The sequence below is a fragment of the Virgibacillus carmonensis genome (assembly GCF_057836705.1).
The window spans coordinates 57672-164340 of record NZ_JBYQFJ010000008.1 but is presented as its reverse complement, the minus strand read 5'-3'; the positions used below and the strand labels follow the sequence as shown (position 1 = coordinate 164340).

The following is a 106669-nucleotide window of genomic DNA, read 5'->3' as shown; positions in this document are numbered from 1 at the left end:
AACTGCTTATGTCTCGAGTGTCTAGGCGCTGGAGCTAGACAGATAATCGCCAAAACTTATACTTTCTTTGCCAAGAGCAAACTGCCATAACCCCCTTCTAGGGGGTTATGGCAGTTTTTTTTAGAAAACTTGGCTTATCGCCAAGTCTTAATGGCGAAAGCCTTAGTTGCACTTATACTGATTTTCATTAAAAAATTTATACTCTTATCCGTGTAAAATAATATTGACATCCTTATCATCTATTGATAAAGTTTAATTGATAATGATAATCCTTATCAATTAAAAAATAAGAGAGGATGCTTTTATGAAAAAGGTTATATATATCGTACTTATCTTACTTATTTCTTTCTTGACAGCATGCAATGAAAAGGCTGGGCAAGAGACTACTGCATCTGAGAAAAAATCTGCTTCAGATGATAGAACCATAACGATTGAAGATGGCATCAACGAGGTAAACCTTAATGGAACCCCTAAAAGAGTTGTCGTATTAGAATGGACATATGTTGAACATCTTTTACCTCTAGGTATTGAACCAATAGGCGTATCAGATGTTGAAGGATACAACAAATGGATAAATGTTGGCGAACCACTAAATGAGTCTGTTAAAGATGTTGGTACCCGTGCTGAACCCAACCTAGAAGCTATTGCGCGTCTAAATCCAGACTTAATTATTGGGGTCAAATACCGTCATAAAGGCATCTTAAAACAGCTACAGGATATAGCTCCTACAGTTATCTTTGCTCCGTATTCCGAAAAAGGTGCCAAAAACCAATATCAGCACATGTTGAATGAATTTCATACCATTGCGAAGATATTCGACAAACAAGAGAAAGCTGATGAAGTTGAACAGCAGCTTGAACAAACTTTTCGCGAACAGGGCAAGCGAATTAAAGATGCAGGCTATGAAAAATTAGATGCAGTCGTTACGCAAGCTTTCACGTCACAAAACGCACCAGTATTACGCTTATTCACGGATAATTCCGTTGTTGCCGGTGTGTTAGGAAAAATGGGAGTCAATAACGCCGTCGCATCTGACAAACCAGAGATATATGGTTTCCTATCCGTTTCGGTCGAAGCATTGCAAAATTACCAAAACAATCATTTCTTTTATTTAGTCCAAGAGGACGATACTATTTTCAGTAAACAATTAGCAGGTAATCCCGCTTGGACCAATCTAAACTTTGTAAAAGAAAACCATACATATAAGCTACCAGGCGATATGGGAACGTTTGCAGGGCCGTTGTCAGCTAAAAGACTATCGTTAGAATTTGCAGATGTATTAGTTAATAAGAAATAAAAACCAGTCCATACGTAGTATAAGCAATCTAGTTTTTCTGGATGAGGAGAATTCATATGAATCGTAATGATGTTTATGACGTTACAATCATTGGCGGAGGACCTGCAGGGTTATTTTCCACCTTTTACAGTGGTATGCGTGAGATGAAAACAAAACTCATCGATTTCCAACCACAATTAGGGGGAAAGGTTAATGTGTACCCCGAGAAAATAATTTGGGATATCGGAGCTCTAACACCCGTAACTGGTGAAAAACTTATAGAACAAATGATTGAGCAGGCATTAACCTTTGAGCCAGAAGTCGTCTTAAACGAAAAGATTATAAAAGTTTAAAAATCACCGGAAGAACTATTCATAGTAACAGCTGCTAACGGAAATCAACATGTAAGTAAAACCGTTATTTTAGCAGTAGGTGGCGGAATACTAAAACCAATCAAACTTACTATGCAAGGTGCTGAACGCTTTGAGGTTACAAATCTACATTATGTGATACAAAGCCTAGATAAATTCAAAAATAAGGATGTTATGATACTAGGCGGTGGAAACGCTGCCATCGATTGGGCTGTCGAATTAGAACATGTAGCAAAAAGTGTTAAACTTATCCATAGAAGAGATCAATTTGATTGCCATGAATCACAGTTAACACATATTAGGGAGTCACATATACAAATTCACACGGAGTCAACAGTTAAGCAATTAGTTTCAGCGCAAGACAATACAAAAATTGATTCAGTACTTGTGAAAAACAATAGAACAGGTAAATCCTCTCAAATTAAAGTGGATGATGTGATAATTAGTTATGGTTTTGAAAGAGAGTTATCGTTTATTAAAGACAGTCCACTCGACATTGACCTAATAAATGATTACTTTATCAACGGAACTGCAAAGTCACAGACTTCTATTGATGGTCTCTTTGCAGCTGGGGATATACTAGCTTTTGATGGGAAAGTCCACCTAATAGCAGGTGCTTTCACAGATGCAACAAATGCAGTAAATCAAGCAAAACAGTATCTTGAGCCATCCTCAACTGCAACTGGTAGGGTGTCCTCTCACAACAGCCGCTTTGAGGAAAAAAACAAAGTAATCCGCAGCCATTTATATGTAAACAATTCATAAACCAAGAGAAATCATCTATTACCATTTTAGTAGATGATTTCTTTTTTTGCTGTATCAACCGCCATTTATAGAATTTAAGAATATCCCAGCAATAATGTTGAAGTCTAGTTCACGTAGGATTCTAGAAATTAATGTTATAATAAAGAACAATCACAAAACTTAGTAGGAGGAAAAATATGCAGGGGGAACAAATGCCGAAAGACTTTGTCCATGTAAAAGACGCTAACCGCCAAAAGAAACGAACTAGGTCTAAACTAATAAAGCGAATGATTTTTGTTCCACTTGGTGCAATTTTAGTAGCAGTGGGGCTGGAAATATTTTTAGTACCCAACAATATAATTGATGGAGGTATCATCGGAATCTCCATTATTACTTCTTATTTAACAGACATTAATCTCGGTATCTTGCTTGTCCTCTTTAACCTTCCATTCTTTCTAATTGGTTATAAACACATCGGTAAAACATTTGCCCTAACAACCTTAATAGGCGATATAATCCTTGGAATCGGTGTAGCTTTATTTCATCCAGTTCCAGTTCTAACAGACGATCTTTTACTCGCCTCTGTCTTTGGAGGACTTTGCCTTGGAGTTGGTGTAGGTCTGGTGATTCGTCATGGCGGTTCATTAGACGGCACGGAAATTATGGCTATTTTATTTAACAAAGCAACCCCATTCTCTGTGGGTGAAATTGTTATGTTTATGAATTTTTTCATTTTAGCAAGTGCCGGATTCGTTTTTGGTTGGGAACGCGCTATGTATTCTTTAATTGCTTATTTTATTGCCTTTAAAACGATTGATATTACAATTGAAGGATTGGACCAGTCGAAATCAGTCTGGATCATCAGTGATCAACATAAAGAAATTGGTGAAGCAATAAACGCTCGACTTGGTAGAGGTGTGACCTATCTCAATGGGGAAGGGGCTTATACCGGTGATGATAAGCACGTTATTTTCACTGTAATTACTAGACTTGAAGAAGCAAAAGTAAAAAGTATAGTGGAAGAAAAAGATGATTCTGCATTTCTTGCTGTCGGTAACATTCATGATGTTAAGGGTGGGCGCTTTAAGAAAAGAGCGATTCATTAAGAAAACAATCTATTAAATTTCCATACAAAAAAACAAAAAACCTCGCAATTAATTGTGGGGTTTTTTTATTATCCCGAATAATAGGTAAAATATGGATATAAGTAGATATATTTACTTACTAACCATTAGTAAATTAGAACCATTTTCAAAATTCCCCCTCTATAATATTTACAATATTTTGCCTAGACTTTATTATTAGACTGTTACCAAACTTCTTTCATAGGAGGTTAAGTTTGGTTGATAAATTAAAACATCAACAGGGGGGTCTACATAATTTAAAGATTTAGGGCAGGTAAGTCTAACTATATTAATAGGAGGAAACGGATTATATGAAAAAGGGAATCATTCTTTCTACAACTCTTGCACTTACACTAGGGTTTGGAACTGTAAATATTAGCGCAACAACAGCAAATTTACCTGAATCTAACAATCTAACTGCAAAAGTTTCATCATCAGTTGGATCACCAGTAGATTTAGGCATTGCAAACGATGAGAAATTAATAGAGATGTTAAAAGAAAATGGTACAATCGCGAACGATGCTACCCCTAAAGAAGCTAACAAGGCTTTGAAAAAATATTTAAAAGGTAAAGCCAATACTGCGAAAAAGACTAAGGATAAGCTTCCAAAAGGCTTAGACGCTGACATGAAAGATAAAACGAAAAAGCACGATAACGGTCTTACAAATGGTAAAGGTAATAAGCTTGGACAAGCTAAAAAGCAGGACATAGATTCAGTGGAAGAAGAAGTTTATAACGGTGAAACGCGTTCTGATAAAGTTCTAGTACTTGCTATCGATTTCCCGGATTACGAGAAAAGCTCAATCACAAAAGAAGAAACAGACATGTGGTATGAAAATTACACACATGACCATTTCCAGGATATGATTTTTGGCGAAGATGGATATGAAGGGCCTAACGGCGAAAACCTTGTATCTATGAAACAATATTACGAACAACAATCTGGTGGAAGCTATACAGTAGATGGTACGGTTGCTGGCTGGTATACAGCTGAAAATCCAGCTGCTTACTATGGTGGGAATGTTCCTGCACCGGACGGCAGTGATGCACGTGCACGTACATTAGTATATGAAGCATTAACAAAAGCTGGAGAAGATCCAAATGTTGATTTGAGCGAATATGACGTTTATGATCGCGACGATTACGATGGTGACGGCGTATATGCTGAGCCGGACGGAATTATTGACCACTTAATGGTTATCCATGCTGGTGTTGGTGAAGAAGCTGGTGGAGGATCCCTTGGAGGAGATGCGATTTGGTCTCATCGTTGGAACCTTGGTGGTTTGATGGCTGTTCCTGGTGGATCATCTGAAAGTGACCGCTTCGGTGGCCAATTGGCTGCATTCGATTACACTATCGAACCTGAAGATGGCGCTGCTGGTGTTTTTGCTCACGAATATGGTCATGACTTAGGTCTTCCAGATGAATATGACACTATTTATAGTGGTGCTGGTGAAGCAGTATCTTACTGGTCCCTTATGGCAGGCGGAAGCTGGGCTGGAGATATCCCTGGAACAGAGCCTCCTGGAATGAGCCCATTTGCTAAAGAAATGCTACAAGAGTTACATGGTGGTAACTGGTTAAGTGGAACAACACTTAGCGCAGATGACATTACAAGCGAAGGTACTTCTGTACTTCTTGACCAAGGAGTAACAAAAGGTACAAATAATGACGCTGTTCGCGTAGACTTACCTGATAAATCTACTGTTGTAAATACACCATATAGTGGTGAATATGAATATTTCAGTGGAAGTGGGAATAATCTTGATAACTCAATGGTTACATCTCTTGATTTAACAAATGCAACAAATGCATCCTTTAACTTCAAGGCATGGTATAACATTGAAGTGGACTGGGATTATGCTTCTGTACAAGTAAAAGAAGAGGGTGCCGATGAGTGGGTTTCTGTTGAAGGTAATATTACAACAACAACAAATCCACACGATCAAAACCCTGGATTTGGTATTACTGGTTCATCTGATGGTTGGACTGACGCATCATTCGATTTATCTGCATATGCAGGACAAAATATCGAAGTAAAATTAAACTATTGGACAGATGTTGCTGCAACACTCCCTGGCCTATATGCTGATGATATTACCGTTACAGTTGATGGTAATAATGTCATTTCTGACAATGCTGAAAGCGAATCAGCATTTAATTTAGAAGGATTCACTAAAAATGATGGTAAGTTCCGTTCAGAACACTACTATCTACTAGAGTGGAGAACACACAACGGCGTCGATGAAGGTCTTGCTCATATCCGCCGTGGCGCGAGTTTAATGAGCTTTGATCCAGGTTTAGTTGTATGGTATGTTGATGATTCATATGATAACAACTGGACTGGTAATCACCCTGGTGAAGGATTCCTAGGTGTAGTTGACGCTGATCAACACGCTGTAAAGTGGAGTGATAAATCAGTTGCTGCAACTCGCTATCAGCTTCATGACGCAGCATTCAGTTTAGATAAAACAGAAAAAATGTTTATCGATTACACGAATCTATTAGGACTTACAATGAAAGACAACTTTACAAAACGTACACCATTGTTTGATGACAGTGCCGACTGGAGCAACCCAGGTCTAGTTGACGCTGGTCGTAACGTTCCAGAAGTAGGATTAAAATTCCGCGTTATTGGACAAAGTGATGATAACACGGTTGGAAACGTATTGATTTATAAGTAAGCAGGAGCATTAAGTTAAAAGAATCCCATCTTCCAAAGTGGAAGATAGGATTCTTTATTTTTATCATTCTAATTTATCGTTATTTTTGACGATTAACTTTCGGGGTTGGTCGATCAACTATTTAATGGCTACGATCAACTTTCCCAGATTACCGATCGACTATCGTGGTATCTCGCTCAACTTTATCACTTCCACCGAACACACATTACCCCCTACTTTCCAAAGGATGGTGGGGGGTTTTATAGTTATCACTTTAATCTCTCAACAATACCTCGTCCTGCTTCTCGCCCAGTAAATAAGCATCCACCTAAAAATGTACCTTCTAATGCTCGATAGCCGTGCACCCCACCACCACCGAAACCTGAAACTTCTCCTGCTGCATATAGCCCAGGAACCGCCTCACCTGACTCATTCAGGACTTGTCCGGATAAATTGGTTTGCAATCCGCCTAATGTTTTACGGCTAACGATATTCAACCGTACAGCAATCAGTGGGCCATTTTTGGAATCTAGTATTTTGTGTGGCGGGGCCACTCGAATCAACTTATCTCCTAAATAGTTGCGCGCTCCCCGAATCGCGGTGATTTGTAAATCCTTTGTATATGTATTATCTATCTCTCGATCACGTGCTTGGATTTGTCGTTCAATACCATCGCGATCCAGTAATCTTTCACCTGTCAGCTTATTCATACCAATAACTAGATTATCAATATTTTCCGCAACAACAAAGTCTTCACCCTTGTCCATAAATGCCTTTACAGGAGATGTCGGTCCAGGTAAGACCCTACTTAATACCTTTTTAATACTTTTTCCTGTTAAATCCGGGTTTTGCTCCGAGCCAGAAAGAGTGAATTCCTGCTCAATAATTTTTTGAGTCAAAATAAACCAGGAATAGTCGTAACCAGTCTTTTGAATTGCTTCTAGCGTACCCAATGTGTCAAAACCCGGAAAGTTTGGTGCAGGAAATCGGTTACCTTTCGCATCCAACCAAATCGACGATGGTCCTGGTAGAATCCGTATACCATGCTTTTCCCAAACCGGATTCCAGTTTTTGATTCCTTCCGTATAATGCCACATTCGATCTCGATTTACAATTCGGCCGCCAGCGTTTTCGGTTATTGCAAGCATCCGTCCATCCACATGAGCCGGAACTCCTGAAATCATATTTTCAGGAGGTTTACCCAGTCGATTTGGCCAGTTTTCACGAATCAGATCATGGTTTGCTCCAATTCCACCACTCGATACTAACACCGCTTCCGCCTGGCACAAAAAGTCGCCGACGACCTCTCTTGAACTTTTTTCACCACGAGAAGCAGGACTCTTTTCTAAAACGGACCCACTAACACCCACAACCGCTCTATCACTCGTAATTAACTTGTCCACGCGATGACGTGGTTTATAAACGACAGTTCCATTTTTCATATGCTCACGAACACGTCGTTCAAATGGTGCAACAATTCCTGGCCCAGTTCCCCATACAATATGGAACCTTGGCACCGAGTTACCGTGTCCGTCAGCAAGATAGCCACCACGTTCTGCCCATCCAACTAAAGGAAAAAAACGCAAACCCATATCACGTAACCATGTACGCTTTTCTCCTGCCGCAAAGTCCATATATGCTTCTGCCCATTTCTTTCCCCAATAATCTTCATCTTCCTCTTTATCGAAACCTGCAGTCCCAATCCAGTCCTGCCAAGCTAAATCCTTAGAATCTTTTATTCCCATCCGCCGCTGTTCAGGCGAATCTACTAAAAATAGCCCACCGAAGGACCACCATGCCTGCCCACCTAATGAAGCTTCTGGTTCTTGATCCAGCAGCAACACTTTTTTGCCGGCATCAGCTATTTCTGCAGTTGCTACCAAACCAGCAAGCCCAGCTCCTACAACAATTACGTCGGCTTCCATAAAACTGCCCCCTTACTGTTTAGTATCTATAAGCATCGATTGATTTAGCTCACTAACTGACTTTTCGCCCGTTAAAGCCATCGTTATATCCATATCAGCAATCATGTTCTGCAATACTTCTTTTACCCCGCGCTCACCTGCAACAGCTAGACCATACATACATGGCCTTCCAACAAGTACAGCTTTTGCCCCAAGCGCGAGTGCTTTTATAACATCAGACCCCCTTCTAATTCCACTATCCATAAGTACAGGGATTTGACCCTGAACGGCCTCACAAACAAGTGGTAGCGCCTCTAGCGCACCTAATGCGCCATCAACCTGACGACCTCCATGATTGGAGACAATAATCCCATCCACCCCGTGTTCTACCGCTAATTTTGCATCATCTGGATGTAAGATTCCTTTTACTATGATTGGTAGATTTGTATGTTCTTTTAGAAAGGTAATATCATCCCATGTAAGTCCTGCATTCCCAAAAACCTGCGTCCAATGCATAATGGCAGCGTTTGGATCCTCTTTAGGCGACTTTTCTAGCTTTGCACAAAAAGCAGCATCTGTTAAATAGTTTCCTACTCCCTCTCCCATTAAGAAAGGCAAATATACATTTTTCAGATCATATTCACGCCACGCCATCATCGGTGTATCCAATGTGACAACTATGCCTGAGTACCCTGAAACTTCTGCTCTTTTTAAGAAACTTGCTGTTATGTCTGGATCCTTACTCCAATACAATTGAAACCATTTCGGTGCATCCCCCATGGCTTCAGCGATCTTTTCCATAGGGACCGATGACGCAGAGCTTGCTATATACGGCACCCCCATTGCCGCACTTGCCTTTGCTGAAGCCACATCACCTTCTGGATGAATGATTGATTGTACGCCGATAGGAGCATGTAGAACTGGAAAAGGATTTGTATTCCCAAATAACTCAACAGTAGTATCACGATTTTCTACATTCCGAAGCATTCGCGGAACAATCTGCCACCGATTAAACGCCTGAAGATTGGCTTCCATTGTCTTTCCCCCACTAGCACCTCCTGCAACATAATAATAGGGTCCATCATCTAACACTTCCCGTGCACGTTTTTCCCATTCTTCATATACAACTGGTAGTCTGCCTGGATCGGGACTTGACATCGTTTGATAGACACCAAATTGAACTTGGTTACCGAAGTTGGACATAATTATTTCCCCCCTTACCTTGCTGTTTCTTTATTTACTAGATTCACAGGCACTTGGTTATTCAGTCCTTGTATCAGGTTTGTCATAGCTAGTTCGAACATTTTCATTCTAGTTTCAAACGTAGCCGAACCGATATGTGGAACCGTAATTACATTTTCCAATTGGAGAAGCGCATGATCCGCTTGGATCGGTTCCGTTTCAAACACATCTAAAGCCGCAGCGTAAATGTCTCCTTCTTTTAACGCCTTCACTAAATCTATTTCATCAACATTTTCACCACGAGAACCATTAATAAAAATGGCCGATTGTTTCATAAGAGAAAATTGCTTTTCTCCCATGATAGGTGGCGTATTTTTATTAGCCGGAGCCATGAGTAGAACATAATCCGACTCCGTTAAAAGATCGTCAAGCTCACAATACGTGCCCTCAAATTCATCCGCAACTTTATCATTTCTCGTTCGATTGTGGTAAAGGATTTCCATATCGAACCCGTAATGAGCACGTTTTGCTACAGCAGAGCCAATCCGCCCCATTCCAATAATTCCCAGCTTTTTATGATGAACATCCACACCATAATGATCCAATCCAATCATATCTGTCCATTTGTTTTCCTTCACATACCGGTCAAGTTCTGGAATTCTTCTCGCAACAGCAAGCATTAAGGCCATCATCGCATCCGCGGTGGTATCTGTTAAAACATCGGGCGTATTCGTTCCCATCACGCCATGTTTAATCATTTCCTCTAAATCAAAATTATCGTATCCTACTGATATATTACTAACAATCTGAAGCTTGGGTGCGTGTTCTAAAAGCTCCGCTGTAATTGGCAGCCCCATCCCAATTAATCCCTCACAATCCTGTAATTCCTTCAAAAAAACGTCATACTCCTGTCCAACATCTTTAAAGTGAACTAGATTGACGTGTTCCTTTAGTTTTTGAACCGCAGGATCCGGTAGGTCATGGTAGGCAATCACTTTTGGTTTATCCATATGATTAATCGTCTCCTCCCTTATTACACTCTCGGCTTACTTTCAAATCCTATCTTCTTATGTGATCCATCACAAAATGGTTTGGTTGAGGAGTGCCCACAACGACATAGAGAAAAGATTCTTTTCGTGGTATACGCATTCCCGTCTCCGTCTACAAGCTCAATATCCCCGGACACAAGTAATGATCCGTTGTCGTTCACTTTTATTTGTAACTTATCATTCATGAGAATCCTCCTTGTTTTTCATGAAATCTAATACCTCTTTATCGATTTTCCCTTGTTCCAATTCTCTTCCTTCAAAATTTTCCACATGGAGAAAAGCTGTTAAGCCTTCATGTAGGTCATTATCCTCAACCTGATGGCTTGGAATAAAACCTAATCGACTCAAATGAAGTACGATATCCTCACGAACCAAGCCGGTAATGTTTAGTATATTTTCGTTTTTGGTCGTTCCAAAATAAAGCTGCTGAAGCTGATAGATTCGAATCAACTCTTTTATTGGATCTGGGTGATCATCTACACGTAAATCGATAGACCGATCATTCGCTTCTAAGTAGCCACCTTTTTCTTTTACAATATAAATAGCAGCAGATTGTTTACCACGGCTATCCCCGCCCGCAGATTGTCCAGCATCTAATGCTTTTAATAATCGCTCAGCTAATGTTCCAGTTTCTTGCTCAAACGTCTCGGCAAGTACATCTACGGTATCCTGGCCAACTAATATATTTCCTTGTGCCGCATAATGTTTTCCGGCTTTTCCTCCAGCCCAGTCATAGCACTTCTCACCAGTAAAAGTAGCAGAATTTCCATTTGCATCTACTATGCCAACCTGACGATCCGGTTTTCCATTATCTTGGTTTGTCAAAATGTCCACCGTTTCCTGTGCCGTCTTACCTTCATCCATTAGCTTTAATCCGTCTGGTCCATATGCTGGATTAGCAAAAGCCTGTGTTGCAACTGCTCCAACACCAGCCTTAGCCCATGGAACAACAGAACCAACCCCCAAAAACTTTGATTGTACAGCAACACCTAGCTCTTTTGTTTCCGGGTCAAAACCCACAATTGAAAATGTCATCGTTGAACTCCCCTTATTTTTGTATTATTCTATACTCTTAAACTTCGACAAATGGCCATGAAACTCCTTTATTTTTGATTGCACAAAAATAGTACAAGAGCATATCACGCCCTTGTACTGGTATGTTTATCTATGAACAAGATTCAACGGCCCTTATTAATTCAACGTTTCCACATCTGTTACCTGGAAGTTATTTTTATATAAGTCTTTCTTTATACGCTCGACGTCTTTTAACTCCACGTCTTTTGGTAGTACAATACAAACTCTTCTTGCATATTTTGAGTTGTTGTTCAACGAAATAACACTCTGTACATTGCAATGCTTATTGACTATCTTTAACATTTTCTGCAATGCTCCTGCATACTCAACAGTACCTATTGTCAGTGAGTAGCTTCCGTTGTTTACACCCCAAGAATCTTCTAATACCTTGATGACATTTCCATGTGTTAATATCCCTAGAAAGTTCCCGTCTGAGTTTACAATAGCTAAGTATGGTAATCGTTTAATGCTGGAAAATACTTTAAAGAAAGGATCATCTTCCTTTACTGATCCTTCCTGGTCTCTAACAAGTTCTTTAACTGGGTCACTTAATGACTTTTTGTATTCTAGGATATGAACTTTATAGATATTACCAACAAACTTGTTTTCCGATTCATCAAGAACGGGTATACATCGAAAACCAGAATCCTTCAATTTAGCCGATGTTTGTTCTAGACTGTCGTTTTCATTAACAAATGTAACATCATGCTTCTCTACATAATCATTACTTACTATCATCTTTACACTACCTCCCAAGATTCTAACTTATTCATCATACGTGTTGTTTATGCTTATTGTTTTGATGTTTTTAATGTGCACCTTTTTATCTCTACTATATACTACATTCGACACTTTGTTTATATTTCCCTTTTATGAACGCATTAAAACGCTGGAATTACTGGTTTGGTGCAACGTTAAATAAATGGTAGTATTAAGAAATAACAATTCGGAAAAAGAGTGGTGACGGAATGGGACATTTACATATCAAACACCACTGGCTCGGAAGGCTACTCGCTTCAGATCCAGGACGAACACGGTTCCAGAAGGCTGGGAAAGCAACCATTAGTTTAATGTCTGCTGTTTTTACGACCTTATTTATATTGCGGGCAGCTGGAAATGACCTGCTAACCCCAGCAATAGTAGCTGGTATGGTCGGAATGTTTGGGATTATGATTGTCATGGATGATACAAAGAAAGAAAAGCAAGTGACGACATTATTACTTGGCATTTCAGCTGCACTTGGCATTACGGGTGGGTCCTTCCTAGCGGGGAACACGTTATATATTGACATGCTGATGATCCTGATTATCTTTAACGCCTTTTATCTATCCAGGTTTGGTGTAAGATATTTTTCCATTTGCATGATCGGTTTTATAACCGTTTATATTTCTTCGGTTCTTAGCCTTTCATCAGACCAATTACCATGGTTTTATATGGGCATTTCACTTGGGGTAATCTACGCATTTATGTATAACTTCATTTTGTTTAAGGACTCAAGTCAAATTTTAAAACGTAGCATTCGCTCCTTTCATATTCAAAGCAATTTGACCTTTAACATATTAATAAAAGGAATTCAGGATCCAGAACCTAGCCCCAAACGAATTAAATACCTCACGAATAATGTTCGTAAGCTTCGTGATTATGGTAGAACTGTTTCTGGAGATCTTAATGCTCAGGATATAAAAGAAATATGGCCAGGGCTTGAAACCGCGCAATTACGACTGTATGTGTTCGATACTGGCATGCTAATTGAAACGTTAACGGACTCCATTCAAAAATTGAAAAAGGCAGATGCATTCGAGATAGAGGAACTACGCCGATTGCTTGTATGGGTAATCGAATGTCTTCGTGATGCAAGAGTACTTGCACAGCATTATGATAAACATGACTTAGAAGAAGCAGAAATAGCTGTACAAGGGCTTCGTCTTGCTTTAAAGGACCTGGTGAATCGGGATGAACCCCCAGCAGGATGGGTGTTTCTCATTCGTCGGATAGAATCAATTGCTAACCATGTAATCGAAGGAGCAGTTAGCATACAGGAGTCGCTACACGAAGGGAAATCCGTTCTTCCTGATGAAACAGACAATCACGAAGAGGAAGAAGACAGTTCTTCCGATGACGAAAGTGAATTAAAACCTTCAACGAAAAAAGCTTACCAGGCACTAGTTGCAGGAACAATATCCATTTTTGTTGGTCAAATTATTTCGCCCACCCAGCCATATTGGGTGCTTCTTACAGCATTTATCGTTCTGCTTGGAACTGAATCAGTTGGACGGACCTATACAAAAGGGTTTCAACGTTCACTCGGAACGGTTATTGGAGCCGTCATTGGATTTGGTCTTGCAAAAATCCTGGCTGGCCATTCCACCATCGAATTAATTCTATTGTTCTCCGTTATTTTCTTAGCTTTTTATCTACTGACCGTATCCTATACGCTTATGAGCATGTTTATCACGATGCTCATTGCCTTTATGTATGATATTTTACTAGGAGGGATCACCTTTCAATTAATAGGTGCACGTGTTACCGATACAATCGCTGGTGCACTTATTGCTGTTGCTGTATCAGCAGTTATTTTTCCTAAGAAAACAAAGGACAAGGTAGCAGATAGTATTGAAGAATTTTTAACCGAGCTAAAACCCTATGTAACAGGCTATGTACAAAGTTTTCGCGAAGACGTGTATGTGAAGGATTTAGCGGATCGTGCATTCACATTGGATCAAAAGCTTCAAACCATTGAAGATGAAGCAAATCCGCTTCTTAGTCGACCAGAAACGGTTAGTCGATCAGGCATCGCTCGTTGGATTACCGTATTTACAGCCATTAACTATTATGCAAGACATCTGATTGCCTCGTCTTTTAGAGGTGATTCCGAATACCCAGAAGAACTAAAAGAGGTTTTTAAAGAGGTAGAACAAAAACTAGAAGATAACATAGACACATTAAGTAAACTAATCAAGGGAATCGAACGTACCGGTACACTATACAATCTAAAAGAAGAACGCGAACAAATAGAACGCCTTGCTCCAAGTAGAGATAGTGATCATTCCCATCGTGACTTAATTCACCACCTCTATTATGTGTGGCGGATTAATCAGTCCATCGTTGCATTGGGGAACGATTTAGGTGCTGAGGAAAAATAACCAAACCATCCTATGTTCTAAAAGTTGAACATAGGATGGTTTGGTTTTTGGAAAAAAACGCCCACAACTAGTCAACCGACGGAATAATCGGAAGAATGATATGTGAAGGGTATTTTTCACTGTGGTATATTGTTTGATTAGCATTCTTGAAATCGGCACTGTTCAACATGGTTTTGCCTGTATTCAGGTTGGCATCGAATCGTGGAAAATTACTGGATGATACTTCAATCCTTATCCGATGACCTGAAAGAAATACATTGCTCGTTGCCCACAAATCCATTTCATACTGAACGATTTCCTCGTTCAAATCTGCTTCAGGTTTGTAACCATTCCGATACCTTGCGCGAACAACGCCATCCGTTAAATTATAAGCTGTACCATCCGGCATAACATCGATCAGTTTTGCGGTAAAATCGGTGTCTTTTGCACTTGTGGCTGCCCAGAGCTTAATTTTTACAGGTCCCGTTACTTCAACTGGCTGCTTCAACGGCTCAGACGTGTAGACTAACACATCTTCTCTTTCCTCAATTTTTCTTTGATCACGCGGCCCAGTTGTATTTACACCGTCGTGCAATGTACTTCCACCAAATGAGGGCACAGGATTTTCAGGATCATAAACAAAGTGGTCTGGCGGTTCCTTGTCCGATTTTACCATAGACAGCTTTCCGTCACCACCGCCTGTATTTGCCCCGCCTCGACTGTGCAAATAATAAGGTACATAGTTTGTACGCGCAAGTGGCCATTCTTGTTCATCACGCCACTGATTTATCCCCATTACAAAAATTTTAACCGGTGCTTCATTAATAATATGCGTATTTTTCCCCTTCAACCAATAGTCAAACCAACGTAAGTGAAGGTGTGTGAGGTCTTCTTTATGGTCAATCCAATCTTCTGAGGCGTGCGAGCCAAATTTACGTTCTCCAATCATCGAACCGAAATTGCCATGGGCCCAGGGACCAATAATAAGCTTCTGATGTTCTCTAGCCTCAGGGCCATCTGCCTTCGCTTTCATTCCCATATAATTGTCAATCGTTGATCCAAGCAAACTATCGTACCATCCTCCAAGATGAAATGCTGGTACATTCATCTGATCATACTTGTTTGCGATACTTGTTCTCTGCCAATCTTCATCTTCCAATCCACGTTCCAATTGCTCAAAGAAATAATTTGCTAAACCAAGCTCCTTAATAGGCGGCCAATCTTTAATCGGTGCATGACGGTACCATTCTTCTATATGGTCAATACTTACTGCCAATTTTTTCATAGCCTGTTCATACGATTCTTGATCCTTGTACTTTCTTTTAATAAGATCTGGTGCAATTGATTCAAGTACCCAGGTTTCAGATCCTCCCAATCCAAAGGCACCATGATAGTAAAAATTACCGTCTCGTTGATCACTTAATGTCTGGGCCGGAAAAATGGCCTGTAAACTAGGTGGATGCTCGGTTGCTGCCAACAACTGGGTAAAGCCATAGTAAGAAAGGCCGAACATCCCAACCTTCCCTGAAGAGTAAGACAATCCAGCCGCCCATTCAACCGTATCAAAACCATCTTCGGCCTCGTTTAGGAACGGCTCAAATTCTCCTTCAGAGTGAAAGCGTCCCCTTACGTCTTGAATAATGACAATATACCCACTTTCGACTAGTCGATTCGTATCAAGATAACGATGAGAATAAAAGGGCAAATCTTTATTGTATGGAAGGCGAGTCACTAATACCGGAAACTCCCCAACCTCGTGGGGACGGTATATGTCGGCATAAAGCACAGTGCCATCTCGCATTGTGCAAGCGATATTTTTTTCTAATAAAATTTGCATATAGAAGCCCTCCTTATGCGGGGCAGCCTCCGCATTAAGCGGTTGCTTCTGTTTTATCCGCACTTTTCACTTTTACCGGCGAAAGCAAACGCTCAAGCCACCCCATTACAAGATCGGCAATTACTGCCATTAATGCTGTTGGAATCGCCCCAGCCAGAATTATAGCCGTACCATTTGTAGCATTTGTACCGCGGATGATAATATCACCTAAACCACCTGCCCCGATAAACGTTCCAATCGTGGCAATGCCGATTGCAATAACTAGAGCGGTCCTTAGACCTGCCATAATAACGGACAAGGCTAACGGCAACTCCACCATCCGTAACAATTGAAATTTTGTCATTCCCATACCACGTCCTGATTCAAGTAGCGCGTTATCGACACCTTGAATGCCTGTATACGTATTTTTAAGAATAGGTAGAAGCGAGTATAAAAACAGCGCAAAGACAACTGTATTAGCCCCGAGGCCCATAGCTAACATAAGAACTGCCAACATGGCCAAGGCAGGAATAGTTTGAATAATATTCGTAAGTGAAATCACCCAAGTGCTTAACCTGGCATGACGTGCAATAATGATACCAACAGGAATGGCAACCATTGCTGCAAATAGTACACCATATGCTGACATTAGAAAGTGACGTAAAAATTGATCCCATACGTATCCCACATTTTGCGAATAGTACAATCCTAAATCCATAAGTGTTTCCAAAAATAACACCTCCCATTGATTTTATTCGAAGTAGTTGTTTTTCTCTAAAAATTCTTTAGCAACAACCCTTGGCTCTTTCATCTTAACGTCAGCCTGATAGTTCATCTCACGCATTTGTTCTGTACTTATGGTTCCAGCTAACTTCTTCATAATGTCGCTAAGCTCGGGATGCTTCTTAAGCACCTCATTGCGAGCAACCGGTGAACTATCATACGGTGGAAACAATTGCTTATCGTCTTCCAATGTTACAAGGTCAAACGCCTCCACACGTCCGTCGGTGGTATAGGCAAGTACAACGTCCATCTCTCCGCTTTCAACGGCTTTATAAACCAATCCAATGCTCATCGGAAAAATGCGGCCGAACTCAAACCCGTAAGTTTCAATAAACGAATCATAACCAACGGCAGGACGTCGAATCCATGCACTGTCTACACCTAACCTCAATTCAGAAGCGAGTGCCTCAAGGTCTGAAACAGTTTTTAAATTTTCTTTTTCAGCCAGTTCGCTTTTTACAGTAAAGGCATAGGAATTAGCAAAACCGTATGAGTCAAACCACGTCTGATTGAATTGCTGTTGAAACTCTCTTTTCACAATTTTAAGAGCTTTATCAGGATCTTTGACCGGCTTCATTCCCAGTGCACCTACTAAATCCGTCCCGGTGTATCTTGTGGCAGTGATATCAACTTCACCTGCCGTCATTGCTTTGTGTTGCACGGTGGAAGATCCCATGTTCGAGATCATCTCCGTTTGAAGATCTGTATAATGATCAATCATTTGGCTTACCATGTTGCCCATAATTGCTGATTCTGCTGTCCCTAACGTACCAACTGTAACGGTTTTTTCTGCAGGCCCACTCAACCCTGGCAATGAACAACCGCCAAGTAACGATAAGCTTAGTACCAAAGCGACAATCGATTTTTTCGTTATGTTATACACCTTTTTGTCATCCCCCTTTCTAAATGGCTTCCTCTGAGTCTCTAAGGCCTTTTGGTGTTGCTCGTTTCTCAAGGCGTCCGAGAAGCAAGTCTGTGATTAACGCCAACATGGTAACAGGAACAGCACCTATTAGAATTAGATCTGGACGATAAAGGTTCATCCCATTAAAAATATAGTCACCTAATCCGCCAGCTCCGATAAACGAAGCAAGAGTAGCCCAACCAATTAAATAAACCGTTGACACTCGAACACCCGCCATAATAACGGGCACTGCCAGTGGTAATTCCACATCACGGATACGTTGCATACCGCTCATACCCATGCCTTTACCAGCTTCTAATAAACTTTTATTCACATTCTCAACACCTATAAACGTGTTCCTTAACATTGGTAACATGGAATAGAAAAACAATGCAGCAATCGCAGGAATCTTACCAACTCCGAGAATAGGGATGAAAAAGGCGAGGATCGCAAGACTTGGAAAAGTTTGAATAACTCCAACCGTCCCGATTACAAAGCCCGCAACCTTAGGGATTCGTGTGAGCGCCACTCCAAGTGGAATCGCAACAATAACGCCAAGGAGGACAGCAATCAACGAGATATAAAAATGTTCCCACGTTTTCACTAACAATTGACCGCTGTTTTCGGCCAAAAACTGTAATAATTGATCCATATCCTTTCCTCCTTCCTATACATTTACTGTACTAAGATTATCTTCTTCGCCCCAAATAGAGTCGTACACGACATCTGCAAGGCTGGCCCTGGTCACAAGACCTCGAAGGCGATTTTCTTCATCAACAACTGGCACATACTTCATGCCCCGTCTTAATATTTTATGAATCGTGTCACGAAGCAGGGTTCCTTCTTTGACTGTGTACACTTCCGTAGCCATTACATCTCCGACCCGGGTTGCCTTTTTACGATTCTGATCAATAATTTCAATATCAATATAACCCTTTAACACATTCTGCTCGTCAATAACAAGCAGTGAATCTACTCTACGCTGCTTCATGATTTGAATTGCATCAGATAGGGACTTATCCTCTGAAACTGTTGCGGGATCAGCACTCATGATCTGTTCAACGGTTTGAATGCTAGGTCTCGCCTGCACTAACCGCTCCTTGCCGATAAACTCTTCCACAAAGTCATCAGCTGGATTTCGCAAGATTTCGTCAGGAGTGCCAACCTGCACTAACTTCCCGTCTCGCATAATCACAATTCGATCAGCCAGCTTTAGGGCTTCATCCATATCGTGTGTGACGAAAACAATTGTCTTCCCCAATGATTGTTGCAACTTTTTAAACTCTTCCTGTAATGCATCTCTTGTTATCGGATCAAGCGCACCAAATGGCTCGTCCATTAAAATGAGGGGTGGATCTGCTGCAAGCGCACGCAATACACCAATACGTTGCTGTTGTCCCCCACTTAACTCATGTGGATAACGGTCCAAATACTCCTTCTCCATGCCCACGAGTTCCAATAATTCTTCCGCGCGGGTACGACGTTTACCTTCAGGCCATTTCAACAATTTCGGAACAAGTGAAATGTTTTCCTGAATCGTCATATGTGGAAACAGGCCGATTTGTTGAATAACATAGCCGATTTCCCGTCTAAGCTGCACCAAATCTTTTTCCAGGATATTTTCTCCTTCAATATGAATGCTTCCTTCCGAAGGTTCAATTAAGCGATTAACCATTTTCATTGTTGTTGTTTTCCCGCAACCGCTTGGTCCAATAAAAACAACAAACTCCCCCTTGTCAACCTCTAGGGTCATACCATCAACCGCTTTTTTTCCTCCATCGTACACTTTTGACACGTGATTGAATTTCAGCAAGTGAAAGACACCTCCAAATAATTTTTATATCGTATATCTTTTCCAGTACCACTGAATTTACCAATATCAAGTATAAAGGAAAAAGTGTAAAGTAAAAAGTTTATTTACTGTACATATAATCCATAAAGTTTGTAAAATATTTATTGTATAAAGTTTATATATGGTTTTACTTAGAATTCCCCTAGATCACTTTAAAATACTCTACTATACTCGTTTTTCATTTTTTAATTAGATGTGTTACATTGGCTTATATAAAGTAGGCTAGTCGAAAGGATGAAGCATATGGAAGAAGAACAAATGCTCAACAAAATGAGAAAAGTTGAAGAACAATTTGTAGATAAAATCGCCGACAATATGCATACATTTGGAATATCAATAACCGTAGGGCGTGTTCTTGGAACCATTTATATGAATAGAGAACCAATGACGCTTGATGAATTGTCAGAGAGTATCGGGATGAGTAAAACCCGAATGAGTCAGGTTGTACGTGAAATGCTGGACCTCAATATCGCGGAAAAGGTATTTGAAAAAGGAGTACGTAAAGACCTGTACAACGTTGAACGGGATTACTATCAAACGTTTATATCGCTATTTACATCTAACTGGCGCAAAGCTATTAATAAAAGCAAAATGTTCGAGCAAAAGCTTCAGCGAGAACTTGCGGATATAGAGAAAAGTGAACCATTAAATGAACAAACCGAAAAAAAGGTCAATGAACTGCTGAAGGAAACGCGAATTTGGCTGGATTACTATGACTGGATTGACAGGCTAACCGAGTTTTTTGAAAGCGGAGAGATATTTGAACACGTACCCATACATGTACATGAAAGTAAAAGAGACAAATAATTACCCATCCATAAGCACATCCTATCTAAATGAGAAAATACGCAAGGAGGAATTATCATGCAAAAAAAAGTCATTATATCTTGTGCCGTTACAGGAGCTGGGGCGACTACGGAAAAAAGCCCACACGTTCCCGTTACCCCAAAAGAGATTGCAGATTCAGCAATTGAAGCAGCAAAAGCTGGAGCAACGATCGCCCATGTTCATGTCCGTGACCCAAAGACTGGTGCTCTAAGCCACGATCCTGCACTGTTCCGCGAAGTTGTGGAAAGAGTTCGTGAATCAGATACAGATGTTGTTCTTAATATTACAGCTGGAGGAGGGGGCGACTGGGTCCCAAGTGATGAAGATCCGACTACTGGTGGACCAGGTACGGATATCCAGACCCCTGAGCAACGCCACGAACCAGTTGGTAAATTTTTGCCGGAAATTTGTACACTAGATTGCGGCAGTGTGAACTTTGGCGAACAAGTTTACATCAGTCCAACCGATTGGTTACGCGAACAAGCTCGACTTATTCAGCAAAGTGGTGTGAAGCCGGAACTGGAATGTTTCGACACTGGACAAATTCGCTTTGCTAAACAACTAATTAATGAGGGTCTCATCGACGGCGACCCGATGTTTCAATTTTGTCTCGGGATCCCATGGGGTGCTGATGCAGACGCTGAAACAATGCTTTATATGCGTGATAAAATTCCAGAAAACTCCCATTGGGCTGCATTTGGAATTGGACGCATGCAAATGCCAATGGTAGCACAATCCATTCTTCTTGGTGGTCACGTCCGTGTCGGTTTGGAAGACAACCTGTATTTGAAAAAGGGTGTTCTTGCAACGAACGGTCAGCTTGTTGAAAAAGCGGTATCCATCATTGAACATCTTGGATCCGTACCAATGACACCGCAAGAAGCCCGTGAGCAACTCGGGTTAAGAAATCCCCATGGGAAGGCTGAATAGTTATGGAGGACATTAAAAATACCATTCATAAAGTAACTGTTGTAGGTACAGGTGTTATTGGAAATGGCTGGATCGCCCGCTTCTTAGCACATGGCTACGAAGTAACAGCTACTGATCCTGCTCCTGATGCTGAAGCCAAAATGTGGGCTGCTATAGACAATGCCTGGCCGGCACTGGAGAAGCTCGGTCTAGCTGAAGATGCAACTCGTGACCGTCTTCATTTTAACCTGGATCTTGAAAGTGCTGTAGCAGATGCCGATTTAATTCAGGAAAATGCACCAGAACGAGAAGAATTGAAACGGAAACTGTTAGCTGATATCGACCGTATTGCGAAACCGGAAGCTATCATTGCTTCCAGTACTTCTGGCATCATGCCAAGTACGTTACAAGCTGATTGCGGGCATCCAGAACGGGTTATTGTAGCTCATCCGTTTAATCCAGTGTACCTTGTACCACTTGTTGAACTTGTTGGAGGCAAACTTACTGAACCAGAGAGTGTTAAGAAGGCAGAGGCTTTTTATACATCAGTTAACATGAAACCACTCGTCATTTCCAAAGAAATTGAGGGCCACGTGGCGGACAGGCTAATGGAAGCTATCTGGCGCGAATCTTTACACCTTGTAAATGACGGTATTGCTACAACTGAAGAAATTGATGCTTCCATTGTCTACGGACCTGGCCTACGATGGGCGTTAATGGGACCTTTCTTAACGCTACACCTGGCAGGCGGCGAGCAGGGTATGAGGCATATGCTGGAACAATTCGGTCCTGCATTGAAACTACCATGGACAAAACTCGTTGCACCGGAACTTACTGACGAGTTGACAGAACGTGTCGTTGAAGGTTGCGAACAGCAAACAGAAGGCCATTCGATTAGTGAACTTGAACAACGTCGCGACAACTTTCTGATAGAACTTCAACAGCTACTTGAAAAATATTGGCCTGCAGCAAACCTGAACGGAAAACTTTAACGAAGTCTACTACTGGCTTTAAATAACTGCATCGAAGAATAAGAAGAGCTCGGGGTGCCTTGAAAGACACGACAAGGATAAGCAGAGCGGTGCAGTGTGGGTGCTTTACTCGCTCGGAAACGAACTGCTTATGTCTCGAGTGTCTAGGTGCTGGAGCTAGAAAGTTAAACGCCAAAACTCATACTTTCCTTGCTCTCAAGAAAGGAGTAGCCACCATGTTCCCTGAAAACAATACATTGATGAACGTAAAAGTTCGTCCGGAATGGGTCGACTATAACGGACACATGAACGATGCCGAATATGCCCGCGTATTCAGCATTGCCGTGGATCAGCTGATGAACAAGATCGGCATTACCGAAAGCTTCCGCGATGAACAACACTATTCTATCTTTACCTTGGAAACGCACTTATGCTACCTAGCAGAAGCTCACCAGGACGAACCGCTTCAAGTGACAGTACAACTACTTGATCAGGACGTTAAACGACTACACGTCTTTTTCGTTATGGAAAACAGCGAGAGCAAGCGGCTGGCAACAAGCGAACAAATGCTCATGGGAATGGATATGAAAACAGGACGTCCCGCTCCCTTTCCATCCCCAATTGAAACAAAAGTGTCAGCACTTGCAGAAGCTCAAAAAGACAAACCAGTCCCTGACGAAGCAGGAAGAAAAATCGGCATACGCAAAAAAAGCAACTAACCGTAATGGAAACAAAAAGCCCTGGCAATATGCCAGGGCTTTTTGTTACTTTTTATTATTGTGGTGATACCCAAGATACATCTTATTTTTCTTGTCTTCAAACGGGAATAGCTTCCGTTTTTTTGCTTTCTCATAATGATTTGTAATTATCTCTTCAAATAATTGGTTTTCACTTTTGTTCTCCGTATCAATTCCTAATTCCTCCGCAGATTGAAAGATTTTCTTTTCATGAATTTCGTTCACTAAAGCATGTGTATTTTTGCCTTTCGTTTTAATACCTAATTCTTCAGCCTGGTTCTTGATTAGTCTGATAAATACCTCTTTCCTCAATTCCTTAAACTCTTTCCCTTTTGCCTTAATTCCTAATTCATCGGCCTGTTGTTGTAACATCGCTTCATAAACTTCTTTTGCTAAGGTTTTAGGATCTTTATCTCCTGTCTTAATGCCAAGTTCTTTAGCCTTTTCCATTATCCTTGCATGATGTACTTCTTTTGCAAGTTCCTGAGTCGTTTTTCCTTCTGTCTCAATGCTTAATTCGTCTGCAGCTTGTTTTATTCTTGCTTCCGTCACTTCTTTTGCTAATACGTGAAGATCTTTACCCTCTGTTTCGATTCCCAGTTCTATAGCTTGTATCTTGATCATTGCTTCATCTTTGTAAAAATCAGGCTTTTTTCTATCCTTATCATTAATAATGCTACGACCTTGCTCAGATTTCTCTACATTGCCTTCATCAATAGATGCAAATACCTGAGAAGTGCTAATCCCTAGTGTTAACACAAGTGTAAGTACCAAAAATAAACCTTTTTTCATGTTGTATACTTCCTTCCTGAAGTGAAATTGTAAATTCCTATTAATTAGCATTTCCCATTACAGGAATTAAATGAAAGAAAAATTTATGAAGAAATATATCTTTTGTTCAAGAACAAGTCTTAAGTTTTTAAGAATCTCTATGATAAAATGAAGCTATTATGTATATGAGGGGAATTGGCATGGATTATAAACTAGATCATATCGGCATTGCCGTTCGACAATTAGAAGAAAGCATTACCTTCTATGAAAATGTATTAGGTGGTAAGCTAATACATCGCTACAGAAGCGATGCTAAAGGTGTAGAAAGTGAAATCGCAACAATGGAAGTCAATGGCACTCGCACTGAATTACTATCACCAACCAACAACACAACGTCACCAATTGCTCGTTACTTAAAACAAAAAGGAAAAGGTGTCCACCATATCGCGTATAACGTCAATAACCTCGATGAAGCGCTAAAGGATCTGAAAAATAAAGGTATTCGCACATTGGACGAAACTTTACGAACCAACCAACATGGAAGACGATTGATTTATTTGAATCCAGTTGATACAGAAGGAACCATTATCGAATACTGTGATTATCCGAATCTGGAACAATAAACAAATTTAAAACAAGGCTTGCCAAACCCTTGTTTTTTAATCTCTATTTTTACAACCATTTAAGCTTCAAAACATAGAGTGAAAAACGATTAGTTGGAAACGATAAGTATTGAAATTAAAAATGGAGGTGTAAAGAATGGCTGAAGAGAACTACCGCCAATATAGAACTGGCCAAGGTGTACCAGAGACCGGGGAATATATGTGCCAGTCGGGGAAAAAGGCAAAATTAAATGAAAAAGAGGATTTTCCAGCCTGTCCCGTTAGTAATGAAGAAACAACCTGGACACACGAGGATCAGTAAAACAAGGGTAAAGTACCCTTGTTTGTGTGCTGATAACCTATTTTCCCCTACCGTAATTTGCCTTATTTTCTTGCTGTTCGCGTACTTGGAAACAGACTATTGAATGTTTTTTTATTACGACTTATATAACGTTCCATACTCCGATCTCATCATCGAATAAACAACCGTATCATGAAACTTTTCACCATCAAAATCCGTCTGCCGCAGCACACCTTCTTTCATAAACCCATACTTATTCAAAATCTTTTCCGATCCCTTATTGCCTGCAAAAGCATCACCTACTATGCGGTTCAACCCAAGGGTCTCAAAACCAAAAGCGAGAACCTGCCGTAAAATTTCAGTCATTACTCCATTATTTTGATATTCCTTGCGAATAATAACACCCATTTCGGCCTTCTTATGCCACAAATTTAATTTGTGCAAATGAAATTGGCCAACAATATTACCATTTTTATTATTCACGATTACCCATGGAATTTCCCTTCGTTTATCGTAGCGTTCCAGTTGCATATGGACTACCTCTCGCATCTCAGCTTCTGTCTGAACCGGATGTGGCGTAACAAACTTCATCGTTTCTTTGTCACTAACAAATGTAACTAATTCTGCAGCATCATCCATCGTTAAACCTCTTAACATGTAATGTTCCGTCACTAACCTAGGTATTGTGGTAAAAATAGCTTCCATTGACATGCGCGTTCCTCCAGTTGGTTTTTTCTTAGGCTGTTTTCTAAAAGATTGTTGTTTTTGACACAAAAGAAATAAACTGCGACGTAACTAAAAATCATGTTCAGTGACCTGCGCCGCTGTGGAAAAATCACTACGCTTTCCCGCAGGAGTCTCCGTGTTTTTCCTTCGCTAAGGTTCAGCTCATAACTTCAGTGATTGGAGCTGTGGGTAGTCGACTCCTGCGGGAGGAAAGGCATAGGTGAGACCCCGGAGTGCGTAGCACGAGGAGGCTCACCAGCCACCCGCGGAAAGCGACTATCCACAGCGGAAATCACGGCGCTGTTATGTCGCAGTTTATATCAACTTCGGTGGTATGAGCAACAAACTATACGAAAACAGCCTCTTCTTAAGTATTTCCTTTGGTTCTGCCCACCCTCTACAGTTAACCCAGATCCACTTAATCTAAAAATATCATAGCGAACTAAATTACCATAATAGTCTTACTATTATTATTGTAACATTTTAATATCGCAACCTTACGTTTATTCCCTTTCAAAACAGGGAAAAAATCAGCCTATGAAAGAAAGGTGATTATTGAATGGAGCTATGGCTTGAATATGGGTGGGCATTACTTGTCATCATTGGCCTAGAAGGACTGTTATCTGCAGACAATGCCCTTGTCATGGGTGTAATAGTTAAAAACTTACCAGAAAAAAAACGTAAAAAGGCATTGTTTTATGGAATAGTAGGAGCATTCGTTTTTCGTTTCGCTGCTTTATTCGCCATATCCTTTGTCGTAAATATATGGCAAATCCAAGCAATTGGTGCCGCTTACTTGATATATTTAGGTGTGAAAAGCATCGTTAAAAGCAAGAAGGAAGACAAGAAGGATTCAGGATCCGAAATTGATGAAAGTCAAAGCTTATGGAAAGCTATCCTAAAAGTAGAACTAACAGATATCGCATTTGCGATTGACTCAATACTAGCTGCTGTCGCAATTGCTGTGGCCCTCCCATCTACGCTATTACCAATGTTTGGCGGAATGGATGGAGGTAAATTCATTGTAGTATTCATAGGTATGATAATTGGTCTTGCATTAATTCGTGTTGCAGCAACCTACGTCGTCAAATTCATGAAACAGTACCCTGTATTAGAAAAGGCAGCATTCATCATTGTTGCATGGGTCGGTATCAAATTAGCCGTGCATACACTAGCCCATCCTGATGTGAAATTAGGATTAATCACAGAATCATTTACCCATAGTATATGGTGGAAGGCTGTCTTCTGGGGTGTAATGGCGTTGATTATACTAGTGTCTATTGTGCTGGCTAAGAGACGTGGTCCTGTGGAGGTTGATAGTGAGGAGAATATGTCATTGTAACTGGATATTCGGTTAACACTAAAGGAGAGGATTCGTTCTCTCCTTTTTAATTAATCTTATTCAATCTTTCTTCAACTATATGATAAACCCCGTCACCTTCAATAGCTTCAAGGTGGCTGTTAACTAAATAAACACCTGTATCTTCATCAATACCATAATTTACGTACTCACTATATTTGTTAACCGCTTCTCTTAAGTGATTTTCATCGTTCCATTGTGTAAAATGTACTGCGATCACTACATTGGAGATTAATCCCAAACCATTTCTTTGTTGAAACTTACTTTGTTCATTATCTTTAGCAGAAATAATACACACTTCAGGACTTATTAACGCACCAGCTGAAAAACCTGCTACAGGAATGCCTGATTCGTAACGTCTCTTTATTGCATTCGATATGGGTGTATCTACAATATAGTCAGCATATAGGTTTGTATCTCCACCATTGATAATAATGCCCGAACTATTAGCTATACAGTTGACAGCCTCTTCTATGGGAGTAGAAGGAAGTGGCAGAATGTGAAAGTCTCCCAATCCTAGCGTTCTTAACTCATCCATGTAATTAGACATATATTCTTCCCAACCGTCTCTTTCCACAAATAAAATGGAGACTGGTCCACTAGGCTCAGATGTCTTTGCGACAAACCTTCTTGCCATATTGGATGTGAATGGAGGACCTCCTCCAAATAGAAACAAATGCTTGTCCACATACTCACCTTCCTTTTTATAACTACTATCTATTCCACATCAATCAAAAATACCTTCTCTTTAAACCCACCACGTTGATCTGCCTTTTTCTCGCGGGTCTTTTCTACTTCTTCAATCGAGCTACCATGCACAGTAGCTAGGGAATGAATCAACTCTAGCATATCTGCTAATTCCTCTATAGCATCCTTATCATTATCCGCTTTTAAATACTCTTGTAATTCTTCTTTCGTTTTCTTATTTAGTTCCTTTACATAATCATCGTCAGACAAAGTAGTAGTATTAGCTTTCTTCCCCGTCATGTTGATAATTCCTGGAATTTTATCACGGATTAGTTTGTTGTATGTTGGCATTTGAATCTCTCATTTCATTTTTTATTTACTCAACTTTCGCAGACTGAAATAAGTAGATGATCCCTGAAGTAGTTGAATAAGCTCGCAATCCATTGTTGTAGTTGACACAAAATATATAAACTGCGACATAACTAAAAATCATGTTTTGTGTCCTGCGCGACCGCTGCGGAAAAATCACTTCGCTTTCCCGCAGGAGTCTACGTGTTTTTCCTTCGCTAGGTTGAGCTAAACCCTTAATTCCATCTTTTCACTTTTCAGTGATTGGAGCTGTGGGTAGTCGACTCCTGCGGGAGGAAAGGCATAGGTGAGACCCCGGAGTGCGTAGCACGAGGAGGCTCACCAGCCACCCGCGGAAAGCGACTATCCACAGCGGAAATCACGGCGCTGTTACGTCGCAGTTTATATCAGTTACGACAAAGTAAATAGCAACAAGTTTTATGAAAAGACATATTTGTAATTCGTGTCAAGTACCATATTTCAAGTGCTACAAGTACTACGGTTTATTGAATTCATCATAATTATCTATGTGCGAAAGTTGAGTTATTTAGTTACTATCTTATCCTGTTAACAGTACCATGTATGCCCTATCCCCTGAAAGCATTTCCTATCCTACCTACTCGATAAGCGAAACTACATTATAAATGACAGAAAATAATAACTAGTCTTGCATATCAAAATACCTTAATGTATACTCTTTATACAAAAACAAATAGTTATTCAATTATGAATTAAAAGTAAAGGATGTGAAATAATCCCGTGCAAAGTTTATACCTCCTTCCAAATACGGAAGAGGAAATTATCGATTCGTATGATGAAGATATAATTGTAACGAATCGAGATGGAAAAATTATAAAGGTTACACAAATTAGTGGTTTAAATTACGACTTATCCGCAAATGATTTATTAGGACAATCTGTCTATGAGTTGGAGGAGAAAGGGATTTTCACTCCTGCTATCACGCCTTTAGTTTTAAAACAAAAAAAGAAGGTTGCACTCGTTCAAACCACTTTGAATGGAAGAAAGGTGCTTATTACAGGTATTCCATTATTTAATGAACTGCATGAGGTAGAGTTTATCATTAGTTATTCCTATGAGGTTTCGGAGTTACACGATCTTCAGAAATACCTAAATGAACTTGAGGGGGAAATGTCAGCGGTTAAAGGGGAACTAGCATTACTTCGGGAAGAAAGCCTAAATGTTGAAGGGATTATTTCTGAAAGTAAATCAATGAAAAAAATTCTAAAAATAGTTAACAAAATTGCCCCACTTAATGTTGCAGTGCTTATACAAGGAGAAAGTGGTGTGGGGAAATCCACGATAGCTAAACTGATTCACAAACAAAGTATGAGACGGGATGGACCTTTTATCGAGGTGAATTGTGCTACTATCCCAGACGCCATCTTTGAACGTGAAATAGTTGGCGGGTCAGAGACATTGTCTTCTAAAAAAAGTGGATTTCTTCAAATGGCCCAATCCGGAACATTATACCTACAAGGGGTGGATGAACTTTCATTAGCCTCGCAAACGACTCTTTTAAAAGCGCTACAACAAACAAAAGGTAACTTTAGAATTGTTAGTTCAACCGAGCTGCATTTGGAAAATTTAATGGCAAATAAACAATTTAGAGAAGATTTATTTTACTTTTTACACGTTGTTCCTATTCAAATAAAGCCATTACGGGAGCGATTAGAGGATTTAAGTGAAATTATCCAGAAATACGTTGACAGGTATAACACTGTATATCAGATTGATAAGAAATTATCCGATAGTTTATTTCACGAACTACTCCATATGGAATGGAGCGGGAATCATTTGGAAGTAAAGAATTTAATGGAAAGGTTAATCGTTCAAAACGAATCCAATATCATAACTAAGGATGATTTACCTGTGGAGTATCGCAGGAATGACTCTGGTTTAGATACGCTCGAAATTGAAGGACGTACATTACCCGCAATTCTAGAAAGAGTGGAAGAAGAAGTTTTAATAAATGCACAAAAGCGATATAAAACAACCACTGAAATGGCCAAGATTTTGGGAATTAGTCAACCATCCGTGGTTCGTAAACTAAAAAAGTATTCAAATTAAGTATAATGGGGGATTTAAATGGTACAAACAGAACGCAATTGGCAGGAATTAGTAGGCTCAATCGGTAATTTTCTTGCTCCAAGTATGGCAAAAGACCATCCAAACTTACCTGTTGTAAAGGCGGAGGGATGTTATTACCACGGTGCAGATGGTAAAAAATATCTTGATTTCACATCAGGTATTGCTGTGGAAAATGTTGGTCACAGGCATCCTAAAGTTGTACAAGCAATTAAGGATAGTGCGGATCATTTAGTACATGGTCCATCAGGCGTCATTATATATGAATCGATTTTAAAGCTAGCGGAAGAACTTCAATCCATACTTCCACCTAAGCTAGATAACTTTTTCTTTGCAAACAGTGGGACAGAAGCCATTGAGGGCGCATTAAAATTAGCAAAATATGTGAAAAAGCGTCCTTATGCGATTTCATTCACAGGTTGTTTTCACGGTCGTTCTATAGGTGCATTAAGTGTATCGACGTCAAAAAGTAAATACCGTAAATATCAACAACCCTCATGGCTGACATACCAACTACCATTCGCACATCCAGAAGATTGCCCAGAAGGAATGGATCCAGAAGTGTTTTTCCCTGAAAGGCTAGAAAGAGATGCTGAAAGTTTATTTAAGCATCAAGTTGATTCAGACGAGATAGCTTGTATGATTTTAGAACCTATCTTAGGTGAAGGTGGTTACATTATCCCACCTAAAGCATGGCTGAAGAAGGTCCGGGAAATATGTGATCGCCATGATATATTACTTATCTTTGATGAAGTCCAAACAGGTTTCGGACGTACAGGAAACTGGTTTGCCGCTCAAACATTTGATGTAAAACCCGACATTATGGCAGTTGCAAAGGGTATTGCAGCAGGACTCCCTCTTAGTGCAACAATAGCTTCCAAAGAACTTATGGATCAATGGCCATTAGGTGCACATGGTACAACCTTTGGTGGCAATCCAATAGCTTGCGCAGCAGCCAGAGCATCACTTGAAGTTATTAAAGAAGAGAAACTACTGGATAACACGAACGCAATGGGGGCATACGCACTTGAACGATTAGCTGAATTGAAGAAAAAACATCCAATAATTGATGATGTTCGTGGTGTAGGTTTAATGATAGGAGTTTCACTTAAAAACCTTGAGACCGGTAAACCTGATGGCGACGCCGTAATGAAAGTATTAAATGGTTGTTTAGAAAAGGGAGTTTTATTTTATCTTTGTGGAAACTCAGGTGAAGTAATTCGAATGATCCCTCCTTTAACAGTTACAAAAGATCAAATCGATCATGGATTAAACGTACTTGACGAAGTTTTTGCATCGTTATAACAACAAAATAGATTGTGGCAGGTTTGATATAATATGAGGGGGTTTATTTATGGGTAGTAATTTGGAACAAAGAAATGAGGGAGAAATAAGTAAAGGAATTGACATAAGGGGATTAATGAAATTTTTGATCCCTTCTTTATTCGGTGTCTTTATCTTCCTATTTCCCGTTTATGATGAAGGTTCATTTAACATACCACTTGGGATAATAACGGAATTTGTAATAGCTTTATTAACTAGTGTACTTCCTGTAATCGTTACTTACGTTATATTAATTTCAGCCGTATTCACCATAATTACAACACTGTTTAAACCGAAAATAATTCTAAATTCAAATCTGCTAAATTCGCTGTTCCATGTATCCATGTTTTGGACAGTCACAAGAATACTAGGTACAGTCTTTGCAATCATGACTTATTATAATATAGGGTGGAACTTGATAAACTCAGAGGTTACTGGACAAGTGATGTTTAGCTTACTTACTACATTAATTGTATGGTTTTTAGTTGCATCCTATTTAATGCCCTACCTGATTAATTTTGGAGCAATGGAATTTGTTGGAACATTGCTCAGAAGCGTAATTAAACCGCTTTTCACTTTGCCCGGACGGTCAGCTATTGACTTATTAGCTTCATGGGTTGGAAACGTAAATGTTGGTGTAGTAATAACGCGAGAGCAGCATCGAGATGGGTTTTATACGGGTCGAGAAGCTGCAGCAATTGCAACTTGCTTTTCATCCGTATCGCTTCCCTTTTGCCTCGTAATAGCGGGAATGTTAGATATTGACCATATGTTCCCACTTTTGTATTTAACAATTTGTATAGCAGGGATAGTAAGTGCCATTATTGTTCCAAGAATACCACCGCTTTCCAGAATCCCAGATACGTATACGAAGGAAAATGATTATCATGAATATATTCCTAAAGGTGCCTCTAAATTTAAATGGGGACTTGAACAAGCCATTAAAAGAGCCAAAAATGCAGGTTCGTTTAAAGATCAAGTTAAACAAGGAACAGACGTATTCCTAGGTATTATTTTTGTTTTAATGCCACAAGTTATGGCTATCGGTACTATCGCACTTATCATCGCCGAATTTACATCTTTCTTTGATATTATCTCCAAGCCAATGGTTCCAATTTTACAAATGTTGCAGATCCCAGAAGCGGCCGAGGCTGCTCCAGCTACGATAGTTGGATTTATTGACATGTTTATACCTGCTGTTCTGGCAACTGGAATCGATGCCGAGATTACTAGATTTGTGATTGCCGCATTATCACTTGTTCAAATCATTTATTTGACCGAGATGGGAACCCTACTAATTATTTCAAAAATCCCTGTTGGTGTTGGACGATTGTTCCTTGTGTTTATGGAGCGTACATTAATCTCATTGCCAATTATTGCTTTAATGGCTCATCTTATTTATTAGCGAGGATGTGCTATAAAACCTGAACGGGAGAGGTGATTATTTCTCTCCTTTTTAGTTTACGCCAAACTTCAAAATTAAAGGGGATAAATCTAATGTTTATACAACACCTTATTGATAGAATCGGCAGCAATAAAGTTAGTCAAAATGAAACGGAATTGTTCCGTCATAGCCAGGATGAGTCACCCCATAAAGCCACCCGGCCAGATGTTGTTTGCTTCCCTGATTGCAAAGATGATATTAAAAATATATTAGAAGTCGCACATGTACATCGTGTTCCTGTTACAGCGTTCGGTGCGGGTTCTGGGTTGGAAGGGCAAGCAATTCCCGTTCATAAGGGCATTACAATTAACTTTGAAAATATGAACACTGTAGTAGACTTTTCACCGGAGGATATGACAATTACCATACAGCCAGGTCTTACACGCTTACAGTTGAATAAGTTGGTAAATCGACATGGATTAATGTTTCCGATTGATCCTGGTGCGGATGCTACGATTGGAGGGATGGTTGCAACGAACGCAAGTGGAACGACGGCAGTACGTTATGGCTCTATGCGGGATCAACTTCTTGATTTAGAGGTAGTATTAGCCGATGGAACAGTGATTCATACCGGTTCACATGCTAAAAAGTCCTCATCTGGTTACAATTTAACAGGTTTATTCGCTGGCTCTGAAGGTACATTAGGAATTATTACAGAAGTAACATTACGCCTTCACGGAATTCCAGAGTATACAATGGTAGCGCGATGTACCTTTGATAAACCAGAAACCTGCGTGAAAGCAGCTCAAACTATTTTGCTTAGCGGTATTCCAGTGATGCGCATGGAACTAGTTGATGCACAAAGTATTTCACAGGTGAATATGTACGGGGGATACGATTATCCGGTTAAGCACTCCTTGTTTTTTGAATTTGCAGGTTTAAGGGCTGCAGTTGAAGAGGAAGTAAAACTTGCAAAAGAGTTAATGAACGACCTTGGCTGTCAAGATTGGAAAATTGCTAATGACCCCACGGAGCAGAAGAAGCTTTGGAAAGCACGACATGAGTTGTCGTATGCTTATGGACATATAAAAGGAATGGCCGATACAGGCGCTGATGTTTGCGTGCCAATTTCACGTCTTCCAGAACTTGTTGTCTATGCACGTGAACTTATTGAGCAAAGTGGATTGGAAGGCGGCATCTTAGGACATGTAGGTGATGGTAATTTCCATACAATCGTAATCTTTGACCCGAATAACCCAGGTGAAAAAGAAAAGGCCGAATACACCAATGAAGCCCTCGCAATGCGTGCAATTGAAGTTGGTGGCACTTGTACGGGAGAACACGGTGTTGGGCTTGGTAAGATAAAATTCCAAAAAGCTGAACACGGGGAGGCGATTGGGATTATGAAAAACATGAAAAAAATGCTTGATCCAGAAGGGCTGTTGAATCCGGGGAAGATGTTTTATCTTCCCTAAGGAGTCCATATCACATCAAACCCATTCTTTATCGAGTAGTCATATAAAAGAATGATTTTTCTTTCCTTGTAATTCTCCATAACATTAGAGGTCTCATACAAAACCAACTCATGCAACTTTTCATTTCGATTACTATTCTGTTTTACTAGATTATGTTGAACAACTAGATTCCAATACACTTTTGCAAAGGAGTAGGCAATTTGATCATAGCTTAGAAGTATTTTATGAAATTAACTCACTAGATAATCTTTCAATAGCTGGGATATCAGCTGGAGCCCAATCTAACGATGTAAGTTCATTTGGAGACAACCATTTTATTGATACATGCTCCGTTAAAATAGGCTTTCGATCAATAAGCTCACAGTAATAGGTAGTCAAATGTACAATACCAAAGTCGTATTCATAAACTGTGTGTTCTACCTGATTGCCAATTTTTATTTTGCAATGCATTTCCTCTTTAATTTCTCTTTTCAATGCTTCCTGAGGTGACTCACCTTTTTCTATTTTTCCACCTGGAAACTCCCATTTGTATGGTAATGATTTGGTAGACCCTCTTTGTGCACACATAACTTTCTCATCTTCAATTATTACTGCTCCTACTACATGGATATCTTTTTTCATTGTATCCCCCCTAGTGTAAGACCTGTGAAATAAAATATTTATATTAGCCTAAATGTATTTAAACCATTCTACCATAACTAACCATCACTATTAATAATACCTTATTTCTTATTCACTATATTACAGTACCTAATTAAGGGTTTTAATCAATAACTTCTCTAATCATGGTGTTGATTAAATAAACTTTTCCTCCCACAAGATTTCGACAGACTATTCACACCAGAATGACTCATACTATGGACAGGATCATAAGAAAGGGAGTGTTTTTTTGAATAAAATTTTTAAACTACTGGCAATGCTTTTAGTTATAGGATTGTTATTTTCCAATACTGCCTTCGCAAAAAATGATAATGGAAAGCAATCACTTGTAGCTATAGGTGATTCCATTCCATTTGGCTACAACTTAGGGAAACATAATCATAATCCTGCAATAGACGCTTATCCTTATCTGATTGGGGTTGATGGTAATTTACGGGTGCGCAACCTTGGCGTTCCAGGCTGGCAAACGCCTCAAATGTTAACCGCTTTGAAAACGGACCAAAAATACCGTCAAGCGGTTAGACATGCTGATTATATTGTTTTAAACATTGGAAATAACGATCTTTTGCAAGCATTAAGAGCTGCTCAAGCAGGGAGTAATGAAAACTCGGTTCTTTTTATGCAATTGTTACAAGAAGAAATACAGAACAGCAACCTGTTCGCAAACATTGGTGGAATTATCGAGGAAGCTCGTACTCTTACCGATGCGCCGATCGTAGTATACAATGTTTATAATCCTTTTCAACTAAATGACCCTTTACATCCTATTGGTTCAACGATTCTACCTACTATTAATAATCATTTTAAGGATTTAACAACTTTGTATAACAGTCTATATGACGATATTCATTTGGCGGATGCCTATTCTGCGTTTGGCCAGAATCAAGCGACTTATGTAATTCCGGGTGACATTCATCCTACAGTTGAAGGGCAAATCAAACTTGCTGAAATTGGCTTAGATGTGTTAAATCTAAAATGATTTAAATAAACAAGCCGCCCAGTGGAAAACTTGGCGGCTTGTTTATTACGACATCCACTTCGGCGGAATATTTTTATCCCAATAAATTTCTCCAATAGTATGGTGTTCTTCAAAATCATCAGCACTTACATGATAGTGAAAATTAAACCAGTAGCCCTCTTGTGGTCGTTTATCACGTCTTACATCAAATCTAGCTAGATCCTTTTTTGTTTGGTAATCATATATGTTAAATATCTTTTCTCCATATCCTTTTGTTGGTTCTTCTGAAATTGCAAGATAAGGAGATTTTTCTTCTGCCTTTTCTAATATCCTACTAAGTACTTCTTCCATTTTAGGTAAAATTGCGCCCGTGAAATCATCATCTACTTGTTCAATAATTTTTGGCCCTAATTTGGTAATGGTCTGTTTTTTAGCTTGTTTAGTTAGTACACTTATAAAATCATTAGGATCATCTTCAAATGGTTCTTCTTCTTCAATTTCTGCAACTGGGATGATAACATCCGCTTCCGAAGAAACAGTTTCACTCATTTCCTCAGCGTTGGTATTCAGATAGGTAGGCGGAATATATACCCCAAGCGTCATAAATGTAATCAATACAACGGATATTTTTCTAATCCATAGCTTCATATGACTATCTCCCCGTTTATATACTTACGTACAATTTTACCATGATAAAGTAAATTGTCTATACAACTTTCAATTTTTAATAAAATTGTCAAATTTGTAATAAATTAAAAATCCTGAGATTCCTTACTATTTTTATTCACTACCATTTGTTTTATATTTCCATATATATTTTGTGAAAGTAAGTAAAAGATAAAAGAAAATAGACAAAAGGGGTTATCAGATGAAATTAAACCGACTTTTCATCAGTATTATTAGCTTACTAGTGATAGTACTTGCTGCGTGTACAAATAATGAAAATGCACTAGACCACTCAGGTGACATTGCTGAAAATGAAGGTGACACTTCCTCAAGTATCTATATAGGGACACCAAGTGGTGGGGAATTTTCTGACACTCAAGAGAACTATGACTATGACTTCACTGGTTTTGAGGAAGAATCCGATCAACCAATCCAGAAACAAACCAATACTGACGACGACAGCCAGCCTCTTTCACCTAAAAAGATGAGTGAATTTGAGTCATCCGTTATTGAATTGACGAATGCTGAAAGAATTGATGAAGGATTGCCCGAGTTACAACCAGACATACCGTTAAGTCGGGTAGCGGAACTAAAATCAAAAGATATGAGGACAAACCATTATTTTTCACATAAGAGCCCAACTTACGGATCCCCTTTCAACATGATGAGTCGTTTTGGCGTGTATTTTCAATCAGCGGGGGAAAATATTGCTCGCGGCCAACGGACACCACAACAAGTTGTAAATGCATGGATGAATAGTGATGGGCACCGGAAAAACATATTAAATAATGAATTTACTCATATTGGTGTTGGTTATGTGGAAAACAGTAATTACTGGACACAAATGTTTATTGAAAAGTAAAGAAGCTATTCATTGAAAACGGTCAACCGAACTGGTGACCGTTTTTTTGTTACTTTGCTGGGACTCTTTTTTGTAAACAAATTAATCATGTAGTAAACTTAGTAACAAATTTATATATTTCGAATACGAGGTGATTCAAATGGACAGTGCAACTCAATTTTACTTTAGAAACCTTGAAGCTAAGGACAAAGAAGTTCAACTCGAAGCATTTCATACTACCAAATACCGAAAGAAGTATATGTCTGCCTGGAGATAACATGAACTTATTTTAAAAAATGTGGGCGTTATCCTTGCAAGGGGGGTGTTTGTGAAGTTCTTCATGAAGTTACATGCTGTTAGCGCATTATATGGCTTTATATTTTTTATCGCAGTCGAACTTATGTTAAACGTATATCGTATTAGTGGAATAACTGGATGGGAACTGAATTTTGTTATCAAGGTGGGGCTCGCTATTTATATTGTTGGATTGATACTTTCTACTACCCTATTCATCATCGTGACCAAAAAATGGATAGAAAACCGAAAAGCTATCTATTGGTCCATCCTTCTTTGGTATCCATATTTCATTTTTTTTATTTATATATTTGCCTCTCTATTGCCTATCATTAATCCAGGATATGAACCTAATCCTGGAGTCGGTCTAATCATTATGCGTGCAGTAATCTGTTATCCATTTTACTTACTAAGTATCAATGTAGTTGGTACAGGAATAAGTGGTGGCAAATCAAACGAGGGAGATAAAATCCCCTAATGTTATTTATTGCGCTCAGGGTAAATTAAAACAGTATGAAAGATATTTAGAATAGTAGTATAGTTATTAAACAACTTTTGAAAGAATAATAAATCGGTTTAAAATGAATTACATGGCAGGAGTTTTATTTTATGGAAAAACAGCAGAGATGGGCAGGCTTTATATTAGTTTTACTTGGGGCAAGTTTTTGGGGAGTCGGAGGAACAGTGGCACAGCGTCTGTTTCAGGAAGATGGGATATCAGTAGAGTGGCTTGTATCTGTTCGCTTATTACTAGCAGGAATTGTCATGCTTATTTTATCTTTTCTCTTTAAAGACCGTCGGCAAATCTTTAAAATATGGTCAGACCGAAAAACAGCATCACAACTAGTCATTTTTGGTTTATTTGGTATGCTTGCAGTTCAGTATACGTATATGGCCTCCATTAGCTTGGGTAATGCGGCGGTAGCAACACTACTACAATATTTAGCCCCTGTTTTCATTATTTTATACCTTGTTATAGCAAGCATGAGCAAATTGAAAGCACGAGATGTATTAGCAGTTGCTCTAGCTTTAACTGGTACATTTTTATTGTTAACGAATGGATCGTTTGGAACCTTGTCAGTCCCAATATCTTCTGTAATATGGGGTGTTCTATCAGGCGTTTCTCTTGCGTTTTATACGCTCTATGCAGGTGGATTGTTGCAAAAATGGGGTTCACTTAATGTTATTGGGTGGGCGATGATTATTGGTGGAACTGGTATGAGTTTAATTCATCCCCCTTGGAATTTTGACTCTAGCAACTGGACGTTGGATACTTATCTTTATCTTGGATTTGTTATTTTGTTTGGAACCATGTTTGCTTTTTGGTTTTATCTGGAAAGTCTTAAGTACCTAAAACCACAAGAAACAAGTTTATTAGGTAGCCTAGAACCGCTAGCAGCAATTATTTCTTCTGTTTTATGGCTTCAAATCCCATTTGGAGGATATCAACTTATAGGAACGTGTTTTATTCTATTCATGGTTATGTATTTATCGATGTTTAAGGAGAAAACAGAGGTATAAATTTATTTGTTGAAAGTTCAGCAATCTTTAATTATATTTCTCATTCCTTGGATTGTGAATTAGAAAATTTTCTTACAATCGCAATAAAGCCCCTCTCTATCCATAAAAATAATGTTAAAGAAAACAATGTATAATGCCATTTCCACTTTTTCCATATGATCAATTTAGTATGCTTTTGCAAAAGATATTCAATAACTGTCATTGGTACGCTAAACAAAAGTGCTTTTGATAACGCCCCCAATGTCTTCGAACGATAAGATACCTGGTTGTATAAAACACCTATTGTTGGAAGTAATAAGTAATCAAATAGCAAGCTTATATTCACTTTTTTGCCGAAAAGCTGAGTAGGATAACTAATTAGCTTTCGAGCAGTAGCGAATAGGTCCATCATACCTGATAAAAAACCTGCTAATAAAAAAACAATTGTCCAATCCTTAAGAGGCGGCTTTTTTATCCAAACAGGAATGAGACCTATTCCAAGCAATGTTAAAAACAACAAAAATATTCTTTCTACTTTTTTTGCCATAACTTCCTCCCGTAATGCAAAATTATCATTTAGAAATGTAACATTCTAATTCAGCTTTTTTATATTTCCTTCTAATAGGGTTAACTATTCAGAAGTTGTATTTAATCCCATTAGCGGTATAACATAAAGGAAAAATATGTAATGAAGCTATTTTTTGTGGACAGTTTTATTTCTAGTTGTAAAGTATTTTTCGATAAAATGACCTATAGGCCCAACTATGACACCACCTGTCAATCCCGCAATCACAGGTGAATTAAACCAAAGACTAATATTAGAACTATTTTCCACGCGAATAGTTAACCCTATGATCATACCAGCTACTAAGCCAAAAAATAATCCAGTTAAATCCGGCTTGACTGGGGAATTATTTTTATTTATTTTCCTAGCTTTATTATAGGCTTGCCACATAGAAAAAGCCCAAAGTGAGGGATAAAACAATCCATACTCGAAATTAACCACATCATGAGCCCTTTTGAATTCACCTTGAAAAGTATATTGTAGTGATAAATTCAAGTTTGAATTAAAATTTATAAATAACTCTAAAGCCAGCAGTGTAAAAGCTAAGACGTAATCTCGGTTATAAAATTGTCCAAAGCTGGCACAGGCAAAAGACCATAACAAAGATGCCACAGGTGACTTATAGTTTTTCCTGCTTTCCATAACATACCTCCGTTGGTTAAATTTTGCCCAAACCATTGCCAAGCAGTCAATCCATAATTTGAAAGTTAGTATCAGGATTTTTCGGTTATCCCAAAATAAAAGGAGCGGGAAGATATCATTCTTAATCTCCCCGCTCTAAGTATTAAAATACTATATCCTCTACAAATAATGCCGCTAATCTAATTTAGAATAGCTTTAAGTATGTACTGGTAAATTATTTCTTATTTAATTGACTCAACCTTCGCACATAGATAATCAAGATGCATTCAATAAACTGTAGTACTTGTAGCACTTGAACTATGGTACTTGACACGAATTACAAATATGTCTTTTTGTAAATTTGTTACTATTTACTTTGTCCTAACTGATACAAAGTGCGACACTGGGGCAAGTTTAATTTACGCTCCGGGATCTTCAGCTGTTGCTTTTCTAAGCAGGAGTCGACTGCCCTCCACTCCAATTAAATGCCACGTTAGCGGAAGAAATACACGAAGACTCCTGCGGGAAATCGTAGTGATGAGACCCCCGCAGTGAGCGTTCTTTGCTCGCGAGGAGGCTCAGCGCAAGCCCGCGGAAAGCGTAGTGCATTTCTGGAGCGGAATGTTATGTAGTATTTTATATATTTTGTGTCAACTACAACAATGGATTGAGGGCTTATTCAACTGCATCAGGGAGCGTCTACTTATTTCAGTCTGCGAAAGTTGAGTAATTGATAAATATTATAAAATTAGTTGGGGACACTTCTACTAACTAGAAAATATATAAAAGGAAGGTATCCCTATGGAGAAACCCCAAATTACTTCATCAGAAATGGCAATGCTTTGGACGCAATATATTCAAAATAGTATGTCTGTCCAAATCCTAAAATATTTTAAAGAAACAGTAGAAGACAACGATATTCGCCCTGTGGTTGAGTGGGCATTAGATATTGCTGAAAGAGCAGTTAAAGAAATTGGACAGATAATTCACCTTGAGAAAATTCCTTTTCCAGATGGTTTTTCCGAGAAGGATGTAGACTTAAAATCTCCAAGGTTATTTACAGATGGCTTTATGTTATCTTTTATTGAAAGTTTGGGTACAGCAGGAATGTTAGCTTGGAGTATTTCACAAGGAACCTCCACTCGTAATGATATTCGATCACTCTTTACAACGTTCCTTGCCGAGAATTCTAAACTGTTTAATTTATCAGTTGACACCGCCTTATCGAAAGGGACATATATTAGACCCCCTTTTATAACAATACCAGATGAAGTTGAATATATTGAAGGAAAAAAATATCTATCAAGTGGACTTAACCCTTTTAACAAAAGGTCATTAAATCACATTGAAGTCCTACATCTTTTCCAAAATATAAAAACGAATTCCGTTGGTGAAATGATTAGTACCGGATTTGCCCAGACAACCAATTCTAAAGAAGTTATGGCTTTTATGCGACGAGGCAAGGAAATTTCTCAAAAACATAAAAAAATATTCTCAGAAGTCCTATCCCAATCGGATATTAGTACACCAATGTCATGGGATAACTGTTTAACTGATTCCACGACCCGGGTTTTTTCGGATAAGCTCATGATGTATTTAATAAGTGTATTAAGTGCAAGTGGTCAAGGAAACTATTCTACTGCCTCAACTGCTAGTATGAGATATGATTTAGTATTCAATTATCAAAGGTTATCAGTGGAAATTGCATTATTTGCTAAGGATGGACTTGAAATTATGATAAGTAATAATTGGGTAGAAGAACCACCTCAAACACCCGATCGAGCTGAATTATTTAAACATTGATGTAAAACCCTCTCTCTGTAGTAAATGAACGAAAAAACGCTTGGATGATAAAACATAATCACCCAAGCGTTTTCCCTTCTACAAATAATGCCGCTGTACCCGATTCCCATCATACGAATATTTGACTTTTCTATCCTCCACGTACGTTTCCATGTGTACGGTTCGCCCCCATAATTGATAGAGATATGGAAGCACATTTTCCAGATATGGTAAATTCAATTCCGTACCTTCATATCCATGCACTAAATAAAGCTCACCATTCCGCAAATAATCGCCGTCTTCCACACTTATAAATGGGAAGCCTCCATTCACTCGCATGTGTATTAGTTGGTCTCTCACCTGCTCGTAATCCTTATCTGTTATCTTGTAATCACGCCCTTGTTTTTCGAACAAATACATATCTTCCTGTCGAACAAGATCTTTCGTTAAGTAGTTTCGGATGAATGAAATGTCCGATTCAACCTCACGCACCTCAAATATTTTTTCCCTACCTGAATTTGGTTTAACACCTAACTCCCGCATTTCTTTAGTAGGATTATTGTATCGCTCTTCAATATCCTCAAACATTTTCGATCCAAGGTAATAGGGATTGATTTGCTGTTTCGATGGCTGTACAACGCTTGCATTCAATGAAGCAAACTCAACCGCTTCGTCTGAAGTTAAATCCATTTCCCTTAAGATGCGTTGGTGCCAGATGCTAGCCCAGCCTTCGTTCATGATTTTTGTCTCAAGCTGTGGCCAGAAATACTGCATTTCTTCACGCATCATCGTTAGAATATCACGTTGCCAATTTTCTAATTCGCGACTATTCTCCTCAATAAAAAGCAAAATATCTTTTTCCGGCTTCTGTGGAAATTTTTTCTTTTGTCTATCCGTTGCTGGCTTCTTCTCAGATGATGCATCTTTATCCAGACTCCATAAATCATCATAAGGGGTTACTGGTCGCGCTTGTTCTTTCTTATCATCCGCTTCAACGTCATTCACATTTAACCTTGGTCTTACAATTGATGGATCAATATGCTCCTGAATCGATAGAATAGCGTCTAAGAACTTTTCTACCTCATCCTTACCGTGTACCATCTCATAGTCTGCAATTCGTTCTGCTGTTGCTGTCATACTCTCCACCATGTCTCGTCTAGTATTGGAGAAGCGAACATTATTTTTGAAAAAATCGCAATGAGCAAGTACATGCGCAACAATGAGTTTATTTTGAATCAAGCTGTTCGTATTTAGTAAAAATGCATAGCAAGGATTGGAATTAATGACTAGCTCATATATTTGACTTAATCCAAGGTCATACTGCAGCTTCATTTTATGAAACTGTTTACCAAAGCTCCAATGGGTAAACCTCGTTGGCATGCCATATGCCCCGAATGTATAAATAATATCTGCAGGACAAATTTCATAACGCATCGGAAAAAAATCAAGTCCAAATCCAGACGCAATATCTGTAATTTCATCAATCGCGTTTTGGAGTGCCTTCATTTCTGTCAATGTGATCCCTCCAAGTGTACTTTTTATAGCTTATGAAACAGGAAGGAAATAATGAACGATGATTTCTCATAAAGGTTTGTCCATGGCGTTTTTTTATATATTCTTTTTTGTAGTTTTGAATAGATTCCCTGTATCATTTTATAAATCAAGGAAAGTCTAAACCATAGAGGTGATTATCATGGAACAAAATTCTATATCGATTGAGGAATTCAACGACTTATTGAATAAGTGGACCGGAAAGAATATTAAAATTTTAAAACAAGAGATTGATGATAATGATGAGACGTTAATGACATTAGAGAGAGTCTCGTATTTGGAACACACAGGAACGATAGACGATTATGTAGCAAAGTACGCACTTCATTTAAACGGCACTGGAAAAATAGAAAACGATGCTCATAATCTTGAACCGCTCCCATTACCGTCTTATGAAATACCACTCGAAGATACAACAAACTATCAATTCGACGGATCTCACTTCACTTTGAAAAATGAACGAGCAGCATACATGATTGAGCTTGCTGAATAAGATTCCTTTGCATCAGCAGCTTTTTGAGATCTATCGACGTCTTCCTCGTTTTCATCAGCTACCTCAAAAGGGCATCCCACCCGGGAATGCCCTTCATGATCAAACGGTAGCCTCTTCTTTTCTGAAAAAACTCTTCATTGCATGATACACATCTTGTTTTTCCTTTAGGATGTAGTGACGAAATTTTGGATTGTCAACTGCTTTGAAAGCGTTCATCAATGTTGTATTACGGCTTCTTTCATTAATTTCCCCATAACCAAACATATTAGAAACCTCCATCATCTCTTTAACAAGCTTCATACATCTTGCGTTATCAGACGCAATATTATCACCATCTGATAGATGAAACGGATAAATATTAAAGCGTGATGGATTGTACTTTTCGTCAATTAGCTCAAGTGCCTTCGTGTAAGCTGAGGAACAAATCGTTCCACCGCTTTCTCCTTTTGAAAAAAAGGCCTCTTCTGTTACAACTTTTGCTTCCGTATGATGGGCAATAAATTCAATATCTACTGTTTCATATTTTGATCGTAAGAACCGTGTCATCCAGAAAAAGAAGCTTCTGGACATATACTTTTCAAATGTTCCCATTGATCCACTCGTATCCATCATCGCAAGTACAACCGCTTTTGATTCGGGCTTTGTTACATCATTCCACGTTTTAAAACGTAGGTCATCATTGTAAATAGGTGTTATTCCTGGCTTTCCTTCTCGAGAATTTCGTTTCAAAGCTGTTAAAATGGTTCTTTTTTTATCTACATTACCCATAAGTCCTTTTTTACGAACATCGTTAAATTCCACTTTTTCATTTATGATTTCAGCTTGTTCTTTCTGTTTTAAATTTGGGAGCTCCAATTCGCTGAAAAGGGCCTCCTCTAACTCTGCTAGAGATACTTCTGCTTCATAGTAATCGGTGCCAGCTTTGTCCCCAGCCTGTTTTCCTTTTCCAGCACCATCTTTTCCGTCATCACTCGGTTCACGTGCAACGACGTCACCAACTTTACTATCCCCATTACCTTGACCAACATGCTTTGATTTATCATAGTTATAACGTATTTTATATTCATCCAGGGATCGAATTGGAATTCTAATAACATCTTTACCATTTGACATAATAATTCGTTCTTCGCTAACAAGATCCGGCAAATTATTTTTAATAGCATCTTTCACTTTATCCATATGACGTTGCTGATCTTGTAGACCTTTACGATGGAGGGACCAATTTTCCTGGGAGACGACAAAACTACCTTTACTCTCTTCTTGCACCATATCCTCTCCTATCTATGCTTTTTTTAGCTTATGCATTTGCAAACAAGTTGTTGTCGGTTTTTGGGTAAAAAAATAACAAGACATCAAAATGATCCGTCTTGTTATTTTTCATGGGTTATCTAGTTATCTATTAAGCAAGCTTCCGACATAACGCAATAACTCATTAGCAGATATTGAGTTGTAGCCATGTTCATCAATTAACCGTGCAATTACTTCGTTAACCTTCTTAAGCTGTGATTCATCCGGCGTTTGGGATGAGGTCGTAATTTTAACAACATCCTTTAAATCAGCAAACAGTTTCTTTTGAATGGCTTCACGTAAGCGCTCATGAGACGTATAGTCAAAGCGCTTCCCTTTCCTTGCATAGGCAGAAATACGAATGAGAATTTCTTCACGGAAACCCTTCTTGGCATTTTCTGAAATACCAATTTGTTCCTCAATCGAACGCATAAGCTTTTCGTCCGGATTCATTTCTTCCCCAGTCAGCGGATCTCGCAGTCTATTTTTATTACAATAGGCTTCCACATTATCAAGGTAGTTATTCATTAACGTTTTCGCAGACTCTTCATACGAATACACGAATGCTTTTTGAACTTCTTTCTTGGCAATTTCATCGTATTCCTTTCTTGCGACAGCAATATAATTCATAAAGTCTTCTCGATCCTCCTGTGAGATCGATGCATGCTGGTCAAGTCCGTCTTTCAATGAACGCAACACATCCAAGGCATTAATTGCAGGCACTTCCTTACGAATGATTGTCGATGAAATTCGGTTGATCACATATCGTGGATCAATTCCATTCATGCCTTCTTCCGTATATTCTCTCTTTAATTCCTCCACATCCACTTGGTTGAATCCTTCCACATTTTCTCCATCATAAAGGCGCATTTTCTTTACAAGATCTACCCCTTGCTTTTTCGAACCCTTCAACCTTGTCAAAATGGAAAAAATAGCTGCAACCCTAAGTGCATGTGGCGCGATATGAACATGTGCCATATCACTTTCGTTAATCATCTTTTCATAAATCCGCTCTTCCTGACTTACTCGTAAATTATACGGAATAGGCATGACAATGATTCGCGAATGAAGTGCTTCATTCTTTTTATTCGAAATAAAAGAACGGTACTCTGCTTCGTTCGTATGGGCGATAATAAGTTCATCGGCCGAAATTAACGCGAACCTACCCGCTTTAAAATTGCCTTCCTGTGTCAAAGATAATAGATGCCATAGAAACTTCTCATCACATTTCAAAATTTCCTGAAATTCCATCATTCCTCGGTTAGCTTTATTTAATTCACCATCAAAGCGATATGCTCTGGGGTCCGATTCTGATCCATATTCCGCAATCGTAGAAAAATCAATACTTCCCGTTAAATCGGCGATATCCTGTGATTTCGGATCTGAAGGACTAAATGTGCCGATTCCAACACGTTTATCTTCAGAGAAGAAGATTCGTTCTACCAGTACATCTTCCATCCGGCCATCGTAATCCTGGTCAAGCCGCAGCTGGTTCAGAGGCGACAAACTGCCTTCAATGCGAATCCCATATTCTTCAAAAAAGTCGGCACGCAAATGGCTTGGAATAAAATGAAGTGGATCTTCATGCATCGGACAGCCTTTAATTGCATAAACCGCACCCTCATCTGTCCTAGAATATTGTTCAAGACCGCGCTTTATCATGGTCACAAGTGTAGACTTACCACCACTAACAGGCCCCATTAATAACAAAATTCGTTTCCGAACATCGAGCCTCTTTGCAGCAGGATGAAAATATTCCTCGACCAATCGCTCAATTGCATCTTCCAGTCCAAAAATTCCTTCTCCAAAAAACTGGTACATTTTCCGACCGTCTCGTTCCTTTAAACCAGAACTTTTAATCATATTGTAAACGCGCGAATGTGCTGTCTGGGCAACTTCAGGCCTTTGCTTCACAATCTCCAAATACTCTTCAAATGTTCCTTCCCACATGAGCCTTCTTTCTTCTTCCCTATAGCCCTTTACCTTGTTTAAAATATCCATGAATATTCCCTCCATCTATGTCAGGGTTTATATATCGTATGCATGGGCAACCGTCATGATACCCACTAGTTTATTAATAAGGAGTAAATATGGAACATAAATAACACTACTCCCTAAGTTTCATAGTCCTGCAAGAAAATCGAAATTACAGCTTACCTCTGATACACTTGAATTATTACAGTATGGAGGGATCTACATGCGACTTAAAGATAAAAAGGTGATTGCACTTGTGGAACATGACTTTGAAGATTTAGAGCTTTGGTATCCAGTTTTGCGCCTGCAAGAAGAAGGCGCAACCATCCATTTAGTTGGTAAAGAAGCAAACAAGAATTACATTGGCAAATATGGTGTACCTGCTGAGTCAGAATATGCTTTTACTGCTATTAATTCAGCTGACTATGATGCGATCCTTGTTCCTGGTGGATGGGCTCCAGATAAATTACGCCGTTACCCTGAAGTTCTGAAGATTATTAAAGAAATGGATGAAGCAAAAAAACCAATCGGACAAATATGTCATGCTGGCTGGGTGCTCATTTCAGCAGATATCTTACAAGGGAAAAATGTAACCAGCACACCTGGTATCAAGGATGACATGACGAACGCCGGAGCTACTTGGAGTGACGAGTCAGTAGTGGTTGACGGTCACATCGTATCAAGCCGTCGCCCACCAGATTTACCCCCTTACGTAAAGGCTTTCGCGGATAAATTAGCTGAAAGTTAACACCTGGTCTACACATTTATTTAAATTGCGCAACTCTCAGCGTAAATAGCGCGCTATCTACTTAGCATCGTGCAATAAATTGGATTATCGCGCATCGACCATATGAAAACGCGCGGTAAGGCTACCAGTGCACGATTTCGATAATGTGGTGCGCGATTCTAAGATTTATTGCGCGACTTCAATGGATTATCGCGCGACTCTATTTCTACGTAAAAGATCCCTACGCACTAGCTAGTTGCGAGGGATCTTTTATATAGTAAAACCATATTACTTTTTCCTGTGTTCCTTAAATGCTTTAATAAACTCTTGCGGAGATGACTTCACTGTGTACGTGTATAGGCCTCCAATAGTGTGTAGATAAAGAAGGCCCCCCGTGCCACCAAATATTCGGTAAGATACGTCAAGTACATCTTGAATAGGAAACTCGCGATGCTGGGTAACGATCTTGCCGCTATACAAGTATAGGGCACGTTCATACTCGATGTTTAGCTGTTCTAAGCTGTTAACCTCTCGTTGAACCTTAACATAGGGTTGTACTGCTATTAATTCCATGTAGCCCTCCTATAGATCCTTACATTACAAGTTTTCGAAAAACAAACGAATGACGTCAGCTCCGCCTATGAATGTTCCAAGTGAACTACCTAAGTTCGCTAGTACAACAACGAGCAGTATACGTGTTACTTTATTGTTCCAAAAACCTTTTACACTATAAACATCTTCCGAAAGGTTTTCAAAATCGCCTACATTCGGTCGTACGAAATAGGCTTGGACAAATCCCGCAAACCACCCAGCGGCAGTAATTGGATCGAGCGACGTAATCGGTGCTGCAACAAAGGCAGTAAGAATTGCAAGTGGGTGTCCGAACGCAATTGCAACTCCAATTGCTGATAGGAAACCATTCCATAGCACCCAGCTGATTGTTTGCTGAAGCGCAGCATCTGGATTAGTGTAAAAAGTATAAGCGATAATCGAAAGAAGAAAAATTGGAATGAGCCAAGCAATAATTTTAGGTGCCTTCGACTTAGGAGGAACCTGAGATAGACGTTCTAGATCATGTTCCTTATTTATTTCAACTTTAATACCAGGAACGTGAGCAGCTCCTAAGACGGCAACGATTTTTTTCCCCGGTGCTTCTTTAATTTTTTGGGACAAATACTGATCCCGTTCATCAATTAAAGGCTTCTTTAATTTTGGGAAATTAGCCGTCATATCATCAAGCATCGAATCCAGCATATCCTGAGACTTCATTTTTTCCAGGTCCTCTTCCGAAATCGTTTCTTTTGTAAAGATACTACCGATAACCTGCATGAGAAGAATTCCTTTACCCTTCAACCCAACTCCGCGCCATACACGGGAAAAGGTCGTTTGGATGTTTCGATCAGCTAAGACCAGATCAGCATTAATAGCTTTAGCAGATTCAATCCCCTGAATCATTTCTTGTCCCGCATTAATACCAAATTGTTTTGCCATGCGTCGCTGAAAAGAGGATATAGCAAGATTCATTAATAGCAATGTCGCTTTCTTTTCTTTAATAACCTTAAATATATCCATATCACGCCATTTATTCCCGTCCATAATGGATTGATATCGCTCGGCGTCAAGCTCTATGCAAACAGAATCTGGATTTTCAGCTTCAATAACTTCCTTTACTTGTTCGGCACTGTGCTTCGATATGTGCGCAGTTCCAATGAGTATAATTTCCTTACCATCTAATTGTATTCTCGTAATATTTTCATTTTCCTCAGACATAAACTACCAACTTTCCTCAATTTAACAAAGACCTACTTAAAATAATAAACTAGATTGCGTTAAATTAGAATTAATTTCCTCGTAAAAATCAATAAAGAAAGGATAAAATGCGATGACTGACAATAAAGTATTTTGTGATTTCGAAGCGGGCATTTTTTCTTAGGGGATTATTTATAAATAAAAATGTATATAACGAAAGCACCGCAATTTCGGTGCTTTATACAATATAAAGGCTCGATTAGTAGGAATCCTTCAAAGCTTCGTCACGAACCAGATTCACAAACTCATTAACTACTTTTTCGTTATTCTTCTTCCCCCCTAATTTTAACAAAGATCTACCTAGAAAATTCATTCCCTCGTTTTGGCCCGAATAGATAAACTTTGTTTGTTGATCGTTTTCTTTCATTAACGTAAAAGTCGTTTGAACTTTAAAAGCTTTAGCTAAAACAAATTCTATTTTCTCATGTTTTCTCTGATCTGTATTTTCGTACTCGAGAATTGTTACGATATAGGTTTCTTTTCTTTTACCTTCTTGATAGGTCTGTTGATACCTTGAACCTATAACACCTTCTTTCCTTTCTATCACTTTATGCTCAACTACATTTGGCATTATCCTTTGAATCATTTCATCGTCAAAGAGGGCCCACACTGTATCTATATCAGTAGGGATCATTATTTCTTTATCCCACTTAATCATTTATCTCAACTCCATTCCCATAATCAATAAATTCATCTATCTCTTTAATCAATGACTCTATTTCTGTTACTTGTTGTCCCAGCTTGCTTTTCTTCTCTTGTAATATCTCTTCAAGTTCATCCAATGAACGCTTTTTAACGACATCTATCATTTCTTGAATAGAGAAGTCAAATTTTCGCAGGTAATATAACAACCGGGCAGTTAAATAAGAATTGTTGTCATAGTAAGCATAATGGTTAGCAGGATCAATATACACAGGCTCCAGAAGTTTAATTTTTGCGTAATACCTCAGGGTCTCTTTTGTCAGTTCTGTCATTAATGCAAACTCACCAACACGATACATTTTATTCCCCCCTTTCAAAATCTACTATAAACCATGTGGTGCACCACGCTGTCAATCACACTTGCTTACGGAGAAGTAAGGGCACCTAAAAACTGCTAAAAAGCGAGAGCACCTTCTTTTCTAGAAGGTACCCCGCTTTTTTATGGTTTACGGCAATTATGATAATTCATTCCCGATTAGCCCAAAGTTGCATATACTGACCTATAATTTAGAGGAGGTATTAGATGTTTAGATACACAGATCAACCAGCTCCAGTAACTTATTATTATGGTGAACCTTATATGTATGCTCGTCAACATCCAAGTGTACAGGAAATTATGCAGACGCTTCGTTCCCAGCACAATAATTTGTATTCCCAGTTAGAGCAAGCCGGAATGAACCGGTATATAATTGATTACGTATTTTCCCTCGTTGTTGGTTATACAATTAACCAAGCAGACACAAATCAATCAGCTAATCAAATATATAATCAATTTCAGAGCCGAATCCCTTGGCTCAACCTATTGTTCAGGCAATTTAATGTTTCACAGAACCTTGCAGATCGAATACTAGTGAGAGTGATTCAATTAACTTTAAATGAAATTGGAGGCGACGGAAGTCAACCTGGTCAGGGCTGGACGGGTTGGGAGAGTTTAGGTGGCACATTAACTTCCGCCCCTACAGTAGCTTCTTGGCAACCGAATCGGCTTGATGTCTTTGCAAGGGGAACAGACCAAAGTCTCTACCATAAATGGTGGAATGGAAACAGGTGGAGCGACTGGGAGGGCCTTGGAGGCACATTAACCTCAGCACCTGCAGCGGTGTCTTGGGGACCCAATCGGATTGATGTCTTTGTTAGAGGAACAGATAACAGTTTATATCATAAATGGTGGGATGGAAGCAGTTGGAGTCAGTGGGAAAGTCTTGGAGGTACGTTAACAAGTGCCCCCGCAGTCTCTTCACGCCGTCCAAACCAGCTTGATGTTTTTGTAAGAGGAACGAATCAAAGGCTTTATAAGAAAACATGGAATGGCTCTGCTTGGGAAAATTGGGAAGATCTTGGTGGTACATTAACATCAGCACCGGCCGCAGTATCCTGGGGTCCTAACCGGATTGATGTCTTCGCAAGAGGTCAAAATCAAGATTTAATTCACAAATGGTGGAATGGAAGCAGTTGGAGTGATTGGGAAAGCCTTGGCGGAAGACTCACATCAGGACCTGCTGTTTCTTCTAAACGTCCTAACCGACTACAAGTATTTGCCAGAGGAACGAATCAAAATCTATATTTACTAACATGGAATGGTTCTCGTTGGTCTAGTTGGGAAAACCTTGGTGGTTCCTTAAATTCTGAGCCAGCAGCTGTATCTTGGGGGCCAAATCGTACTGATGTTTTTGCAAGAGGCCAAAATCAAGACCTTATCCATTTATATCAAGGACAATAAATGAATTTTTGGGGCAGTTCCATAAGGAGAGGCTAAAAACCTCTTCTATTTTTTTACATTAACAAAACCAAGTAAATAACCTGGGTTATCTAAGACCTAGGTCAAGCTATAGATTAAAAACCGCTCATAAGGATCATTGTTATATAAATCTGGTATGGAGATTTCTTTATTTAATTCAAAAGAGGTGTCGTTTTCTAGATAATAAATATAATCCTCTGAACTATAATATAGAATCAAATCTACCTTTCGTTCTGATTGTTCGACTGAAAACAATATATTGTTTATGATTTTCATAAAAATTTCTTTTGAAAAAGGATTAAAAAAATAAAAACGATTGTCTAATGGATTGACCAGATAGTCTTCTGCTAAGCAACAATTGAAGTCAATCCTATCGTTATCCTTTTTAGTTTTCCCTACATAACTCGCTCGATTTTGAACTGCTATTTGATGGAAAGTCTCGTTCATTTCTACCCCTACCACAGATGCATTGTAAAAATAGTTGATATAGAAATTTAACCTTCCCTTTCCAGATCCAAAGTCTACTACACGATCACCACTTTTCAATTCATATTTCTCAAACAATATTTCTAACGCACTATATTGTGTTGGCTCATACGTATAATAATGGGAAGATATATTGTCCGCCTTTTGGTATCCACCTGTATTTACATTGAGTAATTTCTCATAATAGTACTCTTTCATTTCTTCACTCCATTCTTGAAGACTGAGCAACTCTAATACTTTTCGTTTACTTCTTTTAAATTAGGGTAATTATACAAAATCATCATAAGCGGCATACTAATTAGTACAAATGAAAAGGAGCCACAAGTTATGTTTCTTAATTTATTACCAACACCTATCAGAAAATACTTTCTGATGTCCAAACGCCAACGCCAGCATGAGCTTCAGTTAACATTGTGGCGTACTCCATTATTATATATTATTGCTACATTCTTCCTGGTAGCCTTTACGTTATTTCTTGATGTGGGGCTTGGTTCAGCTAATTATACCATCGACTTTTTCCATGCTGATTTTGAAACCACTAGACTGCTGATTAGTGCACTTATTGGAGGTATTCTAACCTTAAGCGCATTTACATTAAACTCTCTCTTAGTAGTTTTAACAACATTTAGTGGACAATTTTCTCCCAGAATGCTGCAGAATTTTGTGAAAGATAAGCAAACGCAACATATATTAGGGATCTTTAACGGTAGTTTTGTATTTGTCCTGGTTATGTTTCTTTTTATTAGTAGCCATCCGGTAGAGTACTTCGTCGCTGTACCCTTTGCAACAGCGGGAATTGCATTTTTAGACGTCCTTACGTTTATTTATTTTATCAATCATTCTACTGCCTGGATGCAAGTGCATAACATTACAGATGGTATGAAAAGGGTTTCTGAAGATATTATTCTTGGCACATTAAAAAAAGATTTAGAGAATTATCGAGTAGAAGAGCCTGGAGATCTAATGAAAACCTATCAAGTCTCCCAAAAAGCAGTTAAAGCAACTGACTCTGGCTATGTACAATTAATTAATTTTTACGAAATGGTTGAAGAGGCTAAAAAAGATAATATCATTATTAAGATGGAAACTCGAGTGGGCAGTTTTACTTTAAAAGATAACTTGTTATTTTCTTATTGGGGTCCAAATGCGGAAAACATTGATGAAAAAAAGTATCTCCACATGATTAATATGGGACACAAGGAAACTGAAATTCAGGATCTTAAGATGACAATGAACAAGCTTTCGGAAATTGCAATTAAAGCGATGGGAAATAATGACCCAAAAACAGCTACAAATACCATACACCAGTTGTCTGATTTGTTGTTGACATTGGATCGAAACATCACGTTCACACCATATGTCGCTGATGAAAACAAACAAGTACGTCTAATTATTGGGATAGAGGGCTTTGATTATTACCTCTATCAGGGGTTTGGAACCATTCGTCATTACGCTCAAAAAGATTATCCAATTATAACAGAAATTATAGCTTCCCTGGGAAAGCTGGCAAAATCAATTGACTCTTCCAGACATGACATCCTTTGGAGATTTTCCAAAAATACATTGGATCATATAAGTACAGAGTTCATTTTTGACTTGGACAGAGACCTGTTATTAAATAAAGTATATGAACTTGCAGAAACTACCAGCAATGTGGAAGAATACTATGAGATTAAGGAACACTTAACAAGCCAATAGGGTTGTTTTCCATTCCTTTATACAGGCAGGCTAGTTTCAAGAAATAGTATGATAGAAATTATAGCAAACACTGTTTAGTGTACGTAATAAAAACTTGTCTTTACTATGTGATACAATCGTATTAATTAGATCTTGCGCAAACAGAGTCTTGGATTACTGTAACGAACTATCCTCAGGGGGGCGAGGCAATTGAATATAGAATTAGATCAGAAAATCATTGAAAAAATGTGCGGTACAGTCTCCTTCAAAAGAGGAGACTCTTTTTATCGCGCCAACAAAGTTACATTTGATAATTACAGTCCAGATCATTGTCAAGCAACTGTTAGAGGGGCTGAGGATTTCCATGTCACCATCGAAAGAAAGTCTAGCGGGGCTTTTCATACAAATTGCAGTTGCCCAACGCTGCCTTCCTTTAAAAGTGATTGTCAGCATATTGCGGGAGTTCTACTGGCAATTTATGAACGGCAGCGCCAGGCAAATTCTGCCGGTGGAAGCAACTCCTCAACAAATCAGGAGCTCACAAGCGGATTAATGACTCTCTTTGATGGACAACCCATACGATCAAGCCGCCATCAGCTTCACTTTGAAAACAGACAAGTGCTTGATACAACTTTTACGTGTAAACCCGTCATCATGAACAAATCGCGACACATGTTTGGAATAGAAATAAAGATCGGTCAAACCAATGTTCAAAACATCCGGCAAGTTCTCGAACATGTGAAAAAAGGCAACCCAAGCGTCCTATCCAGTTCATTCACCTATAACCCTAGCCTTCATTGCTTTCAAAAAGAAACAGATGCCGTTATTCAAGCGCTTATTCAGGTAATTGATGATGAAAAGGTTTACGGAGAAAAATCCGACTTTACAATCAATAATCACATGTTACTCATCCCACCATCCTCTTGGGAACAGCTTACCCCCCTACTTACAGAAGCGCCTTTGGTGAAAATTGAGTATAACGGGAATACGCATGATGGCCTACAGTTATCGGACGAAAAGCTTCCTTTACAGTTTAACTTTACAGAAACAATTGGAAAAGGCCACCAGCTGCAGATTAAAGGGCTGAATCCGATGGTTGTGTTGAATTCATATAGTTCTGTTCTATCTGGTGGAAAAATAGCCAAGCTGAAAAACGAGGATTGTCAACGTCTTTCTGAATTAAAACATATGTTAGATGCTTCAGAAACAAATCAAATTTCGATTTCACATAAGCAGTTGAACTTTTTTCTGGAAAAAGTAGTTCCAAGCTTGAGGAAAATAGGAGATGTCAAACTGACTGATGCTATTTCCAACCATGTTAGGAAATCACCCCTAATTGCCAAGCTATACTTAGATCGCGTGAAAAACCGACTGCTCGCCGGGCTTGAATTCCACTATGAAAACACAGTGATTAATCCGTTAGAAAATCGCGAACTACGGGTAGGATCCGTACTTATAAGAGATGTAGAGAAGGAAGACGAAGTTCTGAAACTGATGGAAGATAGCAGTTTTGGCAAAACGGATGGCGGGTATTTTTTGCATAATGAAGAGCTGGAGTATCAGTTTTTGTACCACGTTGTTCCGAAACTGCAAAAGCTTGTACAAATATATGCAACTACAGCAGTAAGAAATCGTGTTACTAAAGGAAAATACATGCCGCAAATTAGGGTCAAGGTCAAAAAGGAACGGACAAATTGGCTGGAATTCAAGTTTGAAATGGAGGGCATTCACGAAAAACACATTCGTGAAATTCTTGCGGCACTAGAAGAAAAACGAAACTACTATCGGTTAGGGAACGGATCTCTCCTCTCATTGGAAACAAAGGAATTTGAAGAAATTAATCGTTTTCTAAATGCCGTTCCAGTTCAGGATGAAGATTTGGAAAGTGGCTTGAATTTACCAGTCATCCGGGGTCTTCACGCTCTTGATTCTGTTGATGATAATAATGTATTCACGATAGAGGAATCATTCCGTCAGTTCCTGGAAGACATTCGCAATCCTGACAGTTTGGAGTTCACGGTGCCAAATAGAGTAGCGTCAATCTTGAGAGACTACCAAAAAGACGGCTACAAATGGATGAAAAAACTTGCAAGCTATGGATTTGGTGGGATTCTTGCAGATGACATGGGACTGGGTAAAACACTGCAAAGCATTACGTTCATTCTGTCAGAGCTGCCTAACATCCGGCAAAAGAAGCTGCCTGTCCTTATTGCTTGTCCATCTTCTTTGACGTATAACTGGCTTAATGAAATCATAAAATTTGCTCCGGATATAAAAGCCAAGGTTGTAGATGGTACGAAAACAGAACGGTCCAATATACAAAAGGATGTCATGGATATGGACGTTGTCATTACCTCCTATCCGCTGTTACGGACAGATATAAAATGGTACGAAAAACAAGCTTTCCAAACCGTATTCTTTGATGAGGCACAGGCATTTAAAAACCCTTTGACCCAAACAGCTCGAGCGGTTAAAAAGATTCAAGCTGATTATCGCTTTGCACTTACAGGTACGCCTGTCGAAAATTCGCAAGAGGATCTATGGTCCATTTTTCATGTGGTCTTTCCTGAGTTATTTCAGGGATTAAAGGAATACAGTAATCTGTCAAGGAAGAAAATTGCCCGAAGGATCCGTCCGTTTTTACTTCGAAGGCTGAAAGAGGATGTACTTTCAGAGCTCCCTAAAAAGGTTGAGGCAACGGATTCCGTGGAGTTATATCCCGATCAAAAGAAGCTGTATGCCGCCTATTTGGCGAAGCTCCGACATGACACACTAAAGCATCTGGACAAGGATACACTACGGAAAAATCGTATAAGGATTCTAGCTGGTCTTACCCGATTACGGCAGATTTGTTGTCACCCAGCTTTATTTGTGGACGACTATAAAGGGAGCTCAGCAAAATTTGAGCAACTGATGCAGATTGTAGAAGAATCAAGGCAGGCCGGCAGAAGGGTATTAATTTTCTCCCAATTCACGAAAATGCTTGGGCTAATAGGTAGAAATTTATCAACTCAGGGTTTACCCTTTTTCTACCTTGATGGACAAACCCCGTCAAAAGACCGAGTGGAAATCAGCAATCGATTTAATGCAGGTGAACGTAATATATTCCTTATTTCCTTGAAGGCAGGCGGAACAGGTCTCAACCTTACAGGTGCCGATACCGTTATCCTATATGACATTTGGTGGAATCCCGCAGTCGAGGAGCAGGCAGCTGACCGTGCCCATCGGATTGGACAGTCAAATGTTGTGCAGGTCATTAAGCTCGTTGCCCGTGGAACAATTGAGGAAAAAATGAATGAACTGCAGGAGAAAAAGCGGCATCTCGTTGAAGAAATCATTCATTCTGATGATAAGTCACCCTCTACTCTAACCGAGGAAGACATTCGGGAGATACTTGACGTAGAAATTAAGACATAAGTGTTATTTTTGACCTATGTCTTAATTTGGCAGTTAAGAAAACCTTTCTTACTACATAAGTGCAACTAAGGCTTTCGCCATTAAGTTTTCTACTATTCTCCGATTAAGCTATCCACTGGGAGCTTTAACTAATCACATCAGTGAAATGAGCAAGAATTTTTGCAGTTAAGCCCCAGATGACCTTATCCTCATAGATGAAGAAATATTCGTCAATTTTTCCTGTACGCCAATTATAGTCATGACCCCCAGCAATCAGATCAAATGGGAAGTCATCCTCTGGCTCCACTTTAACGTCTACGGAGTATATTTTCGGGCTTGTTTTCAGAAAGAAGGATAATGGTACCGTAAACACCGCCTCAACTTCTGCTGGATTAGGTTTGATAGATTCTGAGCCATCAATGAATCCTACGTACGGATAAACTATCATTCCAAATGGAGATACCAGATAATCCAATGGAAAAACATCGGAAATTTGCTCTTTACTAATCCCTAATTCTTCCTCTGTTTCCCTGATGGCTGCAGACTTAACAGTTTTGTCCTGCTTATCTACTCTTCCTCCCGGGAAACAGATTTCTCCAGGTTGCCTTCTTAATTTGTGGGAACGAACCTCAAAAAGAATATGTATTCCGTTGTCCTGTTGAATGAGCGGCAACAGAACAGCAAACTTGGCAAATTTTTCACTGCCAAGGATAGAGGAAGAATGTTCTTTTACCTTTTCGCGGAGTGTTTTCGAATCCATGCATTCACCTCATTCCTGTTCGTTTAGCTTTATATCCCGTTTATACCTTTTTAACAAATTTAGTTTTTAATTGCATAGCGCCGAAACCATCAATTTTGCAATCAATATCATGGTCTCCATCAATCAAACGTATATGTTTTACTTTTGTACCTAATTTCAAAACCGATGAACTTCCTTTTACTTTAAGGTCTTTAATTACTGTTACAGAATCGCCATCATTTAAGATATTTCCATTCGCATCTTTGAAAATCTTTTTATCCTCACTATTATCGTTTTCTGAATCTAAATTCCATTCATGGCCACATTCCGGGCAAACAACAAGGCTTCCATCTTCATAAGTATATTCTGAGTTACATTTTGGGCAATTTGGCAAGTCTAACATAACTTCACTTTTCCTCCATTCGGTAGTATATAGGGATATTTATATACTACCATGCCTTCTTACAAACCTCATTTATTTATGATATGTTTCAACATAATGCACTGGATAGTCTTTTAGCTAAACAAACATCAATATCACGTCATTCATTCCTAGGAATATAGTGTAGGAAATTATTCAAGGAGGTAAATGCAATGGATTATCCTCAGCAACCTTATCCAGTATACTGCTATCCAGATCGGCGAATGTATGAGCAACCTACTTATTGGTATCCCGAGCCAAATGCTTATTACACAAACGATCGGCCACAATCCCTTGATGTTGATCCGACACTCTTTTATCAATCTGCAAAGGAATTCAAGCAACTTATGAAAAATGCCACAGTTGTCTTAAACAAACTATCTGAATCGGAGGATTTTGCCTACAAAGTAATGGATGCTGCACAAAAAAATAAATCAGAAAAAGTAAAAGAGCTAATTAAATCAACAGGAGTTCCTGGAGATGTGGAAATAAGCTTTAACCCTGATGGAATTAATATAACCATAATTTCTAAGGTGGAAGACATCGATTGTTGTAAACTAGTGATGGCACTCCGATGGCGCTAATATGTGAAAAAACGGCTTCCTTTTTAAAATAGAATAGCCATTTTAATTGGTAGGTTGAAATGAATGTTATTTACAATTAAGTGATCTGCAAAAGTCTCGGGAAGAGAATTTTAGTTAGAAGTTGTATTTTTCTGCTCTTCCATGAAGACGATTCGTCCTATTTGAAGTACTACGGAAAGGCTGTCGATAAAATACCTTTATTATTATTAAATATTTTCTCATTAAAACAATTAAGAAAAGCTCAGGGCGTCTTGAAAGACACGACAAGCAGAGCGGTGCAGTGTGGATGGGTTTCCTCGCGCGGAAGCGAACTGCTTATGTCTCGAGTGTCTAGGCGCTGGAGCTAGACACGAAAAGCGCAAGCGCCTTGAAAGACACGACAAGCATAAGCAGAGCGGTGCAGTGTGGGTGCTTTGCCCGCACGGAAGCGAACTGCTTATGTCTCGAGTGTCTAGGCGCTGGAGCTAGACACGAAAAGCGCAAGCGCCTTGAAAGACACGACAAGCATAAGCAGAGCGGTGCAGTGTGGGTGCTTTGCCCGCACGGAAGCGAACTGCTTATGTCTCGAGTGTCTAGGCGCTGGAGCTAGACAGACTTTCGGTTATACTTTCTTTACAATTAAAAAAACCCCTTGAACGTTTTAAACAGTTCAAGGGGTTTTTTTGATTTGTCATAGAAGCAATTATCCATTGACAAAAAATGTTCATTCCATTTATTTCCACATCCAAAGAATCAACTGGATACTGCCTCTTTCCCGCTAAGACCCAGCGTCTTCGCTGTTGAGGCATGAATATTTTCAAATAGCTCTGGATTCTCTACTAGTGACTCGCCGTAAGAAGGGATCATTTCTTTAATTTTCGGTTCCCACTCTTTCAGATGCTGAGGGAAGCATTTTTCAAAAATGTCAAGCATAACGTGAACAGCAGTAGAAGCACCCGGAGAAGCACCGAGCAACGCAGCTATAGAGCCGTCAGCAGAACTAACAAGTTCCGTACCAAATTGAAGTGTTCCTTTACCGCCAGCCTCAGTATCTTTGATAACTTGCACACGCTGCCCCGCTAACACGATATCCCAATCCTCGCTTTTGGCGTTCGGAATAAACTCACGTATTTCTTCCATGCGCTTTTCATTAGATAACATAACTTGCTGGATCAAGTACTTTGTCAACGACATCTCTTTTGCGCCTGCCGATAACATCGTTAAAAGATTATCCGATTTTACCGAAGTTAATAAATCAAACATTGAACCTGTTTTTAAAAACTTTGGTGAGAAGCCCGCAAACGGTCCAAACAGTAACGATTTTTTGTTATCGATATATCTTGTATCAAGATGCGGAACAGACATTGGCGGAGCGCCAACCTTAGCTTTACCATATACTTTTCCATCATGCTGCGCTACAACTTCCGGATTGTTACATACCATAAATAGTCCGCTCACCGGAAACCCGCCAAAATGTTTTGATTCAGGAATACCGGTTTTTTGTAATAAAGGCAGACTTCCGCCTCCACCACCGATAAAGACGAACTTTGCAGTATGGCATTCGATTTTACCGCCATCGATATCATGCACTTTGACTTCCCACTTGCCATCGCTAGTACGTTTAATATCCTCAACACTATGCTTGTAGTTTACCTCGATGTTTTCACTTTCCATGTGTTCAAACAACTTGCGTGTTAAAGCACCAAAATTGACATCTGTTCCAGAGTCGATTTTTGTTGCCGCAATCGCTTCATTTGATTTACGCCCTTCCATGATAAGCGGAATCCATTCCTTTAGTTTTTCAGGGTCATCGGAAAACTTCATCCCTTGAAACAGAGGATTGTTTGACAGCGTCTCAAAGCGTTTTTTCAGATACGTTACATTGTCATCCCCTTGTACCAAACTCATATGCGGCAGTGGCATGATAAAGTCCTGCGGGTTACGAATCAGATTGTTGTTTACAAGATAAGACCAAAACTGTCTAGAGAGTTGAAATTGTTCATTAACTTTTATAGCTTTGCTAATATCTATCGATCCGTCAGGTTTTTCGGATGTATAGTTAAGCTCGCACAGTGCAGAATGGCCCGTACCCGCATTGTTCCATTCGTTAGAGCTTTCTTCTCCTGCTTTATCGAGTTTCTCAAACACTGTAATTTCCCAGTCCGGTGCTAATTCTTTCAGTAATGATCCCAAAGTCGCACTCATGACTCCGGCACCAATTAAGATAACGTCTGTTTCTTTAGGCATGTTGCTCATATTAACCATCCTTAAAACTTTGATTTACCAAAAAGGTGTAGGCGTAAGCTAGTCTTACACCATATCCATTATACTCCTCTTTATTGTGTATCACAATTTTTTTAAGTATGGCTTAATAAAGTTGGTGAATATTTGGTAGTAATAATGAACTGTTTAAAGCTCTTATGAGTGGAAGTTACTCCACAGAATACAGATAACTACTTAAAGAAAGACCAAACTTGAGAAACATTATAATCGTATATATTTACCCAAATGCTTCAAAAGGAGCATTATTATTTGAAAATGCTCCTTTTCTTAGTAATTTAGAGTTAACAAACCGGATCATTTTGTACGAATATTTCATTCATTTTTTCCCATACTAATTCAAAAAAGGAGGGAAATTAATGGCCAAACGAACAAAGAAAAATGATCCACAACAAAAGAATAAAAAAGGATTTGATTCCAGTAAAACGGATTCGGAGTTCTCTAAGGAATTTGGGAGTGCAGCTGCAAATCAGGCTCACAAAAATAAAGCAAAAAAAGAAAGAGCATCTAAAACCCAAAATAATGGATAGGTTAAACTGATTATTGACACTTTGAAAAGGAGTGGTAATATACATGTCTAAATCTAAACGACAACAAGAACGGGAATGGCAAGGCAGGAAACAATCACAAAACCCACACGGAAAAGTTAAATCTCTTGAGCAGCTAGCTGACGATACTAGCAAAGATAAAAAATAAGCAAAGGCGCATTTCCTGTTTGTTTAAATTACTCTAGAATAAAAGGGTCAGTTCCCCATTGCGCTAACACATGAGCACAACGTGGGACTGACCCTTTCAGGTTATCTACATTTTACAAACTTACCAGTTAATTTCTATGGCCTTTATTATAACTAATCCCTTTCACCTTCATCTTCAACGGGTATATAATTATATATTTCGCCAGATTTAGTAAGTTTGGTAAGCTTATCCAACCAATGATAATATATCATAGCTTCATCGAGTTGTTGATAATGCAACACAGCTTTTTCTCGTAATGTTTCATCTGTTTCACTATTTTCAATTACCTCATTGAGTTGTTCTTGAGCCTTCCTAATACTAACCAAAAACATACTCACTTCGCGTTCCCATTTCATACCATAAAATTGAGAGAAATAATTGAAGAAATTTTTTTCAGCCATGAATGAATCTTTTCTTGAACCCTTCTGCCATACCTTTTGAACGATATTGATTTCTTGAAGCTTTCTAACAGATGTACTCATGCTCGGTTTACTCATACCGAGTGCTTCTTTCATTTCATCCAGGGTAATAGGCTGATGTTTAAAATACATTGTTGCGTACAGACGTCCCACTGAAGGGGTAACACCATATAGGTCCATCGTTTCTGAAATCGTATTAACCATCATACTTTCAGCTTGATCAATTTTTTCTTTGGCTTTTTCATTATTAAAGTTATTCCGATTTCCTTCCATTGTGGCACCTCTTTTTCGTGGAAAATAAGAGCATTTTGCTGTTAAATTGATTAATTATAAATTAAATGTTTCTTTTATTTTATAATTAATAGTACTAAGATGCAACTTTAATTCAGCATTAGCTTTCTTAATCAAATACCTCGCAAAAAAGTTTCATTCTTTGTAAAAAAAGAGACGATTCTCTTATCGAGTATCATCTCTTTCCTTACGTTTACTTCATCCATTTTTCAACTAAATCCTGATTTTCTTCCACCCATTTTTGTGCGCCTTTAATAGGATTGTCTTTGTTTTCTTTAATAGTAATCATTAATTCACCAAGTTGCTTGTCGTTCAATTTAAAGTTTTTCAACCATTTACTAACTTTTGGATTGTCTGAATTAAATCCTTCACGGGTTGCCATATAAATCTTTTCTACTCCACCAAAGGTTTTTTTCGGATCTTCCAAGAACTTTAAGTCCACTTCAGAAAACACATAATGTGGTTTCCACAGCGGCGCAACGATAGGTTCTTTTTCTTCAACTGCATTCTTAATGGATGAGATCATTGCGGCCGTACTGCTCGCTACCAATTCATAATCAAGACCGTATTCCTTAATTACTTCTTGTGTTACCAGCATTGTTCCTGCCCCAGACTCAAAACCTATTATTTCGCTATTGAATTTATCTTTGTATTCATTTAAATCTTTAATACTGTTTACATTTTCCATATACGTTGGAACGGCCAATCCAACTTTCCCATTTTCATACCAAGGATCTTCGAAAAAATTAGCTTGGTCTTTATACTTTTCATAGTAACTCTTATCTTGCACCGGCAACCAAATTTCTGGTGCCACATCTAATTCTCCTGAAGCTAAAGCTGCCATCTGAGGACCCATTCCAAGAAGTTTTAACTCCACTTCATAACCTTCATCCTCCAGAATAGCCTTCCACAAATTTGTGACTGCAATATTTTCTGGCCAATTAATCTGGCCAATCGTGATTGTCCCTTTGCTTTCATTCGATTCGCCAGTTGTACTACCTGACTCGTCACCTCCACTAGTTGAACTGCAAGCTGCTAGTACAAAAAGTATGATAGTAAATAAAGTTAATTGAGTCATTCTGCGAAAACTCATTGATTGTCAAACACCTTTCTGATTTATATTTTGGCAAACATCTATTAAGAAAAAACACACACTTTTGCCAAGAGTGCTAGTAGATAACTTTGGATTACTAACTTAGCCCCCTTTATTAAATAAAATAAATACATTTAATATTTTTTAAATGTTTTTTACTCTATGTATTAGGTTAACGAAAGATTTTGTTTTGTCAAATCGGAATATTTAGTTCCTCTTGGTTCATTGTTGTCTTATCAGGGATAGAACAACTTCCTATTGTTTCAACGTTTGACAAGTAAATAACAGTACTGTTAGGATAATCGTATTAATAATATTTAATTTTTATTTAATATATTTAACAATATAATTATAGTAAAGGAGTGATGATTTGAGCTTACAAAGAATGTATATAAATGGTGAATGGGTGAACGCCAAATCCGGTGAAACACGAGATATCATTAACCCTTTTAATCAAGAAGTCATTGCAACTGCTGCTGAAGGAAATGAAGAAGATACCCGAGCAGCCGTTCAAGCAGCAAGGGTGGCATTCGATGAAGGAAGCTTTAGCACATTACCTGCAAGTGAACGAGGTGAGCTCGTTTACAGAATCGGTACATTGATCCGTCGAGACTTGCAGGAACTGGCCGAACTTGAGACATTGGATACAGGTAAAACAGTCGAAGAAAGCCGAGCTGATATGGCCGACATCGCTAAGGTTTTTCTTTATTTCGGTGGTTTAGCAGATAAAAATGGCGGTGAAGTCATTGAATCACCGATACCAAACAGTGAAAGTAAGGTTGTTCGCGAGCCCGTCGGTGTCTGTGGTCAAATCACACCATGGAATTATCCTTTATTACAAGCTGCATGGAAGATTGCACCGGCTTTGGCAGCAGGTAATACTATTGTTATGAAACCGAGTGAGATCACACCATTAACAACAGCTAAAGTTTTTAAACTAATAGAAGAGGCTGGCATACCAAAAGGCGTAGCCAACTTAGTGCTCGGTTCCGGGGCATCTGTTGGCGCGGAACTATCTGTTAATGATGACGTTGATTTAATTTCATTCACCGGTGGCATTGAAACCGGAAAAAAAGTCATGCAGGCAGCCAGTCATAATGTGAAGAAAATCGCACTTGAGCTCGGCGGAAAGAATCCGAATATCGTTTTTGCCGATGCTGACTTTGAAACAGCAGTTGATCAAGCGTTAAATGCTGTATTTTTCCACGCAGGACAAGTTTGCTCTGCGGGATCCAGGCTTTTAATAGAAGAAAGCATCCATGATGAATTTGTTGAAGCACTCATTGAACGAACGAAACAAATCAAATTAGGTAATGGTTTTGATGAAAACACACAAAGTGGCCCAATGATTTCTGCAGAACACCGTGCGAAGGTTGAAAGCTATGTGGAAATTGGCCAAAAAGAAGGAGCCAAACTAGCTGTTGGCGGTAAGCGCCCTGATGATCCTGAATTGCAAAACGGCTTTTTCTATTTACCTACCATATTTACAAATTGTACAAACGATATGCGTATCGTCCAGGAAGAAGTATTCGGCCCGGTATTGACAGTAGAAACATTCCAGACCAAAGAGGAAGCTGTCAAATTAGCGAACGATACGATTTATGGTTTGGCTGGAGCCGTCTGGACGCAAGATTTGAATAAGGCAGAATTTGTCGCGGCACGCTTGCGAATGGGTACCGTTTGGATCAATGACTTCCATCCTTATTTTGCACAAGCACCGTGGGGCGGTTATAAGCAATCAGGCATTGGCCGTGAACTTGGTCGCGAAGGTATGGAGGAATATACCGAGGTTAAGCATATTTATCGTAATACACAACCTGAACCTATTAATTGGTTTAACTAATTTTGGTGTAAATCTACAATAGCTCTAAGCCTTCTTTCATAGAAAGGTTTAGAGCTATATTGAGTTTATACCACCATGTTCCGTGTACGGCTTCTAAAAAACTAGAATACTACGCCATGATTTACAAGTTAAAAAAATCATGCTATATTAATATTATTCCATACGTTAAAAATATATTTAACAAACTTAATAAAACTAATACAGTCAAAGAAGATGAACTAGTTTTCCAGATGCTGGATTCGTTGAGCTAACAGATTTTATACATTCTTATCTTTCAACGAAATACGTTTTTGATCAATGTTTTCAACTTCTTTGTACACTGTATACCTTTTAACAATCTTTAAGGAGGTATTTCAGATGAATCAAACTTACGACTATGTAATTGTTGGCGGTGGTAGTGCAGGTTCTGTACTCGGCAACCGTCTAAGTATAGATGAGAACAGTAGTGTTCTTGTTCTGGAAGCGGGGCGCAATGATTACTTTTGGGATTTATTTATTCAAATGCCAGCAGCGTTGATGTTCCCATCAGGCAACAAACTCTATGACTGGATTTATTCTACAGATCCTGAGCCTTATATGGATGGACGTCGTGTCGCGCATGCTCGGGGGAAAGTACTTGGAGGGTCAAGTTCCATAAATGGCATGATCTACCAACGTGGTAACCCGATGGACTATGATCGTTGGGGATCTGATAATGGGATGGAAAATTGGGATTATGCCCATTGTCTTCCGTATTTTAAACGACTGGAAGCAACCTTTGGAGAAGATTCCGAGGAGTACCGCGGTCACCATGGTCCAGTTAAATTAAAGCGCGGACCTGCAACGAATCCTTTATTTCAAGCCTTTTTCGATGCAGGTGTTGAAGCTGGTTACGCAAGAACTCCCGACGTAAACGGTTTTCGTCAAGAAGGCTTTGGCCCATTTGACAGCCAAGTTCATAACGGAAGACGAGTTTCTGCTTCACGAGCATATTTACGTCCAGCAATGAAACGCAAAAACCTTACAGTAGAAACACGTGCCTTTGTTACCAGCATCGATTTTGATGGCACCAAAGCGCAGGGTGTAACATACCAAAGAAATGGAAAGACCTATCAGGTTAACGCGGGCGAAGTGATTCTTGCCGGTGGTGCATTCAACACACCGCAGCTATTACAATTGTCCGGTGTAGGAGACGCTGATCATTTACGTTCTCTTGGCATTGATCCAGTCCTTGACTTACCTGGCGTAGGTGAAAACCTCGAGGATCATCTCGAAGTATATATTCAGCACGCTTGTCCGCAGCCTGTTTCCATGCAACCCAGCTTAAATAAGGCCAAAATGCCTTGGATTGGCTTGCAATGGCTGCTTGGACGTACCGGCCCTGCAGCATCGAACCATTTTGAAGGTGGCGGGTTCGTCCGTTCGAATGAAGAAGTTGAATACCCAAATCTGATGTTCCATTTCCTGCCACTTGCGGTTCGTTATGATGGGCAAAAGGCGGATACAAAGCATGGATTCCAGGTACACGTCGGACCAATGTATTCCAACTCCAGAGGCAGCCTGAAAATCCGTTCACGCAACCCTTTCAAGCATCCAAGTATCGTATGTAACTATCTGTCAACTGAAGAGGATCGACGTGAGTGGGTTGAAGCAATACGCGTTGCACGGGAAATCCTTTCTCAGCCGGCGTTAGCACCTTACAGTACGGGTGAAATTTCACCAGGACCTTCTGTTCAAACAGAAGAAGAAATCCTGGAGTGGGTTAAGAAGGACGGGGAGACGGCACTTCATCCATCGTGCACGGCAAAAATGGGACCAGCTTCTGATCCGATGGCAGTCGTAGACCCAGAGACCATGAAAGTTCATGGCCTGGACAATGTACGGGTAGTTGATGCTTCTGCTATGCCGCATACAACAAATGGAAATATCCATGCGCCTGTATTGATGGTGGCGGAAAAAGCAGCCGATATTATCCGTGGACAAAAACCAATGAAGCCCGAGTATAAAGATTATTACCGTCATGGCGTTCACCCGACAGACGCAGGCACAGTTGAGAAGTAAGTTATTATAATCCAATATAATATTAGAAGGAGACCGTTCTATTTACAAGATCGGTCTCCTTCTTTTTAAAACTAATAACTATTTCGCATTCTCATCTGGTTGATGTATACCAAATAAATTTCCTTCTGTATCCGTGTAGTAACCCTGCCACGCCATTCCAGGAAGTGCATATTTTGGCATCGCGACTGTTCCGCCATTTTCCGTAATCTTTTTCTCGATAGAATCATAATCTTCCACACCCATTGTACAAGCGAATCCATTCAAAGGCTGGTTTGCTTCTGGAGGAGGACCCTGTCTTTGCATCAAAGCTCCGTTAATACCCATATCATTTTCATCACCCGTTACAGCTCCAAAATAAGGCATCCCCGCATAGTCCGTCCAATCTTCAAATTTCCAATCAAATACGCCACCATAAAACGATTTCGCTCTTTCCATGTCATCCACATGAATTTCAAAATGAACCATTCTCCCCATACTATCCACCTACACCTTCCCAAAATTTTGTTCCCACTATGTATATTCTGCATAGGACGGCCGAACACCTGCTTCATTTTTGAAAAATTTATATCCCTATCACACTTAAGGCAAAATACCGTCCGGGACGTGAATACGGTCCGGGATCGATGGAATACGGTCCAGTTCAGGGCGAATTGCTTTGCAGGCTGATATCTGGAATCTATTTACTTCAGTAAAATCACACGATGTAAAAAAGAATAGGACATCAAATGATATCCTATTCCAATCCTATTGCTCTTTATTTATCACTCATTACTAAATTGATGCTTAGGGAGATAGATCTTAGCCTTAAACAAATCTCCGTCAACATGGATATTAAATCTCCCTTTTTGTATTTCAATTAAGTTCCCGGCAATCGATAATCCTAACCCACTGCCTTGGCTCGTTCTGGACTCATCGCCTCTTTTGAAACGCTCCATTAGTTCGTCTGCTGTGATGTTTAACTCAGTCGCTGAGATGTTTTTGAAAGTGATCAGTATTTCATCTTCATCGCCCAATTCGACTATATCTATATATACTCTCGATCCTTCAAGAGCATAATTAAATATATTAGATAACAAGTTCTCTATGGACCTCCATAATAACTTACCATCAGCTGTAACATATATTTTTTCATTAGGATGATTCATCTTAAAATCTAAAGCCATGGCGGCTACTTTGTCATTCACTTCCCCCAGACCTTGAGTAATTAAGGAGACGATATCAATTTTTTCTAAAGCAACTGGTATATTTCCACTTGTGGCCTTAGCTGCTTCAAATAAATCATCTGTTAATATTTTTAGCCTTTTGGATTTTTGATCTAATACTTCAAGATAACCTTCTGTCTTTGATGAATCCTTTTCATTTTTCAAAAGATCGACATACGTGATAATAGAAGTTAAAGGAGTTCTTATATCGTGTGATACATTGGTGATCAGCTCCGTCTTTAACCGCTCACTCTTAAGTTCATTATCAACTGCTTTTTTCAACCCATCGGTGATGCTGTTAATATCGGAAGCGAGTCCTGCAAACTCTCCTTTGCCATTCACTTCGATTCGATGATGTATATTTCCGTCCTTGATTGTCTCTACCCCGTCCTGTAAAGCTTTAAAGGATTTGACTTTTTTATAGGCAAACCATGCTGCTATACCAATGGTTACCGGGAACATGAAGAACGTTAACGCAATTAATATTGGATAGCCAATTACGATTAATACCGTCTTAACTCCGATACTTCCGCTACTATATACATCCCTTACAAACTTAACTAACGTATAGATCAAACTGAAGATCAGTGTATGCTTGAAAAGCGTTTTATTTTTACAATGTTTCACGAGAGTCAGTACTAGCAGCAACCCAACCGTAACAACAGGAAACGTTATGGGAAAGAAAAACACATCAATTTTAATAGACACTTCTTCCACCCATGCACCCCAAAGCAAGATAAAGGATATACACACCGCTATATTTATATCATTATATAATTTATCTACTCCATAAAGGTGTACCTCTTGATCCTTAAATGATTTTCTTCCAGTCACGACTACTAGATAAACAAATGAAAGAATAAATCCTAACAAGAACCATGCTATATTATATAAATTCTTCGTAGCTATGGCTTTATTGCTCTCCCATTCTTTTATTTGAGCATCTAAGGTTTCTTCCGTAAAAGCAACATACATAACCGTGTTTTCTGGATTCAATTCATTTAGACGGTCTTTTATCCGATATAAGTATTCATTTTGTTTCACTTTATTTGGAAAAAATTCACGTTGATAATCTTCAACTATCATATAAGAAGGATAGCTTTCAAACTTTCCTTTATCTTTCATCGTTGTGTTTGAAAATACATTTTCCCCATCACTAGCATAAAACAACGGTGATTCATACTCTTCAAGATTTTGCATAAGTAAATGAAATTCTTCAAGATCCTCCTGAATCATCCTATCTTTCGCCTGAGAAATTTCAGCAGCATATTCCTGTTTAAATGATTCATAATTTTTTTCACTACTTAACGCTGGATTATAACTATTAGATTGGAGTTGATAATCTAAAAATAAGTTATCCTCTTTATTTTTCCATTCATCCTCATCAATTGTTCCGCCACTTTTAATATATTCTTCATTCTTATATACCTCTATTAAGGTTGTAAGAATACCAATGAGATTTTCACTTTCCTGAACAAAGCTCCTACTTTCAAAATAATGGTCATCAACCACGCTACTAAAGTCTCCATCATTTTCGATCTCTACGTTTACAAATGATTTCATGATACCCATGACACATAAGATTGCAATTATAAAAACAACTATTTTTGTTATGATTGAATGGCTATATTTTTTCAACTTTATATCCAACTCCCCACACCACCTTCAAGTATTTTGGCTCCTTTGGATTAATTTCTATTTTTTCTCGAATCTTTCTAATATGAACGGATACAGTATTTTCCGGACTATGAGCCGTTTCATTCCATACCTTTTCATAGATCTCCTCGATGGAGAAAACTTTTCCAGCATTTGCAATCAGAAGCTTTACTATTTTATATTGCACCGGGGTAAGGCGGACTTCCTCCCCGTCGACAGTGATCGTTTTACTTTCATCATCGATCATCAGCCCCCCAGTCTGATATACATTGCTCCCCGTTTCAAGACCTCCAAAGGTTGTGTATCTTCTCAGTTGGGATTTGACCCTTGCAATCAATTCCAAAGGGTTAAATGGCTTGGTAATATAGTCATCAGCGCCTAAATTTAATCCGATTATCTTATCCGAATCCTCCGATTTGGCAGAAAGCATTATCAATGGAATGCTATTTTCTTCTCTAATCTTCATGGTAGCTTTGATCCCATCCATCTTAGGCATCATAATATCCATGATAATAAGATGGATCTCATGATCTCTGATTACTTCAATGGCTTCTATTCCATTAAAAGCTTTGAATATATGGTAACCTTCATTTTCTAAATAAATTTCTATCGCATCGACAATTGCTATATCATCATCACAAACTAATATGTTCACGGAAATTCACTCCTAAATGAAACTTTCACCATTTATCACCTCTTTATTATATCTTCTAAGAGCATCATACCAGTTAAATCTTAATAAATACTTTATACATTTCTTAAGATTTTCTTAGTATGTTCAAAAATCAACAAGTTGACTTCCTTCACGTCTAGTGATAAACTTTTTTATATTACAGACATCAGGAGTCTTTAATATCTTTTATAATCATAAGGAGGTTTAGCATGAGGTATTCAAACGCAACAAACTACGCCCTGCATACGATGGTCCATTTAATGCTACAACCTGTGGAGAGCTCAGTGGGAGTACAGGAATTAGCCGAAATGCAGCATCTTTCACCGACTTACCTTTCTAAAATATTAACCAAACTTACGAAAGCGGGTTTGATCGAGTCGACACCTGGCGCGAAGGGAGGCTATAAAATCTCCAGAACAAAACATGACATATCCTTTTTGGATGTTATTCATGCGATTGAAGGAGATACCAGCTTATTCGATTGCTCCATTCATCATGAAGGATGCTTGATTGAGAGCGTCATGAAGCAGGCAGAGGAAAATATGAAAGATGAACTGGAATCAAAGCTTTTGATCGATATTGCGAAAGAGGCAGCATCCAAACAGCAAGCCTAAACAGCTGCTTAAAAAAGGAGGATCTATATGAATCACCCACATAACAAGCACAGCAAAGGAAAAGTATCGTATTTGGAAAGTCCCGAACGAAGAAAGGAATTCTCTCCGGAACAGTTGCTTAACATGATTCCTATAAAAGAAACGGACAGCATCTTGGATTTTGGCGCTGGAACCGGTTATTTTTCCATTCCTGCGGCAAAAAGGATCAATGGAAACGTATACGCGATGGATATTGACGCTGCCATGCTGGAGATAATAAATGAGAAAGCCATGGAAGAACAGCTCACGAATATCGTCCCTGTGCAGGGAAGTATGGAGGCACTTCCTATATCTGATGGCTCTATCGATTTAATCATCGCTTCTCTGGTACTGCATGAAATCCAGCCACTGGCACCACTTCTTCAGCAAATGAAAAATATACTGGCAAAAGAAGGCTATCTAATCTGTCTGGAACTTGAACCAAAAGGAAGTTCCGAAAAAGCACCGAGAATTACCTTAGAAGGAATGGAGCGGGAAATGAAAGAAGCAGGATTCCAGGTAACGGAAAAATTTTTCCCAGCAGAATCGCTATACATGCTCGTTGTGCAAAGGACAGAGTGAAAAATTAATCTTTGTTTAATTAAGGATATTAAGTCACTCTAAGTATTTGATTGTCCCTTCTGCCTATCATGTGTTGATTGCCTATGAGACACATGTTGTAACAAAAATGGGACAAACATGGATGTTATTTTTTAAAAGAAACAGAAGATATTACTCATGCATTGATAATTGAAGTACAAGTTTAAGAAAACCAAAAGGAGACCGTCGTGTTATTTAGACGGTCTCCTTCATTATAAATTAGGTATCTTTGTATCTATTTGGCATTAATTCTTCTCTTTGTTTCAGCACTATTTATAATAAGCATGTTTATTAACTGGCAAGTTACTTTTTCAGATTATTGCTCTCAATAAATTGATCAAAATCATCAGAAGAACTTTGACTTATTCGATGTTGATTAAATTTTTCATATTCCTGAGTGGCTATCGTATCTGCAACTGCTTTTGAAACCTTTCCAGCGTTTTCTAGAATATCACGATCATTGAATTGAAGAAAGGCATTGAGTTTATCAATCCAATCCTTCATATACATAGGCCGTTGTCTTTCTGCTTGATCTTCAGCATAATCCAAATACATCGTAACTATTCGATTAAGCGACTTTAATTCCTTTTCCGATAAGTAATTTTTAGCAACGGTTACATCCTGTTTACGTACTTTATCACCTTTCCATGAAGTTAGTCCCATATTTTCCTTCTCTGCTTTTGCTCTATCTACTGTGAGTTCAGCAGCCGTTTTACGATGTATAGCAAAATGGAGTTTATTTTGAACCGTAGCAAAAAATCCCTGTGTGATTTCCGCTTTACCATCATAATCAACAGATGTAGCGTAAATGTCCGTGATCTTTTGATAGAATCTTTGCTCAGAAGAACGAATATCACGTATTCGTTCCAGTAATTCATCAAAATAATCCTGTCCAAAGTTACGCATTTCCTTCAAACGATCATCATCCATAGTAAAACCTCTAACAAGATACTCATTTAAGCGGTCTGTTGCCCACTGACGGAATTGTGTACCTCGATGAGAACGAACTCTATATCCAACTGCAATAACCATTTCGAGGTTGTAAAATGATACTTCGCGTTCAACCTCTCTCTTTCCTTCAGTTTGAACTATTCGGTTTTTCCGAATAGTTCCCGATTCCGGAAGTTCACCTTCAGCATATATGTTCTTTATATGCTCATTAATCGTATTTACTCCCTTTTGGAATAATTCTGCTATTGCCTTTTGGGTCATCCAAACTGTCTTATTTTCCAATCTAACATCTATTTTTGTATTTCCATCCTCTGTTTGATAGATTAGGACATCAGTTTCATTTTGCAATGTCATCACTCCCTTTTAATAAAATTTAACTTACCACCTTCTAAACCTTCTAGTATGTAGTATTATACCATTTAAAACATAAAAAAGAGAATGTTTGTTCCTATTAATTCAATTTTTTTTGGTATAAAAACGAACCCCCTCAAACTCGTTGAAGAGTTCAAAGAGGCTGAATTTTATTAATTAATTTGTCTAATACGGTATTACTTAATTCTACTGAAAAAATCTGGAACTTGAACCAAAAGGAAGCTCTGAGTAAAGCAACTAGAATTACCTTGGAAGGAGATAACGGATCTGCCACTTGTTTTACTTTCTCACGTTCAAAGCCATTTTCAAATATTCAACAAACAGGCTGGACTGCTGTTCTAGCTGTACATCATTTTCCGCCAGGATTGCGTCATCAAGGGCGGAACCATCGACGAAAGTAATGATTGATCGCGAAAGCAGTTCACTGTCAAATCGATCGTCAGGATTTCTCGCCTTATAACTATATGGTTGCTGAGGATAGAGGAAAGTATGAATGATGTAGTTGAAGATGAATACTGAGTTCGTATTCGTATTTAGTGAACTCAGTATTTTGTTTTACTGATTAAGAGTTGAGATTCATTGTACTAATTTCTCTCTTCAATCTGCATTAACTTTTACTTATGATAAGGCTCCCCCCTAATAATCCTAAACCCCCGATAAACCTGCTCCACCAACACCAATCTCATCAACTGATGCGGAAATGTCATCTTTGAAAATGACAACGCTAGGTCACTCCGCTTCTGTACCGCTTCACTAATCCCTAATGATCCACCAATCACAAATGCAATTTTGCTCCTGCCATAAGTGGCAAGCTCATCCATTTTGGCTGCCAACTGTTCGGAACTTAGCATTTTTCCACCAATCTCAAGTGTAATGACGTATGAATCCTGGTTAATCTGCGCTAGAATTCGTTCGCCTTCCTTTTGTTTCACTTCCATCATTTCTGCATCACTCATGTTTTCGGGTGCTTTTTCGTCCGGGACTTCAACAATATCTACCTTTGCATAGGCTGTGAGGCGTTTCAGGTATTCCTGGATGCCTTGTTTTAGGTACTTTTCTTTTAATTTTCCTACCGTGATAATAGTGATCTTCATAACAATACGTCCTTTTTGTTTTATCGTTGCTCTCAGTTTACCAAAAAAACACTACGATAACAGCTACACCTGACAGATTAGGAAATTTTCTAACTTTTGCTTTCCATTTCATCCACTAACATGTATTATATATCTAAATGATACATATCATAATGATAGGTGGTTCAGATGAAAAAAAATAATAACACAAAGTATGCCATACTCGGTCTGCTGACTACAGAGTGTCGTTCAGGTTATGCGATAAAACAAATGATTGACCAGAGCTTGAATCACTTTTGGAAAATTAGTTATGGCCAAATTTATCCTACGTTAAAACAACTGGTCGAGGACGGGTTAGCTACTGTTCAGGATACATCGCAGGAAGGGAAGCCTGATAAAAAGGAATATTACCTTACACCAAAAGGAGAGGACGAACTTGAGATTTGGCTTCAAAATCCCATAGAGGAGCTGCCTTCTGATAAAAACGAAATGTTATTAAAGTTATTTTTTAGTCGTCATCAAAGCAATTCCGAAACAATCAGCCACATTGAACAGTACCGAAATAAATTGCTTGAGCGCTATAACACATATGAAGCAATTGAAAGTATGATAACTACTACTTCACGCGAAAAGCCAGATGCAGGATATTGGCTTATTACCTTGGATTACGGGAAACGAACTACACTAGCTGCAATGGAGTGGTGTGAAGTTACAATACAAAAATTAAAATAGGAGGGGAAATTAATGGAGAAATCGGTATACGAAGGCAGGTATACGACTGAAAACGACCAGGATATCGTTGTATTTCTCATAGGAATGAGGATAAACAAAAGACGCGTTATACGGAAATGGCTGCCCGTTTTTTTAGCAATGCCTGGTATGATAAAAGAGCTTTATCAGAATCAGGAGAGTCTTGGTTTTCTATCAATGGAAAGTTTTTTTGGACTCCGAACAACGGCTATGATTTCATATTGGCGGTCAACAGATGATCTTCTTGCTTACTCAAAAGGCCAGAAACATTTGACTGCATGGAAGAACTTTAATAAAAAGATAGGAAACAATCATGCTGTTGGAATATACCACGAAACCTATGTTGTCCCAAAAGGTAGTTATGAATCTATTTATGGTAATATGCCTCTTTATGGGCTTGGCAAAGCGGCAAAACACATCCCTGTTACAGCGGAAACAATTTCTGCAAAAAAGAGATTAAAGCCTGTCCAAACCAACAATTCACAAACAAAGCCTACGTCACGATAATGATGTAGGCTTTCTTGCTTAATGATATTTCACTGAAATAAGTGGTGAAGCAATCGTTCTCTATCATCGAAAAACTGTTTCATAATGGAATACTGACTGGTTTCCTCTAAGGTTGATTCTGCCATGCCTTCTTCTGTCAGCCGAATGATTTTTGCGTGTTCATATGCCATGATAATTGGCGAATGGGTGGAAATGATAAATTGAGATCCTTGGTTTACTAGGTCGTGGATTCGCGCTAGCATAGACATTTGCCTTAATGGTGACAAAGCCGCTTCTGGTTCATCTAAAATGTAGAGGCCATCACCTGAAAACCGATTCATAAATGTCGCAAAGAACGCTTCCCCGTGGGATTGTTCATGCAATGACTTTCCACCATAAGAATCGATAACTTTTGGACCACATGAAGGCTCGGCATCCAGCTCCTCAATATTAGTAGATACATTGTAAAACGTTTCTGCTCGGAAGAAAAAGCTGTCTTTTGGCTTTTTGACCCCTTTTGCAATACGTAAGTAGTTATCCAAATTGGAATGCGAATTATAGCTAGAAAAATTGAAATTAAGGGTTCCGCCCTCTGGATTAAAGCCTAATGCAACCGCAATGCCCTCAAGTAAGGTAGATTTCCCCATTCCATTCTCTCCAACAATATAGGTTACATTTGGGTGTAGGTATAATTTTTGAAAGAATTGGATGACAGGAAGGCTAAACGGAAATCGGCCATCCTTTGGTATCGAGTCTGTTAAATCAACACTTTTTATGTGTTGTAATGTATGGTTTAATTTCATGGCACCAAAACCTTTCCTGGATGTTCGAAAAATGATCACAAATCAGTTTAAGAAGTTTATTACAGGGGTATTACATAACTATTACGGAATTCGAAGCAACACAAGGGGCAACTTTTATGCATAAAGATAAAATGTTATTAGATAGAATAACAAAGCGGGATACAAGAGCATTGGAAGAGCTTTATGATCGGTATAGCTCTTATTTGTATAATCTCATCAAACGAAAGATTACCGACGCTAAACAAATCATCTCATTGTTAAAGCAATTATTTCAGGAAATCTGGCAAAATCCACACCATTTTCTTCAGGAAAAGTATGTCTCCATTGCTCTTTCCAACTATTGCATGAAACAAATTTAACAATTATTTATACCTATAGTTTAACAAAGTTTCGTGCATTGCTCTAGGATTGTTTGTCCGTGGTCTTATACGGGTAAAATAACTAATACTAATAGTAAAGGAGAGATATAATGCAACAGATAGTGTTCATCCAAACCGGGACTGGAATTGATGTACATGGTCAAGATGTAACAAAAGCATCTATGCGTGCTGTGAAAGATGCAATCCATTATAACTCGATGCCTGGTATTGAAAAAAGCTTACCTGATCAACGACTTGAAAATATGAAGGTGAATGTGAAACTTGCACTCCCTCTGGACAATGAAAAGCTTGACCAGGAAAAAGTGAAGGAAATGATTCCATATGGTGACGTTACCGTTGAAATTGTGAATGGTGGAATGGCAACGACAAGTGGCATTTTCCTTGAAGATAAAGCGGATAAAAACGATTTGATGTATATCGTGAATGCCGCAGTTGAAGTTGGGTATTAATAGTATAGATAAAAAATAATCTCAAACATGTTTGGGATTTATTTTTTTGCCGATTTTACTGATGACTAATACGCTACCATTCATATCTATAATGGTGGACGGTTCATCTCTACTGAAGGAGGAGATACTCTTTGCCTGATTTAGATTTACACCATACCTTTGAACTTGGCCTTATCCTAATTATGATTGCGGCCGGTATTACCGCTATTGCAAAGAAATTTAAAAAGCCATACCCAATTGCTCTTGTTATTGTTGGAGCAATCATCGGGCTTGTAAACATTCCTGTATTGGGACCACTAAAGGATTTTATAACGGAAGGTGAAATCTTTAACTTTGTCATTATTACATTATTTCTGCCTGCTTTGTTAGGAGAGGCAGCATTAAAGCTTCCATTTTCACATCTTAACGAAAATAAAAAGCCCATCCTTGCTCTAGCATTTGGTGGTACCTTTCTATCATTTATCATCATTGGTTTTTCAGCAATATGGTTCTTAGATTTTTCTATCCCAGCAGCTTTCGTATTTGCAGCAATCATGAGTGCTACAGATCCCGTAAGTGTTCTATCCATCTTTAAAGGACTGGGCGTAAACAAAAGGCTCGCAACTATTATTGAGGGTGAGAGCTTATTTAATGACGGATTAGCCGTCGTACTATTCAAAATATCAGCATTTTCGTTAGTAGCCTATATGGAACTGGGTATTGAAGGTGCAGGTCTTGGACTGTGGGAATTTGTTAAAGTTGTAGCGCTCGGTGTCATCATTGGGGCTGTGCTTGGGTATGGATTTTCCCATTTAACTAAATACTTCGATGACTATCCATTAGAAATTATTTTTAGTATTATTCTTTTTTATGGTGCCTTTTTGCTTGCGGAAGGGGTTCATGCGTCTGGCGTAATTGCGGTTGTTGTGGCTGCACTTATATTCGGAAACTATGGAGCTAAAATTGGGATGAGTCCGGCAACGAAATTGAACATTAGTAACTTTTGGGATGTAGCAGCATTACTAGCTAACTCTCTTGTATTTTTAATGGTTGGATTAGAAATCACGAGAATTGACGTAGCCGACAAATGGGGATTGATATTTATTGCCATTTTGATTGTGCTTATAGCTCGAAGCTCCGCAGTATACATAAGTTTGTTCTTCATGAGAAATATCCCGAACTCATGGAAGCACGTTTTTAATTGGGGAGGTCTAAAAGGATCTCTATCAATTGCTCTCGTTCTTAGTCTTCCGAGAGACTTTCCAGGCCGAGAAGATATTCTGATACTTGCTTTTAGCGTGGTACTGTTTTCCTTAGTCGTCCAAGGGCTCTCCATTAAACCGCTTTTATCTTTGTTAGGAGTCACAAAAGATGAAGAGGGTTATGCGGAGTATAAATCGATTATTGCACATGCACATCGATATGAAACAGCCATCACTGAAATAAATAAAGTGAAAAAGAACTTATTCATAACGGAAACTGTCTCAAGCGAGGTAATAGATAAATATGAATATGAGCTAAAAAAATTGCACGATGAAATGGACCTGCTTTTTCAGAAGTATCCTGAACTGAAAGAAAAACAACAAGTCACTTTACAAAAATATGCCCTATATGCGCAACACGAAGCCATCGATCTGTTGTTAAAAGATGATATCATTACGAGTGAAATAGCTGAACAAGAGCATGAATCGATAGCAGATAAACTCGTGGAGTTGGAGGATGATTAATTTTTAAAAAGATGTCATCTGCAAAAAAAATAACCAAACAAAAGAATGATTGGTATTTTTATGTGGTTGTTATTTAGTTGGCTCCGCTTCATGCCAAGCCAATTTGGGCCGTGTATCAGGGTACCCATTCTGTTCACGGAACCTTTTTCGTTCTGCCGTAAAATCAAACCACTTTTTCTCACTACCTGGATGACTGGCATGATGGACGACACAACGCAGCGAATCTTCAACACACGGATCCATCCAATAGCCATACTGCTCTTCTGCAAGATTGGTTAACGCTGCACCTGTCTCATCTTTAAGATCTTCGAATGAGTAGTAGCCCAAATCAATCACAAGTTGTGCGAGTTTTGGCCCAATCGATGGTATCGTTTGGAAGATCGCAAGGCCTTTTAGATACTTAGCACGTTTCAATGATGCGCCAAGACCGATCGCCAGATTCTTTGGTTCCATTTCAGAAATTTGGTTAAGCTTTATTTTATAGGTTCTTAGACTAGTCCTCTCTTTAGATGTTAACGGTAACTTTGGAGAAGATGCTTTCATTCGAATCACCTCAATGTTAGTACTACAAATCGGTTTTCATGGCTGTAAAGTGGCGCTTTTTCATGAAATATAGTTGTCTATTTCAGTATACATTTGTGGTATGATAAGGTCTATAAATAAACAAAATGGAGGGGTTTCTCATGTTTTTTCGGGAAATTGATGAAGATCTTACTCTACAGCTAATGGAATTAGAGGATGCCGAAGCACTATTTAGCTTAACAGATGCCGGGCGTCCGTATTTACGCGAATGGTTACCTTGGGTAGATGCAACGAAGACAGTTGATGATTCACGTGGCTTTATTGAACATACCATGCGGGGATTTGAAGATAAGAAAAGCATGACTCTAGCAATTCGATTTAAAGGTAAACTTGTTGGAACGGCTGGTTTTAATAACTTAGACTGGTCAAATAAAGTCGCTTACATCGGTTATTGGCTTGGACAAGATTATCAAGGAAATGGAATTATGACCCGTGTTGTACGCGAGTTAACTGACTATGCTTTTACTGACCTTGACTTTAACCGTATCGACATCCGTGCAGCATACGAGAATTCTAAAAGTCGATCTATTCCAGAACGCTTGAGATTTATAAAAGAAGGACAAATCAGACAGGCCGAATGGTTATATGATCATTATGTGGACCATGTTGTTTATGGAATGTTAGCGAGTGAGTGGGGAAACCAGTAGAAAACTTAACTAGTAAGCTATGAATTCCCCTAGCTAACAATTAAAATAAGATTGGGCTATCAAAGCAACCAATTTTATCAGAAAGGGCTCGATATACATGCGCTTCTATATTGCCTCGAGTTTTGAAAATAAGAATATGGTACGTTATGTTTCACAAAAGCTTGTATCAAAGGGGTTCACGCATACATACGACTGGACGATGAATCAGCGTGCCATAGAGCCTAAATCACTGAACGCAATTGGTGAGCAAGAAAAAAGTGCTATTGACAGTAGTGATATTTTCATCATGCTTCTGCCTGCAGGGAAAAGCAGCCATGTTGAACTAGGAATTGCGCTTGGTTTAGAAAAAATTGTGTATATCTATTCAACAGAAGAAATCAATCCAGCAACTGCTTCCACCTTCTATTATGTGGATGGTGTAAATCGTCTTTCTGGAAATTTAGACCGTTTTATTTCTATGATTGGTGTCGTATAAAAGCCTTTCCTACATATCAAACTAGCTATTCAACTTCATAATGAAGCCATACTGCGCCATCTTCTCCCAATGGTTTTGTGTTTAGAAGTTTTAGTTTTGTAGCACCTACAATTGAGGTTAGATCATCGCAATCAAAAACTGTGGGTGTTGCTCTTCCTCCGATTGCTACCGGAGCTATAACCAAGCTGATTTCATCGATCAATCCTGCTCGTAAAAAGGCGCCGTTTATTGCCCCACCACCACTTAACCCTAGCTTTTTAAACCCACGATCATATAAGTGTTGAAGCGCAACAGATAAATCGATGTAATCACCCTTTCCTGCCTGTATGTATGAAATACCTTTATCATTTAACTGTTTTATATAATTATCGTACACATTTTCTCGTGTTACTACAATTAGACCTTCCGTTTGATTCCAATCTATTCTTCCTTTTCCATCAAAAACAATATAAGCCTTAGACTTTTTTGGCTGATAAATAACATTTTCCGGTTCTATCCAATCCTTACTCCAAACAATCAAACTCTCACTTCCAGACACCATTCCATCACAATCTAATTCGTCATATAATCGATGAGTTAATTCATTAGCGTTTCCATCAATGTCTTCGGTGGTCCACTCCATAACGTTATGTTCAGGTGCAGTTGTAATTCTACCATCAATGGATGAAAATACACTTACTATTACTTTAGGTTTCTGATACATTACTAACCATTCTCCTTTAGGAACTTTTAACAAGTATAGTATATCTATAAATTAAATGTCAGGGATAATTTTTATTAGAAAAGCCCGCCATTCGCCTCGTCCTTAATAGTAAAACACTTAATTGCACTTATACTGATATCCACTTAAGTATACTTTCTTATCCGTGTGAAATAATCTTATAATTTCCCGGGAAATATCGACAATTTATGACAGTTTTTTTTCTACTTCTTCTCACAGTCAGGCTATTCATTTTTAAATTATCTCCATGTTAGTTTAACAAAAACTAATTTTTTATTGTGCGAATTTTTCACTTATGCACAATCCATCCACAGGTTTTTGGGGATAACTGTGTGGAAAAGTTGATTTCATGCTGTGGATATGTCATTCCAGGAAAAATGTGGATAACTTTTTTCAGCAAAAAAGGCAATCAATACTTGATCACCTTCTCCACATTCCTATTACTTCAAACTGCTTGCTATTTCATTTACCATTTCCTGAACGGAAACTAATCCTCCACCAGATAAATACCAATAATTAGGGTCCAAGTAAACAATGTTATCATTTTTGTAAGCACTTGTTTTCTTGACTAGTTCATTTTCAACCACCTGTTTAGCAGATGACTCACTTCCAACTACTGCTCCGCGATCAATAACGTAAAGGATATCCGGATTTTTTTCAACTACATATTCAAAGGAAACATTCATCCCATGTGTGGATACCTCAATGCCCTCATCAACTGGTGGAACACTGAAAACGTCATGGATTATACCGAATCTTGAGCTCGGACCATAGGCACTGATTTTATCATCATTTGCTAGCGTGATTAATGCTTTTTTATTACTTGCGGCTGCTTTTTCCTGTAAATCTGCTATTGATTGCTCGATGGTTTGTAATTCTTGATTAATTTCATCTTTTTCACCAAATACTTCACCAATTTTTTCCAGGTTTTCTTTGAACGAATCCATATATCTTGTTGTATCAACACCAAGATATACAGTTGGTGCTAATTCCTGTAATTGCTCATATAAAGAAGATTGTCTTCCTGAAATAATAATCAAATCTGGATCGATTTGTGCCAGCTTTTCAAAGTCTGGTTCTTTTAAGCTTCCGATATTTTCATAGTCACTGCTTTCGTATTTATCTAAATATGTAGGAATATTACCTTGTGGTACACCTGTTACTTTAATTCCAAGCTTATCAAGTGTGTCAAGTGTCCCGTAATCAAATACAACTACTTTTTCAGGGTTCTTGGTAATCTCTGTCTGTCCTAGTTCATGTTTCACATTTATTGTTTCCGGCTTATCTGAACTACCATTTGTTTCACTTGCATCAGTTCCTCCGCACGCGGCAGCAAATACAGCTAGACCACTCAATATGATAACTAATAAAACTTTTTTCATTTTAATCAACCTCTCTTTTGTTTTTTAAGCAAAATATACACAAATACGATTATCATTAATAGTTTGAATGTTAATATCCATGTCATAGATATCCTTTAAAACACTTTCATCAATTACATCACGTGTTGGTCCTTTTTTTACTACTTTTCCATCTTTTAGTGCAACGATTTGGTCGGAGTAACACGATGCAAAATTTATATCATGAATGACAATTAAAATAGTTTTGCCAAGCTCATTTACTAACCTCCTCAAGGTTTTCATAATCTGTACAGAGTGGCGCATATCCAGGTTATTTAACGGTTCATCCAGCAAAATATATTCGGTATCTTGGGCAATAACCATAGCGATATATGCACGCTGACGCTGCCCACCACTAAGCTCATCTAGGTATTTCTCTTGAATTTCTTTAAGTTCCATATACGAAATTGCTTCATCGACTTTTGCCCAGTCTTTCTTTGTTAATTTCCCTTGTGAATATGGAAATCGTCCAAAGGAAACAAGCTCTCGTATCGTTAACTTTAAATTTATCGAATTTGACTGTTTTAATATGGAGACTTTTTTAGCCAATTCATTGTTCTTTGCTTTGGTGACATCCTGACCATCAATTGTAATAACACCCGCGTCCTTGGTAATTAATCTGCTGATCATAGCTATTAATGTACTTTTACCAGCGCCATTTGGCCCAATGAATGACGTGATTGTGCCTTTTTCAATCTTTATTGAAACATCGTCAACAACACTTTTCTGGTTATATTTTTTTAACACACCTTTTATATCTACCATGATTTATTCTCCTTTAATAAAAGATAGATGAAGTAAACACCGCCAACAAAGTTGATAATGACGCTGACCGTTGTTTGGAAGGTAAAGATTTCCTCGACAATGAACTGTCCACCTAGCAACGCGATAATACTGATCAAGATTGATCCGATAATTAAATAAAAATGACGATACGTTTTTACAAATTCATATGCCAGATTGACTACTAGGAGCCCAAGAAATGTAATCGGCCCAATTAACGCTGTTGCAATTGAAAGTAATATGGCAACAACTATCAATAATCGCTTTACAACATAGTCATATGGAACACCTAAGTTGATTGCTTGATCCTTACCTAAAGCCAACACATCCAGATACTTATAAAAACGCATGAAGTACAGTATCACCAGCACCAGTAAACCAAAGGATAAATAAACAAGATCCTCATTAACATTGTTCACACTCGCAAACATGCGGTCACGTACTATCATGAATTCATTTGGATCAATCAAGACTTGCATAAAGGAAGTAAAGCTACCGAAAAATGTTCCTAAAATCATTCCGATTAACAAGAGAAAGTAGATGTTGGTATTTTCTCCACTGAATAAAAAGCGATAAAGAGCTAATGAAAATAAAATCATCAATCCAATCGAAATAAAATAGTTAATATGGCTGTTCATCATCACAAGGGACTGAGAACCAAACACGAATATGATAAACGTCTGCAGCAACATATAGAGTGAATCAAGTCCTAAAATACTCGGTGTTAAAATACGGTTATTTGTAATGGTCATAAATACCGTAGTTGATAATGCAATAGCTGTTCCCGTAATAATAATTGCAACGACTTTCATAATCCGTCGGGGTAAGATATAGCCAATATTGCCACTTAAATCGTATAGTATGTATATCATGGCGATGACCAGTGCAATAACTGCCAGGATGATTGTCTTTTTCTTATAGCCCATATTTCTTTCTCCTTAACAGTAAATAAATGAATATCCCACTTCCAATAACGCCAACCGTTAAACTTATTGGAATTTCATAAGGATAGATAATTACGCGACCAACGATATCGCAAAATAGTACGAATATAGCTCCTAGCAATGCTGTATGTATTAAGCTCTTCTTCAAGTGGTCACCCTGATATATGGTGACTATGTTTGGAATAATTAATCCAAGAAACGGAATAACCCCAACGGATAAAACTACTGATGCTGTTACCAATGCAACGATAACTAACCCGATATTAACTACCTGTCGATAGTTCAACCCTAGATTTTTGGAAAAATCCTCTCCCATTCCAGCAATGGTAAATTTATTTGCAAATAAATACGCAATAATTAAAATTGGAATGCTGACATACAAAAGTTCATAGTTACCACTCATAATCATCGAAAAATCGCCTTGCATCCATGAAGACATATTTTGAATGAGATTATTCTTGTATGCAAAAAATGTAGCAAGAGAACTAATGATGTTCCCGAACATTAACCCGACCAATGGGATGAAGATTGCATCCTTAAATTTTATTTTCTCAAGAATTTTCATGAAAATAAAAGTCCCAAGTAAAGCAAATGCAAACGAAACAAGCATTTTTTGCAATGGGCTCGCTGAAGTAAAAACCATCAATGAAACTAAAATTCCTAACCTGGCAGAATCAAGTGTTCCAGCTGTCGTTGGTGAGACAAACTTATTTCGACTAAGCTGTTGCATGATTAAACCACAAATACTCATGCTCATTCCCGCAATTAGGATGCTAATTAATCGCGGTATCCTGCTGATCATTAAAATTTCTAGTTGTTCTTTCGTTAAACTAAAAACTTCCCATGGAGCAATGTCCGAAACACCTATAAATATAGAGCAAACGGATAAAAGAGTAAGCGCAATAAACAAATAGAGAATTTTCATAGTCAATCCTTCTTTATAGATGTTATTAAATGCCATCCGAACTAACTAATAATGATATTCATTATCAGTTAGATGACATAAAGTGATTATAGCACAGTTAAGAAACCCGTCAAGAATAATTTTGAAGAAAAAACGAAAGGTGTTAGATATTTTATCAAGCAAACTCTCACCTTCAAATACTGTTAATTTGTAAAATTGTAGAAATACGTATAAAAAAGTGTGGACTTTTATATTGATAATGATTATCATTATTATCAGAGTATAAAACGCATACAAATACTATGCAGGAGGTTACATAATGAAACAGAAGCAATTATTTTTTTCCATTGTTATGATGTTTGGTCTTTTTGCCTTAGTTGGATGTGGTACAGTTGGTGGTGACGGCGATGATACGACCATGGCTGACAAAAAAGAGGAATCAAGCGAAGATACCATCACTGTTAAGCATGAAATGGGTGAATCGGTAGTACCTGCTAATCCGAAAAAAATTGTTGCGTTAGAATTTTCCTATGTAGATGCATTAGCGGCACTTGAAATCTCACCAGTTGGTATCGCGGACGATAATGATAAGGACCGAATTATTGAACCAATCAGCGAAAAGATTGATGACTATACCTCAGTTGGAACACGTAAGCAGCCAAGCATGGAAATCATTAGCTCGTTAAAGCCTGACTTAATTATTGCGGACCTTCAACGGCACAAGGATGTCTATGAACAGCTTTCAGAAATTGCGCCAACAATCATGTTGAATTCACTGTCAGCTGATTACGAACAAATTTTGGAAGGCTTCGAAAAAATTGCCCACGCTGTTGGTAAAGAAGAAAAAGGAAAAGAAGTATTAGAGGCGCACAAGAAACGTATGGAGGAAATTAAATCAAAGGTTCCTGAAGACGAAAATCGAACAGTGCTGCCAGCTGTTGTTACGACTGACGGATTTTTCGCCCATAATATGGCTTCCTATACCGGCTCATTACTTGAATCAATTGGTCTGAAAAATGCGATACAGGATGGCAGCGACCGCTATAATAAAATTAATTTAGAACAAATTGTAAAATTCAATCCAGATGTATTTTTCTTCATGCAATCCAGTGACGAAACCATTGTTGATCAGTGGAAAAAGAACCCACTATGGCAAGATATAAGTGCTGTAAAGAATGAACAGGTATACACAGTCGATCAAAATACATGGTCCAGGTTCCGTGGGTTGATATCATCTGAAGCAATTTTGGAAGAAGCAGTAGAAAAACTTTACGGCAATTAATCTTGGGCGAGATACTATTTCTCGCTCTTTATTTTGCCTGTTTATGGTACAGTATGTGAAAAATGTTCTTAGTAAATGAGGGAATATTTTATGGAATCAAGAAAGATGCTATCAAAGGTGCTTTTATTTATAGTTGTGCTTCTGTTATTACTTCTCAGTTTGATGGCAAGTCTGCGTATAGGGGCTGTATCTATTGATTTTGGGGCTGTTTTCCAATCATTTTTTTCAGATGAACAAACAAAAGAATTTTTAATCATACAGAATTTACGACTACCCCGTGCGTTGATAGCCGTTATTATCGGGGCTAGCCTAGCAATCGCAGGAGCAATCATGCAAGCAATTACATCGAATCCATTAGCATCACCGCAAATATTTGGAGTGAATGCCGGAGCCTCCTTAGTGGTTGTCCTAAGTCTAGTATTTCTACCAAGCATCCCTCCAAGTTCCCTGGTTTATTTTGCTTTCCTTGGCGCAATTTTAGGCGGATCTATTGTTTATTCAATGGCGTCAAGCACTGGTGGGACGTCACCTATTAAGCTAGCATTAGCTGGTATAACCGTGCATTTATTTTTATCTGCCATTATTGAAGGTATTGTTCTGTTCCACGAAGATTCTACGCAAAGTGTGCTGTTCTGGCTTGCTGGTGCAATTGACGGGACAAGCTGGAATGAGGTTCAAATCATCTGGCCTTGGGCGACAGTCGGTATGATTATTGCAGTGGTATCAGCGAGGCAACTTACTATTCTGGGCCTTGGTGATGACATGGCAAAAGGGCTCGGTCAAAATGTTGCTGTGATTCGCTTGTTTTTCAGCCTACTTGTTGTTGTTCTTGCTGGAGCCTCTGTATCTGTAGCAGGTCCCATTGGGTTTGTAGGGTTAATTATCCCACATATCGCCAGGAAGTTAATTGGGATTGATTACCGCTACCTCATCCCGTTTTCCGGACTGCTTGGCGCATTGCTTTTAGTCAGTGCAGATGTGCTGTCACGTTTTATTGCATTCCCAGCTGAATCACCAGTAGGGATTGTTACCGCATTAATCGGAGCTCCATACTTCTTATACCTGGCACGCAAAGGGGGTAGGGAGGCATGAGCAAGAAAAAAATCACCCCTAAAGCACGCTTGCTGTTGCTAATTTGCATAACGTTGATTATCGCAATTTTAGCTATTGGTGTTGGTGCTGTGTTTATCAGTCCTGTTGAGCTGTTTCAATCAGTTGGTGGTGGAGGAAATGATAGTGCTAGTTTTATCATCATGAATTACCGATTGCCGCGAATTGTTATGGCAATCCTTGTCGGAGCGGGGCTTGGTGTTTCTGGTGCAATTTTACAAGGAATAATTCGAAATCCACTAGCATCACCGGATGTTATTGGAATTACCAAAGGGGCTGGCCTAGCCGCTGCAATCGTCGTGCTGCTTTTCCCACATGCACCAGTCATTATGCTCCCGGTAGCAGCCCTTGCAGGTGCTGGAATCATTACAGTTATTTTATATCTCTTTGCTTATAAAAAAGGCGTTAATCCTTCGACGTTAGCACTTGTCGGTATTGCGCTGGGCGCGATTTGCCAGGCTGGTATTCAATTTCTAATGGTCAAATTCCCAATTCAAATAAATGCTGCGCTTATCTGGTTAACTGGAAGTCTATGGGGGAAAAGCTGGAATGACATATTGTTGTTAACTCCATGGATTGTTTTATTGATTCCAATTAGTATATTGCTGGCAACCCGGTTAGATATTTTAAATCTAGGTGATGATGTGGCAGAAGGTCTAGGCGAGAATACTAAACGAACAAGGTTAATTCTGCTCATTATTGCAGTCGCGCTAGCTGGATCCTCAGTGGCAGTTGTAGGTTCACTTGGCTTTCTCGGATTGATTGCACCACATATAGCAAGACAGTTGGTTGGAAACAGGCATGGTCTGTTACTGCCAACCTCAGCAGTAACAGGGATGCTCCTTCTGTTATTAGCCGATGCATTAGGCAGGGGTCTGGCGCCGCCAGCTGAAATTCCAGCTGGGATATTTACAGCTGTACTTGGTGCGCCGTATTTCTTGTTTTTATTGCGGAAGTTGAAGGCAAAATAATAAAACGAAGGAGCTTATTTAAAAAGCTCGTTCGTTTTTATGTTACCTAAACTGCCTCCAAAACTTGATTTCCGTTCTCATTAAACTTGTCTTCATTCTCATTATAGAAATAATCTTGAACCAGCAGATAGATCATAATCGAAAAAAATATAAACGTTCCGGTTACAACCAAGACGAGAAAGGATTTTAAAATGATGCTTATTACTTTAATCCATTTATGGCCGAACCACTTTCTTTCTGATTCGAATATTTGCATCGTTCCACCACCACTTTAAAGATTTGCCCTTATCTATCAATACAATCAAATGTTTTTCCGCTTCTTGCTTTAATAATTAAAAAATGGGGGTTTTCCATCAATTTTTTATATGAATTAGGACTTTTTTCGTTCATTGATTCTTGGGGCTGGGGCTCTACTAGCTGTTGAATAGAAAAAAACTGTGTAGTTGTATTAATGATATCCTGCAACGACCTTCTATAAAAGCTTACATCAATTGTTATAGTTGGTTTATTCCAGGTTTCTGTTAGTAGCCTTTTCTCAAAATAGTCCGCAACATCGTATCTAGTAAAGTCCATAAAAGGATGATGTACAGAAAATAATAAAGTTCCGTTAGGCTTTAATACTCGATTAAATTCACGAAACATAGATTCCCAATCCTTTATATAATGAAGGGTTAATGAACTTAGAATAAAATCAAATTGATCACCTTTAAACGGTAATTTCTTTTGCAAGTCATGGCAGAAAATAGTTGCTTTATCTCCCAACCTTCTTTTAGAGGCTTCTACCATTTCTGAACTCAAATCAATTCCCGTTACGGTTGCACCACGGTCAACTAATGCTTCTGAATACCAACCAGCTGAACATCCAGCATCAAGAACATTTAATCCATTTAGTTTATTCGGAACTTGGTTTATCATTGCTGGACGCTCATAATCTGTATTGTATGGGCTCTCCTGATCAATATTTTCTTCATAGGTTTTAGCCAAATCATTGTAAGTTTGTTTTGTTGAATTTTCCATGAATATTCCTCCCATGTTCACTTACTCTAGGTTTCCTTTTTATCGGTCAGGTACAATACAGTTGCACTAAAACAAAATATAATTAGTGAAAGAAGCATGTATGCGGCTCCTTCAATGCCTTCTATTTGCACGTTTCCTATATACATCAGGTAGATAGAAACCAATAGAGAGACTATACAGGGCGAAAACACTACCAGTCTCGATTTATCCCTTTTCCTAAATTGACGAGTTAATAGAATAATAGCTGCTCCTATAAAACATCCTATAAACGCGAATACAAAAAATAACAACTTACCCAACTCCTGACGGCAACTTTTTACTCTATTACAGATTTTTTAAATACATAGCTTACCTTATTATAATTCATTTTCTCCTCATAAAAACGATGCGCATCTGCGCGTTTTAAGCCCGACGATAGAGCTACACTTTGATAATTGTTTTCTCTCGCCCATTCATGCACATATGTAAGAAGCTTTTCGCCAAAACCATTTGACCGCATACTCTCATCTGTTACTAGATCACATACCCAAACGAAGCGACCATAGTATAAAGTGATCATCGGTTTAAAGCCAACAACCGCCGCTATTCGGTTATGTTCATATAAAGCAACCAACCTGTACATATCTTTTTCTCTAGCCTCTCGCACAAGCTCGAGATACGTATTTTCATTTAAGTGATTTCTCAATTGTTTCATTACTGTAAAGCCGTTCAAAATCTCCTCATCAGATATTAACTCCTTAATTGTAATTGCAGTATGATTATCCATAAGTATCCGCTACCTCTCATCATCTAATCCATTTCATAAGTCTTTCATATAAGATTCTCCCTTAACTTTCATCAACCAATTACCAATTATGTCTTTCCATTGTTGAAAAGACTTTAAGTTACTGTTGTTTTACATCGATTGTAAGACTGGTTGATTTATCTTTAATGGTTAATGTAACATTTCCGGTTTCTTCAAACGTATAAGGTGATAATTTGTAGATCTTCTTAATTTCATTTACAGAAATACCTTCTATCGATGACACACTTGGGGTCCAACTGATTTCTTTTCCAGATGGATAGGTTACAAGTATCTCTGCCTCATCGCCCAGGTTTAGCTCTTCCCAAGAAACCAGACTGACTTCCGTCGATTGATCTACTGTTACTAATCCATCGGAATAATAACCGATGTCACCAATATCTCCAAAAACAGTATAACTACTACCATTTATACTAACGTCAATAAATGGTGGTTGATAGGTGATTTTCGCATAAACCCCATATGCAAGCGATAAAACTGACGCTATAGTCAGACCAATCATGAGTTTTTTAAAACCACTATTTGTGAAACCGCTCATCATATCAGAAGCACCCGCAAACTTATCTAAAAACAATAAAACAATAATGACCATTACAATACAAATACCAACGATAATATAAAACATTTAATCATTCCTTTCATGTTTTGTACCTTATTCTTATCGATTAGCCTTTTGCATCTGAGTAAATATTAATTATGCCTATTGCAATTAGTGTAGTTATGAACATCAGCGGAATGGATAATAAAATAGTGATCTTATTATGCCACCCCTTAACTATCCTTCAAGCATTTTTAGATAAGGTATTTCTATGCATTCAACTATTGCAATTTAATTGTATAAGCTTTCCTGAAGGATACTTTTTTGTAAATTATTTAACTCTGATTCTATGAAGGATTCAAATTGAAGATGATGCATTTTGTATAATTGTTTTTCTAACATATCAATTTTAGTTTTTAGATTAACCATCACGAAAAACAACACATTGAATCAAGGTCTCCCTAGATGGCTGAAAAGATTGTGCGAATATTCCTTCTCCTTCTTTCGCTGGTTTCCTTTTTAATTCATTAATAAATCTATCCATATGCACTAATCTCGGAATTGATTCAACTAATTTAAGTGTGCTGATTACAATTGCCTCCTTATCAGAGCTGACACACTGTGAAAATTCCTCAACAGCTTGAAAAGAAAACAACCATCGTAGTCCTTTTGCTAGAAGCGCAGACCCAGACCTCCGTCACGTTGCAAGAGGGAACCTATGGTATACCTGTGTTTACATAATCGAATACACTTGACTTCATAATTTTAAAAAAAGTTACTACCATTTTAACATTAACCATATCTAATTATTATAAAATTTTGCGTAATTTTTGTTAAATAATTTCTTCCCCTCACCAATGACATTCACCCCTTGGGCTCTTTTGACCCTAAGCGTAGAGTATGTTCCTTCTCTTAAAACTTATGATTTACGCCAAACCAATAAGTCATAAAAAAGAACCCAGCAACATTTAGCTAGGTCCTTCTTATGAAAATTAACGCATCTGCACTCTATGCAAGTTAGCAAAAATGCCATCACGCCTTATCAGTTCTTCATGGTTACCCTGTTCTGCTATACCTTCTTTTGTGACAACCATGATACGATCGGCATTCTTGATGGTCGCCAGGCGATGCGCGATAACAAGGGTTGTGCGGTCTTTTGCCAGTTCGGTTAATGCTTTCTGGATAATCATTTCAGTTTCTGTATCGAGTGCTGATGTTGCTTCATCCAGGATTAGAATCGGTGGGTTTTTTAAAAACATCCGCGCGATAGCTATCCGCTGCTTCTGTCCACCCGAAAGCTTCAATCCACGCTCTCCGACTTGTGTTTCATAGCCATGTGGAAGTTCGGTAATGAATTCTTCCATATGGGCATCTTTTGCTGCTTTTTCAATCTCTTCATTTGTTGCATCAAGTCTGCCGTATGCGATATTTTCTCGTAATGTGCCGGTAAATAAAAACACATCCTGTTGCACGATTCCGATTTGATGACGGAGCGATTCCTTCGTCATGTCACGTAAATCAATTCCATCAATACTGATTGCACCACCATTTACATCGTAAAAACGCGGGATAAGTGAACAAATCGTCGTTTTCCCTGCACCAGATGGACCAACAAATGCGATGGTTTCTCCAGCCTCCACAGAAAAGCTTAAATCTTTCAATACAGCTGACTGCGTTTTTTCATAACCGAATGTCACGTCATCAAACTTGATGTCACCTTTTAATGAGTCAACATTACGAGCACCCTTGCGATTAACTACCTCCGGACTGATATCAAGCAAATCAGTGAATCGTTTAAACCCGGCCATTCCTTTTGGATATAGTTCAAGCAGCGCACTAATTTTTTCAATTGGTTTGAAAAGAACGTTTGTAAATAAAATGAATAATACAAGATCGCCACCTGAAATTTCATTGTTGAAGGTTAGCCATGAACCTACGACCAATACAATCAGAACGATTAAACGCATCATCATATAAATATTCGAATGAACAAATGCCATTACTTTATAGGCGCTGATTTTAGCTGAACGAAAGCTATAATTATCCTTTGTGAAACGGGCCATTTCATGTTTTTCATTAGTGAATGACTGGACAACACGTACACCAGATACAGCGTCTTCCACACGTGCATTCACATCTGCTATGTCTGTGTACATCTTTTTCCAAGCTGCATTCATTTTGATGTTACTGAAAGTGATTAACCAAACTAAAATAGGTACCACAAACAGAATAATTAAAGCAAGTTTGGCGTTGTACGTGAACATAATCCAGAACGCCCCAACAAAGGTCATAATAGCAATGAAAAAGTCTTCTGGTCCATGATGAGCAAGTTCGCCTATATCAAATAAGTCATTTGTGATTCGGCTCATAATATGTCCGGTTTTTGTATTGTCAAAAAATCGAAACGACTGCTTCTGGACATGGTTAAATAAATCCTGACGCATGTCCGTTTCAATATTAACCCCAAGCTTGTGCCCCCAATAGGTGACAACGTATTGAAGAAATGTACTAAGTAAGTATACAAATAATAGCCCAATACTAACGAGAACAATTAAGTCCCAGTCTTTAGTTGGGATTAAGCTATCAATAAATTTTTGAACTGCTACAGGAAAAGCTAGTTCCAGTATTGCAACGATAACTGCACAACCGAAATCTATCATAAATAATCGCCTATGCGGCTTGTAATAGGAGAAAAAACGTTGTATCACGTGTTGCACTTCCTTTTCAATATGTATGTATACAGCAAATTATAAGTGTAATCCTGTTGAATGGCAATAAGAAGGTGCTTAGATACAATCTAAAAAAGTACTTGGCAATGTTTGCTTACCCTTTGCATATACATTAGAATCACTGGGAGGTGTTCATGGTGAAAATGCCAATGGCAAAATGGATTTGCTACGTGGTTGGTTATGTGTTTATCATTACTGGAATCGTAAAGCTATTATTCGATGACTTCCAAACAAATTTCAATAGTTTAGACTTGCCATTTCCAGAAACATTTTTGTTAGTCGTAGCCATTACGGAAATTGTGTGTGGTGCCTTAATTGCTGGCAGATTTTATGTAAAAGAAGCTTCACTACCACTTATTATTATTATATTAGCAGCAATCTTACTAACCAAACTGCCTTTTCTTACAGATCAAGGATTCTTCCAATTCCTCTATGCAGCAAGACTTGATATTGTGATGTTGGTCTTATTACTTTTACTTTGGAACCATGTACGGGGACAGAAGTTTCGATGATGAATTTTAAAAATGCGGTGCGCATTTAAAGCACCGCACTTTTTCTGCTTTAAATTCAGAAAATTTAACTTATCCACAAACTTATGCACATATGCACAAATGTTCGGGTGTGAACGACCCACCACTTATTGAAAATAAAATTCGATTATCATGGAAAATTAACGGTTAACCGTGACATCACGGTTATTCTGCTTATCAACATTCATACTGATTTATCATTTCAACTTATCAACATTCAAGTTAAAGGTTAGCTGGACAACATAAAAACCACCTCCAAATGGAAGTGGTTTATTCAATGTTAACGTTGTTGTCCAAGCTTTATCGTTGCCGTTTGTTTTTCACTATCACGGTAGAAGGTGACTTTTAAATCATCGCCTACCTCTTTTTTCTGATAAAGGATTTTGCGTAAATCAATCATATTCAAGATTTCCTTACCATCTACATGTGTGATAACATCCAATCGTTCAAGTCCTGCATTGTCTGCCGGTGAAAGTCGCTCTACGCTCCAGACATAGACGCCACCTTTAACTCCTTTTGGAAGGCTTAACGTGCTATCCCACTCGGTTTGTGGTACTTCGTCGAGGGAATAAATTTCAACACCTAAGTATGGTCGGGTTATTTCCCCTTGTTTTTCAAGTTCATTCACAAGTGGTCTTGCAATATCAATCGGAATCGCAAATCCAATTCCTTCAACCGCCGTTTCGTTAATTTTCATCGAATTAATCCCAATGAGTTGCCCTTTTATATTGATTAATGCACCACCACTGTTACCAGGATTAATTGCTGCATCCGTTTGAAGGACCTCAGCTTGCCAGTCAGCACGACCGTCTTGATTAAAATCTTGTGGGATTGTCCGTTGCTTTCCACTGATGACTCCTTGTGTGACAGATCCAGAAAACATCATACCTAATGGGTTTCCGATTGCAATTGCTGGTTCTCCAACTTTCACATTATCTGATGAACCCATTTGAATGACTTGCTTTACATGTTTGCTATCAATACGCAACACGGCTAAATCTGAGAACAAATCACTACCTAGTATCTCTGCTTCAATATGTGTGTCATCAGACAGTACAATTTCCACAGTATCAGCGCCACTTACAACATGATGATTGGTAATTATAAATCCATTACCATCTTCCTTTTTATAAATGACTCCAGAACCAGTACCAGCTTGACTCTCTTGTTGTTGCCAAAAGTCCATCTGTTGTTGAATATTAACTACACCAACAACAGCCGGTGCAACCTTTTCTACAACATCCGTAATTTGTGTTGACACATCCACATTGACGTAACTGCTTCCAGACTCTTGATTCACATTCCCATCTTCAGACTGATCATCATTCATCCATGCTTGCGGAAAAGCATTTGATTTTAATAATGATGGCATTGCAATAACTACGACTAGGACGCCGATGATAATACCTATAAGTACAGGGAAAAGCCAGTTTTTTCTTTTCTTTCGTTTCCTATCTGGTGGTGGATATTGATTACTGTAATAATCCATCCTATCATCCCTTTCATCACACGTGGCGCCAAGCCTTACTTATACAACCTCATACAAGTCAGTTGCTTTCTTCGGATCTGTGTCCAAGATTTTAATTGTTTTATTGATTGCAACGCCACGCTCTTCTAACACATTGCTAACCGACATACGGGCTAGGTCTTTCATATTGTTATCTTGACTTAAATGTGCTAAATAAATACGTTTTGTTTGATTGCCAATAATATCATGTAATGCTAACGCACAATCTTCATTCGATACATGACCAGAATCACCAAGTATGCGACGTTTAATATTCCATGGATATCTTCCCATACGAAGCATTCCGACGTCATGATTTGCTTCGAATATATAGGCATCTGCATCTTCTACTGTTTTTTTAATACGTTCCGACACATAACCAAGATCTGTTACCAATGCAACTTTTTTGTTGTCATGACGAAAGGTATAAAACATTGGTTCAGCAGCATCATGTGAAACTCCAAATGATTCGATATCGAGGTCACTAAAGGTTTTTACCTCTTCCATATTAAAATGAAATTTCTGGTCCAATGCAATCTTGCCAATCGATCCTTCCATTGCCTTCCACGTTTTTTCATTTGCATAGATAGGTAAATTATATTTACGTGCGATAATTCCTAGACCTTTTATATGATCACTATGCTCGTGTGTAACTAATATACCAGTCAAATTTGCAGGATCAACACGCACTTCACTTAAAAGCTTATCCAATTGCTTTCCACTTAATCCAGCATCGACCAAAAGCTTCTCTTTTTCTGATTCTATATAAAAAGCATTCCCCGTACTGCCTGATGCTAATACACTAAAACGTAAAGTCATTCCAATTCACTCCGGTTTATTGATTGTAATCGTTCCTTTAACTGTTTTAACAAATACTCTTCTAATTCCTGATTATCATCAATTTTACTTACTTTTGATATAATGTTTTCAATCGAGTCCTTTAAAAATCCGACGTCATCACTTGAAAATATATATCCTTCAATGGCGTTAATAAAATAGTTTCGTTCATTATTAACGGATACTTTCCATGTAGGTGCAAATACCTGTGGGCCATCTTCAAGTGTTATCCTTGTATGGTAACTAATATCAACCTGTGTAATTTCATCATCCGTATTTAACTCACTTTTTTGATATAAAACACTAATAGCTTGGATAGCCTGCATTAATAATTCCTGACTTTCCTGTTTTACTATCTCACCTAGCAATGTTTGTGTATAAAAGGTTATTTCATTTTTATCATTTAAGAAAACAAGAACTAAACCATTCTGATTGAAATAGATAGGTCGGTTCTTTTTTTCCTGGAAAAAAATTAATACATTAAGCTCTTTATTCCATTCCCAAAATACATAGCTTTCAGGAGAAATAAGTTTTAGATTACTTCTTACTGATGCAACTATCTCTTCATCTGAGGCATCCTTTTGTATCGGAACGGGGTCTTTTAGTCTAGAAATGATAAATTCATTATCGATAATAGCCGTTTCATGACCTTCGACTGCTTTGACCATGGCACTATTTTCTTTACTAAATAGCTGTTGCTTAACAGATATATAGGAATCTTTTAATTCTTCCTGTGGAAGCTTCGGCGAAATTGTTATATTGTCTGCGGCAAGATTATCTTCAATCGTTGATTCTTGTTCAGGACTTAATACTTCATAATCAGCCTTTTCTTGCTTGAATACAAACTGAGTGAGTAAATACACATCAAGCACAAGAAAGCAGAGGATAAATAATGTTTTAATTTGACTCCACTGCATCTATCGCTCCCCCCTTTTCCCGCTCAAAATCAATAGGCTGCCAATTATCATTCATCTTTACAAACCACGCTGGATCAAGTGTTATGGAATAAGATGAGTTGTCATTATGCGTATACTTATAGCCTATTTTAATATCCTGTATTTCCCCAAGGTCATATGTCTCTGCAAATTCACGTTCCAAATAGGAAATCACCTCAACACCGGATTTCAGGTTTTCTTCTGATATAATCGTAATACCACTTTTTAAATTTAATAATGATCGGTGATATTTATATAGATTTCCATCCATCCCCCATTGCTGTTCAATAATAGCTAAATTGGAATCACTAAATGTAGGGTAGCCCTCATAATACATCCGGTAACGAACCATGTTTATTTTAGGGACAATCTTTACGAGCCTATAGTCGTCTGTCCACCCCATATGATCATTTATATTCATAATACTAGAATTCAATAATTCCTGTACATTAACCCGTTCACTTTCGGTGTGCGCAGAATTAACAAACTCAATACTCCGATCATTATTTAGGATTCTCATAACACGTGTACCATCATTATAATTGTTAACTCCCTTACTTAATAACGTGGTCTCACGAAATAACGCATCTGCTAATTTACTTGGTTCAATAAGAGCAGCTGTGAACTGTTCTTTTAACAATGAAACACTTTCAAGCGGGATATATATAGGTTGTATCCCTTTTTCAAAGGCTATCAATTTATTTAAGGCATTTTTCTCTGTACTAAATGACCATAACAAATTATAGCTACTTGTATCGTTTACAGTTGCTGTTGCTAACAGACTATCATTCTCTGACATAAAATGTAATTTAAGTGAAGAGGTATCTTGATCGAACGTAATTATGATTCGATCAAACGACCAATTAGGCAATACCACCGATTTCACATCATTAAATTTAAATAGCTTAGGTAAGATCTCCATTGGTACAGCCACTGGAAAAATAATCTCTATCTTTCTGCCATTAGTCAGCTGATCGGTTGCCCCCGTTTCTTGAAAGTCGTACAAAGACCACGACCGTATTTTTTCATATAACGTTTGCTGGTTCACGGGATCAGCAAAACCATGATGTTGGTCCTTCGAATGAAACAAAATTGTGCTCGGTTTAATAAGATCTCGTTTTTCCAATTCTCCTTGACCACCGATATTCACATCATTTGCAAATTCCTGACCTGGATTAAAATCATCATTTGGTTGAAAACTCCAAAGACCAAATGTAAGCAGTAAACTAATTCCTACTAAAAAGGTTAGTATAAAGGATTTTATCGACTCTAATTTCATGAGATATTCCTCCGCTTCTGATTCATTAGCGGAAGTGTAAAGAGAACGGTTGTCCCTTCACCTTCTTTGCTCTTAGCCCAAATTTTTCCATGATGCGCCTCTACTAGTTCCTTTGCAATCGCAAGACCTAAACCAGTCCCTCCTAGCTTACGGTTTCGCGCTTTATCTGCACGATAGAATCGCTCAAAAATCTTATCCAATTTTTCATAAGCAATTCCTGGCCCATCATCTTGAATACTTATAACCAGTTGGTACTTTTGTTTCTCTACCCTGAAACGGATAGCTCCACCATTCGGTGAGTACTTTACTGCATTTGAAATAATATTATCGAGAACCTGTGTCATCTTATCTTGATCTAAATAAACATAATAGTTACCAGTGGGAAGATCTCGAATAAGTTTAATTTTTTCATCAACATTCATATCAAAACGATCGATAATACGATGAAAATACGAGATGAAATCCGTTCGTTCTTTGTGCAAGCCATAATCTTTGTGATCCATTTTCGAAAGCTGCAGAAGGTCATTTACCATTCGAATCATTCGCTCTGTTTCATTTTGAGTAACATTTAGAAATTTTGGAGCAATCTCCTTATCTTCCCATGCTCCCTCAGTCAATGCTTCAATATAACTGCGCATGGTTGTTAATGGTGTTCTGAGCTCATGTGATACATTGGAAACAAACTCACGCCGTTCTTGTTCAGCTTTTTCTTGTTCTGTCACATCACTTATAACAGTAATAAATCCGGTGACTTCCTCATTCTCATCGGAAATAACCGAAAAGTTTGCCCGAACAAGAAAAATTTCATCATCCTCACTAAAATCTATAATCATTGATCCTGCATCCTGTAATTCTGAAATCTCAGTTACCTTGTCACTTAATTTTAGAATATCTAACAAAAAGTCACCCTTTACGTCATCTGGATCCCTTTCAATCAGTTTAGCAGCTGCATCGTTCATTAATGTGACAGCCCCCTTATGATTTGTTGCAATTACACCATCAGACATGTTGGATAGAACTGAGCTCAGCTTTCGGCGCTCTTCTTCAGTAGTTGCCTGGGAGTACCTCAATTTATCATTTAAATCGTTAAATGTTTCTGCTAGATTTCCAATCTCATCTGAACTATATACCTTTACCTTTTGAGAAAAATCACCCTTTGACATCGTTTTTGCTTGACGCCGCATTTCCTTTATTGGTTTGGTAATTGTTCTTGCGATCAGTACACCAATTAAAGCAGATACTGTAACTGCTAAAATCGATCCTTGAAGAAATATTTGATTGATGTTCTCCAGTTGATCATAGACGCTCTTCATGGAAGCTTCGACGTATATCGCGCCTACTACCTCACCACTACTATCTTTAAGTGGAACAGCTCGAACAAACACTCTGTTTCCTGACTCCGGGTCTACAGAAACATTGTTTTTGATAGATCCGTATAATAAAACATTTTGAATCGTTTTATCAGTGGTTTTTTCCCCAATATTATCCATAATAGAAATATCGTTTGTACCTAAAACACGACCTTGTAAGTTAACAACCTGCAAACTGGTTATATCTTCTGGGTCAACATCACTTACAATACTCTGAACTTCTTCCTCAAGGGTTATCTCGCCTTCAAGACGCTCTTTTGCAAAGGCTTGTTCCAAATTAAGGCTTAAGTAGTCTATTCGATCATTAATCGAGTTCTTGAAGTTGCCTTTTAGCTTTTCCTCCAAGTTACCTACAAAATAGGATCCAATTACTTGAATCGCAACAAGCAGAAGTAAAATAAAGATTATAATGAACTTTAATTGTATGGACCGAAAAAAGCCTACTTTCTTCATAAAAACCTACTCCTGTTCAGGATTTCGTAAATAATACCCAACACCTCTACGTGTAACAATCCAAGTTGGATTGCTTGGAGTTTCTTCAATTTTTTCACGTAATCGCCGAACAGTCACGTCGACTGTTCGTACATCTCCAAAATAATCATAGCCCCACACTGTTTCAAGTAGGTGTTCACGGGTCATAACTTGACCTATATGCCTTGCTAGGTAATGAAGAAGTTCAAATTCACGATGCGTTAATTCAACTTGTTCTCCATCACGCGATACAGCATAAGCGTCTGGATGAATAACCAGGCTACCAATAACAATGTCCTTTGTTGTTTTCACTGAATCATCTGGAACTGTTTGCTGACGGCGAAGATTCGCCTTTACCCTTGCAACGAGTTCACGGTTACTAAATGGCTTTGTCACGTAGTCATCTGCACCAAGCTCAAGTCCCAAAACCTTATCAATTTCGGAATCCTTTGCTGTCAGCATAATGATTGGCATAGACTGCGTTTTGCGAATCTCTCGGCATACTTCATTTCCATCTCTATTTGGTAACATAATATCTAATAGGACCAAGTCTGGTTTTTCCATTTCAGCAAGCTCGACCGCTTCATCTCCATCATAGGCACAAACCACTTGATACCCTTCTTTTTCTAGGTTGAATTTTAATATATCTGCAATTGGCTGTTCATCATCTACTACTAATATTTTTTGACTCATTTTCGCCACATCCTTTTAAGACATTCTTATTCTCTATTTTAGCGTACTTTAGCCTAAATGTCTTATTCTATACAAAGAAAAGCGTAAGACAGGAAAAAGACCAACTCATCATTTTAGCGAGTTGGTCTTTTTTCATCATTCATTTATAAATGATTCATGCACATCACGAGCTATATACACTTCGTACTACATTTGTTTGCATTCTGTCTGGTCCTACTGAGAAGATCGATAAAGGAATCTCTGTTAACTGTGAAATACGCTCCAAGTAATGGCGTGCATTCGCAGGCAAGTCATGAAGACTCTTTACCCCAGTAATATCTTCTGTCCAACCAGGCATTTCCTCGTATACTGGCTCACAGTCAGCTAAAACTTTAAGACTGGCAGGAAATTCATTCATCACCTGTCCTTTATACTTGTAGGAAACACATATCTTCAATGTTTCAATTCCCGTTAACACGTCTAGTGAGTTAAGTGATAAATCTGTGATTCCACTTACACGTCTAGCATGTCTGACAACAACACTATCGAACCAGCCTACACGACGAGGTCTTCCTGTAGTCGTTCCATATTCATTACCAACTTCGCGAATTTGATCCCCAACCGCGTCATGCAGCTCTGTTGGAAATGGTCCATCACCAACACGAGTAGTATAAGCCTTTGATACACCGACAACATGATTGATTTTCGTTGGGCCAACACCAGATCCGATTGTGACTCCACCGGCAATTGGATTGGAAGAAGTAACAAACGGGTATGTCCCTTGATCGATATCAAGCATAACCCCTTGTGCACCTTCAAACAACACACGACGGCCATCATCAAGTGCATCATTTAATACAACAGACGTATCTACAACATACTTAGCAAGCTGTTGCCCATATTCATAATACTCATCGACAATTGCATCAACGCTGACTGGATCTACTTCATATACTTTTTCAAACAAGCGATTTTTCTCATTTACATTTTGTTCTACTTTTGCCCGGAACGTTTCCTTATCCAGAAGATCAGCAATACGAATCCCAACACGTGCTGCTTTATCCATATAAGCAGGTCCGATACCTTTTTTCGTAGTTCCTATTTTATTTAATCCCTTTTCTTCTTCTTGTAGAATATCTAATTTTAAATGGTACGGCAAAATAACGTGTGCCCTGTTACTAATTCGCAAATTATCTGTATTAACATTACGTTCATGAAGATAAGCAAGCTCTCCAACAAACGCTTTCGGGTCAATAACCATGCCGTTCCCTAATACACAGATTTTATCTGAAAAGAATATTCCAGAAGGGATCAAATGCAACTTGTACGTAACTCCATCAAACTTGATTGTATGTCCAGCGTTATTTCCACCCTGGTATCTTGCAACAACTTCTGCATTCTGAGAAAGAAAATCGGTAATTTTACCTTTTCCCTCATCTCCCCACTGCGTTCCAACTACAACTACTGAGGACATCGTGCACCTCCACTGTATAATCATTTGTATTTTAGTAAGTAACAGCGTAATTTTATCAATTGTATACGAAATAGTCAAGTTAAAATACGAACATTGGGGTAAATGATTGCATTAACGTTCGGTAAAAAACAATAGCTGGTTGGCTGGGGTATTAGTTACAATTTGAGGGGGGTCTCGTTATCCTAATTATCGCACACAATCTCTCATTAGCACAGAGTTTCGTACGGCCACAGTCAAAACAAAAAGGTGCGCCTCATATAATGAGACACACCTCGCCTAAGCTGGTGGAACATCGCTATCTGAATAACGATGATCCAGGTCAACGAATTTGTTGTATTCTTTAACAAAGGCTAATTCAACATTTCCAACTGGGCCGTTACGTTGTTTAGAAATAATGATTTCAATAATATTTTGTTTTTCCGACTCGGCGTCATAGTAATCATCACGGTATAAAAAGCCAACGATATCCGCATCTTGCTCAATACTTCCCGATTCACGCAAGTCAGACATCATCGGTCGCTTATCCTGGCGGGACTCCACACCACGGGAGAGCTGTGATAATGCGATGAGAGGGACATTCAGTTCACGTGCTAGTCCTTTTAATGAACGAGAAATTTCGGAAACTTCTTGTTGTCTATTATCACGTGAATTTGCACTTCCTTGAATTAGTTGCAGATAATCAATTACAATCATACCAAGTCCATGCTCTTGCTTCAGACGGCGACATTTTGAACGAATTTCACTTACACGAATACCAGGAGAGTCGTCAATATATATTCCTGCATTGGACAAGCTCCCCATCGCCATGGTCAGCTTACTCCAGTCTTCCGCCACAAGATTTCCCGTCCGCAGTCGTTGTGCATCAATGTTTCCTTCTGCACAAAGCATCCTTGAAACTAGTTGGTCTGCACCCATCTCAAGACTAAAGATTGCTACGTTTTCATCGGTATTTATCGCAACATTTTGTGCAATATTTAAAGCGAAAGCAGTTTTACCAACTGAAGGTCGCGCCGCAATAATAATTAAATCGTTTTGTTGAAATCCAGATGTTATCCGATCCAAGTCACGGAAACCTGATGGTACACCAGTCAAATCTGCACTTTGATGGTGGAGGCTCTCAATATTATCGTAAACATCAATTAAAACGTCTTTAATTGCTTGAAACGCTCCTGAATTTTTACGGTGGGAGACTTCAAGAATATTTTTTTCCGCATCGTTTAAAACGTCTTCTATCTCATCTTCTTTGGAAAAACTTGTTGTCACTATATCCGTCGCTGTACGAATCAATCGACGCAACACCGATTTTTCTTCTACAATTTTACTGTAGTAACTGATGTTCGCTGCAGTCGGTACACTTCCAGCTATATCAGTTAAATACGAGACGCCCCCTACCTCATCTAATGTTTTAGCATTGGATAATGAGGTGGTTACGGTTACTAAGTCAATTGGTTCACCTTTATCAGAAAGCTTCATCATCGTTTCATAAATCCGCTGATGACTCGCCCGGTAAAAATCTTCTGGTAACAAAAGTTCAGAGGCACTTGAAAATGCTTCAGGCTCTAAAAATATGGCTCCGATTACCGCTTGTTCTGCTTCTATATTATGTGGTGGTGTACGATCATTCCATGTGTCACTCATATTAATCCCCCCTCACATAGAGGTATTTTTTTAGAAAAACTCGACATTCGCCTCGTCCTTAATAGCGAATGCCGAAGTTTTGCTTATACTGGAGTTTCCTTACGTGCAAAAAGAAAGGCTCACACCTGAATGTTATGAAAGATCAGGGTAAGGAGCCTAAAAAACTATTACTTATTTTTTTTCAGTTACATGCACTTTGATAGAACCAGATACTTCAGGAAGAATTTTAACAGGCACTGTTGTATAGCCTAGTGCGCGTATTGGTTGGTCAAGCTCTATTTTACGTTTATCGATTTTAAAGCCATGCTCTTTTTCTAATGCTTCGGCAATTTGTTTACTTGTAATAGATCCGAATAAACGACCTGCGTCACCTGACTTCGCCTTCATTTCGACCGTCAAATCGGCTAATTTATCTTTTAACTCGATTGCTTCGTCTTTTTCTTTCTGCTCTATTTGGTCCTCTTTACGTTGTTTAGCCTCTAATACTTTCATATTTCCCGCGTTTGCTTCTTCAGCTAATTTATTTTTTAATAAGTAGTTTCGCGCATATCCGTCAGAGACATTCTTCACTTCACCTTTTTTACCTTTACCTTTTACATCTTTTACAAAAATTACTTTCACCGTACGTCTCCTCCTTCTAAATACTCCTCAAGTATATCTCTTAATAGTGCCTCCGCATCACCTATTGAAGTGTCTTCAATTTGAGTGGCTGCGTTGGTCAAATGACCTCCACCGTTCATCTTTTCCATAATAATTTGAACGTTGACATCGCCAA

The 106669-nt window shown here is 38.5% G+C and carries 104 protein-coding genes and 1 pseudogene (1 of these 105 running past the window's edge); 44 read left to right on the top strand and 61 right to left on the bottom strand.

The window, feature by feature from the left end; genetic code table 11:
• Positions 1 to 304: 304 nt before the first annotated feature.
• The 4 genes and pseudogenes from AC3G7N_RS08965 (at position 305) to AC3G7N_RS08950 (ending at position 6199) form a co-directional block, all read left to right on the top strand.
• Positions 305 to 1297, top strand: coding sequence for an ABC transporter substrate-binding protein (locus AC3G7N_RS08965; protein WP_489421808.1), 993 nt, complete (start codon positions 305 to 307; stop codon positions 1295 to 1297).
• 56 nt (positions 1298 to 1353) lie between these two features.
• Positions 1354 to 2412, top strand: a pseudogene (locus AC3G7N_RS08960) (NAD(P)/FAD-dependent oxidoreductase).
• A gap of 266 nt (positions 2413 to 2678) precedes the next feature.
• On the top strand, positions 2679 to 3497 hold the full coding sequence (locus AC3G7N_RS08955) for a YitT family protein (RefSeq protein WP_489421815.1): 819 nt from the start codon (positions 2679 to 2681) through the stop codon (positions 3495 to 3497).
• Positions 3498 to 3826: 329 nt separating this feature from the next.
• Positions 3827 to 6199, top strand: a complete 2373-nt coding sequence (locus AC3G7N_RS08950; RefSeq protein WP_489421807.1) for an immune inhibitor A domain-containing protein — start codon at positions 3827 to 3829, stop codon at positions 6197 to 6199.
• 248 nt (positions 6200 to 6447) lie between these two features.
• Here the strand turns inward: AC3G7N_RS08950 and AC3G7N_RS08945 are convergent, their stop codons facing one another.
• From AC3G7N_RS08945 to cbpA, 6 genes are all read right to left on the bottom strand, one after another.
• Entirely contained in the window at positions 6448 to 8103 is a 1656-nt protein-coding gene (locus AC3G7N_RS08945) for an FAD-binding dehydrogenase (protein ID WP_489421806.1), read from the bottom strand.
• 12 nt (positions 8104 to 8115) lie between these two features.
• Positions 8116 to 9285: a lactate 2-monooxygenase gene (locus tag AC3G7N_RS08940; protein WP_489421805.1), complete on the bottom strand. Its 1170-nt coding sequence runs from the start codon at positions 9283 to 9285 to the stop codon at positions 8116 to 8118.
• Between the two features lie 14 nt (positions 9286 to 9299).
• Positions 9300 to 10274 (bottom strand): 2-hydroxyacid dehydrogenase, encoded by a 975-nt coding sequence (locus AC3G7N_RS08935; protein WP_489421804.1) that lies wholly within the window; start codon positions 10272 to 10274, stop codon positions 9300 to 9302.
• A 23-nt stretch (positions 10275 to 10297) separates the two neighbouring features.
• The gene (locus tag AC3G7N_RS08930) at positions 10298 to 10498 is read right to left on the bottom strand and encodes a CDGSH iron-sulfur domain-containing protein (protein WP_489421803.1); all 201 of its coding nucleotides are present in this window, start codon (positions 10496 to 10498) and stop codon (positions 10298 to 10300) included.
• The gene (locus AC3G7N_RS08925; RefSeq protein WP_489421802.1) at positions 10491 to 11348 is read right to left on the bottom strand and encodes a DUF1028 domain-containing protein; all 858 of its coding nucleotides are present in this window, start codon (positions 11346 to 11348) and stop codon (positions 10491 to 10493) included. Before AC3G7N_RS08925 ends, AC3G7N_RS08930 begins: the two co-directional genes overlap by 8 nt.
• A gap of 156 nt (positions 11349 to 11504) precedes the next feature.
• On the bottom strand, positions 11505 to 12125 hold the full coding sequence (gene cbpA / locus AC3G7N_RS08920) for a cyclic di-AMP binding protein CbpA (protein ID WP_489421801.1): 621 nt from the start codon (positions 12123 to 12125) through the stop codon (positions 11505 to 11507).
• 230 nt (positions 12126 to 12355) lie between these two features.
• Here cbpA and AC3G7N_RS08915 point away from each other — a divergent pair, with 230 nt between their 5' ends.
• Positions 12356 to 14530 carry an FUSC family protein gene (locus tag AC3G7N_RS08915; protein WP_489421800.1) on the top strand — a complete coding sequence of 725 codons (2175 nt, stop codon included), beginning with the start codon at positions 12356 to 12358 and terminating at the stop codon, positions 14528 to 14530.
• Positions 14531 to 14597: 67 nt separating this feature from the next.
• On the opposite strand, the gene AC3G7N_RS08910 is transcribed toward AC3G7N_RS08915, so the two are convergent.
• Genes AC3G7N_RS08910 through AC3G7N_RS08890 form a run of 5 tightly spaced genes read right to left on the bottom strand, consistent with a single transcriptional unit; the run spans position 14598 to position 19825 of the window.
• Entirely contained in the window at positions 14598 to 16346 is a 1749-nt protein-coding gene (locus AC3G7N_RS08910) for a CocE/NonD family hydrolase (protein WP_489421799.1), read from the bottom strand.
• Between the two features lie 34 nt (positions 16347 to 16380).
• Positions 16381 to 17055 carry an ABC transporter permease gene (locus tag AC3G7N_RS08905; RefSeq protein WP_489421798.1) on the bottom strand — a complete coding sequence of 225 codons (675 nt, stop codon included), beginning with the start codon at positions 17053 to 17055 and terminating at the stop codon, positions 16381 to 16383.
• A 21-nt stretch (positions 17056 to 17076) separates the two neighbouring features.
• Complete coding sequence (locus AC3G7N_RS08900; RefSeq protein WP_489421814.1) at positions 17077 to 17982, bottom strand: osmoprotectant ABC transporter substrate-binding protein; 906 nt, start codon at positions 17980 to 17982, stop codon at positions 17077 to 17079.
• A 28-nt stretch (positions 17983 to 18010) separates the two neighbouring features.
• A complete protein-coding gene (locus AC3G7N_RS08895) occupies positions 18011 to 18664 on the bottom strand; it encodes an ABC transporter permease (RefSeq protein WP_489421797.1) in 654 nt (217 codons plus the stop codon).
• A 15-nt stretch (positions 18665 to 18679) separates the two neighbouring features.
• Positions 18680 to 19825 carry a betaine/proline/choline family ABC transporter ATP-binding protein gene (locus AC3G7N_RS08890; RefSeq protein ID WP_489421796.1) on the bottom strand — a complete coding sequence of 382 codons (1146 nt, stop codon included), beginning with the start codon at positions 19823 to 19825 and terminating at the stop codon, positions 18680 to 18682.
• 282 nt (positions 19826 to 20107) lie between these two features.
• On the opposite strand from AC3G7N_RS08890, the gene AC3G7N_RS08885 reads away from it, so the two are divergent.
• The 4 genes from AC3G7N_RS08885 to AC3G7N_RS08870 all read left to right on the top strand — a co-directional run bounded on the left by AC3G7N_RS08885 (position 20108) and on the right by AC3G7N_RS08870 (position 23291).
• Positions 20108 to 20671, top strand: coding sequence for a GbsR/MarR family transcriptional regulator (locus AC3G7N_RS08885; RefSeq protein WP_489421795.1), 564 nt, complete (start codon positions 20108 to 20110; stop codon positions 20669 to 20671).
• Between the two features lie 57 nt (positions 20672 to 20728).
• Complete coding sequence (locus tag AC3G7N_RS08880) at positions 20729 to 21622, top strand: beta-keto acid cleavage family enzyme (protein ID WP_489421794.1); 894 nt, start codon at positions 20729 to 20731, stop codon at positions 21620 to 21622.
• Between the two features lie 2 nt (positions 21623 to 21624).
• On the top strand, positions 21625 to 22593 hold the full coding sequence (locus AC3G7N_RS08875) for an L-carnitine dehydrogenase (protein ID WP_489421793.1): 969 nt from the start codon (positions 21625 to 21627) through the stop codon (positions 22591 to 22593).
• 215 nt (positions 22594 to 22808) lie between these two features.
• Entirely contained in the window at positions 22809 to 23291 is a 483-nt protein-coding gene (locus AC3G7N_RS08870; protein WP_489421792.1) for a thioesterase family protein, read from the top strand.
• A 45-nt stretch (positions 23292 to 23336) separates the two neighbouring features.
• On the opposite strand, the gene AC3G7N_RS08865 is transcribed toward AC3G7N_RS08870, so the two are convergent.
• A complete protein-coding gene (locus AC3G7N_RS08865; RefSeq protein ID WP_489421791.1) occupies positions 23337 to 24101 on the bottom strand; it encodes a hypothetical protein in 765 nt (254 codons plus the stop codon).
• Positions 24102 to 24280: 179 nt separating this feature from the next.
• Here AC3G7N_RS08865 and mce point away from each other — a divergent pair, with 179 nt between their 5' ends.
• Together mce and AC3G7N_RS08855 are read left to right on the top strand one after the other, a co-directional pair.
• Positions 24281 to 24703, top strand: a complete 423-nt coding sequence (gene mce / locus AC3G7N_RS08860) for a methylmalonyl-CoA epimerase (protein WP_489421790.1) — start codon at positions 24281 to 24283, stop codon at positions 24701 to 24703.
• 136 nt (positions 24704 to 24839) lie between these two features.
• Positions 24840 to 25004 carry a hypothetical protein gene (locus AC3G7N_RS08855; protein WP_489421789.1) on the top strand — a complete coding sequence of 55 codons (165 nt, stop codon included), beginning with the start codon at positions 24840 to 24842 and terminating at the stop codon, positions 25002 to 25004.
• 114 nt (positions 25005 to 25118) lie between these two features.
• Here the strand turns inward: AC3G7N_RS08855 and AC3G7N_RS08850 are convergent, their stop codons facing one another.
• A complete protein-coding gene (locus AC3G7N_RS08850) occupies positions 25119 to 25694 on the bottom strand; it encodes a GNAT family N-acetyltransferase (protein ID WP_489421788.1) in 576 nt (191 codons plus the stop codon).
• A gap of 574 nt (positions 25695 to 26268) precedes the next feature.
• Here AC3G7N_RS08850 and AC3G7N_RS08845 point away from each other — a divergent pair.
• Positions 26269 to 27051, top strand: coding sequence for a TerC family protein (locus AC3G7N_RS08845; protein ID WP_489421787.1), 783 nt, complete (start codon positions 26269 to 26271; stop codon positions 27049 to 27051).
• A gap of 46 nt (positions 27052 to 27097) precedes the next feature.
• Here the strand turns inward: AC3G7N_RS08845 and AC3G7N_RS08840 are convergent, their stop codons facing one another.
• Entirely contained in the window at positions 27098 to 27757 is a 660-nt protein-coding gene (locus tag AC3G7N_RS08840) for a Type 1 glutamine amidotransferase-like domain-containing protein (RefSeq protein ID WP_489421786.1), read from the bottom strand.
• Positions 27758 to 27786: 29 nt separating this feature from the next.
• On the bottom strand, positions 27787 to 28107 hold the full coding sequence (locus AC3G7N_RS08835) for a nucleoside triphosphate pyrophosphohydrolase (protein ID WP_489421785.1): 321 nt from the start codon (positions 28105 to 28107) through the stop codon (positions 27787 to 27789).
• Positions 28108 to 28863: 756 nt separating this feature from the next.
• Here AC3G7N_RS08835 and AC3G7N_RS08830 point away from each other — a divergent pair.
• The 4 genes from AC3G7N_RS08830 to AC3G7N_RS08815 all read left to right on the top strand — a co-directional run bounded on the left by AC3G7N_RS08830 (position 28864) and on the right by AC3G7N_RS08815 (position 34392).
• Positions 28864 to 30192 carry a sigma 54-interacting transcriptional regulator gene (locus AC3G7N_RS08830; RefSeq protein WP_489421784.1) on the top strand — a complete coding sequence of 443 codons (1329 nt, stop codon included), beginning with the start codon at positions 28864 to 28866 and terminating at the stop codon, positions 30190 to 30192.
• 18 nt (positions 30193 to 30210) lie between these two features.
• The gene (locus AC3G7N_RS08825; protein WP_489421783.1) at positions 30211 to 31515 is read left to right on the top strand and encodes an aspartate aminotransferase family protein; all 1305 of its coding nucleotides are present in this window, start codon (positions 30211 to 30213) and stop codon (positions 31513 to 31515) included.
• A gap of 49 nt (positions 31516 to 31564) precedes the next feature.
• Positions 31565 to 32938, top strand: a complete 1374-nt coding sequence (locus AC3G7N_RS08820; protein ID WP_489421782.1) for a YjiH family protein — start codon at positions 31565 to 31567, stop codon at positions 32936 to 32938.
• A gap of 92 nt (positions 32939 to 33030) precedes the next feature.
• The gene (locus AC3G7N_RS08815) at positions 33031 to 34392 is read left to right on the top strand and encodes an FAD-binding oxidoreductase (RefSeq protein ID WP_489421781.1); all 1362 of its coding nucleotides are present in this window, start codon (positions 33031 to 33033) and stop codon (positions 34390 to 34392) included.
• A gap of 222 nt (positions 34393 to 34614) precedes the next feature.
• Here AC3G7N_RS08815 and AC3G7N_RS08810 read toward each other — a convergent pair whose 3' ends face one another.
• Positions 34615 to 35013 carry a (deoxy)nucleoside triphosphate pyrophosphohydrolase gene (locus AC3G7N_RS08810; RefSeq protein ID WP_489421780.1) on the bottom strand — a complete coding sequence of 133 codons (399 nt, stop codon included), beginning with the start codon at positions 35011 to 35013 and terminating at the stop codon, positions 34615 to 34617.
• A gap of 268 nt (positions 35014 to 35281) precedes the next feature.
• Between AC3G7N_RS08810 and AC3G7N_RS08805 the strand changes: the two genes are divergently transcribed.
• Complete coding sequence (locus AC3G7N_RS08805) at positions 35282 to 36031, top strand: SGNH/GDSL hydrolase family protein (protein WP_489421779.1); 750 nt, start codon at positions 35282 to 35284, stop codon at positions 36029 to 36031.
• 45 nt (positions 36032 to 36076) lie between these two features.
• Here the strand turns inward: AC3G7N_RS08805 and AC3G7N_RS08800 are convergent, their stop codons facing one another.
• Complete coding sequence (locus AC3G7N_RS08800; RefSeq protein WP_489421778.1) at positions 36077 to 36658, bottom strand: YpjP family protein; 582 nt, start codon at positions 36656 to 36658, stop codon at positions 36077 to 36079.
• A gap of 220 nt (positions 36659 to 36878) precedes the next feature.
• Between AC3G7N_RS08800 and AC3G7N_RS08795 the strand changes: the two genes are divergently transcribed.
• From AC3G7N_RS08795 to AC3G7N_RS08785, 3 genes are all read left to right on the top strand, one after another.
• A complete protein-coding gene (locus AC3G7N_RS08795) occupies positions 36879 to 37538 on the top strand; it encodes a CAP domain-containing protein (protein ID WP_489421777.1) in 660 nt (219 codons plus the stop codon).
• A 307-nt stretch (positions 37539 to 37845) separates the two neighbouring features.
• The gene (locus tag AC3G7N_RS08790) at positions 37846 to 38289 is read left to right on the top strand and encodes a hypothetical protein (RefSeq protein WP_489421776.1); all 444 of its coding nucleotides are present in this window, start codon (positions 37846 to 37848) and stop codon (positions 38287 to 38289) included.
• Between the two features lie 131 nt (positions 38290 to 38420).
• Positions 38421 to 39332: an EamA family transporter gene (locus AC3G7N_RS08785; protein WP_489421775.1), complete on the top strand. Its 912-nt coding sequence runs from the start codon at positions 38421 to 38423 to the stop codon at positions 39330 to 39332.
• 40 nt (positions 39333 to 39372) lie between these two features.
• Here AC3G7N_RS08785 and AC3G7N_RS08780 read toward each other — a convergent pair whose 3' ends face one another.
• Positions 39373 to 39858, bottom strand: a complete 486-nt coding sequence (locus AC3G7N_RS08780) for a CBO0543 family protein (RefSeq protein ID WP_489421774.1) — start codon at positions 39856 to 39858, stop codon at positions 39373 to 39375.
• 147 nt (positions 39859 to 40005) lie between these two features.
• Complete coding sequence (locus AC3G7N_RS08775) at positions 40006 to 40518, bottom strand: hypothetical protein (RefSeq protein WP_489421773.1); 513 nt, start codon at positions 40516 to 40518, stop codon at positions 40006 to 40008.
• Positions 40519 to 41298: 780 nt separating this feature from the next.
• On the opposite strand from AC3G7N_RS08775, the gene AC3G7N_RS08770 reads away from it, so the two are divergent.
• A complete protein-coding gene (locus AC3G7N_RS08770) occupies positions 41299 to 42300 on the top strand; it encodes a DUF3231 family protein (protein WP_489421772.1) in 1002 nt (333 codons plus the stop codon).
• Positions 42301 to 42378: 78 nt separating this feature from the next.
• On the opposite strand, the gene AC3G7N_RS08765 is transcribed toward AC3G7N_RS08770, so the two are convergent.
• Positions 42379 to 43785 (bottom strand): SpoVR family protein, encoded by a 1407-nt coding sequence (locus tag AC3G7N_RS08765; RefSeq protein WP_489421813.1) that lies wholly within the window; start codon positions 43783 to 43785, stop codon positions 42379 to 42381.
• A gap of 187 nt (positions 43786 to 43972) precedes the next feature.
• Between AC3G7N_RS08765 and ymzB the strand changes: the two genes are divergently transcribed.
• A complete protein-coding gene (gene ymzB, locus AC3G7N_RS08760; protein WP_489421771.1) occupies positions 43973 to 44323 on the top strand; it encodes a protein YmzB in 351 nt (116 codons plus the stop codon).
• 99 nt (positions 44324 to 44422) lie between these two features.
• Here the strand turns inward: ymzB and yhbH are convergent, their stop codons facing one another.
• Both yhbH and AC3G7N_RS08750 read right to left on the bottom strand, forming a co-directional pair.
• Complete coding sequence (gene yhbH / locus AC3G7N_RS08755) at positions 44423 to 45592, bottom strand: sporulation protein YhbH (RefSeq protein ID WP_489421770.1); 1170 nt, start codon at positions 45590 to 45592, stop codon at positions 44423 to 44425.
• Between the two features lie 123 nt (positions 45593 to 45715).
• Positions 45716 to 47611: a PrkA family serine protein kinase gene (locus tag AC3G7N_RS08750; protein ID WP_489421769.1), complete on the bottom strand. Its 1896-nt coding sequence runs from the start codon at positions 47609 to 47611 to the stop codon at positions 45716 to 45718.
• A 196-nt stretch (positions 47612 to 47807) separates the two neighbouring features.
• Here AC3G7N_RS08750 and AC3G7N_RS08745 point away from each other — a divergent pair, with 196 nt between their 5' ends.
• Positions 47808 to 48332, top strand: a complete 525-nt coding sequence (locus tag AC3G7N_RS08745; protein WP_489421768.1) for a type 1 glutamine amidotransferase domain-containing protein — start codon at positions 47808 to 47810, stop codon at positions 48330 to 48332.
• 267 nt (positions 48333 to 48599) lie between these two features.
• On the opposite strand, the gene AC3G7N_RS08740 is transcribed toward AC3G7N_RS08745, so the two are convergent.
• The 4 genes from AC3G7N_RS08740 to AC3G7N_RS08725 form a co-directional block, all read right to left on the bottom strand.
• Complete coding sequence (locus AC3G7N_RS08740; protein WP_489421767.1) at positions 48600 to 48884, bottom strand: hypothetical protein; 285 nt, start codon at positions 48882 to 48884, stop codon at positions 48600 to 48602.
• 24 nt (positions 48885 to 48908) lie between these two features.
• On the bottom strand, positions 48909 to 50081 hold the full coding sequence (locus tag AC3G7N_RS08735) for a TraB/GumN family protein (RefSeq protein ID WP_489421766.1): 1173 nt from the start codon (positions 50079 to 50081) through the stop codon (positions 48909 to 48911).
• Positions 50082 to 50319: 238 nt separating this feature from the next.
• A complete protein-coding gene (locus AC3G7N_RS08730; protein ID WP_489421765.1) occupies positions 50320 to 50778 on the bottom strand; it encodes an SRPBCC family protein in 459 nt (152 codons plus the stop codon).
• The gene (locus AC3G7N_RS08725) at positions 50771 to 51121 is read right to left on the bottom strand and encodes a MerR family transcriptional regulator (protein WP_489421764.1); all 351 of its coding nucleotides are present in this window, start codon (positions 51119 to 51121) and stop codon (positions 50771 to 50773) included. Before AC3G7N_RS08725 ends, AC3G7N_RS08730 begins: the two co-directional genes overlap by 8 nt.
• Positions 51122 to 51345: 224 nt before the next feature.
• On the opposite strand from AC3G7N_RS08725, the gene AC3G7N_RS08720 reads away from it, so the two are divergent.
• Positions 51346 to 52542, top strand: coding sequence for a PLL family lectin (locus tag AC3G7N_RS08720; protein ID WP_489421763.1), 1197 nt, complete (start codon positions 51346 to 51348; stop codon positions 52540 to 52542).
• 96 nt (positions 52543 to 52638) lie between these two features.
• Here the strand turns inward: AC3G7N_RS08720 and AC3G7N_RS08715 are convergent, their stop codons facing one another.
• On the bottom strand, positions 52639 to 53244 hold the full coding sequence (locus AC3G7N_RS08715) for an SAM-dependent methyltransferase (protein ID WP_489421762.1): 606 nt from the start codon (positions 53242 to 53244) through the stop codon (positions 52639 to 52641).
• 129 nt (positions 53245 to 53373) lie between these two features.
• Here AC3G7N_RS08715 and AC3G7N_RS08710 point away from each other — a divergent pair, with 129 nt between their 5' ends.
• Together AC3G7N_RS08710 and AC3G7N_RS08705 are read left to right on the top strand one after the other, a co-directional pair.
• Positions 53374 to 54744 carry a DUF2254 domain-containing protein gene (locus AC3G7N_RS08710; protein WP_489421761.1) on the top strand — a complete coding sequence of 457 codons (1371 nt, stop codon included), beginning with the start codon at positions 53374 to 53376 and terminating at the stop codon, positions 54742 to 54744.
• Between the two features lie 189 nt (positions 54745 to 54933).
• Positions 54934 to 58140 (top strand): SNF2 helicase associated domain-containing protein, encoded by a 3207-nt coding sequence (locus tag AC3G7N_RS08705; protein WP_489421760.1) that lies wholly within the window; start codon positions 54934 to 54936, stop codon positions 58138 to 58140.
• A gap of 124 nt (positions 58141 to 58264) precedes the next feature.
• Here the strand turns inward: AC3G7N_RS08705 and AC3G7N_RS08700 are convergent, their stop codons facing one another.
• Together AC3G7N_RS08700 and AC3G7N_RS08695 are read right to left on the bottom strand one after the other, a co-directional pair.
• Complete coding sequence (locus tag AC3G7N_RS08700; RefSeq protein WP_489421759.1) at positions 58265 to 58879, bottom strand: NUDIX hydrolase; 615 nt, start codon at positions 58877 to 58879, stop codon at positions 58265 to 58267.
• A 40-nt stretch (positions 58880 to 58919) separates the two neighbouring features.
• On the bottom strand, positions 58920 to 59261 hold the full coding sequence (locus tag AC3G7N_RS08695) for a zinc ribbon domain-containing protein YjdM (protein WP_489421758.1): 342 nt from the start codon (positions 59259 to 59261) through the stop codon (positions 58920 to 58922).
• A gap of 191 nt (positions 59262 to 59452) precedes the next feature.
• Here AC3G7N_RS08695 and AC3G7N_RS08690 point away from each other — a divergent pair, with 191 nt between their 5' ends.
• Positions 59453 to 59863 carry a YuzC family spore coat inner layer protein gene (locus AC3G7N_RS08690; protein WP_489421757.1) on the top strand — a complete coding sequence of 137 codons (411 nt, stop codon included), beginning with the start codon at positions 59453 to 59455 and terminating at the stop codon, positions 59861 to 59863.
• 732 nt (positions 59864 to 60595) lie between these two features.
• Here the strand turns inward: AC3G7N_RS08690 and AC3G7N_RS08685 are convergent.
• Complete coding sequence (locus tag AC3G7N_RS08685) at positions 60596 to 62098, bottom strand: malate:quinone oxidoreductase (protein ID WP_489421756.1); 1503 nt, start codon at positions 62096 to 62098, stop codon at positions 60596 to 60598.
• Positions 62099 to 62481: 383 nt separating this feature from the next.
• On the opposite strand from AC3G7N_RS08685, the gene AC3G7N_RS08680 reads away from it, so the two are divergent.
• Positions 62482 to 62652: a hypothetical protein gene (locus AC3G7N_RS08680; protein ID WP_489421755.1), complete on the top strand. Its 171-nt coding sequence runs from the start codon at positions 62482 to 62484 to the stop codon at positions 62650 to 62652.
• 43 nt (positions 62653 to 62695) lie between these two features.
• On the top strand, positions 62696 to 62818 hold the full coding sequence (locus tag AC3G7N_RS08675) for a DUF6254 family protein (protein ID WP_489421754.1): 123 nt from the start codon (positions 62696 to 62698) through the stop codon (positions 62816 to 62818).
• Positions 62819 to 62970: 152 nt separating this feature from the next.
• Here the strand turns inward: AC3G7N_RS08675 and cudC are convergent, their stop codons facing one another.
• A complete protein-coding gene (gene cudC / locus AC3G7N_RS08670; RefSeq protein ID WP_489421753.1) occupies positions 62971 to 63549 on the bottom strand; it encodes a choline uptake/conversion transcriptional regulator CudC in 579 nt (192 codons plus the stop codon).
• Between the two features lie 211 nt (positions 63550 to 63760).
• Positions 63761 to 64645 carry a glycine betaine ABC transporter substrate-binding protein gene (locus AC3G7N_RS08665; protein WP_489421752.1) on the bottom strand — a complete coding sequence of 295 codons (885 nt, stop codon included), beginning with the start codon at positions 64643 to 64645 and terminating at the stop codon, positions 63761 to 63763.
• A gap of 400 nt (positions 64646 to 65045) precedes the next feature.
• Here AC3G7N_RS08665 and betB point away from each other — a divergent pair, with 400 nt between their 5' ends.
• Together betB and betA are read left to right on the top strand one after the other, a co-directional pair.
• Positions 65046 to 66503, top strand: a complete 1458-nt coding sequence (betB, locus tag AC3G7N_RS08660; protein WP_489421812.1) for a betaine-aldehyde dehydrogenase — start codon at positions 65046 to 65048, stop codon at positions 66501 to 66503.
• Between the two features lie 357 nt (positions 66504 to 66860).
• Entirely contained in the window at positions 66861 to 68543 is a 1683-nt protein-coding gene (gene betA, locus AC3G7N_RS08655) for a choline dehydrogenase (RefSeq protein WP_489421811.1), read from the top strand.
• Positions 68544 to 68621: 78 nt separating this feature from the next.
• Here betA and AC3G7N_RS08650 read toward each other — a convergent pair whose 3' ends face one another.
• The 3 genes from AC3G7N_RS08650 to AC3G7N_RS08640 all read right to left on the bottom strand — a co-directional run bounded on the left by AC3G7N_RS08650 (position 68622) and on the right by AC3G7N_RS08640 (position 72056).
• Positions 68622 to 69017 (bottom strand): VOC family protein, encoded by a 396-nt coding sequence (locus AC3G7N_RS08650; RefSeq protein WP_489421751.1) that lies wholly within the window; start codon positions 69015 to 69017, stop codon positions 68622 to 68624.
• A gap of 287 nt (positions 69018 to 69304) precedes the next feature.
• Complete coding sequence (locus AC3G7N_RS08645; protein WP_489421750.1) at positions 69305 to 71395, bottom strand: sensor histidine kinase; 2091 nt, start codon at positions 71393 to 71395, stop codon at positions 69305 to 69307.
• Positions 71370 to 72056, bottom strand: a complete 687-nt coding sequence (locus tag AC3G7N_RS08640) for a response regulator transcription factor (protein WP_489421749.1) — start codon at positions 72054 to 72056, stop codon at positions 71370 to 71372. The genes AC3G7N_RS08645 and AC3G7N_RS08640 overlap by 26 nt, the downstream gene beginning before the upstream one ends.
• A gap of 227 nt (positions 72057 to 72283) precedes the next feature.
• Here AC3G7N_RS08640 and AC3G7N_RS08635 point away from each other — a divergent pair, with 227 nt between their 5' ends.
• Both AC3G7N_RS08635 and AC3G7N_RS08630 read left to right on the top strand, forming a co-directional pair.
• The gene (locus tag AC3G7N_RS08635; protein WP_489421748.1) at positions 72284 to 72688 is read left to right on the top strand and encodes an RrF2 family transcriptional regulator; all 405 of its coding nucleotides are present in this window, start codon (positions 72284 to 72286) and stop codon (positions 72686 to 72688) included.
• Between the two features lie 27 nt (positions 72689 to 72715).
• A complete protein-coding gene (locus AC3G7N_RS08630) occupies positions 72716 to 73288 on the top strand; it encodes a class I SAM-dependent methyltransferase (RefSeq protein WP_489421747.1) in 573 nt (190 codons plus the stop codon).
• A gap of 321 nt (positions 73289 to 73609) precedes the next feature.
• Here AC3G7N_RS08630 and AC3G7N_RS08625 read toward each other — a convergent pair whose 3' ends face one another.
• Both AC3G7N_RS08625 and rlmH read right to left on the bottom strand, forming a co-directional pair.
• A complete protein-coding gene (locus AC3G7N_RS08625) occupies positions 73610 to 74605 on the bottom strand; it encodes a virulence RhuM family protein (RefSeq protein ID WP_489421746.1) in 996 nt (331 codons plus the stop codon).
• Between the two features lie 638 nt (positions 74606 to 75243).
• Positions 75244 to 75723, bottom strand: coding sequence for a 23S rRNA (pseudouridine(1915)-N(3))-methyltransferase RlmH (gene rlmH, locus AC3G7N_RS08620; RefSeq protein ID WP_489421745.1), 480 nt, complete (start codon positions 75721 to 75723; stop codon positions 75244 to 75246).
• 168 nt (positions 75724 to 75891) lie between these two features.
• On the opposite strand from rlmH, the gene AC3G7N_RS08615 reads away from it, so the two are divergent.
• Positions 75892 to 76434, top strand: coding sequence for a PadR family transcriptional regulator (locus tag AC3G7N_RS08615; RefSeq protein WP_489421744.1), 543 nt, complete (start codon positions 75892 to 75894; stop codon positions 76432 to 76434).
• 12 nt (positions 76435 to 76446) lie between these two features.
• On the top strand, positions 76447 to 76959 hold the full coding sequence (locus AC3G7N_RS08610) for a DUF4188 domain-containing protein (RefSeq protein WP_489421743.1): 513 nt from the start codon (positions 76447 to 76449) through the stop codon (positions 76957 to 76959).
• Between the two features lie 29 nt (positions 76960 to 76988).
• Here the strand turns inward: AC3G7N_RS08610 and AC3G7N_RS08605 are convergent, their stop codons facing one another.
• Positions 76989 to 77741: an AAA family ATPase gene (locus AC3G7N_RS08605; RefSeq protein WP_489421742.1), complete on the bottom strand. Its 753-nt coding sequence runs from the start codon at positions 77739 to 77741 to the stop codon at positions 76989 to 76991.
• A 116-nt stretch (positions 77742 to 77857) separates the two neighbouring features.
• On the opposite strand from AC3G7N_RS08605, the gene AC3G7N_RS08600 reads away from it, so the two are divergent.
• The 3 genes from AC3G7N_RS08600 to AC3G7N_RS08590 all read left to right on the top strand — a co-directional run bounded on the left by AC3G7N_RS08600 (position 77858) and on the right by AC3G7N_RS08590 (position 80276).
• Positions 77858 to 78100, top strand: a complete 243-nt coding sequence (locus AC3G7N_RS08600) for a sigma-70 family RNA polymerase sigma factor (protein ID WP_489421741.1) — start codon at positions 77858 to 77860, stop codon at positions 78098 to 78100.
• 110 nt (positions 78101 to 78210) lie between these two features.
• Complete coding sequence (locus AC3G7N_RS08595) at positions 78211 to 78570, top strand: Lin0512 family protein (protein WP_489421740.1); 360 nt, start codon at positions 78211 to 78213, stop codon at positions 78568 to 78570.
• Positions 78571 to 78701: 131 nt separating this feature from the next.
• Positions 78702 to 80276 (top strand): cation:proton antiporter, encoded by a 1575-nt coding sequence (locus tag AC3G7N_RS08590; RefSeq protein ID WP_489421739.1) that lies wholly within the window; start codon positions 78702 to 78704, stop codon positions 80274 to 80276.
• A 69-nt stretch (positions 80277 to 80345) separates the two neighbouring features.
• On the opposite strand, the gene AC3G7N_RS08585 is transcribed toward AC3G7N_RS08590, so the two are convergent.
• Positions 80346 to 80819: a helix-hairpin-helix domain-containing protein gene (locus AC3G7N_RS08585; protein ID WP_489421738.1), complete on the bottom strand. Its 474-nt coding sequence runs from the start codon at positions 80817 to 80819 to the stop codon at positions 80346 to 80348.
• 140 nt (positions 80820 to 80959) lie between these two features.
• Between AC3G7N_RS08585 and AC3G7N_RS08580 the strand changes: the two genes are divergently transcribed.
• Positions 80960 to 81505 (top strand): GNAT family N-acetyltransferase, encoded by a 546-nt coding sequence (locus AC3G7N_RS08580; RefSeq protein ID WP_489421737.1) that lies wholly within the window; start codon positions 80960 to 80962, stop codon positions 81503 to 81505.
• A 136-nt stretch (positions 81506 to 81641) separates the two neighbouring features.
• Positions 81642 to 81980, top strand: coding sequence for a group-specific protein (locus AC3G7N_RS08575; RefSeq protein ID WP_489421736.1), 339 nt, complete (start codon positions 81642 to 81644; stop codon positions 81978 to 81980).
• A 25-nt stretch (positions 81981 to 82005) separates the two neighbouring features.
• On the opposite strand, the gene AC3G7N_RS08570 is transcribed toward AC3G7N_RS08575, so the two are convergent.
• The 5 genes from AC3G7N_RS08570 to AC3G7N_RS08550 form a co-directional block, all read right to left on the bottom strand.
• Positions 82006 to 82683: a RibD family protein gene (locus AC3G7N_RS08570; protein WP_489421735.1), complete on the bottom strand. Its 678-nt coding sequence runs from the start codon at positions 82681 to 82683 to the stop codon at positions 82006 to 82008.
• A gap of 458 nt (positions 82684 to 83141) precedes the next feature.
• The gene (locus AC3G7N_RS08565; RefSeq protein WP_489421734.1) at positions 83142 to 84083 is read right to left on the bottom strand and encodes a siderophore ABC transporter substrate-binding protein; all 942 of its coding nucleotides are present in this window, start codon (positions 84081 to 84083) and stop codon (positions 83142 to 83144) included.
• 24 nt (positions 84084 to 84107) lie between these two features.
• A complete protein-coding gene (locus tag AC3G7N_RS08560) occupies positions 84108 to 84866 on the bottom strand; it encodes an iron ABC transporter ATP-binding protein (protein ID WP_489421733.1) in 759 nt (252 codons plus the stop codon).
• Positions 84860 to 85810 (bottom strand): iron chelate uptake ABC transporter family permease subunit, encoded by a 951-nt coding sequence (locus AC3G7N_RS08555; RefSeq protein WP_489421732.1) that lies wholly within the window; start codon positions 85808 to 85810, stop codon positions 84860 to 84862. Before AC3G7N_RS08555 ends, AC3G7N_RS08560 begins: the two co-directional genes overlap by 7 nt.
• Positions 85800 to 86753, bottom strand: coding sequence for an ABC transporter permease (locus tag AC3G7N_RS08550; protein WP_489421810.1), 954 nt, complete (start codon positions 86751 to 86753; stop codon positions 85800 to 85802). Before AC3G7N_RS08550 ends, AC3G7N_RS08555 begins: the two co-directional genes overlap by 11 nt.
• A 298-nt stretch (positions 86754 to 87051) precedes the next feature.
• Between AC3G7N_RS08550 and AC3G7N_RS08545 the strand changes: the two genes are divergently transcribed.
• From AC3G7N_RS08545 to AC3G7N_RS08535, 3 genes are all read left to right on the top strand, one after another.
• Complete coding sequence (locus AC3G7N_RS08545) at positions 87052 to 88014, top strand: ABC transporter substrate-binding protein (RefSeq protein WP_489421731.1); 963 nt, start codon at positions 87052 to 87054, stop codon at positions 88012 to 88014.
• Between the two features lie 90 nt (positions 88015 to 88104).
• On the top strand, positions 88105 to 89106 hold the full coding sequence (locus AC3G7N_RS08540) for a FecCD family ABC transporter permease (RefSeq protein WP_489421730.1): 1002 nt from the start codon (positions 88105 to 88107) through the stop codon (positions 89104 to 89106).
• The gene (locus tag AC3G7N_RS08535) at positions 89103 to 90095 is read left to right on the top strand and encodes a FecCD family ABC transporter permease (protein WP_489421729.1); all 993 of its coding nucleotides are present in this window, start codon (positions 89103 to 89105) and stop codon (positions 90093 to 90095) included. Before AC3G7N_RS08540 ends, AC3G7N_RS08535 begins: the two co-directional genes overlap by 4 nt.
• Positions 90096 to 90141: 46 nt before the next feature.
• On the opposite strand, the gene AC3G7N_RS08530 is transcribed toward AC3G7N_RS08535, so the two are convergent.
• The 7 genes from AC3G7N_RS08530 to AC3G7N_RS08500 form a co-directional block, all read right to left on the bottom strand.
• Complete coding sequence (locus tag AC3G7N_RS08530) at positions 90142 to 90351, bottom strand: hypothetical protein (RefSeq protein WP_489421728.1); 210 nt, start codon at positions 90349 to 90351, stop codon at positions 90142 to 90144.
• 29 nt (positions 90352 to 90380) lie between these two features.
• On the bottom strand, positions 90381 to 91112 hold the full coding sequence (locus AC3G7N_RS08525; RefSeq protein WP_489421727.1) for a class I SAM-dependent methyltransferase: 732 nt from the start codon (positions 91110 to 91112) through the stop codon (positions 90381 to 90383).
• A gap of 26 nt (positions 91113 to 91138) precedes the next feature.
• A complete protein-coding gene (locus AC3G7N_RS08520; protein WP_489421726.1) occupies positions 91139 to 91402 on the bottom strand; it encodes a YesK family protein in 264 nt (87 codons plus the stop codon).
• A gap of 26 nt (positions 91403 to 91428) precedes the next feature.
• Positions 91429 to 91878, bottom strand: coding sequence for a GNAT family N-acetyltransferase (locus tag AC3G7N_RS08515; RefSeq protein ID WP_489421725.1), 450 nt, complete (start codon positions 91876 to 91878; stop codon positions 91429 to 91431).
• 118 nt (positions 91879 to 91996) lie between these two features.
• The gene (locus AC3G7N_RS08510; protein ID WP_489421724.1) at positions 91997 to 92539 is read right to left on the bottom strand and encodes a hypothetical protein; all 543 of its coding nucleotides are present in this window, start codon (positions 92537 to 92539) and stop codon (positions 91997 to 91999) included.
• Between the two features lie 334 nt (positions 92540 to 92873).
• Entirely contained in the window at positions 92874 to 93107 is a 234-nt protein-coding gene (locus AC3G7N_RS08505; protein ID WP_489421723.1) for a hypothetical protein, read from the bottom strand.
• A gap of 337 nt (positions 93108 to 93444) precedes the next feature.
• Complete coding sequence (locus AC3G7N_RS08500; protein ID WP_489421722.1) at positions 93445 to 95160, bottom strand: ABC transporter ATP-binding protein; 1716 nt, start codon at positions 95158 to 95160, stop codon at positions 93445 to 93447.
• A gap of 155 nt (positions 95161 to 95315) precedes the next feature.
• Between AC3G7N_RS08500 and AC3G7N_RS08495 the strand changes: the two genes are divergently transcribed.
• A complete protein-coding gene (locus AC3G7N_RS08495) occupies positions 95316 to 95693 on the top strand; it encodes a DoxX family protein (protein WP_489421721.1) in 378 nt (125 codons plus the stop codon).
• 298 nt (positions 95694 to 95991) lie between these two features.
• On the opposite strand, the gene AC3G7N_RS08490 is transcribed toward AC3G7N_RS08495, so the two are convergent.
• The 10 genes from AC3G7N_RS08490 to AC3G7N_RS08445 form a co-directional block, all read right to left on the bottom strand.
• Positions 95992 to 97200 carry a S1C family serine protease gene (locus tag AC3G7N_RS08490; RefSeq protein ID WP_489421720.1) on the bottom strand — a complete coding sequence of 403 codons (1209 nt, stop codon included), beginning with the start codon at positions 97198 to 97200 and terminating at the stop codon, positions 95992 to 95994.
• Positions 97201 to 97239: 39 nt separating this feature from the next.
• On the bottom strand, positions 97240 to 98037 hold the full coding sequence (locus AC3G7N_RS08485) for an MBL fold metallo-hydrolase (protein ID WP_489421719.1): 798 nt from the start codon (positions 98035 to 98037) through the stop codon (positions 97240 to 97242).
• The gene (locus AC3G7N_RS08480) at positions 98034 to 98972 is read right to left on the bottom strand and encodes a two-component system regulatory protein YycI (protein WP_489421718.1); all 939 of its coding nucleotides are present in this window, start codon (positions 98970 to 98972) and stop codon (positions 98034 to 98036) included. The genes AC3G7N_RS08485 and AC3G7N_RS08480 overlap by 4 nt, the downstream gene beginning before the upstream one ends.
• The gene (locus AC3G7N_RS08475; RefSeq protein ID WP_489421717.1) at positions 98953 to 100269 is read right to left on the bottom strand and encodes a YycH family regulatory protein; all 1317 of its coding nucleotides are present in this window, start codon (positions 100267 to 100269) and stop codon (positions 98953 to 98955) included. Before AC3G7N_RS08475 ends, AC3G7N_RS08480 begins: the two co-directional genes overlap by 20 nt.
• Positions 100266 to 102092 carry a cell wall metabolism sensor histidine kinase WalK gene (walK, locus tag AC3G7N_RS08470; protein ID WP_489421716.1) on the bottom strand — a complete coding sequence of 609 codons (1827 nt, stop codon included), beginning with the start codon at positions 102090 to 102092 and terminating at the stop codon, positions 100266 to 100268. Before walK ends, AC3G7N_RS08475 begins: the two co-directional genes overlap by 4 nt.
• Before the next feature lie 6 nt (positions 102093 to 102098).
• The gene (gene yycF / locus AC3G7N_RS08465; RefSeq protein ID WP_489421715.1) at positions 102099 to 102803 is read right to left on the bottom strand and encodes a response regulator YycF; all 705 of its coding nucleotides are present in this window, start codon (positions 102801 to 102803) and stop codon (positions 102099 to 102101) included.
• Between the two features lie 163 nt (positions 102804 to 102966).
• On the bottom strand, positions 102967 to 104256 hold the full coding sequence (locus tag AC3G7N_RS08460) for an adenylosuccinate synthase (RefSeq protein ID WP_489421714.1): 1290 nt from the start codon (positions 104254 to 104256) through the stop codon (positions 102967 to 102969).
• A gap of 276 nt (positions 104257 to 104532) precedes the next feature.
• A complete protein-coding gene (gene dnaB, locus AC3G7N_RS08455) occupies positions 104533 to 105894 on the bottom strand; it encodes a replicative DNA helicase (RefSeq protein WP_489421713.1) in 1362 nt (453 codons plus the stop codon).
• A gap of 171 nt (positions 105895 to 106065) precedes the next feature.
• Positions 106066 to 106515, bottom strand: coding sequence for a 50S ribosomal protein L9 (gene rplI / locus AC3G7N_RS08450; RefSeq protein WP_489421712.1), 450 nt, complete (start codon positions 106513 to 106515; stop codon positions 106066 to 106068).
• Positions 106512 to 106669: the 3' end of a DHH family phosphoesterase gene (locus AC3G7N_RS08445; RefSeq protein ID WP_489421711.1), read on the bottom strand. It continues 1816 nt past the right edge of the window; the window shows 158 of its 1974 coding nt (coding positions 1817-1974); its start codon lies beyond the right edge, outside the window; it ends in the stop codon at positions 106512 to 106514. Before AC3G7N_RS08445 ends, rplI begins: the two co-directional genes overlap by 4 nt.

What these genes read in the sequence shown, in the direction of transcription:
- AC3G7N_RS08965 (WP_489421808.1), top strand. Translation starts at nt 305, where the DNA reads ATGAAAAAGGTTATATATATCGTACTTATCTTACTTATTTCTTTCTTG.
- AC3G7N_RS08955 (WP_489421815.1), top strand. Translation starts at nt 2,679, where the DNA reads ATGATTTTTGTTCCACTTGGTGCAATTTTAGTAGCAGTGGGGCTGGAA.
- AC3G7N_RS08950 (WP_489421807.1), top strand. Translation starts at nt 3,827, where the DNA reads ATGAAAAAGGGAATCATTCTTTCTACAACTCTTGCACTTACACTAGGG.
- AC3G7N_RS08945 (WP_489421806.1), bottom strand. Translation starts at nt 8,103, where the DNA reads ATGGAAGCCGACGTAATTGTTGTAGGAGCTGGGCTTGCTGGTTTGGTA.
- AC3G7N_RS08940 (WP_489421805.1), bottom strand. Translation starts at nt 9,285, where the DNA reads ATGTCCAACTTCGGTAACCAAGTTCAATTTGGTGTCTATCAAACGATG.
- AC3G7N_RS08935 (WP_489421804.1), bottom strand. Translation starts at nt 10,274, where the DNA reads ATGGATAAACCAAAAGTGATTGCCTACCATGACCTACCGGATCCTGCG.
- AC3G7N_RS08930 (WP_489421803.1), bottom strand. Translation starts at nt 10,498, where the DNA reads ATGAATGATAAGTTACAAATAAAAGTGAACGACAACGGATCATTACTT.
- AC3G7N_RS08925 (WP_489421802.1), bottom strand. Translation starts at nt 11,348, where the DNA reads ATGACATTTTCAATTGTGGGTTTTGACCCGGAAACAAAAGAGCTAGGT.
- cbpA (WP_489421801.1), bottom strand. Translation starts at nt 12,125, where the DNA reads ATGATAGTAAGTAATGATTATGTAGAGAAGCATGATGTTACATTTGTT.
- AC3G7N_RS08915 (WP_489421800.1), top strand. Translation starts at nt 12,356, where the DNA reads ATGGGACATTTACATATCAAACACCACTGGCTCGGAAGGCTACTCGCT.
- AC3G7N_RS08910 (WP_489421799.1), bottom strand. Translation starts at nt 16,346, where the DNA reads ATGCAAATTTTATTAGAAAAAAATATCGCTTGCACAATGCGAGATGGC.
- AC3G7N_RS08895 (WP_489421797.1), bottom strand. Translation starts at nt 18,664, where the DNA reads ATGGATCAATTATTACAGTTTTTGGCCGAAAACAGCGGTCAATTGTTA.
- AC3G7N_RS08885 (WP_489421795.1), top strand. Translation starts at nt 20,108, where the DNA reads ATGGAAGAAGAACAAATGCTCAACAAAATGAGAAAAGTTGAAGAACAA.
- AC3G7N_RS08880 (WP_489421794.1), top strand. Translation starts at nt 20,729, where the DNA reads ATGCAAAAAAAAGTCATTATATCTTGTGCCGTTACAGGAGCTGGGGCG.
- AC3G7N_RS08875 (WP_489421793.1), top strand. Translation starts at nt 21,625, where the DNA reads ATGGAGGACATTAAAAATACCATTCATAAAGTAACTGTTGTAGGTACA.
- AC3G7N_RS08870 (WP_489421792.1), top strand. Translation starts at nt 22,809, where the DNA reads ATGTTCCCTGAAAACAATACATTGATGAACGTAAAAGTTCGTCCGGAA.
- AC3G7N_RS08865 (WP_489421791.1), bottom strand. Translation starts at nt 24,101, where the DNA reads ATGAAAAAAGGTTTATTTTTGGTACTTACACTTGTGTTAACACTAGGG.
- mce (WP_489421790.1), top strand. Translation starts at nt 24,281, where the DNA reads ATGGATTATAAACTAGATCATATCGGCATTGCCGTTCGACAATTAGAA.
- AC3G7N_RS08855 (WP_489421789.1), top strand. Translation starts at nt 24,840, where the DNA reads ATGGCTGAAGAGAACTACCGCCAATATAGAACTGGCCAAGGTGTACCA.
- AC3G7N_RS08850 (WP_489421788.1), bottom strand. Translation starts at nt 25,694, where the DNA reads ATGTCAATGGAAGCTATTTTTACCACAATACCTAGGTTAGTGACGGAA.
- AC3G7N_RS08845 (WP_489421787.1), top strand. Translation starts at nt 26,269, where the DNA reads ATGGAGCTATGGCTTGAATATGGGTGGGCATTACTTGTCATCATTGGC.
- AC3G7N_RS08835 (WP_489421785.1), bottom strand. Translation starts at nt 28,107, where the DNA reads ATGCCAACATACAACAAACTAATCCGTGATAAAATTCCAGGAATTATC.
- AC3G7N_RS08825 (WP_489421783.1), top strand. Translation starts at nt 30,211, where the DNA reads ATGGTACAAACAGAACGCAATTGGCAGGAATTAGTAGGCTCAATCGGT.
- AC3G7N_RS08820 (WP_489421782.1), top strand. Translation starts at nt 31,565, where the DNA reads ATGGGTAGTAATTTGGAACAAAGAAATGAGGGAGAAATAAGTAAAGGA.
- AC3G7N_RS08815 (WP_489421781.1), top strand. Translation starts at nt 33,031, where the DNA reads ATGTTTATACAACACCTTATTGATAGAATCGGCAGCAATAAAGTTAGT.
- AC3G7N_RS08810 (WP_489421780.1), bottom strand. Translation starts at nt 35,013, where the DNA reads ATGAAAAAAGATATCCATGTAGTAGGAGCAGTAATAATTGAAGATGAG.
- AC3G7N_RS08800 (WP_489421778.1), bottom strand. Translation starts at nt 36,658, where the DNA reads ATGAAGCTATGGATTAGAAAAATATCCGTTGTATTGATTACATTTATG.
- AC3G7N_RS08795 (WP_489421777.1), top strand. Translation starts at nt 36,879, where the DNA reads ATGAAATTAAACCGACTTTTCATCAGTATTATTAGCTTACTAGTGATA.
- AC3G7N_RS08785 (WP_489421775.1), top strand. Translation starts at nt 38,421, where the DNA reads ATGGAAAAACAGCAGAGATGGGCAGGCTTTATATTAGTTTTACTTGGG.
- AC3G7N_RS08780 (WP_489421774.1), bottom strand. Translation starts at nt 39,858, where the DNA reads ATGGCAAAAAAAGTAGAAAGAATATTTTTGTTGTTTTTAACATTGCTT.
- AC3G7N_RS08775 (WP_489421773.1), bottom strand. Translation starts at nt 40,518, where the DNA reads ATGGAAAGCAGGAAAAACTATAAGTCACCTGTGGCATCTTTGTTATGG.
- AC3G7N_RS08770 (WP_489421772.1), top strand. Translation starts at nt 41,299, where the DNA reads ATGGAGAAACCCCAAATTACTTCATCAGAAATGGCAATGCTTTGGACG.
- AC3G7N_RS08765 (WP_489421813.1), bottom strand. Translation starts at nt 43,785, where the DNA reads ATGAAGGCACTCCAAAACGCGATTGATGAAATTACAGATATTGCGTCT.
- ymzB (WP_489421771.1), top strand. Translation starts at nt 43,973, where the DNA reads ATGGAACAAAATTCTATATCGATTGAGGAATTCAACGACTTATTGAAT.
- yhbH (WP_489421770.1), bottom strand. Translation starts at nt 45,592, where the DNA reads ATGGTGCAAGAAGAGAGTAAAGGTAGTTTTGTCGTCTCCCAGGAAAAT.
- AC3G7N_RS08750 (WP_489421769.1), bottom strand. Translation starts at nt 47,611, where the DNA reads ATGGATATTTTAAACAAGGTAAAGGGCTATAGGGAAGAAGAAAGAAGG.
- AC3G7N_RS08745 (WP_489421768.1), top strand. Translation starts at nt 47,808, where the DNA reads ATGCGACTTAAAGATAAAAAGGTGATTGCACTTGTGGAACATGACTTT.
- AC3G7N_RS08740 (WP_489421767.1), bottom strand. Translation starts at nt 48,884, where the DNA reads ATGGAATTAATAGCAGTACAACCCTATGTTAAGGTTCAACGAGAGGTT.
- AC3G7N_RS08735 (WP_489421766.1), bottom strand. Translation starts at nt 50,081, where the DNA reads ATGTCTGAGGAAAATGAAAATATTACGAGAATACAATTAGATGGTAAG.
- AC3G7N_RS08730 (WP_489421765.1), bottom strand. Translation starts at nt 50,778, where the DNA reads ATGATTAAGTGGGATAAAGAAATAATGATCCCTACTGATATAGATACA.
- AC3G7N_RS08725 (WP_489421764.1), bottom strand. Translation starts at nt 51,121, where the DNA reads ATGTATCGTGTTGGTGAGTTTGCATTAATGACAGAACTGACAAAAGAG.
- AC3G7N_RS08720 (WP_489421763.1), top strand. Translation starts at nt 51,346, where the DNA reads ATGTTTAGATACACAGATCAACCAGCTCCAGTAACTTATTATTATGGT.
- AC3G7N_RS08715 (WP_489421762.1), bottom strand. Translation starts at nt 53,244, where the DNA reads ATGAAAGAGTACTATTATGAGAAATTACTCAATGTAAATACAGGTGGA.
- AC3G7N_RS08710 (WP_489421761.1), top strand. Translation starts at nt 53,374, where the DNA reads ATGTTTCTTAATTTATTACCAACACCTATCAGAAAATACTTTCTGATG.
- AC3G7N_RS08700 (WP_489421759.1), bottom strand. Translation starts at nt 58,879, where the DNA reads ATGGATTCGAAAACACTCCGCGAAAAGGTAAAAGAACATTCTTCCTCT.
- AC3G7N_RS08695 (WP_489421758.1), bottom strand. Translation starts at nt 59,261, where the DNA reads ATGTTAGACTTGCCAAATTGCCCAAAATGTAACTCAGAATATACTTAT.
- AC3G7N_RS08690 (WP_489421757.1), top strand. Translation starts at nt 59,453, where the DNA reads ATGGATTATCCTCAGCAACCTTATCCAGTATACTGCTATCCAGATCGG.
- AC3G7N_RS08685 (WP_489421756.1), bottom strand. Translation starts at nt 62,098, where the DNA reads ATGAGCAACATGCCTAAAGAAACAGACGTTATCTTAATTGGTGCCGGA.
- AC3G7N_RS08680 (WP_489421755.1), top strand. Translation starts at nt 62,482, where the DNA reads ATGGCCAAACGAACAAAGAAAAATGATCCACAACAAAAGAATAAAAAA.
- AC3G7N_RS08675 (WP_489421754.1), top strand. Translation starts at nt 62,696, where the DNA reads ATGTCTAAATCTAAACGACAACAAGAACGGGAATGGCAAGGCAGGAAA.
- cudC (WP_489421753.1), bottom strand. Translation starts at nt 63,549, where the DNA reads ATGGAAGGAAATCGGAATAACTTTAATAATGAAAAAGCCAAAGAAAAA.
- AC3G7N_RS08665 (WP_489421752.1), bottom strand. Translation starts at nt 64,645, where the DNA reads ATGACTCAATTAACTTTATTTACTATCATACTTTTTGTACTAGCAGCT.
- betB (WP_489421812.1), top strand. Translation starts at nt 65,046, where the DNA reads ATGTATATAAATGGTGAATGGGTGAACGCCAAATCCGGTGAAACACGA.
- betA (WP_489421811.1), top strand. Translation starts at nt 66,861, where the DNA reads ATGAATCAAACTTACGACTATGTAATTGTTGGCGGTGGTAGTGCAGGT.
- AC3G7N_RS08650 (WP_489421751.1), bottom strand. Translation starts at nt 69,017, where the DNA reads ATGGGGAGAATGGTTCATTTTGAAATTCATGTGGATGACATGGAAAGA.
- AC3G7N_RS08635 (WP_489421748.1), top strand. Translation starts at nt 72,284, where the DNA reads ATGAGGTATTCAAACGCAACAAACTACGCCCTGCATACGATGGTCCAT.
- AC3G7N_RS08630 (WP_489421747.1), top strand. Translation starts at nt 72,716, where the DNA reads ATGAATCACCCACATAACAAGCACAGCAAAGGAAAAGTATCGTATTTG.
- rlmH (WP_489421745.1), bottom strand. Translation starts at nt 75,723, where the DNA reads ATGAAGATCACTATTATCACGGTAGGAAAATTAAAAGAAAAGTACCTA.
- AC3G7N_RS08615 (WP_489421744.1), top strand. Translation starts at nt 75,892, where the DNA reads ATGAAAAAAAATAATAACACAAAGTATGCCATACTCGGTCTGCTGACT.
- AC3G7N_RS08610 (WP_489421743.1), top strand. Translation starts at nt 76,447, where the DNA reads ATGGAGAAATCGGTATACGAAGGCAGGTATACGACTGAAAACGACCAG.
- AC3G7N_RS08605 (WP_489421742.1), bottom strand. Translation starts at nt 77,741, where the DNA reads ATGAAATTAAACCATACATTACAACACATAAAAAGTGTTGATTTAACA.
- AC3G7N_RS08600 (WP_489421741.1), top strand. Translation starts at nt 77,858, where the DNA reads ATGCATAAAGATAAAATGTTATTAGATAGAATAACAAAGCGGGATACA.
- AC3G7N_RS08595 (WP_489421740.1), top strand. Translation starts at nt 78,211, where the DNA reads ATGCAACAGATAGTGTTCATCCAAACCGGGACTGGAATTGATGTACAT.
- AC3G7N_RS08585 (WP_489421738.1), bottom strand. Translation starts at nt 80,819, where the DNA reads ATGAAAGCATCTTCTCCAAAGTTACCGTTAACATCTAAAGAGAGGACT.
- AC3G7N_RS08580 (WP_489421737.1), top strand. Translation starts at nt 80,960, where the DNA reads ATGTTTTTTCGGGAAATTGATGAAGATCTTACTCTACAGCTAATGGAA.
- AC3G7N_RS08575 (WP_489421736.1), top strand. Translation starts at nt 81,642, where the DNA reads ATGGTACGTTATGTTTCACAAAAGCTTGTATCAAAGGGGTTCACGCAT.
- AC3G7N_RS08570 (WP_489421735.1), bottom strand. Translation starts at nt 82,683, where the DNA reads ATGTATCAGAAACCTAAAGTAATAGTAAGTGTATTTTCATCCATTGAT.
- AC3G7N_RS08565 (WP_489421734.1), bottom strand. Translation starts at nt 84,083, where the DNA reads ATGAAAAAAGTTTTATTAGTTATCATATTGAGTGGTCTAGCTGTATTT.
- AC3G7N_RS08560 (WP_489421733.1), bottom strand. Translation starts at nt 84,866, where the DNA reads ATGGTAGATATAAAAGGTGTGTTAAAAAAATATAACCAGAAAAGTGTT.
- AC3G7N_RS08555 (WP_489421732.1), bottom strand. Translation starts at nt 85,810, where the DNA reads ATGGGCTATAAGAAAAAGACAATCATCCTGGCAGTTATTGCACTGGTC.
- AC3G7N_RS08550 (WP_489421810.1), bottom strand. Translation starts at nt 86,753, where the DNA reads ATGAAAATTCTCTATTTGTTTATTGCGCTTACTCTTTTATCCGTTTGC.
- AC3G7N_RS08545 (WP_489421731.1), top strand. Translation starts at nt 87,052, where the DNA reads ATGAAACAGAAGCAATTATTTTTTTCCATTGTTATGATGTTTGGTCTT.
- AC3G7N_RS08540 (WP_489421730.1), top strand. Translation starts at nt 88,105, where the DNA reads ATGGAATCAAGAAAGATGCTATCAAAGGTGCTTTTATTTATAGTTGTG.
- AC3G7N_RS08535 (WP_489421729.1), top strand. Translation starts at nt 89,103, where the DNA reads ATGAGCAAGAAAAAAATCACCCCTAAAGCACGCTTGCTGTTGCTAATT.
- AC3G7N_RS08530 (WP_489421728.1), bottom strand. Translation starts at nt 90,351, where the DNA reads ATGCAAATATTCGAATCAGAAAGAAAGTGGTTCGGCCATAAATGGATT.
- AC3G7N_RS08525 (WP_489421727.1), bottom strand. Translation starts at nt 91,112, where the DNA reads ATGGAAAATTCAACAAAACAAACTTACAATGATTTGGCTAAAACCTAT.
- AC3G7N_RS08515 (WP_489421725.1), bottom strand. Translation starts at nt 91,878, where the DNA reads ATGGATAATCATACTGCAATTACAATTAAGGAGTTAATATCTGATGAG.
- AC3G7N_RS08510 (WP_489421724.1), bottom strand. Translation starts at nt 92,539, where the DNA reads ATGTTTTATATTATCGTTGGTATTTGTATTGTAATGGTCATTATTGTT.
- AC3G7N_RS08495 (WP_489421721.1), top strand. Translation starts at nt 95,316, where the DNA reads ATGGTGAAAATGCCAATGGCAAAATGGATTTGCTACGTGGTTGGTTAT.
- AC3G7N_RS08490 (WP_489421720.1), bottom strand. Translation starts at nt 97,200, where the DNA reads ATGGATTATTACAGTAATCAATATCCACCACCAGATAGGAAACGAAAG.
- AC3G7N_RS08485 (WP_489421719.1), bottom strand. Translation starts at nt 98,037, where the DNA reads ATGACTTTACGTTTTAGTGTATTAGCATCAGGCAGTACGGGGAATGCT.
- AC3G7N_RS08480 (WP_489421718.1), bottom strand. Translation starts at nt 98,972, where the DNA reads ATGCAGTGGAGTCAAATTAAAACATTATTTATCCTCTGCTTTCTTGTG.
- AC3G7N_RS08475 (WP_489421717.1), bottom strand. Translation starts at nt 100,269, where the DNA reads ATGAAATTAGAGTCGATAAAATCCTTTATACTAACCTTTTTAGTAGGA.
- walK (WP_489421716.1), bottom strand. Translation starts at nt 102,092, where the DNA reads ATGAAGAAAGTAGGCTTTTTTCGGTCCATACAATTAAAGTTCATTATA.
- yycF (WP_489421715.1), bottom strand. Translation starts at nt 102,803, where the DNA reads ATGAGTCAAAAAATATTAGTAGTAGATGATGAACAGCCAATTGCAGAT.
- AC3G7N_RS08460 (WP_489421714.1), bottom strand. Translation starts at nt 104,256, where the DNA reads ATGTCCTCAGTAGTTGTAGTTGGAACGCAGTGGGGAGATGAGGGAAAA.
- dnaB (WP_489421713.1), bottom strand. Translation starts at nt 105,894, where the DNA reads ATGAGTGACACATGGAATGATCGTACACCACCACATAATATAGAAGCA.